The sequence below is a fragment of the Streptomyces sp. NPDC002490 genome, from assembly GCF_040296045.1.
Classification (GTDB): Bacteria; Actinomycetota; Actinomycetes; order Streptomycetales; family Streptomycetaceae; genus Streptomyces.
This window is the reverse complement of record NZ_JBEOWM010000002.1, coordinates 113,694-229,036: the sequence shown is the minus strand read 5'-3', so window position 1 is coordinate 229,036 and position 115,343 is coordinate 113,694. Positions and strand designations below refer to the sequence as shown.

Genomic DNA, 115,343 nt, shown 5'->3' with positions numbered 1-115,343 from the left:
CCGCCCGTGACCTGGCGGCCGTGCAGGAACTCGACGTGCGCCGCGGCGCGCTGGACCTCGGACCCGGCCGGGCGGCCGTCGACCTGCGCCTCGCCGAGGCCGCGGACGTCACGGTCGGCGACCGGTTGCCGCTGCGCCTGCCGGACGGCACCGAACGGTCGGTGGAGGTCGTCGCCACCTATGCGCACGGCCTCGGCCTCTCCGAGGTCACCATGGTCCGCGGGGACCTCGCCCGCCACGTCACCGACCCGTTCGCCGCCGAACTGTGGGTCAAGGGCGGCTCCGCGGCGGACCTCGCCGCCCACGGCACCGTCATCGCCCGCGGCGACTACACCTCGGCGGCCTCCGTCGACCGGGAGCTCAACGCCTGGGCCAACCGCTTGATGGCGGCCCTCCTCGGCGGATTCGCCGCGGTGGCCTCCGCCAACACCCTGGTCATGACGGTCCTGGACCGCCGTCGCGAACTGGGCACCCTGCGCCTGATCGGCAGCACCCGTCGCCAGGTGCTGCGCATGGTCCGCTGGGAAGCACTGCTGGTCGCCGTCGTCGGAGTGGTCCTCGGCAGCGCCATCGCCCTCGCCACCCTGGTCCCCATGGTGCGCGGCATCACGGGGGAGGGCGTCCACATACCCCCGGCGGTGTACGGCTCGCTGGTGGGCGGGGCCCTGCTGCTCGGCCTCCTCGCCACGGCCCTGCCCGCCCGCTTCGTGCTCCGCGCCCCGCACCGGGCGTAGCCGGCCCGGGGGCGTCTGGGTCACACTCGACCCGTGACCCGGACGCCCCCGGACCGCCCCCCGGTCCCCCCGCCCACCGGCCCGCTGGGCCTCGGAGAGGTCGAGGCGTTGGCCCGCGCCGCGCACGAGGGCCAGACCGACAAGTCGGGCCGCCCCTACGCGGAGCACCTCCGAGCAGTCGCCGAGGGGGTGCGGGCCCGGGGCGGCACGGACGAACAGATCGCCGCGGCCTGGCTGCACGACGCCGTCGAGGACGCGGCCCTCAGCGAGGAGTGGCTGCGGGCGGCGGAGCTCACACCGCGCACCAGGGCCATCGTCCTCGCCCTCACCAAGCGGCCGGGCGAGCCGCCCGAGGCGTACGCCCGACGCATCCTGGACACGCCCGGCGCCCGTCTGGTGAAGGAGGCCGACCTGGCCCACAACACCGCCCCCGAACGGCTCGCGGTCCTCGACGGGGCCACCCGCCGGCGGCTGATCCGCAAGTACGCCACGATGCGGGCCCTGCTGGGCCTACCGGACGACTGACCACCGTCCGCACGACCCACCGGCCCCGGGCCCACCGGCGGACGCCGGTCAGCCGGAGTCGCGGGCCCGGCCGCGCGCCACCTCGACCGCGTCGCTGCGCATGGCCCACCGCAGCCGCGGCTCCAGGGCGAACCGCAGGGCGTGCCGTACGGGCGGGGTGCACATCAGGGTGATGGCCGCGCCCGCGACGAGCGTGACGAACACCTGCCCATGGGGCTCGTGCAGCCAGGCGGGGTCGTACCACCCCCAGAAGCGGGAGCCCTTGGCCAGGAACCCGTGCAACAGGTACCCGCACAGGGTGCCCGCGCCGAGCACGGTGAACCAGGTCCTGCGGCGCGGCACCCAGGACAGGAAGCAGGCCGTCAGGAGCAGCGAGCAACCGAACAGGGCGAAGGTCATGACCGGCCCGGTCCACCACGGCGCCCCCAACTCCTGGGCGCTGTTGCTGTGGTACAGCCAGCCGGTGTCCATCCGGGGCACCGCCCACCAGGAGGTGGCCAGCGCGAGGACGATCACCGGCACCGACAGCAGCCGCACCTCACGGCGCCGCAGCAACTGGAAGTGCTCGGGCCTGGCGTACAGCCCGATGACGAAGAAGGGGAGGAACTGGAGCACCCGTTGGAGGTCGAAGTCGTCCCCGATGCTGGGGGAGGCCGAGGCCAGCGCGGCGATGCCGAGGGCCACCGGGACGGGCCAGCGCACCACCTTCCACAGCGGGGTGGAGATCCGCCAGACGAAGAGGGCGATCAGGAACCACGTCAGGTACCAGGGGTCGAGCAGGCTGAGCCGGTGCCCCGGGTCGTCGTCGGCCCAGCGCTTGAAGAAGGTGTAGGCGATCTCGAAGACCACGTACGGCGCCACCACGGTGGTGAGCAGCTTCCGGACCCGGGCGGGGCTCATGTCGAAGCTCCGCGAGAAGTAGCCCGAGATCAGGATGAAGGCGGGCATGTGGAAGGCGTACACGAAGAGGTAGAGCGCGGTGGCCGTGCGGCTCTGGTCCGTCAACGGCTCCCAGGCGTGTCCCATCGCGACCAGGACGATGGCCAGGTACTTGGCGTTGTCGAAGAAGGGGTCGCGTTGTGTGGCGGGACGGGCGCCGGGATCGGGGGGCACCGGCGTGGTGAGCAGGTGCTCGGCCCGCCGGGAGCGCGGGGTGGGTACGCCGTCCGCGAGGTCGTCGGGGTCGCGCGCTTCGGCGGGATCCGTACCGGGGGGCGGGTCGGGCGAGGTGGGCGGGGGTGAGGGCGCCGGATGACGACCGGTCGGTCGCAGCGAGTTGGTCACAGGCCCTCCCACCAGGAACTGGGGGAGACGATCCGCGACCTCACCGCACGTGCGTGGGGCGGGGCAGTGGGAAACATTGGAGGAACCCTAGCGTCGGGGACGGTGTGTGGTGAACGACTCCGGTCGTCTTTCGCGCTGTTCTTGCTCCGTTCTCCCTTCGGTCGGGCATCCCACGCCGGGAAATCGGCCCAGGGGGTGCGCGTACCCCGATTTCGGAGAAGTGCACGCACCGTTCGATGACGGGTTCGAAGTCCATGAGCAGGCTGCGAAGTTGGTCTTTATATACTCCTTCATCATCCTTAAGTGGGTCATACCATCCACGGGCGGCGCTGGTGGAATGTCTCCCAATGGCCCATCGGGCGTCGTGTCCGGAGGTGTGGTGACCTGGTGGTGATCATGTTCGGGGTCCCCTCGCGTTGTGGCTTCCTCAACAATTCGAAATGCCTGCGAACATGATGCGTGAGTAGTGAAACCATCGAGGGGAATTCACTCGCGCGCGGGCCCGTGGAATTCTCCGCGTCGGGCCCGCGCCCCCGGACGCGCACCGGCCCTCCGCTCAACTGCTCGCCGTCCGCCCCCCTGTGACGACCGTTCCGGGCGCCTTGCCCTTCCGGCCCGCGTCGAGCGCCCCTCAAAGGGCGTCCGGGGGCGAGGGCGCCGGGGTGCGGGCCGGGTGGATCCGGCGGGCGCCGGAGGCCGCGGAGGACGACGTTCCGTCACGGCCCGCATGGTCGGGGTCCGTTGGTGGCACGATGGTTCTGGTGGGGTGTGCGAGAGCGGACACCCCGATCCGGGAGCGGAACCGACCGAGGGTGTGTGATCAGAGTGGCCATCTCGCTATCAGTGGTACTGCTGTTGGCGATCATCCTCGTGGTGTTGATACGGGGCGGGTCCCTGAAGGCGGGGCCGGCGGTCGTCGCGGTGCTCTTCGGCTTCTTCCTCGCGTCGACCGGGATGGCCGACGACATCCAGCGCTTCCTCAACGCGGTCGGCAACTCGATCGCCTCGATCGACTTCTGAGCCGGGCCCGTCGCCGGCACGTCCGGCCGCCCGCACCGGGCCGCGGCCCGGGTGGCGACGCGCCCGGGGCGTGACGGACCCCCGGGTGCACCGGCGCGGGCGCCCGGCCGCCCTCCGTCGCCCGCCCCCGTGTGCCCACGCGGCCGCCCCGGCGAACACGTGCCGTCACCCGACCGTGCACTCCGTCGCCGAGGCGTGCCGGGCGGGAGGCCGAAGGCGACGGGCGGGAGACGTCGCGGGCGGCCGGAAGCGAGCCGCCCGAGCCCGGGAGGAACGCGGCGAGGCCGGCCCGGGAACCCCGGGACCGGCCTCGATCGCACTGACTGGAGCGGGCGACGGGAATCGAACCCGCGTAGCTAGTTTGGAAGACTAGGGCTCTACCATTGAGCTACGCCCGCACGGACGAACCGCAGGTCATCGACCGCGACTCGATGTGCATCCTAGCGGGTCGCGGGCCCGGGGCGCACACCCGTTTCCGGTGATCGGGCCGCCCCGGAAAATGCGGCGGCCCCACTGCCTGCGGCCATGTACCCTACGTGTCGCACCGACGGGGTGTGGCGCAGCTTGGTAGCGCGTCCGCTTTGGGAGCGGAAGGCCGTGGGTTCAAATCCCGCCACCCCGACCACGCGAAGATCGCCTTTGGGGCGGTGTATCGCCTGCGGCTACTATGCACACTGCGCGCCCGTGTGTCCGCACGTTTTGTACGCAGCACTGCCCCGGCCGAGACGGTCGTGGCAGCTCTGTACACGCACACGTACGTCTCTCAGGGCCGCTACTGTGCCGAGGTTCCCCGTTCCGGGAGCGGCCCGGCAGACACCCCAGCAGTCAGCCACAAGGAGACCGAACCGTGAAGAGCGCCGTGGAGACCCTGAACCCGACCCGGGTTCGGCTCACTGTCGAGGTGCCCTTCGAGGAGCTCAAGCCCAGCCTCGACGCGGCGTACAAGAAGATCAACCAGCAGGTCACGGTGAAGGGCTTCCGCAAGGGCAAGATCCCCGCCCGGGTCATCGACCAGCGCTTCGGCCGCGGTGCGGTGCTGGAGGAGGCCGTCAACGACGCCCTCCCGAAGTTCTACACCGAAGCGGTCAACGAGGCCGAGCTGAACGTCCTGGGCCAGCCCGAGGTCGACATCACGGAGCTGAAGGACGGCGAGACGCTGAACTTCACCGCCGAGGTCGACGTCCGTCCGGCCATCGAGATCCCCGACTACTCGGGCATCGAGGTCGAGGTGGACGCGGTCGAGGTGACCGACGAGGACGTCGACAAGGCCGTCGAGGAGCTGCGCGGCCGCTTCGCCTCCACCTCTCCGGTCGAGCGCGCCGCCGCCGAGGGCGACGTCGTGACGATCGACCTGGAGGCCAAGGTCGACGGCGAGGTGCTCGACGACGGCGTCGCCAGCGGCGTCACCTACACCATCGGCTCCGGTGAGCTGCTGGACGGCGTCGACGACGCCGTGACGGGCCTGGAGGCCGGTGGCGAGGCCACCTTCACCTCCCAGCTCAAGGGCGGCTCGGCCGAGGGCAAGGACGCCGAGGTCAGCGTCAAGGTCACCCAGGTCGCCGCGCGCGAACTGCCCGAGCTGGACGACGAGTTCGCGCAGCTCGCCTCCGAGTTCGACACGCTGGACGAGCTGCGGGCGGACAGCCGCAAGCGCCTGGAGAACATGAAGCAGTACGACCAGGCGACCCAGGCCCAGGAGCGGGTGCTGGAGAAGCTGCTCGAACTGGTCGAGGTCCCCGTCCCCGAGAAGCTCCTTGAGGACGAGGTCAACACCCGCAAGCACAACCTGGAGCACCACCAGCTCGGCCAGATGGGCCTGACCCTCGACAAGTACCTGGAGATCCAGGGCAAGACCGCCGAGGAGTTCGAGGACGAGACCAAGGCCGCGGCGATCAAGGGCATCAAGACCCAGTTCGTCCTGGACGAGCTGGTCAGCAAGGAGAAGCTGAACGTCAACCAGGAGGAGCTCACCGAGCACCTCATGCGGCGGGCCGCTTCCTCCGGCATGTCCCCCGACCAGTTCGCCCAGGCGGTCGTCGAGGGCGGTCAGGTTCCGATGCTGGTGGGCGAGGTCGCCCGCGGCAAGGCGCTGGCCGTCGTGGTCGAGGCCGCCACGGTGAAGGACACCAACGGCGAGGTCGTCGACCTGGACGACGACGAGGACGAGGTCGCCGAGGCCACCGAGGTCGTCGAGGCCGCGGAAGGCACCGAGGCCGAGGCGAAGGCGGACAAGGGCGAGGCCCCCTCGGCCTGACCCCTCCCGCGGTTCGACGCCGTGGACCCCGAGCAGGGCCCGGAAGCGCATGCGCGCCTCCGGGCCCTGCTCCCGTTCGCGGGCCCGGCGACGGCGCCGCGACGGGGCCGGACGGCCCCCGCGGCGACGGCCCCGCCCCGCCCCGGCCACCTGCGCTGACAGCGAACAGTTCCCCGTGCGGGATGGCCCTCGGCCGCCATCGCGTTAGGGTCCATGAATACGAGGGCAGGGGAGCCCCCGTACCCGCCGCGACGCGGCGCAGCGCGGGGCCCCGTGCCCCAGCGGAAGACGTGAGACGGCCCGGCGCCGTCGTAAGACGAGCAGGTGGATACGTGACGAATCTGATGCCCTCCGCCGCCGGCGAGCCCTCCATCGGTGGTGGCCTCGGTGACCAGGTCTACAACCGGCTGCTCAACGAGCGGATCATCTTCCTCGGCCAGCCGGTCGACGACGACATCGCGAACAAGATCACCGCACAGCTGCTGCTCCTTGCCTCCGATCCGGAGAAGGACATCTACCTCTACATCAACAGCCCCGGCGGCTCGATCACCGCGGGCATGGCGATCTACGACACCATGCAGTACATCAAGAACGACGTGGTGACGATCGCCATGGGCATGGCGGCCTCGATGGGGCAGTTCCTGCTCAGCGCGGGCACCCCGGGCAAGCGCTTCGCCCTCCCGAACGCGGAGATCCTCATTCACCAGCCGTCCGCGGGCCTCGCGGGCTCCGCCTCGGACATCAAGATCCACGCGGAGCGGCTGCTGCACACCAAGAAGCGGATGGCCGAGCTGACCTCGTTCCACACCGGCCAGAGCGTGGAGCAGATCACCCGTGACTCGGACCGCGACCGTTGGTTCGACCCGATCGAGGCCAAGGAGTACGGCCTGATCGACGACATCATGCCCACCGCGGCGGGCATGCCGGGCGGCGGTGGCACCGGGGCGGCCTGAGCCGGCGCGGAAACCGGTCCCACCGAGCCCCCAGTCGACCGCCACGCGCCTCGGCGCCCTTCAGGAGAGTGACCCAATGAACGACTTCCCCGGCCGCGGCCTCTACGCCCGCACGGAGGCCGAGTACACCGGCCCCCGCGCTGAATCCCGCTACGTCATCCCCCGTTTCGTGGAGCGCACCTCCCAGGGCGTGCGCGAGTACGACCCGTACGCGAAGCTCTTCGAGGAGCGGGTGATCTTCCTCGGCGTCCAGATCGACGACGCCTCCGCCAACGACGTCATGGCGCAGCTGCTGTGCCTGGAGTCGATGGACCCGGACCGCGACATCTCCGTGTACATCAACAGCCCCGGCGGCTCGTTCACGGCGCTCACCGCGATCTACGACACCATGCAGTTCGTGAAGCCGGACATCCAGACCGTGTGCATGGGTCAGGCCGCCTCGGCGGCGGCGATCCTGCTGGCCGCCGGCACCCCGGGCAAGCGCATGGCGCTGCCCAACGCGCGGGTGCTGATCCACCAGCCGTACAGCGAGACGGGCCGGGGCCAGGTCTCCGACCTGGAGATCGCCGCGAACGAGATCCTGCGGATGCGCGCGCAGCTGGAGGAGATGCTCGCCAAGCACTCCACCACGCCGATCGAGAAGATCCGCGAGGACATCGAGCGCGACAAGATCCTGACGGCGGAGGACGCCCTGTCGTACGGTCTGATCGACCAGATCATCTCCACCCGGAAGATGAACAACTCCAAGGTCGTGTGACCCGCCACGGCATGATTTGCTGCCCCTTGACGTACCGTCGTCGTCTCCCGCTGAATCCGCCCGGGTTCACGGGAGACGACGCGAACCGCGCCAAGGGGGGCCCGAACGGGGGGCCCGGCAAGGTACCGTCGAATATGAGGCACCAGGAGTCGCTTGCACGGGCGTCTCCCAGGCGAAGGGGAAGCACCTCGTGGCACGCATCGGTGACGGCGGCGATCTGCTCAAGTGCTCGTTCTGCGGCAAGAGCCAGAAGCAGGTCAAGAAGCTCATCGCAGGCCCCGGTGTGTACATCTGCGACGAGTGCATCGACCTCTGCAACGAGATCATCGAAGAGGAACTCGCCGAGTCGAGCGAAGTGCGGTGGGAGGAACTCCCCAAGCCCCGCGAGATCTACGAGTTCCTGGAGGGCTACGTCGTCGGCCAGGAGGCCGCGAAGAAGGCCCTCTCGGTCGCGGTCTACAACCACTACAAACGCGTCCAGGCGGGAGAGAGCGCGAGCTCCCAAGGGCGCGACGACATCATCGAGTTGGGCAAGTCCAACATCCTGCTGCTGGGCCCCACCGGCTCCGGCAAGACGTTGCTCGCGCAGACGCTCGCCCGGATGCTGAACGTCCCGTTCGCCATCGCGGACGCGACCGCGCTCACCGAGGCCGGCTACGTCGGCGAGGACGTCGAGAACATCCTGCTGAAGCTGATCCAGGCGGCCGACTACGATGTCAAGAAGGCCGAGACCGGCATCATCTACATCGACGAGATCGACAAGGTCGCCCGCAAGAGCGAGAACCCGTCGATCACGCGTGACGTCTCCGGAGAGGGCGTCCAGCAGGCCCTGTTGAAGATCCTGGAGGGCACCACCGCCTCCGTGCCCCCGCAGGGCGGACGGAAGCACCCGCACCAGGAGTTCATCCAGATCGACACGACGAACGTGCTGTTCATCGTGGGTGGGGCGTTCGCCGGCCTGGAGAAGATCATCGAGTCGCGGGCGGGTGCCAAGGGCATCGGCTTCGGGGCGACCATCCGCTCCAAGCGGGAGATCGAGTCCAAGGACCAGTTCGAGAACGTCATGCCCGAGGACCTGGTCAAGTTCGGGATGATCCCGGAGTTCATCGGCCGGCTCCCGGTCATCACCTCGGTGCACAACCTGGACCGCGAGGCCCTCCTCCAGATCCTGGTGGAGCCCCGCAACGCCCTGGTGAAGCAGTACGAGCGGCTGTTCGAACTGGACGGCGTGGAGCTGGACTTCGAGCGGGACGCGCTGGAGGCCATCGCGGACCAGGCGATCCTGCGCCAGACGGGTGCCCGCGGTCTGCGCGCCATCATGGAGGAGGTCCTCCAGTCGGTGATGTACGAGGTGCCGTCCCGCAAGGACGTGGCCAGGGTGGTCATCACCGCGGACGTGGTGCACTCCAACGTCAACCCGACGCTGATCCCCCGGGACTCCCGGGGCCGCGGATCGGGCGAGCAGAAGAGCGCCTGACCCGCCGCACCGCACGAACGGGCCCCGGACGATCCGTCGTCCGGGGCCCGTTCGTCTGCCGGCGGTCAGTCAGTCCTTGACCCGGATGTCCTTGCGGAGGTCCGCCGTCACCTGCGCCGAGACGTTCAGCGAGACGCCGTTGCCGCTCTCCGCGGGGATCACCATGGCCAGCGTGCTGTAGTCGGCCCACATGCAGATGTACTGGGTGTCGATCTTGCCGTCCCGGTCCTTGGCCTGGGCCTGCTGGCACTTGAACACCGCGCCGTCCCCGTTGTCCGGCTCGACCGTCTTGACCTCACCGACCACCTTGAGCTGCTCGGCCTTCTCCTGGGCCATGGAGGCGAAGGAGGCGTCGACGGCGGCCTCCGGGTCCTTCACCTTGCCGTAGAGACCGATGAAGGTGACCGCCTTGGAGGAGGCGATCTGCTTCGGTGTGGGCTGGGCGCCGGGGGACAGGTCGATCGTGGCCCACATGGCGGAGACCGCCTTGGCGCCGGTGACCCCGCTCTTGGCGAGTTCCTTGCCGGTGTCCGAGGAAGAGGCGTCCTCGGCGGGCTTCTCGGGGGTCAGCCGCTTGTACTCGCCGTTGATCACCTTCTCCGGGATGGTCAGCTTGTGCGGGCCGTCGTCCGCGAGGCCGGACTCCCCGCCGCCCAACACCAGGAACGCCCCGAGGCCGGCCGCGGCGACCACGGCGACCGCCACGCCGATGATCAGCCCGGTCTTCTTCTTGCCGCCCGCCGGCACCGGCTGCTGCGGGAAGCCGTACCCCGGCTGACCCGGCTGCTGGGGGAAGCCGTAGCCGGGCTGCGGGGGCTGGCCGTGCTGCTGCGGCTGGCCGTAGCCCGGCTGGGCCTGGCCGTACCCGGGCTGGGGAGGCTGCTGGGGGTAGCCGTAGCCGGGCTGCGGGGCCTGCGGCGGCTGGCCGTAAGGACCCGGCTGGCCGTACGGCCCCGGCTGCCCCGGCTGGCCGCCGCCGTACGGGCCCGGCTGGTGGTTGCTCATGGAACGTTCCTCCCCGATGTTTATGTGCTTCCGACATCCTGACCCAACGCCCGGGCGCGGGGCAGCGGCGGGGTGGGCACCGTTACGAAACCCGTGGTTTCTGCACGGGACCGTGACGCCCCTAAACTGGGCGCGTGACCGAGAACTCTCAGCAGCAGAACCAGAGCCCCAGCACCGAACTGCCGACCCAGTACGCGCCGGCCGAGGTAGAGGGGAAGCTCTACGAGCGCTGGGTGGAGCGCGGTTACTTCGAAGCGGACGAGAAGAGCGACAAGCCGCCGTTCACCGTCGTCATCCCGCCGCCCAACGTCACCGGCAGCCTGCACCTCGGGCACGCCTTCGAGCACACGCTGATCGACGCCGCCACCCGCCGCAAGCGGATGCAGGGCTTCGAGACCCTGTGGCAGCCCGGCATGGACCACGCGGGCATCGCCACCCAGAACGTCGTCGAGCGCGAACTGGGCAAGGAGGGCAAGTCCCGGCACGACCTCGGCCGGGAGGCGTTCGTCGAGCGGGTGTGGCGGTGGAAGGAGGAGTCCGGCGGGCAGATCTCCGGTCAGATGCGTCGCCTCGGTGACGGCGTGGCCTGGTCGCGGGAGCGCTTCACCATGGACGAGGGCCTCTCCCGGTCCGTCCAGACGATCTTCAAGCGGCTCTTCGACGACGAGCTGATCTACCGGGCCGAGCGCATCATCAACTGGTGCCCCCGCTGCCTCACCGCCATCTCGGACATCGAGGTCGAGTACCAGGACGACGACGGCGAGTTGGTCTCCATCCGCTACGGCGAGGGCGAGGACTCCCTGGTCGTGGCGACCACCCGGGCCGAGACGATGCTCGGGGACACCGCGGTCGCCGTCCACCCCGAGGACGAGCGCTACCGCCACCTCGTCGGCCGGACCATCGCCCTGCCGCTCACCGACCGGCGCATCCCGGTGGTGGCGGACACGCACGTCGACCCCGAGTTCGGCACCGGCGCCGTCAAGGTGACCCCGGCGCACGACCCCAACGACTTCGAGATCGGCCAGCGCCACGACCTGCCCACGGTCACGGTGATGGACGAGCACGCCGTCATCACCACCCCCGGCCCGTTCCAGGGACTGGACCGGCTGGAGGCCCGCAGCGCCATCGTCGCCGCGCTCCGCGCCGAGGGCCGGATCGTGGCCGAGAAGCGCCCGTACGTCCACTCCGTGGGCCACTGCTCGCGCTGCAAGACCACCATCGAGCCCCGGCTCTCCCTCCAGTGGTGGGTCAAGGTCGCCCCGCTCGCCCAGGCCGCCGGGGACGCGGTGCGCAGCGGCGAGGTGGCGATCCACCCGCAGGAGATGGAGAAGCGGTACTTCGACTGGGTGGACAACCTGCACGACTGGTGCATCTCGCGCCAGCTGTGGTGGGGCCACCGCATTCCGGTCTGGTACGGCCCGGACGGCGAGGTCGTCTGCGTCGGCCCGGACGAGGAGCCGCCGTCCGGCGAGGGCTGGCACCAGGACACCGACGTCCTCGACACCTGGTTCTCCTCCGGCCTGTGGCCGTTCTCCACCCTCGGCTGGCCCGAGCGCACCGAGAGCCTCGCGAAGTTCTATCCGAACTCCATCCTGGTCACCGGCTACGACATCCTGTTCTTCTGGGTCACCCGGATGATGATGTTCGGCCTCTACGCGATGGACGGCACCCCGCCGTTCAAGACCGTGGTGCTGCACGGCATGGTCCGCGACCAGTTCGGCAAGAAGATGTCGAAGTCCTTCGGCAACGCGGTCAACCCGCTGGACTGGATGGACACGTACGGCTCCGACGCGCTGCGCTTCACGCTGGCGCGCGGCGCCAACCCGGGCGTGGACGTGCCGATCGGCGAGGACTGGGTGCAGGGCTCCCGGAACTTCGCCAACAAGATCTGGAACGCGACCCGGTTCGCGCTGATGAACGGGGCCACCGTCGAGGGCGAACTGCCGCCCGTCGAGCAGCTCTCCGCGACGGACCGGTGGATCCTCTCCCGGCTCAACGCCACCATCGCCGAGGTCGACGCCCTCTACGAGGACTACCAGTTCGCCAAGCTCTCCGACGCGCTGTTCCACTTCGCGTGGGACGAGGTCTTCGACTGGTACGTGGAGCTGTCCAAGACCACGTTCATGGCCGGCGGCGAGGCGGCCCGGGTCTCCGGACGGGTCCTCGGCGAGGTCCTCGACGTGACGCTGCGGCTGCTGCACCCGATCGTCCCGTTCGTGACCGAGACCCTGTGGACCACCCTCACCGGGGGCGAGTCCGTGGTGATCGCCGCCTGGCCCGAGGACAGCGGCTTCCGGGACCCCGCCGCCGAGCGGGAGATCGGCACCGTCCAGCAGCTGGTCACCGAGGTCCGCCGCTTCCGCGCCGACCAGGGACTCCAGCCCGGCCAGCGGGTGCCCGCGCGGCTGACCCTGGACGGCTCGCCGCTGGCCCCGCACGAGGCCGCCGTCCGGCAGCTGCTGCGGCTCCAGCCGGAGGGCGAGGGCTTCGCCGCCACGGCCACCCTGCCGGTGGCGGGCGTCGAGGTGGCCCTGGACCTGTCGGGCACCATCGACGTGGCCGCCGAGCGCAAGCGGCTCGCCAAGGACCTGGCCGCCGCCGAGAAGGAGAAGGCGCAGGCCACGGCCAAGCTCGGCAACGAGGCGTTCCTGGCCAAGGCGCCCGATCAGGTGGTCGACAAGATCCGCGGTCGGCTCGCCAAGGCGGAGGAGGACATCGTCCGCATCGAGGCGCAGCTGGAGCGGCTCCCCGCCGCCTGACGGCCACCGGGAGCACCAATCCGCACCCCCCGGCCCGGCCCGGTCCCCGCGACCGGCGCCGGGCCGGGGCGTTCCCGGGTGCCCCCGGCCGCCGCGGATCCGACGGCCGGTGCGCCGCTGTCGGCGGGGCTCCGTAGACTGGCCCCCGTGAGCGAGTTCCCCCCTGACGACCCGGACCGTGCCCCCTCGGACCCCGTGGACGGGTTCCCCGACGACGAGGCCGGCGGGTTCGACCGCTTCGACGAGATCGTCGAGGCCGAGACCGACCGCGACCCCGACCTCGCGGTGATCGAGGCGGGGAGCCGCACCCTGCGCACCCAGGGCGGTGCGGGCGAGCAGGACCTGCCCGGCCGCCCCGAGGACCCCGAGGTCGACCGGGCGCTGCGCGAGGTGGAGACGGAGTTGGCGTCCCGCTGGGGCGAGACCAAGCTGGAGCCGTCCGTCCGGCGCATCGCCGCGCTGATGGACGTCCTGGGCGAGCCGCAGCGCTCGTACCCGTCGATCCACATCACCGGCACCAACGGCAAGACCTCCACCGCCCGCATGATCGAGGCCCTGCTCGGCGCCTTCGACCTGCGCACCGGCCGGTACAGCTCGCCCCACGTGCAGTCGATCACCGAGCGGATCAGTCTGGACGGGGCCCCGATCGCCCCCGAACGGTTCGTGGAGACGTACCGGGACGTCCAGCCGTACGTGGAGATGGTCGACGCCCAGCAGGACTACCGGCTCTCCTTCTTCGAGGTGCTGACCGCCATGGCGTACGCGGCCTTCGCGGACGCCCCCGTCGACGTGGCGGTGGTCGAGGTCGGCATGGGCGGCGCCTGGGACGCCACCAACGTCATCGACGCCTCGGTGGCCGTGGTGACCCCCATCGACCTGGACCACACCGACCGGCTGGGCTCCACGCCCGGGGAGATCGCGGTCGAGAAGTCCGGGATCGTCAAGCCGGGCGCGACGGTGATCCTGGCCCAACAGCCGGTCGACGCGGCGCAGGTGCTGCTGAAGAAGGCCGTCGGGGTCGACGCCACGGTGGCCCGCGAGGGGCTGGAGTTCGGGGTGCTGGCCCGACAGGTCGCAGTGGGCGGGCAGTTGCTCAACCTGCGCGGCCTCGGCGGCGAGTACGAGGAGGTCTTCCTCCCGCTGCACGGCATTCACCAGGCGCACAACGCGGCCGTGGCGCTCGCCGCGGTGGAGGCGTTCTTCGGGGTCGGCGCCCAGCACGCGCGCCCGCTGGACGTGGACACGGTCCGCAAGGCGTTCGCCGCGGTCACCTCTCCGGGGCGGCTGGAGGTCGTCCGCCGTTCGCCGACGGTGGTCCTGGACGCCGCGCACAACCCGGCCGGCGCCCGGGCGGTGGCCGAGTCGCTGGGCGAGGCCTTCGGCTTCAGCCGGCTGATCGGCGTGGTGGCGACCAGCGCCGAGAAGGACGCCCGGGGGCTGCTCGAAGCCTTCGAGCCGGTCTTCGCGGAGGTCGTCGTCACCCAGCACTCCACCCACCGCGCGCTGGGCGCCGACGAACTCGCCGCGATCGCGGTGGAGGTGTTCGGCGAGGACCGGGTCCAGGTGGAGCCCCGGCTCGACGACGCCATCGAGGCGGCGGTCACCCTCGCCGAGGAGGAGGGCGAGTTCTCCGGCGGGGGAGTGCTCGTCACCGGTTCCGTGTTCACCGTCGGCGACGCCCGACTGCTCCTCGGGAGGGGCTGACCCATGCGCACCCTGTGTTCGTCCACCCTGCTCGCCGAGTTCTTCGTGATCGGGTTCGCCGGGCTGGTCGCGATGAAGGACCCGGACCTCTCCGCGGGCACGGTGTGGACCGTGTGCGGGGTGCTGATGGTGCTCAGCCTGCTGCTGTGCGGCATGGTCGGCCGGGAGACGGGGGTGCGGCTCGGCTGGGCGCTCCAGGTCCTGTTGGTCGCCGCCGGGTTCTACGTCCCGGTGATGTTCGTGCTGGGCGTCTGCTTCGGCGTGCTGTGGTGGGCCTCGATCCACTTCGGCCGGAAGGTCGACGAGGCGAAGGCCCGGTGGGCGGCGATGAGCGAGGAGTCCACGGTCAGCCCAGGGCCTGACGCTGCGTGACGGTATCCGGTGCCTTGCCTGTACCCTCTGAGCACTCGCACACCGGTGATCGAAGGAGTCCACACCCATGACCCAGCGCAGCCTCGTCCTCCTCAAGCCCGACGCCGTCCAGCGCGGTCTGGTGGGCGAGATCGTCGGCCGCATCGAGCGCAAGGCGGGCTGGCGGATCACCGCGCTGGAACTGCGCACCCTGGACGGGGCGACCCTGGAGCAGCACTACGCCGAGCACGTCGGCAAGGTCTTCTACGAGCCGCTGATCGCCTTCATGTCCTCCGGCCCGGTGGTCGCGCTGGTGGTGGAGGGCGAGCGGGTCATCGAGGGCATCCGCACGCTGGCCGGCCCCACCGACCCGATCGCGGCGGCCCCCGGTTCCATCCGCGGCGACTTCGGCACCGTCACCCGGGAGAACCTGATCCACGCCTCGGACTCCGAGGAGTCGGCGGAGCGCGAGCTGAAGATCTTCTTCCCCGGTCTCGTCTGACCGGCCCCCGCGGCCCGGGCCCGTGCGGGGCCCAGTGCCGCCCGCACACCGGCGAGCGCTGACACCCCCTCACGGCGCCCGGCCCCACCGGGGAGCGACCCTTCGGACATGTGCACGCCGATCGGGGGAACGCATGGCTCCATCCGCACGTCCCCCATAGCGGGGCGACGGTTCATCTGCTGACAATGGCGAAGACCCTCGCGCCGTGTCCGTGCAGGCGAGACTACGATGGAAGCCTCCACGCCACACAGCACACACACGCCGACCTGAGGAGCACTCATGTGCTCCGTCCGGGAAGGCCAGACGCATCCTCTTGGGGAACAACATGTCGTTCATCGGCCGTGACATGGCTGTCGACCTCGGGACCGCCAACACGCTGGTGTACGTCAGGGGCCGGGGGATCGTGCTCAACGAGCCGTCCGTGGTCGCGATCAACACCAACACCGGTGGCATCCTCGCGGTCGGCTCGGAAGCGAAGAAGATGATCGGGCGCACCCCGGGCAACATCGTGGCCGTGCGCCCCCTGAAGGACGGGGTGATCGCCGACTTCGAGATCACCGAGCGGATGCTCCGCTACTTCATCCTGAAGATCCACAAGCGGCGCTACCTCGCCCGTCCCCGGGTCGTCGTCTGCGTGCCCTCGGGCATCACGGGCGTCGAACGCCGTGCGGTCATCGAGGCGTCCTCCCAGGCCGGTGCCCGGCAGGTGCACATCATCGAGGAGCCCATGGCCGCCGCCATCGGCTCGGGGCTCCCGGTCCACGAGGCCACCGGCAACATGGTGGTGGACATCGGCGGCGGCACCACCGAGGTCGCGGTGATCTCCCTCGGCGGCATCGTCACGGCCCAGTCGATCCGGGTCGCCGGCGACGAACTGGACAACGCGATCATCCAGCACATCAAGAAGGAGTACAGCCTCCTGCTGGGCGAGCGCACCGCCGAACAGATCAAGATCACCATCGGCTCCGCGTACGACCTCGATCAGGACGAGCACACCGAGATCCGCGGCCGCGACCTGGTCTCGGGCCTGCCCAAGACCGTGGTCATCTCGGCCGCCGAGGTCCGCAAGGCCATCGAGGAACCCGTGAACGCGATCGTGGACGCGGTGAAGACCACCCTCGACAAGTGCCCGCCCGAACTCTCCGGCGACGTCATGGACCGGGGCATCGTCCTGACCGGCGGCGGCGCCCTGCTGCGCGGCCTCGACGAGCGGCTGCGCCGCGAGACCGGCATGCCGATCCACATCGCCGAGGACCCGCTCGACTCCGTCGCGCTCGGCTCCGGCAAGTGCGTCGAGGAGTTCGAGGCGCTCCAGCAGGTGCTGGACGCCCAGCCCCGCAGGTGAGCCGCCGGCCCGCCCCCACGCCACGACGGTGACCGTCGCAGCCGCGGGGGAGCGGTCGGCCGTCCGGCTCGCCGGACGGCCGGGAGGACCACAGCCACCGATTTCCGTACGCTCCGCACATTCCGACGAGGAAGGCACGGCCGCCGCACGTGAGGGACACACGAGAGAGCCGACTGCTCCTGGTGCTGCTGGTCGTCATCGCGTTCGCGCTGATCACCGTGGACATCAGGGGCGGGGAGGACTCCCCGGTCGACGGCGCCCGCCGGGCCGCCGCCACGGTGCTGGGCCCGGTGCAGGACGGGGTGTCCTCGGCGGTCGACCCCATCGGCAACGCCATCGGCGCCGTCCGCGACTCCGGTGAACGGCACGACCGGATCGCCGTCCTGGAACGCGAGAACGCCGCCCTCAAGGCCCGCCTCGGCAGCGACGACCGCAACCGCAGCCGGGTCCGCCAACTCGACGCCCTGCTGAAGAAGGCCGGCGCCGGCCGGTACGGCATCAAGGCCGCCGAGGTCATCGGCATAGGAGCCGCCCAGGGCTTCTCCTGGACCGTCACCCTCGACGTCGGCGCCCGCGACGGCGTCACCCGCGACATGACCGTCCTCAACGGCGACGGACTCGTCGGCCGGGTCACCACCGTCGGCCCCTCCACCGCCACCGTGCTGCTCGCCAACGACCCCGACTTCACCGTCGGCACCCGCATGGAGAAGACCGACGAGCTCGGCTTCACCTCCGGCGGCGGCGACGGCCCGCTGCGCGTCAGCCTGCTCAACGGCAAGTCCAAGGTGAAGAAGGGCGACCGGCTCGTCACCTTCGGCTCCAGCGCCGACAAGCCGTTCGTCCCCGGCGTCCCGGTCGGCCGGGTGGTCCGCGTCGACCCCTCCGGCGGCGACCTCACCCGCACCGTCTACGTCGAGCCCTACGTCGGCTTCACCAAGCTCGACATCGTCGGCATCGTCGTCGAGGCCCCCCGCGAGGACCCCCGGGACGCGGTGCTGCCGCCCGCCCCGAAGCCCACGCCCACGCCGACCGTGACGGTCACCGTCACCCCGTCCGCGCAGGCGCCCGGCCAGGCCGGGCAGACCGCAGAGCAGTAGGAGCCCGACCATGCGCGTCAACCGGATGCTGCTCTCGGCCACCCTGGTGGTGGCCGCCCTGGTCGTCCAGGTGAGCGTCCTCGCCCGGCTGCAACTGCCCGGCGCCGTCCCCGACCTGTTGTTGCTCACCGTCGTCGGCCTCGCCCTGGTCTACGGGCACGTCGGCGGCACACTGATCGGCTTCGGCGCCGGACTCCTCGCCGACCTGGCGCCCCCCGCCGACCACGCGGTCGGCCGCTACGCGCTGGTGCTGTGCGTGATCGGCTACCTCGCCGGACTCGCCAAACCGGAGACCGGCCGGCTCCAGTCCGCGCTCGGGCCGATGGTCGTCGTGGTCGGCTCCGCCGTCGGTTCCACCCTGCTCTACGCGGGCGTCGGCGCCCTCGTCGGCGACACCGCCGCCCGCCACGTGGGCCTCGGCGGCCTGCTGTTCACCGCGGCGCTGTACGACCTGCTGCTCGCGCCGTTCACCGTGCCGTTCATCATGGCGCTCGCCCGCCGCCTCGACAACGATCCGCTCGCCGAGACCAACGCCGCGGCCAAGAGCGACGTCTCCGCCGGCTGGCTCGCCTCCGGCACCGGACTGCGGATCGGCAGCCAGCGCGGCGGACTGCGCGCCAAGGCGGCCCGGGCCCGGGTGGCCCGCGCCGGCCGCATCAAGGTCAAGGGGGCCAAGCGACTGTGACCAACATCCCGGAGACCGGCCGCACCCCGCGGGTCCAGATCCGACTCGTCGTCATCCAGGTGCTCGTGGTCTCCCTGCTGCTCACCCTCGGCGGACGGCTCTGGTACCTCCAGATCCGCAACGGCGAGGAGTTCGCGGCCGAGGCGGACGGCAACGGCGTCCAGCGCGTGGTGCAACCCGCCGTGCGCGGCTCCATCCTCGACGCCCGCGGCGTGCCCCTCGCCGACAACGAGACCCGGCTGGTGGTCTCCGCCTCCCGCACCGACCTGATGAAGATGGACGACGACGGCAAGGCCGTCCTCACCAAGCTCGCCGGGGTCCTCGGCGTACGGCCCAAGGAGATCACCGACAAGGTCCGGCTCTGCGACGCCGAGACCCCCCAGCCCTGCTGGAACGGTTCCCCCTACCAGCCCATCCCCATCACCGACGAGGCCACCCCCAAGCAGGCCCTCCAGATCCGCGAGCGCGCCGAGGACTTCCCCGGCATCACCGCCGAACCCACCGCGGTGCGCCGCTACACCGCCCCCGGCGACGCCAACACCGCACAGGTCCTCGGCTACCTCTCGCCCGTCACCGACGTCGAGATCGAGAAGGCCAAGGACAGCGAATCCCCCTACCTGCGCTCCGACCAGGTCGGCCGCAGCGGCCTGGAGCGCCAGTACGACAAGGCGCTGCGCGGCAAGGCCGGCGTCACCCGCTACGAGGTCGACAACCTCGGCCGCGTCATGGGCCAGGCCAAGAGCGACAAGGCCGAACCCGGGGCCAACGTCGTCACCAGCATCGACGCCCGCATCCAACGGATCGCCGAGTACGAGCTGAACGAGGCGCTCAAGGAAGCCCGCAAGGTCTACGACGACAACACCAGCATGAACTACAAGGCCGACTCCGGCGCCATCGTCGTCATGGAGGCCAAGACCGGCCGGGTGGTGGCCATGGCCTCCAACCCCACCTACGACCCCAACGCCTGGGTCGGCGGCATCACCGCCAAGGACTACGCGAAGCTCACCGGCAAGTCCTCCAACTACCCGCTGCTCAACCGCGCCATCCAGGGCCAGGCCGCCCCCGGCTCCATCTTCAAGGTGATCCCGGTCGCCGCCGCGGTGAAGGCCGGCTACGGGTTCAACGACCGCTACGAGTGCTCCAGCTCCTACGCCATCGGCGGCCAGGTCTTCAACAACTTCGAGTCCAAGGGCTACGGTTCGATCGACCTCGGCCAGGCCCTGGAGGTCTCCTGCGACACCGTCTTCTACCGCCTCGCCCACCAGGAGTGGCAGCGCGACGGCGGCCTCAAGCCCAAGAAGGGCGCCAAGGACTGGTTCTACGAGACCGCCCACGAGTTCGGCCTCGGCGCGGAGACCGGCATCGACCTCCCCAACGAGGTCACCGGCCGGGTCCCCGACCGCCAGTGGAAGCGCGACTTCTGGAAGGCCAACAAGGACGCCTGGTGCAAGACCGGCAAGAAGGGCGGCGACTTCCTCCAGCAGCTCTCCTACGAGAACTGCCTCGAAGGCAACCTCATGCGCGCCGGTGACTCCGTCAACTACAGCATCGGCCAGGGCGACACCCTCGTCACCCCCATCCAGATGGCCTCCATCTACGCCGGCATCGCCAACGGCGGCACCATGCACCACCCCACCGTCGGCAAGGCCGTCATCAGCGCCGACGGCAAGGAGATCACCGAGATCGAGCCCAAGGTGCAGCGCAAGCTCCCGGTGTCCCGCAAGACCCTCGCCGAGATAGACGAAGCCCTCGAAGGCGTCGCCACCCGCGGCACCGCCGCCTGGCGGTTCACCGGCTGGCCCCAGGACGAGATCCCCATGCACGCCAAGACCGGCACCGCCGAGGTCCACGGCAAGCAGACCACCTCCTGGTTCGCCAGCTACACCGACGACTACGCCATCGTCATGACCATCGCCCAGGGCGGCACCGGCTCCGGCGCCTCCGCACCCGCCGTCCGCAACGTCTACAACGCCCTGTACGGGGTCAGCCCCGAAGGCGCGATCGACCCCAAGAAGGCCCTCCTGCCCCAGCCCCAGAAGAGCCTGCCCAAGATCCAGCGGGACGGCACCATCGACGCCCCCAAGCTCGCCCCCTACAAGGGGCAGCCCGAACCGTCCCCCACCGCCCGGGCCCTCGCCGGACCCCCGGCGACGACCGGGAGGCGCGACTGATGAGCGGCACCAACGGCTTCTCCGTCTCCCGGTACGGCCCCGAACGCTCCTGGCTGACCCGGGCCACCGCCCGGGACAGCCTGCTGCGCCGCCTCGACTGGCCGATACTGCTCTGCGCCACGGCGCTCTCGCTCATCGGCGCCGTCCTCGTCTACTCCGCCACCCGCAACCGCACCGAACTCAACGAGGGCGACCCCTACTACTTCCTCCTGCGCCACCTGCTCAACACCGGCATCGGCGTCGTCCTGATGATCGGCACCATCTGGCTCGGCCACCGCACCCTGCGCACCGTGGTGCCCTTCCTGTACGGCCTCTCCGTGCTGCTGGTGCTGCTGGTGCTCACCCCGCTGGGCGCCACCATCAACGGCGCCCGGGCCTGGATCGTCATCGGCGGCGGCTTCTCCCTCCAGCCCGCCGAGTTCGTGAAGATCACGATCATCCTGGGCATGGCGATGCTGCTGGCCGCCCGGGTCGACGCCGGCGACCGGCTCCACCCCGACCACCGCACCGTCGTCCAGGCCCTCGGGCTCGCCGCCGTCCCCATCGCGGTCGTGCTGCTGATGCCCGACCTCGGCTCGGTCATGGTGATGGTGATGATCGTGCTGGGGGTGCTGCTGGCCTCGGGCGCCTCCAACCGCTGGATCTTCGGCCTGCTGGGCGCCGGCGCCCTCGGCGCCGTCGCCGTCTGGCAGCTCAACGTGCTCGACGAGTACCAGATCAACCGGTTCGCCGCCTTCGCCAACCCCGCCCTCGACCCGGCCGGCGTCGGCTACAACACCAACCAGGCCCGCATCGCCATCGGCTCCGGCGGCCTCGCCGGCATGGGCCTGTTCAAGGGCACCCAGACCACCGGCCAGTTCGTCCCCGAACAACAGACCGACTTCGTGTTCACGGTCGCCGGCGAGGAACTCGGCTTCATCGGCGGCGGACTGATCATCCTGCTCCTCGGCGTCCTGCTCTGGCGCGCCTGCCGCATCGCCCGCGAGACCACCGAGCTGTACGGCACCGTGGTCGCCGCCGGCATCATCGCCTGGTTCGCGTTCCAGTCCTTCGAGAACATCGGCATGGCGCTCGGCATCATGCCCGTCGCCGGCCTCCCGCTGCCCTTCGTCTCCTACGGCGGCACCTCGATGTTCGCCGTCTGGATCGCGGTCGGACTCCTCCAGTCCATCCGCGTCCAACGCCCCCTCTCGGCGTAGGACCTGCCTCCCGGCCCACCTCGGGGCCCGGGAGGCACCCCCGGGAGGCACCCCCGACCCATCGCTCCCGCCCGTCCCGACCCGGCCCGCGAGGTCTGCCGAACCGGGTGGAATCCGACTAGATTCTGTACATGGCGGATATACAACGCGAGATCGAGCGGAAGTACGAAGCCACCGACCCGGACGCCGGCGCCCCGGCCCTCCCGGACCTCACCACCGTGCGCGGCGTGCACGCCGCCGTCCCCCGCGGCACCCACGACCTGGACGCCGTCTACTACGACACCGCCGACCAGCGCCTCGCCCGGCACGCGGTCACCCTGCGCCGCCGCACCGGGGGCACCGACGCCGGCTGGCACCTCAAGCTCCCCGTCACCGAGGACGTCCGCGACGAGATCCACGCCCCGCTCTCCCCCGCGGTGCCGCGCACCCTCCTCGCGCTGACCCGCTCCCGCACCCGGGGCGCCGCCCTGGTGCCCGTCGTTCGACTCCGTTCCGCCCGCGACCTCGTCCACCTCCTTGACGCCGACGGCACCCTCCTCGCCGAGGTCAGCGTGGACACCGTCCGCGCCGACCGCCTCACCGACGGCGACGCCACCACCGGCTGGACCGAGATCGAGGTCGAACTCGCCCCCGACCGGGACCCGGCCCTCCTCGACGCCCTCGACAAGAGACTCCGCAAGGCCGGCCTGCGCCGCAGCGCCTCCGCCTCCAAACTCGCCCGCGCCCTCGCCGAGACCGCCCCCCACCCGCCCCCGGCGACCGCCCCGCCCGACCCCCACCGGGGCACCGCGGCCGAACCCGTCCTCGCCTACCTCACCGCCCAACGGGACGCCCTCGTCCTGCTCGACCCCGCCGTCCGCCTGGGCACCCACGACTCCGTGCACCGCATGCGCGTCGCCACCCGCCGCGCCCGCAGCACCTTCCGCTCCTACTCCCGGGTGCTCGACCGCACCGCCACCGACCACCTCGCCGCGGAGCTCAAGTGGCTCGCCGGCGAACTCGGCGTCGACCGCGACGCCGAAGTCCTCACCGAACGCCTCACCGGCCACTTCGCCGAACTGCCCCGCCCCCACCTGGTCGGCCCCGTCCGCACCCGCCTGCGCACCTGGGCGAACGCCCGCCGCGGCGGCTCCCGGCGCCGACTGGCCGCGCTCCTCAACAGCCGGCGCTACCTCGCCCTCCTGGACTCCCTGGACGCGCTGATCGCCCGCCCGCCGCTGCGGCCCGCCGCCGCCAAGGACCCGGCCAAGGCGATCCACCGGGCCGCCCGCAAGGACTTCGACCGACTGGCCGACCTGATCGAGGAGGCGTTCCGGCAGCCCGCCGGCCCCGCCCGCGACCAGGCCCTGCACGAAGCCCGCAAGAAGGCCAAGCGCCTGCGCTACGCCGCCGAAGCCGCCCTCGACACCCTCGGCGGCCCCGCGAAACGGGCCATCCGCGGCGCCAAGGACCTCCAGGACCTGCTCGGCGAACACCAGGACAGCTACATGACCCGGCTGACCCTGCGGGAGCTCGCCGCCCAGGCCCACGCCGCCGGCGAGAGCTCCTTCACCTACGGACTGGTCTACGGCCACGAGGAGAGCCGGGCCGCCAGGTACGAGGCCGAACTCCCCGCGGCGTGGGAGGCCGCCGAACGGGCCACCCGGGCGCTGCGCGGAACGCGCTAGGCTTGAGGGTCACCCGCCTCTTGCGCGGGAGGTCCCCCGTAAGCTCACGAGAGACACCACGATGCCTGTCGAGTCGGTCTTCCCGCGTCTGGAAGCGCTTCTCCCGCACGTCCAGAAGCCCATCCAGTACGTCGGAGGGGAACTCAACTCCACCGTCAAGCCGTGGGACGCCTGCGACGTCCGCTGGGCCCTGATGTACCCGGACGCCTACGAGGTCGGGCTGCCCAACCAGGGCGTCATGATCCTCTACGAGGTGCTCAACGAGCGCGAGGGCGTCCTCGCCGAGCGGACGTACAGCGTCTGGCCCGACCTGGAGGCGCTGATGCGGGAGCACGGCGTCCCGCAGTTCACCGTGGACGCGCACCGACCGCTGAAGGCGTTCGACCTCTTCGGGCTCAGCTTCTCCACCGAACTGGGCTACACCAACATGCTCACCGCCCTCGACCTCGCGGGCATCCCGCTGGAGGCCAAGGACCGCGGCCTCGACGACCCGGTCGTCGTCGCCGGCGGCCACGCCGCCTTCAACCCGGAGCCGATCGCCGACTTCATCGACTGCGCGGTCATCGGCGACGGCGAGCAGGCCGTGCTGGAGATCACCGACATCGTCCGCGCCTGGAAGGCCGAGGGCCGTCCCGGCGGACGCGAGGAACTGCTGTTCCGCCTCGCCCGCACCGGCGGGGTGTACGTCCCCGGCTTCTACGACGTGGAGTACCTCCCCGACGGGCGCATCGGCCGGGTGGTGCCCAACCGCTCCGGGGTGCCCTGGCGCGTCTCCAAGCACACCGTCATGGACCTCGACGAGTGGCCCTACCCCAAGCAGCCGCTGGTCCCGCTCGCCGAGACCGTGCACGAGCGGATGTCCGTGGAGATCTTCCGCGGCTGCACCCGCGGCTGCCGCTTCTGCCAGGCCGGCATGATCACCCGCCCGGTCCGCGAGCGCAGCATCACCGGCATCGGCGAGATGGTCGACCGGGGACTGAAGGCCACCGGCTTCGAGGAGGTCGGCCTGCTGTCGCTGTCCAGCGCCGACCACTCCGAGATCGGTGACGTCGCCAAGGGCCTCGCCGACCGCTACGAGGACGACAAGATCGGCCTCTCGCTGCCCTCCACCCGGGTGGACGCCTTCAACGTCGACCTGGCCAACGAACTCACCCGCAACGGCCGTCGCTCCGGACTCACCTTCGCCCCCGAGGGCGGCTCCGAGCGGATGCGCAAGGTCATCAACAAGATGGTCTCGGAGGAGGACCTGATCCGCACCGTCGCCACCGCCTACGGCAACGGCTGGCGCCAGGTGAAGCTGTACTTCATGTGCGGTCTGCCCACCGAGACCGACGAGGACGTCCTCCAGATCGCCGACATGGCGATGAACGTCATCGCCAAGGGCCGGGAGGTCTCCGGCTCCAACGACATCCGCTGCACCGTCTCCATCGGGGGCTTCGTGCCCAAGCCGCACACCCCGTTCCAGTGGGCCCCGCAGCTCTCCTCCGAGGAGACCGACGCCCGCCTCCAGAAGCTGCGCGACAAGATCCGCGGGGACAAGAAGTACGGCCGTTCCATCGGCTTCCGCTACCACGACGGCAAGCCCGGCATCGTCGAGGGCCTGCTCTCCCGGGGCGACCGCCGCCTGGGCACCGTGATCCGCGCCGTCTACGAGGACGGCGGCCGGTTCGACGGCTGGCGCGAGCACTTCTCCTACGACCGCTGGATGACCTGCGCGGACAAGGAACTGCCGGCCTTCGGCATCGACGTCGACTGGTACACCACCCGCGAGCGCGGCTACGAGGAGGTCCTGCCCTGGGACCACCTGGACTCCGGCCTCGACAAGGACTGGCTCTGGGAGGACTGGCAGGACGCCCTCGACGAGACCGAGGTCGAGGACTGCCGCTGGACCCCCTGCTTCGACTGCGGGGTGTGCCCGCAGTTCGACACATGGCCACAAACGGGTCCGACGGGTAAGAAGCTGCTCCCGCTCACGGTCAAGAAGTAGCCGTGACCAGCGGCGATGTCGTCCAGAGGATGGCTGAGGCGCTCGCTGGCATGAGCGAGGCGGAGCGTCCCGAGATCCTTCGGGGGCTCGGGACGAAGGAGCGCGAGCAGGCTTCCCGCCCCGTGCGGCGCACGCCGCTCCCTGCTCCTCGGCAGGATCCGGGCATCGTCTCGGCGGTCGAGTGGGTGTAGCTGACGAGAGGCGTCCGGGCAGTCACAGCCGGGCGCCTCTCGCCCGTCCTGAGTGAGGCGGGCTCACCGGCCGCGAGAGGGGCTGTACGCCCCGACCGGGTCGGGATGGCCACCCTCGGGGGCTGTTCGCCCGGTACGCGCCCGAGGGTGGCGTTCCTGGGCAGGCTCAGCCCCCGGCCCGGCGGGTATGCACCGCACGCTCCGGGGGCTGTCTCAAGCGGCCAGGATCAGGAGGCAGTCTTCTCGATGGCCTCGAAGATGTCGGCATCGGTCTCCTGCTGCCACTTCGGGAGGTCCGGCCAGTCTGCGACGTAGTCGGGCTTCGGGTCCTGGAAGTGCTTGAACATCTGGAGAAGCACTACACCAAGCAGGCGACGGCCGAACCGACGAACCTGAACACCCGTCAACCCACCCTGACCAGCTGATCAGCACCTCTCGCACAGCGGGGGAAACCTCAGCCCGACAAGTGCGGCGAGCTTGCCGGGACCGAAGCTGGCGTGCTCGTGGCGGTCGGCCCACCCGAGGGCCGCGAAGCGGATGCGGTAGGCAAGCGGGTGTCGGGGGGTCTCGGGCCATCCGCTGGTACTCCTGCTGGGAGACACCGCCCCACGTGCGGCCCTGTCCGAAGTCGATGCTGCTCGAAATCATCGGCCGGTCGCTTCGATGCCGGCGCAGTCGTCGTGGACCTCTCCGTCCACCCCGGTTCTACCGCCGTCACACGGCGGGAGCTGCGGTGACCGCTCCTCGAAGGAGCGGGAGGATCTTCTTACACAGCAGGTTGTTCGGTCGTCAACCTGATCGGAGGAGCCCCCGCCCTTCGCGCGGTGGGCGAGACAGGGCAGGGGCACGGGTCCGTCAGAGCTTGGTGGCGAACTCGTCGCTCTTGATGACGAGACGCTCGCGCACATCGCGAGGGATCTTCAGCCGCAGGTGGACGGAGGGAGCGCGCACGCCCTTGACCTTGGTTCGAGTCACCTCGCACGTGACGCCGACGCGGCGCAGATCCTCGGCCATCGCTTCCATGCCTCCCGACTCCCACGCTTCGCGGAACGTCTTCCCGTTGTGGACGAGCGTCCAGCGGTCCTGTGTGGTCTCGGGGTCGATCGCGCTCAGTTCGTCGGTGAGCTTGTCGAGCGTCTTCTCCGCCTGCTCCTGAGTGAACCGCGTCTTCGTGTAGCGGCCTCCCGGCTCCAGGCCCGTCATGTAGTAGGCGATGGCCTCTTCGAGTCGCTTCACCTCGGCCCGAGCCTCCGCACCCTGCGCGTACTCCCGAACCTGTACGGGGAAGTCGCCGAGGACTCTCAGTACGTCGTTGACGAGCACGTCGTACACACCCTGTGGATCGGGTGCCCCGAGCCCCCCGCTCTTGCACTTCTGGCACCGGAGGTACTGGTACTGGCCGAAATTGTTGGTCGTGACGTGCACGGTCATGTTCGACGTGCAGTCGACACAGGTGAGGACTCCCAGGAACTGCGTCGCGCTGTGCGTCTGGCGCTGGGGTTGGTTCTTGCCGCGCCGGTCGATGGCCTCCTGGAGTTCGTCGTACTCCTCCTTGGTGAAGATGGGATCGGCCACCCTGATCGGCTTGCCGTCGTGTCCGAGTATCAGTTTCGAGCGGCGTACGCCGCCGTTCTTGTTCTCCTCCACCCGGTAGCCCATGAGTGCCGGGTTACGGAGGCGTCGGAGGAGAGTCGAGGTAGTGAGCCCTGGGGACATGAGCCCGGAGCGGACGAGGCACAGAGCCATGCGCCGGGCAGACACTCCCCGAAGCGCCATGCGGCGAGCCCAATGCAGTGCCTTGTGTGCGTTCGGCTCGATGACGAGGGAGGGCCTTCCGTTCGCCTTCGTGGTGACGAAACCGTATGCAGGCTTGCCGACGAACCACGCGTCCTGAGTCCGCGTGTAGTCCCACAGCGACGCGACCCGGGTCGACGTGTTCGCCGCCTCGATCTCGGCGATACCACCGATGAGGGTGACCATCATCCGGCCGACAGTCGATTCGAGGTCGATGCTGTCGTTCTTCGACACGAGGTTCTTCCCGTACCGCTCGCACCACTCGATCATGGTCGAGAGATCCGACATGCGGCGGATGAACCTGTCGAGCTTCCAGAAGAGCAGGACGTCGAACTCCGGGGCCCGGTTGTTCAGCCACTCGCCCAGCTCCTTCCGCTTCCACGGCGGAACCTTCGTCGCCGACACGTTGAGGTCGGAGGCGACGCCGACGACGCGGCACCCCTTCTCGCGGGCCAGGAGGCGGAGGTCAAGCTCCTGCCGTACCGGCGACGTCGTGTCCTCTGTAAGAACGGACAGGCGGATGGACAGCAGGGCGCGCGGAGCGTCCGCAGGGAGTAGAGCCTCCGCCTTCTTCAGGTCCTCCAAGAGGGCCAGGTCCGAGGCGGTCCACTCGGTCTCGATGTCGTACGTCTTCACGGTGGCGGACAGTACCCGGATGGATGTGGGCCTGTTTTCTTATGTCACAGATGGACACCGCCATCCAGATCGGCCCCACCGGCAAGAAGCGGCTGCCGCTGACCGTGGTGAAGTGACCCGAGGGGTCGGGGAACACCGCCGCGGCCGGACCCGGAACGGGCGCCGGTGAACCGGTCGCGGCCTCGCGACGTACTCTAGGCAGCAGGACGACCGCACTCACGAAGGACTGACGACACTGGGCAAGCGACAGCCCGAAGGCCCCCCGCCCGCACCCGCGGTACAGCGCATCAGACTGCGCTACACCAAGCGGGGCCGCCTCCGGTTCACCAGCCACCGCGACTTCCAGCGCGCGTTCGAACGGGCGCTGCGCCGGGCCGAGGTGCCCATGGCGTACTCGGCCGGGTTCACGCCCCACCCCAAGGTGTCGTACGCCAATGCCGCACCCACCGGCACGGGCAGTGAGGCGGAGTACCTGGAGATCGCGCTCACCGCGCCGCGCGACCCGGAGACCCTCCGGGCGCTGCTCGACGAGTCGCTGCCCCCCGGGCTCGACGTCGTCGACGCGGTGGAGGCCCGCACCCCGGGCCTCGCGGACCGACTGACCGGCTCCGTGTGGGAGCTGCGGCTGGACCGGGTGGCGCCGGACGAGGCCCGGCGCGCCGTGGACGCCTTCACGGCCGCCGAAACGGTGGAGGTCCAGCGGCAGACCAAGAACGGTCTGCGCACCTTCGACGCCCGGTCCGCGGTCGCCGCCCTCACGGTGTTCGAGGAGGACCCGGCCCGGGCTGATGGGCCGGGCGACCGGGCCTGTGCGATACTGCGCCTGGTTGTTCGGCACGTGACGCCTGCCGTACGACCCGACGACGTCCTGTCCGGTCTCCGAGCTGTGGCCGACCTGGCGCCGCCGGTCCCCGCAGCGGTGACCAGGCTGGCGCAGGGGCTTTTCGATGAGGCGACCGGCACGGTCACCGACCCGCTCGCGCCCGATCGCGCGGCGGTCAAGGCCGCTCCGGCTGCTGTTCCCGGGGTCGCCGTGCCCGCCGCTGCGGCGGCGGCGCCACCGGGCGGACCCGCGTAAGGACGGACGTCGCAGCGCCGCCCTCGTATCCGGGAGCCACCTGGGTCGGGCAGCGCACCGACTACAAGACTTTCGCCAGGCCGTACGCGACAAGGCGTACGGAACCGGCGAGACAGGACACAGAAAGCTCCCGTGCGGCGCCCGCGCCCCGGACGGCGGCCCACGCAGGACGTGGTGCCGCGGACGTCACCGGAACAGGCGCGGCGCCCGGGAGCCGACGGGAGAACCGCCCGCATGCTCGAATCGAACGAACCCGAGGGTTCCGCCATCACCTCCGCCGCCCGCGCCACCGCGGGTGACGACAGTCCCAGCGACACCCTGCCGCCGCGCCGCAGGCGCCGTGCGGCTTCCCGCCCGGCCGGTGCCCCGGCCGCCGCGGCCCCCGAGGTCGTGACCGTGGCCGTGGGCGAGCCGGTCGCCGAAGCACCGGCGCCCGTGGCCGCCGAGGCGTCCGCGATCGCCGCCGAGGCGCCGCGCACCCGCCGCCGGGTGGTCCGCAGGGCGTCCGCGCCCGTCGGATCGCCCGCGCCGGTCGAGGAGACCGCGCCGGCCGCCGAGGTCGAGGAGGCGGCGCCCAAGCGCACCCGCCGCCGGGCGACCCGGGCCGTGGCCGAGACCGCCCCCGAGGCGCCCGCCCCGGTCGAGGAGGCTCCCGCCGCGGAGGCGGCGCCCCCGCGCACCCGCCGGCGCGCCACGCGCGCCGCCGCTGCGGCCGAAGCGCCGGCCGCACGAGCCGAAGCGCCGGCCGCACGGGCCGCTGAGGCCGACCGCACGGCAGAGTCCGTCGCGGACGAGCCCGCGGCTCCGGTCGAGAAGGCCGCCCCGGTCGAGGAGGCGGCACCCAAGCGGTCCCGTCGCCGCGCCACCCGGGCCGCCGGCGGGTTCTCCGAGCCCGCCCAGCACCACGCCCGGGCCGCCGGGGAAGACCGGCCGGCGCGGCCGTCCGTGGCCGTCTTCCAGGCTCCGGTGTTCGCCGAGCCGATGTTCCAGACGCCGGAGCGGGCGGCGGCCGAGGCCGCCGAGGCCCGCCACGCGGCCGAGGAGGAGGAGACCGAGAGCGCCCAGGCGCCCGCGGAGACCACCGACACCGAACGGTACGAGGACGAGGGCGCCGGCTCCCGGCGTCGTCGGCGTCGTCGGGTGGCGGTCTCCGCCGCTGCGCCGCAGGCCGAGGAGGCCGTGGAGCCGCCGGCTCCGGCGGAGCCCGAGGAGGACGGGGAGCCGACCGACGAGGCACGGGCCGAGGCGCCCGAGGACGTCGAGGCCGAGGACGGCGAGGAGACGGGGTCCCGTCGTCGGCGCCGTCGGGGCGGCCGTCGCCGTCGCCGGGGTGAGCACGCCGAGGGCGAGGAGCACGGCTTCGACGAGGCCGAGGACTCGGCCGAGGAGTCCGCGGCCGAGGAGGACGCCCACGAGGACGCGGATGCGGCCGAGGACGAGGGCGGTTCCAGCAGCAGCCGTCGCCGTCGCCGTCGTCGCCGTCGTGCCGGGGACGCCTCCGGGGACGGCGGGTCCGACGACCCGGAGCGCACCGTCGTCAAGGTCCGCGAGCCCCGCAAGAAGGAGGAGCGGGAGCGGCCCGCCTCGGACGAGGTGCAGTCCATCAAGGGCTCCACGCGTCTGGAGGCCAAGAAGCAGCGTCGCCGCGAGGGGCGCGAGCAGGGCCGCCGCCGGGTGCCGATCATCACCGAGGCCGAGTTCCTGGCCCGCCGCGAGGCCGTCGAGCGGGTGATGGTGGTCCGCCAGTTCGGCGAGCGCACCCAGATCGGGGTGCTGGAGGACGACGTCCTCGTCGAGCACTACGTCAACAAGGAGCAGTCGACCTCGTACGTCGGCAACGTGTACCTGGGCAAGGTGCAGAACGTCCTGCCGTCGATGGAGGCCGCCTTCATCGACATCGGCAAGGGGCGCAACGCGGTCCTGTACGCGGGCGAGGTCAACTTCGAGGCGCTCGGGATGTCCGGCGGGCCGCGTCGGATCGAGAGCGCGCTCAAGTCCGGCCAGTCGGTGCTGGTCCAGGTCACCAAGGACCCGATCGGCCACAAGGGCGCCCGGCTCACCAGCCAGGTGTCCCTGCCCGGCCGGTATCTCGTGTACGTCCCCGAGGGGTCGATGACGGGCATCAGCCGCAAGCTCCCGGACACCGAGCGGGCCCGGCTGAAGACGATCCTCAAGAAGGTCGTCCCCGAGGACGCGGGCGTCATCGTGCGCACCGCCGCCGAGGGCGCCAGCGAGGACGAGCTCCGTCGTGACGTGGAGCGCCTCCAGTCCCAGTGGGAGGACATCAAGAAGAAGGCGAAGAGCGGCAACGCCCCGACGCTGCTCTACGGCGAGCCGGACATGACGGTCCGGGTGGTCCGCGACATCTTCAACGAGGACTTCTCCAAGGTCATCGTCAGCGGTGACGAGGCGTGGTCGACGATCCACGGTTACGTCTCGCACGTGGCGCCCGACCTCGCGGAGCGGCTCCAGCGCTGGACGTCCGAGGTGGACGTCTTCGCGACGTACCGCATCGACGAGCAGCTGATCAAGGCGCTGGACCGCAAGGTCTACCTGCCGTCCGGCGGTTCGCTGGTGATCGACAAGACCGAGGCCATGGTCGTGGTCGACGTCAACACCGGGAAGTTCACGGGCCAGGGCGGCAACCTGGAAGAGACCGTGACCCGCAACAACCTGGAGGCGGCCGAGGAGATCGTGCGCCAGCTGCGGCTGCGCGACCTCGGCGGCATCGTGGTCATCGACTTCATCGACATGGTCCTGGAGTCCAACCGGGACCTGGTGCTGCGCCGCCTGCTGGAGTGCCTGGGCCGGGACCGGACCAAGCACCAGGTGGCCGAGGTCACCTCGCTGGGCCTGGTGCAGATGACCCGCAAGCGGGTGGGCCAGGGCCTGCTGGAGTCCTTCTCCGAGACCTGTGTGCACTGCAACGGCCGCGGGGTCATCGTGCACATGGAGCAGCCGACCTCGATCGGTGGCGGCGGCAAGCGCAAGAAGCGCGGCCGGGGCGCGGGCGAGAGCCACGAGGAGCACCACGAGCACGAGACCGCCGCGGTGGTCGAGCCGGAGCAGGAGACGGCGGCCGAGGTGGCCGCCGAGGTCGCCGAGCCCACCGCGCTGACCTCGCCGGACTTCGCGCCCGACGAGGAGCTTTACAGCAGCGTCGCCGAGGCGGAGGCCGCGGCGGGTCGGGGTCGTGGACGGCGCCGTGGCGGCCGTCGGGCGTCCGCGCCGGCGGGTGCGCCGCGCGCGGCCGAGGCCCCGGCCGAGCCCGTGGTCGAGGCTGCCCCGGAGCCGGTCGTCGAACCGGTCGTCCCGGAGCCCGTGGCCGAGGCGGTCCCGGAGCCGGTCGTCGAGTCGGCGCCGCAGGGACGGACCCGTCGCCGGGCCACCCGGGTGGCCAGTGCGCCCGCGGGGTCCCCCGAGGGCGTGGCCGCCGAGGTGACGGTCCCGGTGGTCGAGGCGGCCCCGGAGCCGGTGGCCGAGCCGGTCGAGCCCGTGGCGGAGCCGGTGGCCGAGGCCGCTCCGGCCCGGCCGCGGCGGCGCGCGGTGCGCAAGGCCACCGCGCCCACCGCCTCGGAGGAGACGGCCGTGGTGGTCGTCCCGGGCACCGCGGCCGAGCCGGTCGAGGCCAACGAGGCGGCCGGACGCGACGAGGAGGCCCTGACCGAGGCGGCGGCCGAGGAGACCGCGGCGCCGGCGAAGAAGACGGCCACCCGGAAGACGACGGCGAAGAAGACGACCGCCAAGAAGGCGGCGACCAAGGCGCCGGCGAAGAAGACGGCCAAGGCCCCGGCGAAGAAGACCGCCGCCAAGAAGACGACGGTCAAGAAGACGACCGCCAAGAAGGCGGCGACCAAGGCCCCGGCGAAGAAGACGGCGGCCAAGAAGACCGCGGCGGCGGAGCAGCAGGCGGCACCGACCGTCACCGCCTCGACGGACGACTGACGGCCCCGCCCCGCTGCGGTGCCGCACGAGGGCGAGGTCCGGGACCCGGCGTCCCGGACCTCGCCTCCGGCTCTCGGCGAGGGGTGCCGGGCCCCGGTTTGACCGGTGGCGGGGGGCCCCGTAACCTAGAGCGTCGGCGTTCCTACGCCATCCCTCTGAGCATCTCCCTCCGGGTCGGGCCGTCTGGTCGGGCCGGAGAGGCCGCTCGTCCTCGCGGATCTTCGGGCTTCCGGGCCCGTGTGAGCGGCTGGCTTCAGAGGTTCCACCACGAGCACAGAGAGTGAGACCCGCGTGTACGCCATCGTGCGCAGCGGTGGTCGCCAGCACAAGGTTGCTGTCGGCGACATCGTTGAGGTTGACAAGATTTCCACTGCCAAGGTGGGCGACACGGTCGAGCTCTCGACCCTGCTCGTCGTCGACGGCGAGGCCGTCACCAGCGACCCGTGGGTGCTGGCCGGCATCAAGGTCCAGGCCGAGGTCGTGGACCACCACAAGGGCGCGAAGATCGACATCCTGCGCTACAAGAACAAGACCGGCTACCGCCGTCGTCAGGGCCACCGCCAGCAGTACACGGCGATCAAGGTCACGGCGATCCCCACGGCTGCGAAGTAAGGGACTGAGGAGAGATGGCACACAAGAAGGGCGCATCGTCCACTCGGAACGGTCGCGACTCGAATGCCCAGCGGCTCGGCGTGAAGCGCTTCGGCGGTCAGGTCGTCAACGCGGGTGAGATCCTGGTCCGCCAGCGCGGCACCCACTTCCACCCCGGCTCCGGCGTCGGCCGCGGCGGCGACGACACGCTGTTCGCGCTCCTGCCCGGTGCGGTGGAGTTCGGCACGTTCCGCGGCCGCAAGGTCGTGAACATCGTCCCGGTCGCCTGACCGGACGGCTGTAGGGCGTTTCTCTCGCGGAGGCGGACCACGCCTTCCCCGTACGATTTCGGTACGGGGAAGCTGGTCCGCCTTTCGCGTGTTGTTCCACCGGGAGCGCCGTACGGCGCCCGGCGCCGACCCGGTCGGCGCACCTCGACATCCCCATCCGTACCCCTCTGGAGGCACTGACCATGACCACCTTCGTGGACCGCGTCGAACTGCACGTCGCCGCGGGTAACGGAGGCCACGGCTGCGCCTCCGTCCACCGTGAGAAGTTCAAGCCGCTCGGCGGCCCCGACGGGGGCAACGGCGGCCGGGGCGGTGAGGTGACGCTGGTGGTCGACCAGTCGGTCACCACCCTGCTGGACTACCACCACAGCCCGCAGCGCAAGGCCACCAACGGCCGGCCCGGTGAGGGCGGCAACCGCTCCGGCAAGGACGGGGCCGACCTGGTGCTGCCGGTGCCGGACGGCACGGTCGTGCTGGACGGGGCGGGCAACGTCCTCGCGGACCTGGTCGGGCACGGCACCACCTACGTGGCGGCCGAAGGCGGCCGGGGCGGGTTGGGCAACGCGGCGCTCTCCTCGGCCCGCCGCAAGGCGCCCGGCTTCGCGCTGCTGGGCGAGCCCGGTGACGTCCAGGACATCGTGCTGGAGCTGAAGACGGTCGCCGACGTGGCGCTGGTGGGCTTCCCCAGTGCGGGCAAGTCCTCGCTGATCTCGGTGCTCTCGGCGGCCAAGCCGAAGATCGCCGACTACCCGTTCACCACCCTGGTGCCCAACCTGGGCGTGGTCACCGCGGGGGACACCGTCTACACCATCGCGGACGTTCCGGGGCTGATCCCCGGCGCCAGCCAGGGCAAGGGCCTGGGCCTGGAGTTCCTGCGGCACGTGGAGCGGTGCAGCGTCCTGGTCCACGTGCTGGACACGGCGACCCTGGAGTCGGACCGCGACCCGGTCTCCGACCTCGACGTGATCGAGGAGGAGCTGCGGCAGTACGGCGGCCTCGACGGCCGTCCGCGAGTGGTCGTGCTCAACAAGATCGACGTGCCGGACGGGCAGGACCTCGCGGACCTGGTCCGGCCGGACCTCCAGGCGCGCGGGTACCAGGTCTTCGAGGTGTCCGCGGTCGCCCACAAGGGCCTGCGGGAACTGTCCTTCGCCCTGGCCGGCTTCGTGGCGAAGGCCCGGGCGGACCGTCCCCGCGAGGAGGCCACCCGGGTCGTCATCCGGCCCAAGGCGGTCGACGACGCGGGCTTCACGGTCACCGCGGAGGAGGACGGGCTGTACCGGGTGCGCGGCGAGAAGCCGGAGCGCTGGGTGCGGCAGACCGACTTCAACAACGACGAGGCCGTGGGCTACCTCGCGGACCGGTTGAACCGGCTCGGGGTGGAGGACGAGCTGGTGAAGGCGGGCGCCCGGGCGGGCGACGGCGTCGCCATCGGCCCCGAGGACAACGCGGTGGTGTTCGACTGGGAGCCCACCATGATGACCGGCGCCGAGATGCTGGGCCGCCGTGGCGAGGACCACCGCTTCGACGCCCCGCGGCCGGCGACCCAGCGTCGCCGCGACCGGCAGGCCGAGCGCGACGAGTCGCAGCGCGCGTACGACGACTTCGAGCCCTTCTGAGTCGTCCGTTCTGCGGAGCGGATCTGATGCCGAGTCAATCGGCGCAGGTGGAAGGCCGTTCGCTGGCGCCGTCCCGTTCGAGGGGCGGCGCCTCGAACGGCTTTGCCTTTCTCCCGCACAACCATTGACGGCGTCCGGCGGTCAAACCCGGTAAAGAGCAACCCGTATGCCATGGCGCCATGTATGGGTTCGTCACCCGATGTACGGCCATGGCACCACATGTCCTGATGTGACCGATCGGGGATGTGTGAGGACGCCGTTCGGCTCGGGGGAGGGTGCGGCGCGACCGGGCCGCACGGGAAAGGGATGACCGCGAAGTGAAGATTGTTTTTCTGGTGCGCGACCTCTGCCACATGGGGGGTGTGGTGAGTGCCACGCAGAACCTGGCGAGCGCACTGGCCCGCCACCACGAGGTGGAGATCGTCGCCCTGCGCAAAGTGCGCGACGAGTCCTACTTCCCGCTGGACGAACGGGTCCGGGTCCGGGCCCTGACCGACCTGCGGGAGAACTCGCACCGCTACGACGGCGAGGACCCGCTGGCCCACGAGTTCCCGCTGCGCTACCCGTACGGCGCGAACGAGAAGACGCCGGTGGTCAGCAGGCTCGCCGAGCGGCGGCTGCTGGAGTTCTTCGCCGAGACCGACGCGGACGCCATCGTCAGCTCCAACCCGCGGATCACCACCATGCTCGCCGAGGCGCCGGGCGCCTTCCTGCGCATCGCGCAGGAGCACTCCATGCCGCGGATCTACGCGGAGAACGTCCGCAAGCCGCTCTTCGAGGCGTACCGCAAGCTCGACGCCATCACGGTGCTCTCGCCCGAGGAGCACGCCAGCCTCAGCAAGCTGGTCCCCTACGTCCGGGACCGCATCAACGTGATGCCCAACTGCATCCCCGACCCGGGCGGCCCCCGCTCCGACGGCAGCAGCAAGGTCGTCGTCACGGCCGGCGTGCTGAAGAAGCACAAGAACTTCCACGGGCTGGTCGACGCCTTCGAGACCGTCGTGCGGCGCCACCCCGACTGGAAGCTGCGGATCTACGGCGACGGCGCCGACCGGGGTGCCCTCCAGCGCCGCATCCACGACAAGGACCTGTACAACCACGTCCAGCTGATGGGGCCGGCGTTCCCGGTGACCGCCGAGTTCGGCAAGGGGGCGATCTTCGTCCTCCCCTCGCTGCGGGAGCCGTTCGGCAACGTCACCGTGGAGGCGATGACCCGGGGGCTGCCGGTCGTCAGCATGGACTGCGACCACGGCCCGCGCAACATCCTCACCCCCGGCACGGACGGCATCCTCGTGCCCAACGGGGACAACGCGGCCATGGCCGAGGCCATCGTCGAACTCATCGAGGACGACGAGCGCCGGCTGGCCATGGGCGAGGCCGCGGCCCGCACCGCCGAACGGTTCTCCGAGGAGCCCAGCGCCGAACGGTTCGGGGCGATCCTGGAGCACGCCGCACTCCGTCGCCGGCTGCCCGGCACCGCGGACGCCGAGGTGCTCGACGGCGGCGACGTGCGGATCACCCTGCGGGGGGTCGCCGCCGACCAGGTCACCGGTGACCTGGAGCTGGTCTGCCGGGACGTCCGCGGGCGCCGGGAGCCGGTGCGGCTGCCGGTGGTCGCCGGCGCGGCGCTGATCGGACACCGGGACGTGCTCGGCGAGGGCCACTGGGAGATCGGCGTCGCCAGCCCCAAGGGCCCCGAGAAGCGACTCGACGCGGAGCACCTCGACGTGACCCGGATGGTGTCCCGCCGGCCCGCCCCGTCCGGCGGCGGACTGGAGGTGCTGCTGCCGCACAAGGACGACCGGGGCCGCCTCCTGGTGCGCAGTCAGGTGCGCGCGCTGCACGGCGAGGTGCTCGTGGTGCGGGTGGACGGGGAGGCGGTCGTGGTGGAGGGCGAGCTCTGGGGCGCCGAGGCGCCGGACGGGGCCGTCGCCCCCGTCGTCGAAGGAGTGAACCGCGCCGATGCGGAGCGCGCCCTGACGGTGCCGCTGACCGTGACGGAGGGCACCCGCTTCCGGTTCGAGCTGCCGTTGTCGACCCTGGTCGACGCGCACCACGGGGACGAGGAGATCTGGGACCTCCGGATCCGCCTCGACGAGGAGCGCACCGCCGGCCTCGGCATGTTCGCCACCGACATCCTGGAGCCGTACAAGGTCTTCAAGTACCCCCGGCCGGTCCGCCCCGGCCGGCGCACCCGGGCGTCGGCCCCGGCACCCCGCCGGCCCCTGCTGGGCGCGCTGCGCAAGCGGATCGAGCCCGCCGAGCCGCCCCGCACCGAGATCCGGCCGTACTTCACGGTCACCGCGCAGTTCGCGGTGAAGACGGTCACCGTCTGACCCGCCGGCGCACCGACGACGGGGCCGGGCACGGAGGGAATCCTCCGTGCCCGGCCCCGTTCCCGTGGTCGGGACGGCCGCGGGGGCCGGGGAGGAACGCCTCCCCGGCCCCCGCGGGGCGCGTCACAGCTCGCGGGTCTGCTCCAGCATCCGGTCCACGACCCGCCGCGAGGCGGAGCCGTCGTCCAGGTCGCAGAACAACCGGTGGAAGCGGTCGAACCGGTCCTGGTACTCGACCTTGACCTCCTCGATCCGGCGGATCGACTCGACCAGCTCCTCCGAGGTGCGGATCAGCGGCCCGGGGGAGTCCTCCTCGAAGTCGAAGTAGAACCCGCGCAGGGTGTCCCGGTAGTGCTCCAGGTCGTAGGTGAAGAACAGCATCGGCCGCTTGAGGTGCGCGTAGTCGAACATCACCGAGGAGTAGTCGGTGATCATGATGTCCGCCGCCAGGTACAGCTCGGCGATGTCCGGGTACTCGGAGACGTCGAAGACGAAGCCGTTGCCCGCGCCGGGCACCGCGTCCACGATGTTGGAGTGGCGACGGATGAGCAGCACGTGGTCGTGGCCGAGCCGGGCCCGCGCGTCGTCCAGGTCGATCTTCAGGCTGAACTTGTACTGGCCGGCGCTGTGCGACTGGTCGTCGCGCCAGGTCGGGGCGTACAGCACGACCTTCTTGTCGGCGGGCAGCCCCAGCTTCTCCTTCACCGACTCGGCGATCTTGTCCCGGTCGGGGGAGTACAGGTAGTCGTTGCGCGGGTAGCCCGCCTCCAGGATCTCCCCGTGGTACGAGAACGCCCGCTTGAGGATCGGGGTGCTGAACCGGTTCGACGAGACCAGCAGGGACCAGTTGTTGGCCTCCTTGCCCAAGCGGTTCTGGTACTCGCGGTCGAAGTGCAGCGTCTCGATGTCGTGGCCGATCTTCTTCAGCATCGTGCCGTGCCAGGTCTGCACGATGACCTGGCCGGGCCGCCGCTCCACCCACTCGGGCAGGTGCCCGTTGGTGACGATGTAGCGGGAGGTGGCCAGCGCCTCGAACCACTCCCGGCCCCACATGCGGACCTTGTCGGCGGTCGGCGGCAGCACCACCTGACCGTCGCGCACGGCCCACAGGTACGTCAGCTCGCTGCCGCGCTTCAACAGCTCCTCGTGCATCGCCCGCGGACTGTCGGAGTACTGCTTGCCGTTGTAGCTGAGGAAGAACACCTGCTCGCGCAGCGGCTGCTGACGGCCCGGCTCGTACACCTCGCGGCGCAGCTGCGCCTGACGGTAGGGGCCCAGCTCCATGTCGCTCAGCTCGGAACGGCAGTTGAGCTGCGGGTAGGTGCCCCACAGCGACTCGAACCAGTAGCGCCGGCCGTTCAGGACCGCCTTCAGCGGGAACTGCCGCGCGGCGAGCCGCTCGATGACGAACGCCGCCTTGGGCACCTCGGGCTCGTCGGGCAGCCGCAGGAACACGTTCCACCGGCCCGCCTTCAGCGGCACGTCGCCCGAACCGCCCAGCGACGACGGGTCGAAGGCCACCGTGAAGCGGCCGTCCGGCTGCCAGGTCACCGGCACGGTCCGCTCGTCGAACCGGCCCCGCGACTTGACCAGCAGCTCCGCGCCGACCAGCCGCTCGCTGGTGTAGCCGTCCATGACGATCTTGCCGCCGCGTTCGACGACGTTGGTCACCACCGCACGACGGCCCCGGCCGACGATCTTCAGATAGCCGTTGTTGCCGGATATCAGCGCGATCTCGTGGTGCGCGGCCTCGGGCCCCATGGAGGCGGGCAGGTCGCCGCGCAGGTCCACCAGACCGTCCCGCACCACACTGCTGTAGCGGTGCTCGGTGCCGTCCGGGTCGGTCGCCACCAGGACCGTGCTCCAGGAGCGGCGGTCCGGCTGCGCCTTGGCCTCCAGGGCCTCGTTCGGCACCAGGGCCACGTCGGCGATCGGCACCCGGGCGGTGAAGAGCCGACCCGCCGGGGTGACCTGCACCTCCACCGGGTAGTCCAGGACCTCGCCGCTCTTCTGGTTGCTCAGCCGCAGCACCAGCTCGGACACCGAGGTCGCGCCGGCCCGCAGCTCACCGCTGACCACCAGTTCGTCGCCGTCGATCCGCCGGTCGGTGACGAGCGCCTTGACCTTCTCCAGCCGCAGCTTCAGCGCGCTGCGCTCCACCACCGGCAGCAGTCGGTGGTCGCCGTCCAGCCAGTGGTACGTGGGGAAGTTGGCGGCCGAACCGCCGCGCGCCCACACCCCGCTGCGCCGCACCAGCCCGGAGGCGTACACGTTGATGCCGACGTGCCAGATGCCCTCCTGCCACTTGCCGCCCTTGCGCAGCTTGGAGGGGTCGAAGACCAGCTCCCAGCCCGCCCAGTCGTAGTTGTAGCGCTTCTGGCCGGAGTGGGTGGTCGCCTCGGGGCGGTGCAGGTTCTTGGCCGGCGCGAAGATCCGTCGACCGGAGCCGCTGTGCTTGAACTGGAGGACCTTCAAGCTGGCCCGCTTGCTGTCGACGTCGACCTTGTCGATCCAGGCGTCACCGGAGAGCACCAGCTTGCCGTCCCGCCAGTCCACCGAGCGCAGCGGAGCCTTCAGCGCCAGGTCCTTGTCGATGCGCAGCGCCGACTTCGGCAGCTCCACGCCCGCCTTCTCCAGCGGCTCGAACTCGGCGTACTTGCGGAACACCCCGCTGACCTCGATGGGGTCCTTGCGGCGCTGCGAGGCGAGCAGCGCGATCAGCTCGTTCATCTGGTGCTTGCGCACCAGCAGCCACTGCACCCGCAGCACCAGCGGCAGCGCCATCACCGTCTGCGGGTCGATGGTGTCGAGGTAGCGGTTGGTGGCCTCCAGGAACGCCTCGTGGAACTCGGCGGTGGCGTCCGGCAGCACCCGCAGGAACAGCCGCAGGTCGTCGCGGAGCACCCGGTCGTCGTACTGCTTCTTGTAGACCGCGAACTCCGGGCCCGGCTGCTGCGCCAGGAACTGGCTCACCATGGTGACCGCGGTGACCCGGTCCCGGATGGCCTGCGGCTCCTTGCGCCGCTGGGTGATCGACGGGGCGGCCTCGCCCTCGCGCAGCCGCCAGAAGTACGTGGGCTCACCGATGATGTCGACGGCCTCGGCCCGGTAGTGGGCGGGCAGCACGACCGGGATGTCCTCGTGCAGGATGCCCTCGGGGAAGGCGAACCCGTGCTTCTCCCAGAACGACCGGCGGAACACCTTGTTGCAGGCGATCCGGTCCGCGACCAGCCGGGGCATCTGCGAGATGTGGGTGCGCTGCTGGGCCTCGCCCGAGAGCATCTTCAGCAGCGGCACCTGCCAGGACTTCTCGCCCCGCAGGTGGAACACGTTGCCGGTGCAGAAGTCGGAGCCGCTCTCGTCCAGGCTGGTGACCATCAACCGGTAGGCGTCCGGCGGGATCACGTCGTCGCTGTCGACGAACGTCAGGAACTCCGCGTCCGGCGACATCCGGGATATGCCGGTGTTGCGGGCGGCTCCGAGGCCGCCGTTCTCCTTGCGGATCAGCGTGAACCGCGGGTCACGGGCCGCGTACTCGGCCGCGATGGCCGCCGAGCCGTCCGGCGAACCGTCGTCCACCATGAGGACTTCGAGGTCACGCAGGGTCTGTGCCTCCAGCGAGTCGAGACACGCCGGAAGGTACTCCTCCACGTTGTAGATGGGTACGACGACACTGAGCCGGGGGGCCATGTGACGTGGTTTTCCTTTCGGTCAGGCCCGCTCGACCAGTTCGAGCACCTGGGCGGGGTACGGAGCGTGCGAACGCTCCTCGAACGGAACGGGAGGGATCGGGGTCGGCTCGCCGAGGAAGACCCGGCGCACGACCCGCTCGGCGGCGCGCCCGTCGTCGAACTCGCAGAACCGGCGGCGGAAGACCTCGCGCAGGTCGGCTGCGGTCCCGTCGCGCCACGCGTCGGAGCGCAGCAGTTCGATGAGGGCGTCCTCGGAGCGGGCCACCGCCCCCGGTGACTCCGTCAGCAGGTCGAAGTAGGTCCCGCGCACCGCGCGGTAGACCTCCCAGTCGTCGGCGAAGACCACGATCGGACGGTCCAGGACGGCGTAGTCGAACATCGCCGACGAGTAGTCGGTGATCAGCGCGTCCGCCGCGAGGTACAGGTCCTCCACGGGGTGCCGGCCGGACACGTCCACGATCCGGCCGCTGCGCTGGAGGTCGGCGAGCTGCGGCGAGGCCGAGTAGAAGTAGTGGCCGCGCACCAGCAGCGTCACGTCCGGGCCGAGGGAGTCGGCCAACCGGGCCAGGTCCAACCGGGGCCGGAACTCGCCCTGGTACTCGCGGTGCGTCGGCATGTAGAGGAACGCGGTCGTCCCGTCCGCGAGGCCGAGCGCGCCGCGCGCCCGGCGCACGTCCTCGGCGGTGGCGTTGACCAGCACGTCGTTGCGCGGGTAGCCGGTCTCCAGGGACGTGTACGAGCAGGGGTACACCCGCTCCCACACGGTGGTGGAGTGGCGGTTGGAGCTCAGGCTGTAGTCCCAGCGGTCACAGCGCTCCAGCAGCTTCTCGAAGTCCATGCTGGTCGAGGCGGGGTACTTCTGCTGGTCGAGCCCCATGGTCTTCAACGGGGTGCCGTGGTGCGTCTGGAGGTGGACCTGCCCCTCCCGCTTGACCAGCGAGTCGGTGAAGTTGACGTTGTTCACCAGGTACTTGGCGCGGGCCAGCGCCGACCAGTACTCGCGGGAGCCGACCCGGACGTACTCGACGCCCTTCGGCACCGCGCCGACGCTGTCCGCCCGGATCGCCCACACCTGGCGCACCTGAGGGGCGAGGCGGGCCAGTTCGGCGGCGATCGCGGCGGGGTTGCAGGAGACCGAACGGCTCCAGTACGAGGAGAACAGCGCCAGGTTCTCGTCCAGCGGGGCCCGCAGCTGGGACTGGTAGTAGAGGCCCATCGCGCTGCGCTTGGAGCGGCGGACCGCGGCGCCCGCCCGGCGCTTGACGGCCTGTCGGGTGCGCACCGCCTTGGTGGCGCCGGCCAGCGCCGAGTACGCGTCGCGCTCCAGCATCGTGTACTTGTAGCCGCGGCCCCCGGTCGGGCGGGCGAAGTCCGCGGGGACCCGGGCGGCGTAGTCGGCGGCGGCCCGGTGGAAGAACTCGGCGCGGGCGTCGCGGGGCAGGCGGCCCGGGCGGTCCAGGATCGTGAGGTAGTGGTCGACCATCTTGCGGAACAGCCGGCTCCGCCACTGCTCCAACTCGGGGTGCGCGTCGAGGAAGCCGAAGACCCGCTCGTACTGGTCGAAGACGTCGAAGTGCTTGCGGCTCACCGTCTTGAGGATGTTCCCGCCCTCGCGGCGCTGCCGGTAGTGGACGCAGACCCGGTCCAGGACGGCTATCCGCTCGGCGGCGATCAGCGAGCAGAACGTCCAGGGGGCGTCCTCGTAGTACCCGGGCGGGAAGGCGAGCCCCAACCGCTCCACGAAGTCCCGGCGGTACGCCTTGTTCCACACGATCTGGAGGAGGTCGAGCAGTTCCGGGCGGTCCCGGAGGGGGAAGGCCCCGTCGTCCCCGTGGCGCAGCACCTCGGCCCGTTGGTTCGGGCGTACCTCGCCGTTCCAGTACGTGCGCACGTAGTCGTAGACCAGGATCTCGGGGTCCCCGGTTGCGTCCAACCGGTGTGCGATCGCGGACAGCGCCCCCGGGTCGAGGGTGTCGTCGCTGTCGAGGAAGAGCACGTAGTCCCCGCGCGCCTCGGCCAGCCCCGCATTGCGGGCGCGCCCCAGACCGACGTTCTCCGTGAGGTGGATCACGCGTATTCGGTCATCGCGCGAAGCGTAGTCGTCGAGGATCGCTCCGGAACCATCGGGGGAACAGTCGTCGACGGCCACGATCTCGACGTCCGTGTAGTCCTGCCGCAGGATCGAGTCCAGACACTCGGCCACGTAGCCTTGGACCTTGTAGACAGGGACGACGAGCGTGAGTCTGGGCATCCTTACAACCTGTTCCGAGAACTGTCCGCGGGAGCGTCGGGCTGCGCTGGGGTTCGCCGGGACCAGTGCCGAGACCGCGCCGACCAATCCTAAAGGATTCACCCGAAGTCTCCCGGGTGCCGGTAGCGTGCCCGTCCCCGCTCGGAACGGCCCGCTCATCCCCCGTGACGACCTGCGGAAGAGTCGTCATCCTGGATGGTATCGGTCAACACCTGTCACCCTCCGGTCACGGAGACATGGGTCACAGAACGAAACAGAACCGCCGCTGCACCGGTAAACCGGGAACGGACACGGAATGTCCGATTCGATTTTCGGGCGCCGCCGGGTGATTCTGCCTCCGACAGCGTCGACGAAGGGAAGTCCATGAGCTGGCTGGTGACGGGCGGAGCCGGGTACATCGGCGCGCATGTCGTGCGCGCGCTGGTCGAGGGCGGGCAGCGGGTCGTCGTCTTCGACGACCTCTCCACGGGCAGCCGCGACCGGGTGCCGGACGGCGTGCCCCTGGTGGTCGGCAGCGTCCTCGACCGCGCGGCCCTCGATGCCGCCCTGCGCGAGCACGCGGTCACCGGGGTCGTGCACATCGCCGGGAAGAAGCAGGTCGGCGAGTCGGTCGAGAAGCCCTACTTCTACTACCGGGAGAACGTCACCGGACTCCAGACCCTGCTGGAGGCCATGGCGGACGCCGGCGTCGACCGGTTGGTCTTCTCCTCCTCCGCCGCCGTCTACGGCATGCCGGACGTGACCCTGGTCACCGAGGACACTCCCTGCGCGCCGCTGAGCCCCTACGGCGAGACCAAGCTCGTCGGCGAGTGGCTGATCAACGCGGCCGCCCGCGCCCACGGGCTGCGCGCGGCCTCCCTGCGCTACTTCAACGTCGCCGGGGCCGCCGCCCCCGCGCTCGCCGACTCCGGCGTCTTCAACCTGATCCCGATGGTCTTCGAGCGGCTGGAGGCCGACGAGGCCCCGCGGATCTTCGGCGACGACTACGCCACCCCGGACGGCACCTGCGTCCGTGACTACATCCACGTCGAGGACATCGCCTCCGCGCACCTCGCCGCCGCCGTCAAGCTCGCCGACGCCGCCCCCGGCACCTCCCTCACCCTCAACATCGGCCGGGGCGAGGGGAGTTCCGTCCGGGAGATGGTGGAGCGCATCCTCAAGGTCACCGGCCGCGAGGACCAGGCCCCCGCCGTCGTCGAGCGCCGCGCCGGCGACCCGGCCCGCGTCGTCGCCTCCGCGGACCGCATCCGCGAGGAACTCGGCTGGTCCGCGCGGTACGGGATCGACGAGATGATCGAGTCCGCGTGGGGCGGCTGGCGCCACCGCCACGGCTGACCCGCCCGCGAGGAACCACGACGGACCCGCAGGGGGCCGGACCGGGGGAGCGCGGACCCGCCCCGGCGCCCCGCCGGGGTCACCCCTCGCCGGGACCGGTGCCCAACCGCTGCTCCGCAGCCTCCTGCGCGGGCGCCACCGCCTGCGCAGGAATCGCCCCGACGATCCGCGCCCGCTGCGCGGCCCGCTCGGCCAGCGCCCGCACCGCCGCGTCGAAGCGGGCGAGCGACGGCTCCCCGGCCGGCCCCAGCAGCCGGGTCCGCAGCCGGGCCCGGGCCGGCCCCATCGGGTCGGCCTCCGGGCACCGCACCGAGGCGAGGAGTTCCCCGACCCCGCTTCCGTCCGGCACCAGCACCGTCGCCGCGCCCACGGTCGGGAAGGTCTCCCGGAACACCTCCTCGGGCAGTCCGCTGGTGTTGGCGACCGCGTACGGCTTGCCGCTGGCCAGGTAGTCGCTGACCACGCTGGACACGTCGCTGATCAGCAGGTCCGCCCGGTCGAAGCAGCCGTACAGCGCGGGCCGGGACCCGGTCACGACCTGGTGCGCGCCGGCCGGCAGCGAGGCCCAGTACGCCTCCTCCCACCGCGCGTTCGCCGCCGCGACCTCCGCGGCCCGACCGGGTGCCGGCGCGCCCTGGAGCAGCATCCGCTCCATGTCGTCGGCGGCCCGGCGGAAGCCGGTGCGCGTCGCCCGTTCGAGGTCGGCGGCGGCCGACTCCAGCTCCGCCAGGGCCGCTGGGTGGACCGGGTCCGCGTCCTGCCGGGCCGCGGCGGTGCGGACCATCTCCTGGATGCGGGCGTTGGCGGCGCCGGCCCGTGGGTCCACCGAGCCGGTCATGGGGTGCGGCTTGTACAGCAGGCGCACCCCCGGGTCGGCGAGGAGCGCGCGGACGAGGTTCTCGCCGGCCTCGACGACGGAGGTGTTGCCCGGGTTGCCGTCCCAGCCCTCCCAGGTGGGCGCGTACAGCACCGTCACCGGATCGCCGACCGGCCGGCCGGTGTGCGGTCGGATGGCGTCGAGCTGGGGGCGGCCCACCTCCACGACGTCCTTGTCCTCGACGCCCACCTTGGCCAGGGCGTACCGCTCGCGGGCGGCGGGTCCGGCCACCCACACCTCGTCGTACGCCTTGGAGTAGGGGTTCACCGAGGACGGCTTGTCGCTCTCGCCGTGGTTCACGAAGGCGTGCTTGATGGTGGGGATGCGCAGCACCTGCGAGGTCTTCCCCGAGTTCGCCGGGTGCAGCATCACCTGGAGCGTGGAGTGCTCCAGCCGCATCAGGTCGGCGACCTTCGGCAGGCACACCACGGGGACGTCCGTCGCCCCGATCTTCTGGACCATGAAGCGTTCCCGCAGCACGATCAGCGGGCGCCCGCCGAGCCGGCCGAGGGTCTCCAGCCACATGTTCGCCTGGTAGGCGGAGGCGGTGCCGCCGGAGAAGTACAGGGCCACGGTGGGCCGGTACTCGGCCAGCCACTCCTCAAACCAGGCGAGGGCCTCCTCGGGCCGGGCCGGGCGCCGGGCGGGCAGCAGCCGGGTGAGCAGTTCGACCAGGCCGACCGTCCCGACCGCGATCGCCAGCCCGACCCCGACCACGGCCGCCAGGGGCTCGTCGGTGAGCGCGGTCGCCATCAGCCCCGCCGTGGCGGGGAAGCCGAAGAGCAGCAGACGGGTGCCGGCCCGGCGGGCCAGCAGCACCGGCGGGGCGGGCCGCAACCGCAGCCCGGCGGTGTCGACGTTGCGGGTCAGCACGGGCAGCGTCCGGGAGCGGCGGACGAGGATCGCGGCGGCGTGGCAGGCGAAGTGCAGGGCGTAGAACGTCAGCAGGCCGAGGACCAGCGGCAGGTAGGCGGTGCGCTGGTCCTGGCCCTGCTGGTGGGAGAGGAGGCCGGCCACCAGCAGCAGGTCGCGCAGCACCACCCGGAAGGTGACGTCCGCCCGGGTGCGGGCGATCGCCGAGGCCAGCGGCCGTTGCCAGCGGTGCAGCACCGCCTCCGCGGCGATGCCGACGGCGGTCGCCCCGACCAGGAGCGGGACGTGCGGCAGCAGTGCACCCACCACCTGGGCGGCGAAGGAGACCGCCAGGACGGCGGGGAGGACCAGCTTCCCCACACGGGCGAGGGACGGGGGGACGGAACGCAAGATGGGACTCTCCTAGCAGCGCGATCCGGATCCACGCCTCACGCGTGGGGGAACGCGGCGCGGTTGTCGGGCTTGCTGGTCAACGCCGGAAGGGGGCAACCGGTAGCGGGCTTGTGCCCGGTTTCTCGCCGGGGAATCGTGTCGCGCGGAACTGACCCGTCGCTGAGACCCCCATGAGACTTCCGTGAAGGAGGGGGCGGCGGCATCCGCCGATCGGACGGCCCGGACCGATCGGGACGACTCTCACGTACATTGCCAAGCGGCGCCCGGCGGCCCGTCGACGGACGCCCCGGGTGGACCGGACGCACCGGGCGACTGAGGGGAAGCGCGTGTCAGGGGTAAGACAGCGGGTCACGGAAGCACACCGGATCGTGGTCAAGGTCGGCTCGTCCTCGCTGACCACCGCCGCGGGCGGGCTCGACGCGGACCGCGTGGACGCCCTCGTCGACGTCCTGGCCAAGGTCCGCGACGGCGGGGCGAAGGAGGTCGTGCTGGTCTCCTCCGGTGCCATCGCCGCCGGCCTCGCCCCGCTCGGGCTGCACCGGCGCCCCAAGGACCTGGCCCGTCAGCAGGCCGCCGCGAGCGTGGGCCAGGGGCTGCTGGTGGCCCGGTACACGGCGTCGTTCGCCCGCTACGGGGTCCGCGTCGGACAGGTCCTCCTCACCACCGAGGACACCAGCCGCCGCGCCCACCACCGCAACGCCTCCCGCACCCTGGACAAGTTGCTGGCGATGGGGGCGGTGCCGGTCGTCAACGAGAACGACACGGTGGCCACGGACGAGATCCGCTTCGGCGACAACGACCGGCTGGCGGCCCTCGTGGCCCACCTGGTCCGCGCCGATCTGTTGGTGCTCCTCTCCGACGTGGACGGCCTCTACGACGACGACCCCCGCCGACCGGGGGCCACCCGGCTCGCGGAGGTGCGGGGGCCCGCGGACGTGGCGGGCATCGAGATCGGCAGCACGGGGCGCGCCGGCGTCGGCACCGGCGGCATGGTCACCAAGGTCGAGGCCGCGCGGATCGCCGCCGCCGCCGGCGTCCCGGTGGTGCTCACCTCGGCGGTCCACGCGGCGGACGCCCTCGCGGGCCGGGACACCGGCACCTACTTCCACCCCACCGGCCGTCGCTCCCCCGACCGGCTGCTGTGGCTCCAGCACGCCTCGACCCCGCGCGGTGCGCTCACCCTGGACGAGGGCGCGGTGCGGGCCGTCGTCCAGGGCCGCAAGTCGCTGCTGCCGGCGGGTATCGCCGCGGTGGAGGGCGAGTTCTCCGCGGGCGACCCGGTCGAACTGCGGGACGCGGACGGTCGGGCGGTGGCCAGGGGACTGGTCAACTTCGACGCCAAGGAGCTGCCCCGGCTGCTCGGCCGCTCCACCCGTGACCTGGCCCGGGACCTGGGCCCGGCCTACGAACGCGAGGTCGTCCACCGCGACGCCCTGGTCCTGCTCGGGGACTGACCGCCCACCGCACCGGAGCGGCCCGGACGGAGCGGGGACGCGCGGGGAGGCGTCCGGCAGGTGGACGTTCCGTAAAAGTGGCCCCTGGCGGGCGGTGGGGGTGTCAGCGTGGACGCAGGGTCCGGTGTCAGGGACCAGTCGGACCGGTCGGACGACCACTGCGTGAAGGAGACCGTCGTGGCACGAGCGCGCCAAGGGGTCGCGGCCCGGGCCGGCCTCGCGACCACCGCCCTGAGGGCGGTGCGGGAGGACCGGGCCCCGACGAGCACGACCCGGCAGGGCAGCGAGGGGGTCGAGGGGGCGCCGCGGCTGTGGCACGTGACCCTCAGCCTGTCGGGGGCCGAGGCCCCGCTGGGCGAGGTCCGCCGCGGTCTGGAACAGCTGGCCCACGACCACCCCTTCCTGCTGACCAGCCGGTACGCCCACGACCACGCGGAGATCCGGTACTGGGAGGAGGCGAGGGACCTGCACGACGCCGCGGCGGTGGCGCTGCGCCTGTGGGGCGAGCACCGGCGGACCGCGCAGCTGCCGCCCTGGGAGATCGTCGGTCTCGAAGTGATCGACCGGGAGACGTACCACCAGCGGGTGGCCCGCGGCTACGGGCCCGCCCCCGCCACCCCCGTGGGGGTCCACCCGTACTGACCTGCCGTGCCCGCGCCCCGGGACGCGCGTCTCGGGGTGTGGGACGACGGCCGCCCGGGCCCGGGGGCGCATTACCCTGCCCGCATGACGTCGTCGCAAGCTCCGCTCTCCGCGCCTTCCCCGTACGACAACATGTCCGAGGTCGCGCGTGCCGCCTACCGGGCCAAGGCCGCCGCCGCGGACCTCGCCCCGCTGCCCCGCGCCGCCAAGGACGACGCGCTGTCGGCGATCGCCGACGCGCTGGAGGTCAGGTCCCGGGAGATCGTCGAGGCCAACGCCCTGGACACCGCCAAGGCGCGCGAGGCGGGCACCAGCGAGGCGATCGTCGACCGGCTCACCCTCACCCCGGAGCGGGTGCGCGCCATCGCCTCCGACGTCCGGGACGTGATCGCCCTGCCCGACCCGGTGGGGGAGGTCGTCCGCGGCTCCACCCTGCCCAACGGCATCGACCTGCGCCAGGTGCGGGTGCCGCTCGGCGTGGTCGGCATCATCTACGAGGCCCGCCCCAACGTCACCGTCGACGCCGCCGCCCTCTGTCTCAAGTCGGGCAACGCGGTGCTGCTGCGCGGCTCCTCCTCCGCCTACGAGTCGAACAGCGCCCTGGTGCGGGTGCTGCGCGACGCGGTCGGCGGTGCCGGACTGCCCGCCGACGCGATCCAGCTGGTCCCCGGCGAGAGCCGGGACTCCGTCCGCGAACTGATGCGCGCCCGCGGCCTGGTCGACGTGCTGATCCCGCGCGGCGGCGCCTCGCTGATCCGCACCGTCGTCGAGGAGTCCACGGTCCCCGTCATCGAGACCGGCACCGGCAACTGCCACGTCTACGTCGACGCCCGGGCCGACCTCGACATGGCCGTCGACATCCTCGTCAACTCCAAGGCGCAGCGGCCCAGCGTGTGCAACGCCGCCGAGACGCTCCTGGTGCACCGGGACATCGCGGACGCGTTCCTGCCCCGCGCCCTGGACGCCCTCGCGGAGGCCGGGGTGACCGTGCACGCCGACCCGCGGGTCGCCGAGTACGCGGCGGGCAGCAAGGCGACCGTGGTGGCGGCCACCGCCGAGGACTGGGACACCGAGTACCTCTCGTACGACATCGCCGCCGCCGTGGTGGACTCCCTGGACAAGGCGGTCGAGCACATCCGGCTCTGGTCCTCCGGGCACACCGAGGCCATCGTCACCGGCTCGCAGCAAGCGGCCCGCAGGTTCACCCAATTGGTGGACTCCACCACGGTCGCGGTCAACGCCTCCACCCGGTTCACCGACGGCGGGCAGTTCGGCTTCGGCGCCGAGATCGGCATCTCCACCCAGAAGCTGCACGCCCGCGGCCCCATGGGCCTGCCGGAGCTCACCAGCACCAAGTACATCGTCACGGGCGACGGCCACACCCGCGGCTGACCCGCGGGGCGTCCCGCGCCCCTCCCGTCCCCCGGACGGCCGTGCCCCGCGCGGCCGTCCCGGGCGCCCGGGATCGATCGGACAGTCTGCCCGGATCGCCCTTTCGGGGCTACCCTGGGGGCGTGCCGGAGGACGTGGGGGGCACGCCGCCGGACGGCGGCCAGCCCGACGACCGCGACCACGGAGGTGCGGACGGTGAGTTCGCCTCCGTGGTGTTCGACGAGGACTTCGTCCGGGCCGCCCGGGTGCGGGAACCCAGCGCCGAGGAACGCCTGCTGGCGGCGGCCGAAGCCCGCTCCGACGCGGAGGGCCGTCCCGGGTCCCGTGGTGCGGCCGACGACTTCGGTGACGAGGAACACGCCCTTGCACGGGAGGTTTTCGGCCAAGGCCGCGACTTCGACCCCGACGACCGGTACGCCCGGGACGTGCTGGAGGAGTCCTACGGCCGCAGCGACGCCTTCATGGGCCACGCCCGCTGGCCCCGGCGGCTGGCCTGGGTCCTCGCCCTGGTGATGGGGCTCGGCATGGTCGCCCTGGCCTTCGCCGCCGTCTACCGGGGGGCCGCCGGCGGTCGGCAGGACCCCGCCCCGCGCCCCAGCTCCACCGAGTGGGAGCGGAGCCAGCCGGCGCGCACCCCCGGAGCGGCCGCATCCTCCCCGCCCCCGCTCGTGACCGTGCCGCACCCCCCCTGACACCGTAGGGTTCCGGCCGGCTCGGCCGGGGAGGTGAACTCGCGGCGCGGCACCGCGTTTACGGAACGCCGCCCTGACCCACCCTGAAGGTATGGGCGGGCCAGGAAACCCACCGCAGGGGACACCCGAGGGCGCCCCGGGCGATGACGAGTACCGATCCGTCGTCTTCGACGAGTCGTTCGTCCGCGCTGCCCGGCTCCAGGAGTTCTCCGCCGAGGAGCGGATCACCGACCACACCCCCGCCGTGCGCCGGGCACCCCCGCCGCGCCGCCGCGGCACGTCCTGGCAGGCGCTCACCCTGGTGGTGACGATCGCGGTCGCCTTCGTGACCGCCGTCTACCTGGGCTTCCGCCAACCGCCCGAACGGTACCCCGCACAGCGGGCCGCACCGCTGCGGATGACCGTGATCCCCCTGGCCCCGGTGGCGCCCGTGCCCGGTGGTTCCCCGGCCGAGCTGTACGCGCGCAGCCCCGCCGACCAGTTCCGGATCGGCGCCAAGGGCATCGTCCTCCCGCTGCGCAGCCGCACCACGCACTTCTCGGTCGGCCAGGTCGAAGCCGCCCTGGTCATCGCCAAGGAGTACCTGGTGAGGTCGTCCGTCGACCCGGAGGTGCTCACCGGAGACGCCGTGCGGCCGGTGCGCGTCCTGATCGACTCCGACCAGTACGCCCAGTTCGACCGGAGCGTCGAACGACCGGCCGCCGACGGGCTGCACTCCGCGACCGGTTGGCTGGTCCGCTTCGACCCGGCGCGGGTGGCCCTCGCCGAGCCCCGGGTACGGGTCGAGGGCACCCTGCGGGTCTCCGAGGCGGACTCCGGCACCCTGGAGGTCACCAGCGACCACACCTTCGTCTACGCGCTGCGTCCCGCCCGGGGCGGGACGACCCGGGCGGCCCTGTTCACCGTCCGCCGCGCGCTGCTGTTCCGCTTCGACCGCGAGGACCTCCGGCAGCACCGGGCCGAGGTGGTGACCTCGCACACCCAGGCCGGCCCGCTGGCCTGCGCAGCGGGCTGGGCGGACCGGCTGCGGCCCCTGCTCGCGGGCAGCCCCCCGGCCGGGGGACCGCCCCGGGCCACCGACCCCTATGCCGCGGACGGCGCCAGCCACCCCTGCGGAACGCTGGCCCCCGGCGCCCAGCCGCAGGCCGCCCGAGCCGGCTGAGCCGGTCAGCCCCCGGACCCGCCCGGGGGCCCCGCGGGCGCGTCACCGCCCGCGGGCGGAGCCCCCGCGTCCCGGCCGGAGCCGAAGCCGCCGAACCTGCTGCGCACCCGCCCGCCGAGCTCGCCCGCCCCGCCCGCGATGTCGGTGACCAGCTTCATCAGCGGATCCTTCGACCCGCGGACGTCGCTGGCGTAGGAGGCCGCGGACTGGCGCAGGGAGTCCGTGACCGAGGCGTCCTGGTCCTCGTCGCGCCGCGGGTAGTGGCCGTCCATCAGCCGCTGGTGGTCCCGGGACTCGGCCCACCGCTTCAGCTCGGCGGCCCGCACGGTGGTGAAGGGGTGCGAGCGGGGCAGCACGTTCAGGATCTTGAGGACGGAATCCCGCAGGTCGCCGCCGCGCTCGTACTCCTCGGCCTGGGCCAGGAACGCGTCCACGTTCATCTGGTGCAGGTGGTTGCCGCCCGCGATCTTCATCAGGCCCCGCAGGGACGCCTGGAGGTCCTGGCCCACCAACAGCCCGGCCCGGTCCGCCGACAGCTCGGACTTGCGGAACCACTCCCGCAGCGCCGTCACGATCGCCATGACCGCGACGTTCCCGAGCGGAATCCACGCCACCCGCAGCGCCAGGTTCGTCAGGAACAGCAGGATCGTGCGGTACACCGCGTGGCCCGACAGGGCGTGCCCGACCTCGTGGCCGACGACCGCCCGCATCTCCTCCTCGTCGAGCAGCTCCACCAGACCCGTGGTCACCACGATGATGGGCTCGTCCAGGCCGATGCACATCGCGTTCGGCTTGGGGTCCTGGCTGACGTACATCGAGGGGACCTTCTCCAGGTCCAGGATGTGACAGGCGTCCCGCAGCATGTCGTTGAGGTGCGGGAACTGGACGTCGCAGACCCGTACCGAGTCCGACAGGAACAGCAGGCGCAGGCTGCGCTCGGGCAGCAGCGAACTCAGCGCCTTGAAGACCGTGTCGAAGCCGCTGAGCTTGCGCAGCGCCACCAGCGCCGAGCGGTCCGCGGGGTGTTCGTAGGCCCGGGACGAGATGCCCGGGAACTGTCGTCGGGTGCGCCGGGGCGAACTCCCCTCCGCAGCACCGCCGTCCGCCGCCCGTCCGTCGTCCTTGCCGGTACCGTCCGTCATCGCGCCCCCCTGTCGAGCCCCGTGCGTGTGTCACCGGTGAAAACGCACGTCCGCCCGCCCGGGTTCCCGGACGTCCCGGAACCGGTCGATCCGCCGTCGGGCCCCGGGGGGTGACACCGCGTGACGGATCCGGCGGCGCCCGAACCCCCGTAATCACGGCCCTCCCGCGACTCAGCTTTACCCCACGCTTACGATGGCCCCGGAGGCACCCCGTCTCCAGCCCGTTCCCCCTCCGGATAGGTCCTCCGAAGATGAGTCTGCACAGCACCGCGGCCCCGCTGGTCAACCTGGCCTCGGGCGGCGAGCACCACGGCCCCTACGCGAGCATCAGCCCGTACGTCACGGGTGGCGGCGCACTCCTCGTCCTGCTCCTGCTGCTCTGGATCACCACCCGTTTCAACCGGGACCGCTGACGCCCGCGCACGACCCGACCGCCGGCCCGCTGCGCCACCGACGGCCGGACGCCGCCGCACGCACGTCCGGCCGGCCGTTCGAGCCCGCAGTACGGGCCGGTAGGGTCTGCACGCATGGGAGATCAGGACATGCCTACCGGCCGGACGAACCACGGCAAGCGCCGTCTCGGGGTCATGGGCGGAACGTTTGACCCGATCCACCACGGGCACCTGGTGGCGGCCAGCGAGGTCGCCGCCCAGTTCCACCTCGACGAGGTCGTCTTCGTCCCGACCGGGCAGCCCTGGCAGAAGAGCGAGGCCCGGGTCTCGCCCGCCGAGGACCGCTATCTGATGACGGTCATCGCCACCGCGGAGAACCCGCAGTTCTCCGTCAGCCGCATCGACATCGACCGCGGCGGCCCCACCTACACCACGGACACCCTCCGTGACCTCAAAGCCCTCAACCCGGACACGGACCTCTTCTTCATCACCGGTGCCGACGCGCTCGCCCAGATCCTCACCTGGCGGTACACGGAAGAGTTGTTCTCCCTGGCACACTTCATCGGGGTCACCCGTCCCGGCCACACCCTCGCGGACCCCGGACTTCCTGCCGGAGGCGTCTCCTTCGTGGAGGTCCCCGCCCTCGCCATCTCGTCCACCGACTGTCGGGCGAGGGTCTCGGCGGGCGCCCCGGTCTGGTACCTGGTACCGGACGGAGTGGTGCGCTACATCGACAAGCGCGACCTGTACCGCGGCGACTGAGCCGGGAGGGGCAGCTGTGAACGGCCGAGACGATCGTGACGACGGATACCCGGGCGGGACGTACTCGGGCTCCGGTGCCCCCCGCCCCGCCGACGCCTCCGAAGGGGGCGAGGGCTTCGCCGCCTACGAACTGGCGGGCTACGACGAGTACGGCCGTCCCGTCTACCAGCAGGCCGCACCGGCTCCGTTCCCCTCCCGCCAGGACCCGACCGACGCCTACGGCACCCCCCAGCACCCCCACGCGTACGAGCAGCAGTCGTTCGCCCCCCAGCAGGGGTACGGGTACGGCCTCCCCCAGGAGTACCCGGCGCACTACCCGCAGGAGTACCCGGCGCCCGGCCACGCCGGCGCCTACGACCAGCCCCACCCGGGAGCGGTCCCGGACCCCGGCGGACACGGCTACCCCGACCCACAGGGCCACGGGTACGGCGCTCACGGAACCACGCCGGCCGCCGGATACGGAACCGGCGTCCCGTACGACGCCTACCCGCCCCACGAGCCGGTGCCGGCGCAGGACCCCGGCCCGTTCCACGACGGGGCCGCCGTCGGGCTGACCGCCCACGTCCCGGCGCAGGGCCCCCCGCCCGGGCCCGAGCACCTCGGCGCGGAGCCCGCCGGGGCCGGTCCCGCGGACCCGCCCCGCGCCCCCGGCACCGAGCAGTTCTCCTTCGGCGAGGAGCCGGACGGCGACCCCGAGGACGTCATCGACTGGCTCGCCTTCACCGAGAACCGCACCGAGCGCCGCGAGGAGGCCAAGCGCCGCGCCCGCGGCCGGCTCGTGGCCCTGGGCGTGGTGCTCGCCCTGGTCGCGGTCGGCGTCCTCGGCTACCTGGGGTTCGCCGGCAAGTTGCCCGGCCTCTCTGGCGACGAGGGCCCGGCGGGACCCGCCGCCACCGGTCCCCAGAAGCGCGACGTCGTCCTGGTCCACCTGCACCACACCAAGCAGGGCGGCACCTCCACCGCGCTCCTGGTGGACAACACGACCACCGAGCAGGGCAGCACCATCCTGCTGCCCAACACCCTCGGGGTCGCCACCGAGGACGGCACCTCCACCACCCTCGCCAAGTCCGTGGACGACGACGGCTCCACCGGCACCCGCACCGCGGTGGACACCCTGCTGGGCACCCGCATCGAAGGCACCTGGCGCCTCGACACCCCTTACCTGAACAACCTGGTCGAACTCGTCGGCAGCATCGAGGTGGACACCGACGTCGACGTCCCCGCCGAGAAGGCGGCCAAGGGACGGGCCCCGCTCGTCCGGCGCGGCGAACGGCAGACCCTCAGCGGTCCCATGGCCGTCGCCTACGCCACCCACCGCGCCCCCGGCGAGGCCCAGGACGCCCAACTCGCCCGTTTCGGCCAGGTCGTGCAGGCCGTCCTGCGCAAGCTGTCCTCCGACGCCGAGGCCGCCACCGTCACGGTTCAGTCGCTCGCCCAGATCCTCGACCCGTCCCTGACCGAACAGGACCTCGGCGCCTTCCTCGCCAGGCTCTCCGACCGCGCCAAGGGCGGCGACTACACGACCGCGCTGCTCCCCGTCGCGTCCGGCGGCGCGCTCGCCGACGAGGCCACCGAGACCGTGGTCAAGCCGCTGCTCGGCGGCACCGTCAAGGCCCCGGCCGAGGGCGACGCGATCCGGGTCGGCGTCCGGGACGCCAGTGGTGCGGACGGCGACGAGAGCGTCGAGTCCGCCCGGGTCGTCCTGGTCAACGGCGGCTACACCGTCGTCGACGGCGGCAAGCACGGCGCCGCCCCGACCACCCGGGTCGTCCACGCGGACGCCGAGCACCGCCAGGAGGCGGGCGAGGTCGCCAAGACCCTCGGCCTGCCCGCGTCCGCCGTCGTGCAGGGCACCGTCGAGGGCAACGCCCAGATCGAGGTCACCCTCGGTCGGGACTACGCGCCGAAGTCGCCGTAGCGCCGGTGGCCCCGGCCGGCCCACCGCGGCGGTCGCGCACGGTAATCGTTTGGTCCGCGGTCAACCGACCGTGAGACCCTGGAGGGGTACTGACCGACCGACGAAAGCCGCGCAGTGACCGCTACGGACCGTTCCCTAGAGCTGATCTCCGCCGCCGCCCAGGCGGCGGCCGACAAGCTCGCGCACGACATCCTCGCCTACGACGTCAGCGACGTCCTGGCGATCACGGACGCCTTCCTGTTGGCGTCCGCCCCCAACGACCGCCAGGTCAAGGCGATCGTCGACGAGATCGAGGAACGGCTCGCCAAGGAGTTGGGCGCCAAGCCCGTCCGCCGGGAGGGCGACCGCGAGTCGCGCTGGATCCTCCTCGACTACGTCGACATCGTGGTCCACGTGCAGCACAGCGAGGAGCGCGTCTTCTACGCCCTGGAGCGGCTCTGGAAGGACTGCCCCGAGATCGAGCTGCCCGCCGAGGCACGGGCCACCCGGGGCAAGGGCGCCGAGCACGCGCAGCGCCAGCAGGCCGCCGAGGAGGCCGGCGAACTGCGCGAGCTGGGCGGGGAACTGCGATGAGCGCCTCCAGCCGCACCGACCTCAAGCCGTTCTCCGAGTCCGGGAGCAGCCGCCGCATCATCCTGTGGCGGCACGGTCAGACCTCCTGGAACCTGGCCCGCCGCTTCCAGGGCACCAGCGACATCGAGCTCACCGGGACGGGCGTCCTCCAGGCCCGCCGCGCGGCCCGGTTGCTCGCCTCGCTGAACCCGGACGCGATCGTCTCCTCGGACCTGAAGCGGGCCGCCGGCACGGCCGCCGAACTGGCCGCGCTCACCGGGCTGACGGTCACCCACGACGAGAACCTGCGGGAGACCTACGCGGGCGTCTGGCAGGGCCTCACCCACGACGAGATCATCGAGCGGTACGGCGACGAGTACGCGGCGTGGAAGCGCGGCGAGCCGATCCGCAGGGGCGGCGGCGAACTGGAGAGCGAGGTCGCCGACCGTGCGGCGCCCGTGGTCCTCGCCCACGCCGACAAGCTGCCCGAGGAGGGCACGTTGGTCGTCGTCAGCCACGGCGGCACCATCCGCACCACCATCGGGCGCCTGCTGGGCCTCGACTCCCACCACTGGGAGAGCCTGGGCGGCCTCTCCAACTGCTGCTGGTCGGTGCTCGGCCGGGGCGCCCGCGGCTGGCGTCTGCTGGAGCACAACGCGGGCACCCTGCCCGAGCCGGTCCTGGGCGACGACGACTGAGACCGCCGTGCGGCCGGAGCCGGCACCCGCGGACGCGGATTTCACTTTCCGGCCGCTCGCAGGCTAAAGTTCTTCTTGTTCAGCCCGCCGGGCGGGAAGAACGCACGGGGCTATAGCTCAGTTGGTAGAGCGCCTGCATGGCATGCAGGAGGTCAGGAGTTCAATTCTCCTTAGCTCCACAGACGAAGGTGATCTGTTCTCGCACGAGCGGGGGCAGGTCACCTTTCTCGTTCCCGCTCCGCCGCGGAACGTCCCCGTGCCCGGGGGCCGCCGCTCCGGCCGCGGGTGGGCGTGGCGCCGGCGGCGGGCGCTGACCGTGTCCGGACCGGTACGCGGTCGTCGCTGACCGTGGCGGCCCTTGCGTGGCAGAATCGACGGGCCGGCTGGGGACGCGGCCCGACGGGAGGGAGAAGCGATGCCTTCGAGCATCCGCGAGGGGGGCGACCGCCTCCTCGTCCGGGGGGTGCCCCACGGGGGCCGCACCCGCCGAGGGCTCCGCACGGGGTCCCGTCCCGACCGTCCGACCCCGTCCGCGCCGCCCGTCCGGGCGCACGCCGTGCCCGGCGCGTCGGGTCCGGTCCGCCCCCGCCGTCCCCGGAGCTGAGCGATGGGTGCACACAGGCGTAAGTGCGACTGGTGCGGCAGCGGCACGCCCATCGTCCGGGACATGGAGCCCGCCCACTCCGACTACCAGTACTGGTGCGAGGAGTGCGCCCGGGCGCTGATCATCAAGGGCGACCCCATCGAGACCTACCGGGAGCTGGAGGGGGAGCCGATCTACGGTCGGCTGCTGGACGAGCACTGCGCCCTCAAGCGCTTCTACTCGTTCGCCACGGCCTGAACCGGAGCCCGCCGTCGGGCGCCGGACGGGCTCCCGGAACGGATTTGGTGAACGGCCGGAGGGGGCGTTAATGTTGGCGTCGCCGCCGGGGAAACCCGGAAGCGCACAGCACGGGGCTATAGCTCAGTTGGTAGAGCGCCTGCATGGCATGCAGGAGGTCAGGAGTTCAATTCTCCTTAGCTCCACAAGAATTCGAAGCGGAAGGTCCCGCCCGGTCGTCCGGGCGGGACCTTCCGCTTTCCGCGCGCCTCCGCCGGCGTCACCCCCGGCCGCGGCGCAGGGCCCGACGGCCCCGGCCCGGTGCCTCCGGCCCGGCGGCGTGCCGTGGATCGGCCTCCAACCGCAGGGCGAGCGCGGGGCACCGGCGCACCGCCCGCTCGGCGTCGGCCAGCGACCGGTGCGGCACCGGGACCTCGGCGACCGAGGGATAGCCGTCCGGCCCGATCGGGAGCAGCTCGGGCACGATGTCGGCGCACAGGCGGTGCCCCTCGCACAGCGTCCAGTCGACGGTCAGCACCCGCCCGCTGGCCTCGCCCGCGTCCCCGTCGACCGCTCCCGTCCCGCCCGTCCCCAGCGGTAGCACCGCCCGCACCGGACGGCCGCAGCCACCGCCCAGCACGTGCGCGGCCAGGTCGTCCGCGAAGGCGACGAGCGCCGATTCGACGAAGTCGGCCGAGCCGTCCGGGTGCCGACAGGCCCCCCGCCCCCGTACGGCGTCCGTGATCTGCCGCAGGGCCTCCAGGGCGGGCGGTCCGCCGCCCGTGAGCACCTCCTCCAGGCCCCGGGCCGCGGCCGGCAGCCCCCGGTGACAGGGCCCGCACTGCCCGGCGCTCTCCCCGGCCAGCCAACGGGCCACCGGGAGCGCCTCGCCCAGCGGGCAGGTGTCCCGGGCGAGCGGCAGCACGGCCCCGGCCCCCAACCGGCCGCCCACCCGCTCCAGGGCGGCCCGGGAGACCACCGCCCCGTGGGCCGCGGCCGGATCCAGCCACCGGCCGTGGTAGCCCCCGGTCAGCACCCCCTGCGGGTCGGCGGGCGCCCCGGCGAGCTGGAGCGCGTACCGCAGCGGCACCCCGGAGGGCGCCTCCAGCACCAGGGGCCGGGCCACCGCACCGGACAGGGTCAGCAGGACCGTGCCCGGTTCGTCGGGGACCCCGGTGGAGCGGTAGCGGTCGACGCCGGTCCGGGCCGCCACGGCGAGTTGGGCGAAGGTCTCCGCGTTGGACAGCAGGGTGGGCGCCCCGCCGACCCCGGTCTCCGCGGCCCGCACCTTGCGCCCCGGGGGCTTGGCCGGCCCGCCGTCGATCGAGCGGATCAGCGCGGAGGACTCGCCGGTGACCATCCGGTGCGGATTGCGCTGCACCCGGGCGCGCAGCCCCGCCCCGCGCCGGTCGGCCAGGCCGCGCTCGTCGAGGGCCCGCTCCGTCGACCGCCGGGTCGAGTCCCGGGTCACCCCGACCACCAGGGTGCGCGCACCGAGGGCCTCGGCGGCCAGCAGCGCGCCGTCCAGGACCAGGTGCGGGGCACGGTTGAGCAGGACGGTGTCCTTGCGGCAGGCGGGCTCGTCCTCGCTGCCGTTGACCACGACCACGGGGCGCACCCCCCGGCGGACCGCCGCGTCGGCCACCGCACGCAGCTTGCGCGCGAACGGGAAGCCGGCTCCGCCGCGTCCGCGCAGGGCGATCCCCTCGGCGAGCGCGGCCAGCCGTTCGCCGCTCAGCGGGGGCAGCGGGCCGTGCACCACCAGATGGCCGGCGAGGTCGAGCCGTTCGGCCAGGTCGAAGCCGGCCGTGAGCCGGGGCACCCCGGCCGCCCTGACCTCGGGCACCTCGGGCAGCGAGGTGACGCCGGCGCTCACTGCCCGCCTCCGGCGACGGCCCGGGAGACGTCGGCGCCCGCGGTGCCGTCCGGGTCCACCGCCGGGGCGTACTCCACGGCCGGGTGCGGACGCAGATGGGGCTCGCCCCCGTGGTGGACGGCGGGTTCCGCGACGGGCGTCGACGGGGCGGGCGGGCGCGGGGCCGTCGGCCACCGGTCGACGGGGGGCGGGGTGCGCGGCGGCACGGTCGGCGGGGGCGGTACGGCGGCGGGGGCCGGTGCCTCGACGGGCGGGGGCGCCAGCGCGGCCAGCAACCGCTCGGCGGCCCGGCGGCGCACCGAGGGCGGCGCCGCGCGCAGCCCGAGCAGGGCGAGCACCCCCAGCAGGCAGAGCCCGTACAGGAGCGTCACCCAGCCCGCGGGGGGCCGTCCGGCGTGCAGTCCGTGCAGCAGCGCCGCGCACCAGGCGGGGTAGGCGAGCGCGTGCACCGAGCGCCAGCGGGCCGCCACCGGGGCGGGGGAGGCGAAGGCGCCGCGCAGGGCACCGGTGAGGCCCGCGACCAGCATCAGCAGCGCGGCCAGCGACCCCAGCCCGATCAGTCCGGCGGAGCCGGTGAAACCGCGGCCGAAGGGGACCAGCGCGGCCAGCGGGGTGGTGCGGTCCAGGACGAGCTTGACGGTGAGGTGCAGCAGCAGGAAGGCGAGCGCCCCCACCGCCGTCGTCCGGTGGACGGCCTGGGCCAGCAGCCGTTGACGGGGGCTCAGCAGGAGGCGGTCGGAGGCGAGCAGCCCCCAGCCGACCGAGCAGGTGAGCGAGACCAGGGCGAGCACCCCCGCGCAGTGGTCGACGAAGTCCCTCAGCCCGTCGCCGCCGAGGACCACGGGCAGCGGCAGCAGGAGGACCGTTCCTGCCGCTCCGAGGAGCCGCCGGGTCCGGCGCGCCCGTCCGTCCGGGGTGCCGGCGCGCCGGGGGCGCCGCCCGCGCCCGCGGGGCGCTCGGTGGCCCCGGGGACTCCGGAGGGGTCTGGGGTGGTGGGGGTTCATGGGGCGACTCCCAAAGGCGCGGCACGGTGGTCCCGCTGCGGCACTCTAGGTCGAGGTCAGAGCGCTGAGTATGGAGTTTTGGCCATTGCTTCGCGCTGCGGTGCGATCCGCCCCGGATGTTGTCCCGTTAAGGAGGGGTACGCACGGTAATCGCAGCCCCCGGGGCGCGTCGCGGGGGCCCTGACCCCTGGGGTATTCTGGCGCCATGCGTGCCGTAGGCCTTCTGCTTAGCGGGCCGCGCTGATCAGTACCGACCGGACCCTGACGGACGACGGCGGACACCTGAGGACCCGACCGGGCCGCCTCGGGGGACCGCAGGCCGCGAGTCCGGTCGGCATCGGCGCGGCTCCCCCTCCTGTGCGAGGGGTTTTTTCGTTTCCGGACCTCGTCGCCACCGGGCGAACGGGTCGACGACCGCAGGCAGATGACGATCGATGGAGCTTGTAGGGACCATGAGCGAGACGAATTCTTCCCCCGCCGCCGCGGACAGCGCCGCGGAGGCCGTGGCCCCGCACCGCTACACGGCGACCCTGGCCACCGCCATCGAGGCACGGTGGCAGGACGTCTGGGAGGCGGAGGGCACCTACCAGGCGCCCAACCCGAGCGGCGACCTCGCGGGCGACCCGGCCGTGGTGGCCCGTCCCAAGAAGTTCATCATGGACATGTTCCCGTACCCCTCGGGTGCCGGGCTGCACGTGGGCCACCCCCTGGGGTACATCGCCACCGACGTGTACGCCCGCTACCAGCGGATGACCGGGCACAACGTCCTGCACACCCTGGGCTTCGACGCCTTCGGCCTGCCCGCCGAGCAGCACGCGATCGCCACCGGAACCCATCCCCGGATCTCCACCGAAGCCGCCATGGACAACATGAAGCGGCAGCTGCGCCGGCTGGGCCTTGGCCACGACCAGCGGCGCTCGATCGCCACCATCGACCCCGGGTACTACCGGTGGACGCAGTGGATCTTCCTCCAGATCTTCAACTCCTGGTACGACGAGGAGGCCGACCGGGCCCGCCCCATCGAGGACCTGGTCGCCCAGTTCGCGTCCGGTGAGCGCGCCGTGCCGGGCACCGCCCGGGCCTGGCACGAGCTGAGCGCCAAGGAGCGCTCCGACGTGCTGGGCGAGTACCGCCTGGCCTACACCTCCGAGGCGCCCGTCAACTGGGCCCCCGGGCTCGGCACCGTGCTGGCCAACGAGGAGGTCACCGCGGACGGCCGCTCCGAGCGCGGCAACTTCCCGGTCTTCAAGGCCAAGCTGCGCCAGTGGAACATGCGCATCACGGCCTACGCCGACCGCCTCCTGGACGACCTGGACGGCTTGGACTGGCCCGAGGCCATCAAGCTCCAGCAGCGCAACTGGATCGGCCGCTCCGAGGGCGCCCGGGTGGACTTCCCGGTCGCGGTCGACGGCGCCGCGGCGGCGGCCGTCACCGGCGCCGTCTCCGGCACGCCCGAGGCGGTGCCCGGCGCCGAGGTCATCACCGTCTTCACGACGCGTCAGGACACCCTGTTCGGCGCCACCTACATGGTCCTGGCGCCCGAGCACGACCTGGTCGACCGGATCGTCCCGGCCGCCTGGCCCGAGGGCACCCGCGAGGCCTGGACCGGCGGCCACGCCACCCCCGCCGAGGCCGTCGCCGCCTACCGCAAGCAGGCCGCCGCCAAGTCCGACGTGGAACGCCAGGCCGACGCCAAGGAGAAGACGGGCGTCTTCACGGGAGCCCGGGCGACCAACCCGGTCAGCGGCGAGCAGGTCCCCGTCTTCATCGCCGACTACGTCCTGATGGGCTACGGCACCGGCGCCATCATGGCCGTGCCCGCGCACGACTCCCGCGACTTCGCCTTCGCCCGCGCCTTCGAACTGCCGATGCGCTGCGTCGTCGAACCCGATGACGACCGCGGCACCGACCCCGCCACCTGGGACGACGCCTTCGCCTCCTACGACGCGAAGCTCGTCAACTCCACGGGTGAGGGCGTCTCCCTGGACGGCCTGGGCGTCGTCGACGCCAAGGCCCGCATCACCGAGTGGCTGGCCCGCCGGGGCATCGGCGAGGGCACCGTCAGCTTCCGGCTGCGCGACTGGCTATTCAGCCGCCAGCGCTACTGGGGCGAGCCCTTCCCGATCGTCTACGACGAGGACGGCGTCGCCCACCCGCTGCCCGAGTCGATGCTCCCGCTGGAACTGCCCGAGGTCGAGGACTACTCGCCGCGCACCTTCGACCCGGACGACGCCGACACCCAGCCCGAGACCCCGCTGTCCCGCAACGCCGACTGGGTCAACGTCACCCTGGACCTGGGCGACGGCCCGCGCCGCTACCGCCGCGAGACCAACACCATGCCCAACTGGGCCGGTTCCTGCTGGTACGAGCTGCGCTACCTCGACCCGCACAACGACCGGCAGCTGGTCGCCCCCGACATCGACCGCTACTGGATGTCCCCGCGCGAGGGCGCGCCCACCGGCGGCGTTGACCTGTACGTCGGCGGCGCCGAACACGCGGTCCTGCACCTGCTGTACGCACGCTTCTGGTCGAAGGTCCTGTACGACCTGGGCCACGTCTCCTCGCCCGAACCGTTCCACAAGCTGTTCAACCAGGGCATGATCCAGGCGTACGTCTACCGCGACGCCCGGGGCATCGCGGTGGCCGCCGCCGAGGTCGAGGAGCGCGACGGCGAGTTCTTCCACCGGGGCGAGAAGGTCAGCCGACTGCTGGGCAAGATGGGCAAGTCCCTGAAGAACGCGGTCACCCCGGACGAGATCTGCGCTGAGTACGGCGCCGACACCCTGCGCCTGTACGAGATGGCGATGGGCCCGCTGGACGTCTCCCGCCCCTGGGACACGCGTGCCGTCGTCGGTCAGTACCGGCTGCTCCAGCGGCTGTGGCGCAACGTCGTGGACGAGGCCACCGGCGAGGTCACCGTCACCGGGGACGCCCCCGCCGAGGACGTCCTGCGCGCCCTGCACAAGACGATCGAGGGGGTGCGCCAGGACCTGGAGGGCCTGCGCTTCAACACCGCCATCGCCAAGATCACCGAGCTGAACAACCTCCTCACCCGGACCGGCGGACCGCTCCCGCGCGCGGTGGCCGAGCCCCTGGTGCTGCTGATCGCCCCGCTGGCCCCGCACGTCGCCGAGGAGCTGTGGCGCCGGCTGGGCCACACCGACTCCGTGGTGCACCGGGACTTCCCGGTGGCCGACCCCGCCCACCTGGTGGACGAGACCGTCACCTGCGTGGTGCAGGTCAAGGGCAAGGTCAAGGCCCGGCTGGAGGTCGCCCCGGACGTCTCCGACGAGGAGCTGGAACGCCTGGCCCTGGCGGACGCGAAGGTGCGGGACGCACTCGGCGGTGCCGACGTGCGCAAGGTCGTCGTCCGGGCCCCCAAGCTGGTCAACATCGTGCCCGCCTGAGCCGGTACGGCCGCCGGGCGGCTCCGGGGAGGGATTCCTCCCCGGAGCCGCCCGCGCCGGACTCCGGGAAACTCCCCTAGGGGACGTGCGCGGCGGAGTCGGGGCGCGGGGGAACTCCCGAACGGGCCTTTTGCGTTTACCGTGGTAGAGCAGGAGAGGACCGGGGAGAGGACTCATATGGAACTGCTGATCGCCCTGCTGCTCGTGGTGCTCTTCGTCGCCGTGGGCGGCTACGCGGCGGTCAAGGTGGTCGGTGCGGCGAAGCGCAGCGTGGACCGCACCATCCACCAGGCCCGCCGCCGGGTCGAGGACACCACCCTCAAGGCCAAGACCTACACCCAGGTGGGTCCGGCCGGCGAGTTGGCCCAGCTCCGGCTCACCCTGCGCACCTCCATGCGCGTCACCCAGGACGCCCTCCAGGCCGGCGTCGCCGAGGACGAGTCCCTCAAGGAGTCCCTGGCCCTCTTCGAGCGGCTGAGCGTGCACGGGCAGGAGTTGGACCGCGAGCTGAAGCGGCTGGAGGCCGAGCCCGACCGCACCCAGCTCACCACCGTGCTCCCCGAACTGCGCCGGCGCACCGACCAGATCACCGAATCCGCCGACGCCCTGCGCTGGGCCGCTCGGGAACGGGCCCACCGCTTCGCCCACGACGACCTCGACACCCTCAGCCAGCAGATCGGCATGGAGTCGGACGCGCTGCGACACTGGACCAGCGCGCCCGCCGCGGACGCCCCGTTCTCCTGGTCCGAGCCCCCCGCCGCGCCGGAGCCCGAGCCCGTCCGGCGCGAGCCCCGCCCCGAGGAGCAGCAGCAGGCCTCCTCCCGCCCCGCCATCGCTCCGACCGGCCCGCAGCCCAGCCGTCCCTGGGAGAAGAAGCAGCCCCGGCCCGAGAGCACCACCTGAGCCCGCTCCGTCATGAGCGGGACGGGCCCCGTCGGCGAACGGGGGCGGCCGGCCGCCCCCGGCCCGGCCTGCCGTGCTCCCGCCGGGGCGGGTAACCTCCAAGCCATGTCCCGCCATGTCGCCATCGTCACCGATTCCACGGCCTACCTGCCGGAGCGGGCGGTGCGACAGCACGACATCGTCCTAGTGCCGCTGACGGTGGTCATCGGGGACCGTGCCTGGGAGGAGGGCACCGAGTTCTCCGCCCGGTCCCTGGCCGAGGCGCTGCGCAAGCGCCGCCCCGTCACCACCTCCCGCCCGGCCCCCGAGGTCTTCGCCGCCACCTACCGGCGGGCCGCCGAAGCGGGGGCCGAGGGCATCGTCTCCCTCCACCTCTCCTCCGAACTGTCCGGCACCTACGACGCGGCCGTGCTCGCCGCCCGGTCGGCGCCGATACCGGTCCGGGTGGTCGACACCGGGATGATCGCCATGGCCCTGGGGTTCTGCGCCCTGGCCGCCGCGCAGGCCGCGGCGGCGGGCGCCTCGATCGACGAGGTGGTGGCCGCGGCCCAGAAGCGGGCCGAGGGGAGTTCCGCCTACTTCTCCGTGGACACCCTGGACTACCTGCGGCGGGGCGGTCGGATCGGGGCCGCCCAGGCCCTGTTCGGTTCCGCGCTCGCGGTGAAGCCGCTGCTCCAGCTGGTCGACGGGCGGATCGAGCCGCTGGAGAAGGTGCGCACCTCGGCACGGGCGATCGCCCGGCTGGAGGAGATCGCGGTGGAACGGGCGGGCGTCATCGGCCCGGTCGACATCGCGGTGCACCACCTCGCCGCCGGGGAGAAGGCCGCCGGGCTCGCCGAACGGCTCCACGAGCGGCTGCCCGGACTGGGCGAGGTGCCCGTCAGCGAGGTGGGCGCGGTGATCGGGGCGCACACCGGGCCCGGGCTGCTGGGGGTCGTGGTCTCCGCACGGCCCGGTGGGGCCTGAGCCACCCGCATCCACTGACTCGACGTCAACTCGGACGTGGGGGATTCGCTGGAACGAGTGGCGGAGTTATCCACAACGGGCCGGTGATCCCCGGGATTTGTTCATGATCACCGAGAGTGACGGGGAATGCCTACCGTCGAGGGCATGGACCTTCGACCGCCCGCCCGCCATCCCTCCGGCCCTTCCGGCACCATGCCCGGCACTGCTCCCGGCGACCCGTCACCACCGCACCCGCCCCCTGCGGACGGCCGGCCCCTCGGACGCCTGAACCGCGGCGCACTGTCCGTACGGGAACGACTGCCGCTCTGGCTCCGCACGCGCTGCGCACTGGAGTGGCGCGGGCTCGTCGCCCTCACCGTGGTGCTGGTCCTCGCGGTCGGGCTGGCCGTCCACCACTTCCGGGACGGTCGGCCCCAGCCGGTGCGGGTCCCCGAGGCGGTGGGCCCCGCGCCCCCGGAACGGACCGCGCCCGCCGCCTCCGCGACGCCCCACGGGCGCCGGGTGGTGGTGGACGTCGGGGGCGAGGTCCGACGACCGGGCGTCCTGCGGCTGCCCGTGGGCGCCCGGGTCGCGGACGCGCTCCGCGCCGCCGGCGGCGTGCGCCCCGGGGCCGACCTGACGGGCCTCAACCGGGCGCGGGTCCTCGTCGACGGCGAGCAGGTCGTGGTCGGCGCGCCCCCGACCGGACCGCCACCGGGCGCCGCGGGCACCACCATGCCCGGCGGCTCCGGGCCGACCGCACCGACCGGCCCCGTCCCGCTGAACACGGCGACCGCCGAACAACTCGACGCACTGCCCGGGGTGGGCCCGGTGCTCGCGCGGCGCATCATCGACCACCGCGAGGCGCACGGCGCCTTCCGGAGCGTGGAACAGCTGCGGGAGGTGACCGGGATCGGCGAACGCCGCTACGCGGACCTCAAGGACCTGGTGCAGCCGTGAGGACGGTCGGGCGCGCCCCCTCGTCGGGTCGACCGCCCCCCGCGGCGGCCCACTCGACGACGAACCGGACGGACCCCGCCGACCTGCGCCTGGTCCCGGCCGCGCTCACCGTCTGGGCGGCCACCGCCTGGGCGTTGGGGGCACCCTCCGGTCACCCGGCCCGGGTAGCGGTCGGCGCACTCGTCGGAGCCGTCCTGCTGCTGCCCCTGCGCCGCCGCGGCTCGCCGCGCACCCGGCGGGGGCACCCGACCGGTGCGCTGGTCCTGCTGTGCCTGGCGGCGTCCACCACCACGGCCGCCCTGCACGCGGCGGACGTGCGGCGCGGCCCGGTACCGGAGCTCGCGGCCCGCTACGCCACCGCCACCGTGGAGTGGGAGGTGACCGCCGACCCCCGCCCGGCGCGGGAACGGTCGGCGGGCGGGGGACCGCCGCCCCTGCTCCTGGTGGACGCCCGGGTGGTCCGGGTGCGCGGCCCGGACGGCGCGACGACCGCCACCCGGACCCCGGTGCTGGTCCTCGTCGACGCGGGCCGGGAGCGGGAGCACTGGCTGGCGGTGCTGCCCTCCAGCCGGCTGCGGACCACGGCACGGCTGTCGCCCCCCTACGGGGACGGCGTGGACGTCGCCGCCGTGCTGCGGGTGGACGGCAGCGGGGGACCGCACCCGGTGGCGGGCCCCGGCACGGTGCAGCGGATCGCGGGGCGGCTGCGCGCCGGGCTGCGGGAGGCGACCGCGCAACTCTCGCCCGATGCACGGGCGTTGCTGCCCGGGCTGGTGGTGGGCGACACCTCGCGCATCGGTCCCGAACTGCGCGAGGCGTTCGAGGCCACCGACCTGACGCACCTGTTGGCGGTCAGCGGCGGCAACTTCGTGATCCTGCTGGCGCTGCTGATCGGCCCGCCCGGCACCGCGCAGTCGGCCGAGCGCCGCGGCCTCGCACCGAGGCTGGGCATCCCGCTGCGCACCACGGCGGCGCTGGCCGCGGCGCTGAGCCTCGGCTTCGTCGTGGTCTGCGGGCCGGAACCCAGCGTGGTGCGGGCCGCCGCCTGCGGGGGGATCGCCCTGCTGGCGATGGCCACCGGACGGCGCCGCTCGCTGCTCCCCGCGCTCGCGGCAGCCGTGTTCCTGCTGGTGCTGTACGACCCGTGGCTCTCCCGCAGCCCCGGATTCCTGCTCTCCGTCCTCGCCACCGGGGCCCTGCTCACGGTGGCGCCGCGGTGGAGCGCGGCCCTGCGCGACCGGGGCGTGCCCGGGCGGCTCGCCGAGGCGGTGGCCGCCGCCGCTGCGGCGCAGGTGGTGTGCGCTCCGGTGGTGGCGGTGCTCGCCGAGCGGGTCAGCCTGGTCGGAGTGCCGTGCAATCTGCTCGCCGAGTTCGCGGTGGCCCCCGCCACGGTGCTGGGCTTCGGCGCGCTGGCCCTCTCCTGGGTCCTGCTGCCGTGCGCCGAGGCGTTGGCCTGGTGCGCCGGGTGGCCGGTGGAGTGGATCGCCGGGGTCGCCCGGGCGGGGGCGTCGCTGCCGGGCGGGTCGATCGCCTGGTCCGGCGGCTGGCCCGCGGCGCTGCTCCTGGTGGCGCTCGCCCCGGGGGCGGTGGCGCTGGCCGGCTGGGCGCTGCGGTACCGCTGGCTGGCGTTGGCGTGCGTGCTGGTGTCCGTGGTGGCGGTGGTGCGTCCGGTGCCGCTGACCCGCTGGGTCACGGGCTGGCCGCCGCCCGGGTGGCGGCTGGTGATGTGCGACGTGGGCCAGGGCGACGGGCTGGTCCTCGCGGCGGGGCGGGCCACCGGCGTGGTGGTGGACGCGGGGCCCGACCCCCGGCGCATCGACCGGTGCCTGCGGAGCCTGGGGATCACCCGCGTTCCGTCGGTCCTGCTCACGCACTTCCACACCGACCACGTGGCGGGACTGCCCGGGGTGCTGCGGGGCCGCGAGGTGGGCGTGATCGAGACGACGGGACTCGCGGAGCCGGCCGCCCAAGCCGCCGCGGTGCGGCGGCTCGCCGCCGCCCGGGGGGTGCCACTGCGCCAGGCGGTGGCGGGGGAGCGCCGCCGGGTCGGGCCGGTCGACTGGGAGGTGCTGTGGCCGCCGCAGCCCGGTGCCGGCACGGTCGCCCTCGAACCCAACGACGCGAGCGTGACCCTGTGGGTGCGCAGCGGCGGGCTGCGGATGCTGCTGCTGGGCGATCTGGAGCCGCCCGCGCAACGGGCCCTGGCCCGGGGGCCGTTGTCCACCCGCCCGGCCCGGGCGGACGTGGTGAAGGTGGCCCACCACGGGTCGGCGCACCAGGACCCGGAGTTGCTCGCCCGCACCGGACCGCGGCTGGCGCTGATCTCGGCCGGCGCGGACAATCCGTACGGGCATCCGGCGACCCGTACCCTCACCGCCCTGCGCGCGGCCGGGGCCACGGTGCTGCGCACGGACCGGGACGGTTCGGTGGCGGTGGTCGGCACCGGGGACGGCACGGCGGAGGTGAGTACGACCGGCCCCGGACCGTGAGCCGTGAGCATTGCGCGAGGGAAGGCGGTGCGAATGGTCGGATGAAAGTGGAGACGGGCGACATAGCCCGGTCTGAACTGGGATTTCCCGGAGAAGTGGAGGTATGGGTAAGAGAGTGTGGAAGGTCGGTGAGTTTGCTTCGCAAGGAGCGAAGGTGGTCGAATGCCTTTCCGGTTGAACGTCGAGTGACGTCATACGATCATGGGGTGTTTCGGGCATGCTGGGCCGTTGGCTGGGAAACCGTAAGAACGCACGAGGGGTTTCCCCCGTCTCGGCGGTCCCGGTGCCCCCATCCGCCGGCGTCCTGAGCTGCCGGGTCCTCGACCTGGTGAACGAGCCCGTGCGGAACGCGGAGCTGACGGTCACCGACGCGGTCGGACGCCCGGTCGTCAGCGGTGGCACCGACCCCTTCGGCCAGTTCGTGGCGACCGTGCCGGTGGGCGACTACCGCGTGGTGGTCGAGTCCGAGGGGTACACCCCCTACCGGGGGAGCGCCACCGTCCCGGAGGGCGCCCACGTCCCGGTCGGCGACGTGCTGCTCCAGCCGGTGCCGCCGCAGGCGCTGCCCGGCGCCGGAGACTGGACGATCGATCCGACCCACTCCTCCGTCGCCTTCACCGCGCGCCACATCGGACTGGCACGCATCCACGGCCGGTTCAACACCTTCGCCGGCGCCCTGCGGATCGGCGAGCGGATGGAGGACTCCGCCCTGCACGTGGTGATCGACGCGGCCTCCATCGACACCAACGTGAAGATGCGGGACGACCACCTGCGGTCGGGGGACTTCCTGGACGTGGAGCGCTTCCCCACCCTGGAGTTCTACAGCGACCGGTTCGTCCACCGGGGCGGCAGCCGCTGGCACCTGGTGGGTGCGCTGTCCCTGCACGGCGTGACGCGCACGGTGACGCTGGACACCGAGTACCTGGGCCTCGGCAACGGCATGGAGGGCGAACCCCGGGCCGCCTGCCGGGCCACCACCGAACTGCACCGCGACGACTACACCATCACCTGGCAGACCATGCTGGCCCGGGGCATCGCGGCGATCGGCCCCAGCATCGAGGTCGCCCTCGACATCCAGGTCGTGCCCAAGGGCTGACGGCGACCGGCCCCCGCCGGCGCGGGGGCCCGCCCCGGTGCCGGACAATGGCCGGGTGAGCGACGTGAGACACGTGCTGGTGCTGCCCGACCGGGACGCCGCGGAGGAGGCGGCCGAGGCCCTGGCCGAGCGGTTCGGGGTGCGCGAGGAGCCCCAACTCGTCCGGGACGCCCTGGCCGGGGAGGACGACGCCGAGGACGCCCAGTGGCTGGTGGTGGTCGAGGACCCCCAGGGCCGGCTCGACCCGCGGGGCCTCGACGACTTCGCGGCCGAGTGGGAGGGCTGGCGCGAGGAACCCTGACCGCGTCCGCCGCCGGACCGGCGCCCGTCGCCGTGCGCCGGGGAGCGTCAGTGGGACGTGGGATGCTTGGGCGTGATGGCCAAGAAGACCGCAACCGACGATCCGCTCGCCCCCGTCACGCTCGCCGTGGGCCAGGAGGACCTCCTCCTCGACCGCGCGGTGCAGCAGGTGGTGGCCGCCGCGCGGGCCGCGGACGCCGACACGGACGTCCGCGACCTCACCTCCGACCAACTCCAGCCCGGCACCCTCGCCGAGCTCACCAGCCCCTCGCTCTTCGCCGAACGCAAGGTCATCGTCGTCCGCGGCGCCCAGGACCTCTCCGCCGACAGCGTCAAGGAGCTGAAGGCGTACTTCGGTGCGCCCGTCGAGGAGATCACCCTGGTGCTGCTGCACGCCGGCGGGGCCAAGGGCAAGGGGCTCCTGGACGCGGCACGCAAGGCCGGCGCCCGAGAGGTGGCCTGCCCGAAGATGACCAAGCCCGCCGACCGGCTGGCCTTCGTCCGCGGCGAGTTCCGCGCGCTGGGCCGGTCCGCGACCCCGGAGGCGTGCCAGGCGCTGGTGGACGCGATCGGCAGCGATCTGCGGGAGTTGGCGTCGGCGGCGGCCCAACTCGTCGCGGACGTCGAGGGCACCATCGACGAGGCGGTCGTGGGCCGGTACTACACCGGCCGGGCGGAGGCATCCAGCTTCACGGTCGCCGACCGGGCCGTCGAGGGGCGGGCCGCGGAGGCGCTGGAGGCGCTGCGCTGGTCCCTGTCGACCGGGGTCGCCCCGGTGCTGATCACCAGTGCGCTGGCTCAGGGGGTCCGGGCGATCGGCAAGCTCTCCTCGGCCCGCGGCGGCCGGCCGGCCGACCTCGCCCGTGAGCTGGGCATGCCGCCGTGGAAGATCGACCGGGTCCGTCAGCAGATGCGCGGCTGGACCCCGGACGGGGTGGCGGTGGCGCTCCGGGCGGTCGCGGAGGCCGACGCCGGGGTCAAGGGCGGTGGCGACGATCCGGAGTACGCCCTGGAGAAGGCCGTGGTCGCGATCGCCCGGGCGGCCCGCTCCCGCCGGAACTGAGAAGCCGTCCGCGCACGCCGAGGGCCCCGCACCGCGCCTGGGGAAGGCGGGGTGCGGGGCCCTCGGTCCACGATGGTGATCCGGTACCCGCGTGGCGAACGCAGGCCGCGTACCGGTTCGAGGTGCCGGACGGGAGCGGAAGAGAGGGCCCGCTGGGTCCCCTCCGGCGTCAAGTCGATGCGGCGGGTCGGGTGCGTGACGGTGTCACGACCCGGTCCGTACCGCGGTCCCGGGCGTGGGGGCGGGCCCCACGCGCACGGTTCAGCCCTTGAGGGCGGCGACCTGGGAAGCCAGGGCCGACTTCTTGTTGGCGGCCTGGTTCTTGTGGATGACGCCCTTCGAGACGGCCTTGTCGAGCTTGCGCGAAGCCTCGCGCTGCGCGGCGGTGGCCTTCTCGACGTCGCCGGCGGCGACGGCCTCGCGGGTGCGACGGATCGCGGTCTTCAGAGAGGACTTGACGGCCTTGTTGCGCAGCCGGGCCTTCTCGTTGGTCTTGATCCGCTTGATCTGGGACTTGATGTTCGCCACGAAGGAGCCTTTTCAGGTTCAGAGGCGAGCACGGGACGGGACCCGCACGCGCCGGTGATGTCTTTCGTCGGTGACGCCACGGGCCGGGGCCGTACGGGACGGTCGGACCGGGGTGCCGCGCGGACCGCCGGGACTCCGGCGTTCCGCCTCGTGTCCCCGGCCGAGAGGGCAGGAGACACAGCGGCCCAGGCTACCAGTCGGCCCGCGGGCGGCCCAAACCGGCCGCAGTCCGCCACCCATGGGACGATGGGGGCTACGTAACGATCCGAGCCGAGGCGTGAGAAGCCTCAAGAGACAGGACCCTGCGTGCCCGCGACCTCTCAGCATGTGCCAGAGCCCAGCCGTACCGCCCCGGCTCTGATCCGCAATTTCTGCATCATCGCGCACATCGACCACGGCAAGTCCACGCTAGCCGACCGCATGCTCCAGCTCACCGGGGTGGTCGAGCAGCGGCAGATGCGCGCCCAGTACCTCGACCGCATGGACATCGAGCGGGAGCGCGGCATCACGATCAAGTCCCAGGCGGTCCGACTGCCCTGGGCGCCGACCGAGGGCCCCGACCTGGGGACCACCCACATCCTCAACATGATCGACACCCCGGGACACGTGGACTTCACGTACGAGGTGTCCCGCTCGCTCGCCGCCTGCGAGGGCACCGTCCTGCTGGTGGACGCCGCCCAGGGCATCGAGGCGCAGACCCTCGCCAACCTGTACCTGGCGATGGAGAACGACCTCACGATCATCCCGGTGCTCAACAAGATCGACCTGCCGGCCGCCCAGCCGGAGAAGTTCGCCGAGGAACTGGCGAACCTGGTGGGCTGCGACCCCGACGACGTCCTGAAGGTCTCGGCGAAGACCGGGGTGGGCGTCGACGCCCTGCTCAACCGGGTCGTCGCCGAGGTGCCGCACCCGGTCGGCGTCGCCGACGCGCCCGCCCGCGCGATGATCTTCGACTCGGTCTACGACTCGTACCGCGGCGTCGTCACCTACGTCCGGGTCATCGACGGCCAGCTCAGCAAGCGCGAGCGCATCCGGATGATGTCCACCGGTGCCACCCACGAGCTGCTGGAGATCGGCGTCAGCTCGCCCGAGATGCTGCCCGCGGACGGGCTGGGCGTGGGCGAGGTGGGCTATCTGATCACCGGCGTGAAGGACGTCCGGCAGTCGAAGGTCGGTGACACCATCACCAGCCAGCACAAGGGCGCCGAGGAGGCCCTGGGCGGCTACAAGGACCCGAAGCCGATGGTCTTCTCCGGTCTGTACCCGCTGGACGGCTCCGACTACCCGGACCTGCGCGAGGCGCTCGACAAGCTCCAGCTCAACGACGCCGCGCTGGTCTACGAGCCGGAGACCTCCGCCGCGCTGGGCTTCGGCTTCCGCGTCGGCTTCCTCGGGCTGCTGCACCTGGACGTGGTCCGGGAGCGGCTGGAGCGGGAGTTCGGCCTCGACCTGATCGCGACCGCCCCCAACGTGGTCTACCGGGTGACCATGGAGGACGGCACCGAGCACGTGGTCACCAACCCGAGCGAGTTCCCCGAGGGCAAGATCGACGAGGTGTCCGAGCCGGTGGTGCGGGCCACGATCCTCGCGCCCAGCGAGTTCATCGGCTCGATCATGGAGCTGTGCCAGGCGCGGCGCGGTGTGATGCTCGGCATGGACTACCTCTCGGAGGACCGGGTCGAGATCCGCTACACCCTGCCCCTCGCGGAGATCGTCTTCGACTTCTTCGACCAGCTGAAGTCGAAGACCCGCGGCTACGCCTCCCTCGACTACGAGCCCACCGGCGAGCAGACCGCCCAGCTCGTCAAGGTGGACATCCTGCTCCACGGCGACAAGGTGGACGCCTTCTCGGCGATCACCCACAAGGACCAGGCGTACGCCTACGGGGTCCGGCTGGTCGCCAAGTTGCGGGAGCTCATCCCGCGGCAGAGCTTCGAGGTGCCGGTGCAGGCCGCGATCGGCTCCCGGGTGATCGCCCGGGAGACCATCCGCGCCATCCGCAAGGACGTCCTCGCCAAGTGCTACGGCGGTGACATCTCCCGGAAGCGCAAGCTGCTGGAGAAGCAGAAGGAGGGCAAGAAGCGGATGAAGATGGTCGGGTCCGTGGAGGTCCCCCAGGAGGCGTTCATCGCCGTGCTCTCCAGCGACGACGGCGGCAAGGCCAAGAAGTGAGCTGACCCGCACGACGGCGTCCCGCGACGGGCCCGTCGCCACGGTGACGTGGCGGCGGGCCCGTCGCCACGTCCACCGGCCGCACCTCGCCGGACCCCGGCGGTCCCGGCCGTGTCCGCACCGATCGAGAACCGTTACCGGCCGGCGCGTCCGGCCCCTTACGCAGGGGGAACGTCCGTCCTAGTCTGATCACTGCCCGGTAGTCACTTGTGAGTCAAGCAGGCAGTCACCCCCAGCCGCACCAGCCGCACACAGTTCGGACGCACCACGCACTGTCGCGGGCCCGGAGGACGTCGTGAGCGACAACCAGACCCTGATCGAGAACCGGCCGCCCTCGGTGGCCCACCTGTTCCAGGACCGCGTCGAACGGACCCCGGACGCCGAGGCGTACCGGTATCCGGTGCCCTCCGCCTCCGGTCGGGGGCCCGACGAGTGGCGGTCCCTGACCTGGGGGCAGACCGCCGAACGGGTGTACGCCATCGCCGCGGGGCTCGTCGACCTGGGCGTGGCGCCCGAGGAACGGGTCGCACTGATGTCCGCGACCCGGGTGGAGTGGATCCTCGTCGACCTGGGCATCCTGTGCGCGGGCGCGGCCAACACCACCGTCTACCCCCAGACCACCGCCGCCGAGGCGGCGTACATCGTCGCCGACTCCGGCAGCCGGGTGCTGGTCGTGGAGAACGTCGAACACCTCGCCGCGGCCCGGGCGTCCCGCGCGCACCTGCCCGAACTGGCCCGTGTCGTCCTCGTCGACGCCGAGGGGTACGCACCCGACCCGGACGACCCCGAGGGCTGGGTGCTGACCCTCGCCGAACTGGAGGCCCGGGGCACGACCCTGCTCGCCCGGCGACCGGAGGCGGTCCGGGACCGCGTCGCGGCGATCACCGCCGATCGGCTCGCCACCCTCATCTACACCTCCGGCACCACCGGCCGCCCCAAGGGCGTGCGTCTGCCGCACGGCAACTGGTCGTACCTGGCCAAGGCCATCGCCGGGACCGGCCTGGTGCGCGAGGACGACGTCCAGTACCTGTGGCTGCCGCTCGCCCACGTCTTCGGCAAGGTGCTGCTCTCCTGCCAGATCGACCTGGGTCACGTCACCGCGGTGGACGGCCGCATCGACCGGATCGTCGAGAACCTGCCGGTGGTCCGGCCGACGTACATGGCCGCGGTGCCCCGGATCTTCGAGAAGGTCTACAACGGGGCGGCGGCCAAGGCCCGGGCGGGCGGCGCCGCCAAGTACCGGATCTTCCAGTGGGCCGCCGCCGTCGCCCGCGAGTACGCACGCGCCTCCCAGGACGCCCTGCGCCGCACCGGGCGGGCCGAGGTCCCGCTCGGACTGCGCTCCCGGCACAAGGTGGCCGACGCCCTCGTCTACGCCAAGCTGCGCGAGGCGTTCGGCGGTCGGCTGCGCGCCTGCATCTCCGGGTCGGCGGCCCTCGCCCCCGAGATCGGGTACTTCTTCTCCGGCGCCGGCATCCACGTCCTGGAGGGCTACGGCCTCACCGAGTCCTCCGCGGCCTCCTTCGTCAACCGGGCCGGGACGTACCGCACCGGCACGGTCGGCAAGCCCTTGCCCGGGACCGAGGTGCGGATCGCCGAGGACGGCGAGGTGCTGTTGCGCGGCCCCGGCATCATGGCGGGCTACCACGGGCTGGACGAGAAGACCGCCGAGGTGCTGGAGAGCGACGGCTGGCTGCACACCGGGGACATCGGGGTGCTCTCCGAGGACGGGTACCTGAAGATCACCGACCGCAAGAAGGACCTCATCAAGACCTCCGGCGGCAAGTACGTGGCCCCGGCCGAGATCGAGGGTCGGCTCAAGGCGCTCTGCCCGTACGTCTCCGCCGTCGTGGTGCACGGGGTGGACCGCAACTTCTGCAGTGCGCTCGTCGCCCTCGACGAGACGGCGATCCTGGGGTGGGCGGCCGAGCGCGGCCTCGCCGACCGCAGCTATGCGCAGGTGCTGGCCGAGCCGGCGACGACGGCCCTGGTCGAGGGGTACGTCGACGAGTTGAACCGGGATCTCCAACGCTGGCAGACCGTCAAGAAGTTCCGCATCCTGCCGCGCGATCTGGACGTCGAGCACGGGGACCTGACCCCGAGCCTGAAGCTGAAGAGGCCGGTGGTGGAGCGGGAGTTCCGGCACCTGCTGGACGAGATGTACGCGGGCACGAAGGAAGCCTGAACGCGCCCGGGGCGCACGGCGGAACCGACGGCGGTCGGTTGCTACCGTGCGCCCCCTGTGTGTGCTGTGCTTCCGACTCCGGCGCATCCCCGTGCTCGGGGTGCCCTCGCTCCCTGCGGTCGTGCTCCCGCCCAGGGGTTGAATCCCCGGGCCCGGGCCGCCCGCCGGAGTCCCGGCGGGGCGACCGGAGACACCCTGCGGTGCTGCTGGTCCCCGCATGATCGGCTCCCAAGGGCTTCCGCCCGGGCGGGCGAGCGTGTCCGGGGTACGCCGTTCGCGGTAGCCGGTTCGCCGGCCGTGCAGGGGGTGTCCTCGTCCTGTCGAGCGCATCTTGCTCCACCGTTCGGGGTGACCCAGTTCGGTCACTCGGTGCGTATGGGCACGGTCGGTCTGTCACCCTGTCCTTGTCGCCCGAGGCACATTCGTCCGAAGTTCCCAGCAGCCGTAGGAGTGGGGTCCGTTCCGATGCGACGGGAGAGCACGGTCCGTGCCGGAGTGGCCGGAGCCACCGGTGTACGTCGAGCAAGGGGGCGCGCGGGCGCGCGCGTGGCACGCACGTCACTACCAGGGAATTCCTTGGCGCCCTCGGCCGCGCGGGTGTTCGCCCGTGAGGTCCTCGGGCGGTGGGCCCGTGACGGTGCGGCCGAGGAGGGCGGGGAGGCTCCGGAGGGCCTACCGCCAGCACCCGGGATACCGGACCGTCTGGTGCAGGACGCGACCCTGCTGGTCAGCGAGTTGGTGACCAATGCCGTCGTCCACGCCGGCACTGACGTGGGGCTGCTCTGCCGTTGGGAGGAGCACGCTCCGGAGGACGTCGACGCGTTCGACGCCCGGGACGACCGGGACCCTTCGGAACGCCGGGGTGACCCGGAGGACCGGGACGACCGGGACACCGTCACCCAGGGCCCGCCCCGCGCCGAGGCCCCGCATGCACCGGCGCACGCTCCCGCGCATGCGGAGGTCCCCGCACCGGACGCCGATCCCCTGCCGGGCCCGGCCCCCGCGTCCGAAGCCGCCGGGGACCCGGACGCTCCCGGCGCGCACCCGCCCCGGACCGTCGACGGACGGGCCGCCGCGGACGGTCCGCAGGCACGGGGCGCCCTGGTGATCGAGGTCTCCGACCTGCACCCCGCCCGCCCCATCAACGGCGCCACCGCGGCCCGCACCAGCGACGCACCCGAATACGGCCGGGGCCTCCAACTCGTCGCCCGCCTCGCCACCGCCTGGGGCGTGACCTACCGGCCCGGCACCAAGACCGTGTGGGCCCGTCTCCCCGCCCGCCCCCGCGGCTTCGGCCTGCCCGGCGCCCTCGCCGACGCCCGGGGCACGGTGGACGAGGTGGCCATGCCCGGCTACGAGGCGGTGGCGGGCTACGGAGTGATGGCCGGCTCCCCGCCCGAGGGCACCCGCCCCACCGGTCCCGGCTGGGCCGCGGTGCCCGCGGCCGGTGAGGACGGCACCTCCGGCCCGGCCGGCCCGCTGCCCTCCGGCCCGGCGCTCACCCTGCCCCCGCGCGCCGCCGACGCCACCCTGTGGGCGCCGGGCGGCGAACCCGACTGGGTGGGGCGCGGCGCCCTGTCGTTCCTGGCCGAGGCGTCCGAACTGCTCGCCGGGCAACTGGACGAGGACCTGGTGGCCACGCTCGCCGGTCAGCTCCTGGTGCCCCGCCTCGCCGACTGGTGCGCGGTCTGGCTCAGCGACGAGGCCGACCGGACCGGTTCAAGCTCCGGCACCCTGCCCCCGGGCCACCACCGGCTGGCCCGGGTCTGGCACGGCAGCGAGGACCGGATCGAGGAACTGCGCCGGGCGCTGGAGAAGGAGCCCCCGGTGCTCACCGGCGACCCGCTGCGCACCGGCGGCGTCCCGGTGCGCTGGCCCGGCGCCGCGCTGGGGTCCGGCGAGTCCTTGGGCGCCGCCGTGGCCTTCCGCCTGGTGGTGGCCGGCCGTCTGCTCGGCACCCTGCTGATCGGACGCTCGGGGCTGCTGCGCTTCCCCGACGAGGTGACCGGCCTGGTCGAGGACTTCTGCCGCCGGGTCGCCCTGGCGATCGGGGCGGCCCGCCAGTACACCCGGCAGGCCACCATCAGCCGGGTCCTGCAACGCGGCCTGCTGCCCAGTTCGGTCGCCGAGATCCCGGGCATGCGCAGCGCCCTGGTCTACGAACCGCGGGAGCGCGGCGGCCCCGGCGGGGACTTCTACGACGTGTTCCCGGCCGGCCCGGGCCGCTGGTGCTTCGCCCTCGGCGACGTCCAGGGCAAGGGACCGGAGGCGGCGGTGGTGATCGGGCTGGCCCGGCCGTGGCTGCGGCTGCTGGCCCGCGAGGGGTACGCGGTCGGCGAGGTCCTCGACCGGATCAACCGCCTGCTGCTGGACGACGCCACCGAAGCCGCCGAGGCGGGGGCGCGGGCGCTCGCCGGCGCCGAGGGCGGCCCGCTGCCGCCCGAGGGCTTCATGCCGCGCTTCCTCACCGCGCTGTACGGGGAACTGGTGCCCACCCCGAACGGGGTCCGCTGCACCCTGGCCTCCGCCGGCCACCCGCTGCCCCTGGTGCTGCGCCCGGACGGGGAGGTGTCCGTGGTCAGCCGGTCCCAGGTGCTGCTGGGCGTGGTCGAGGACGCCACCTACCGGGCGGACTCCTTCGTCCTCGCGCCGGGCGACACCCTGCTGTGCGTCACCGACGGGGTCACCGAACGCCGCAGCGCCGACCGCCGGCAGTTCGACGACGGGGAAGGGCTGACCGTCGCCCTCGCGGGCTGCGCCGGCCTCTCCGCCGACGCCATCGCGGCCCGGCTGCGGGGGCAGGTGCACGCCTTCGGCGACGAGGCCCCGGAGGACGACCTCGCCATCCTGGTCCTCCAGGCCGTGTGACGGGACCGTCCCCCGACCGGTGCGGGCGCACCGCCGGGACGGGGGACAATGGGTGCATGCCTGCCGTACTCCCCGAGGGCGAGGCCGTGCCCGAGACCGGGGCGCTGCCCGCCGATGCGCTCGTCGGCGCCGCCGACCGGCCCCTCGGGTTCTACCTCCACGTCCCCTACTGCGCGACCCGCTGCGGGTACTGCGACTTCAACACGTACACCGCCACCGAGCTGCGCGGCACCGGCGGCGTCCTCGCCTCCCGGGACAACTACGCGGCGACCCTGGTGGACGAGGTCCGCCTGGCCCGCAAGGTGCTCGGCGACGACCCCCGGCCGGTGCGGACCGTGTTCGTCGGCGGCGGCACCCCCACCCTGCTCGCCGCGGACGACCTGGTGCGCATGCTCGCCGCGGTCCGCGACGAGTTCGGGCTCGCCCCCGACGCCGAGGTCACCACGGAGGCCAACCCGGACTCCGTCGACCCGGCGTACCTGGCCGCGCTGCGCGAGGGCGGCTTCAACCGGATCTCGTTCGGCATGCAGAGCGCCCGCCCGCACGTCCTGGAGGTGCTGGAGCGCACCCACACCCCGGGCCGGCCCGAGCGCTGTGTCGCCGAGGCCCGGGCGGCCGGCTTCGACCACGTCAACCTGGACCTCATCTACGGGACCCCCGGCGAGTCGGACGAGGACTGGCGCGCCTCCCTGGCGGCGGCGGTCGGCGCCGGCCCGGACCACGTGTCGGCCTACGCGCTGATCGTGGAGGAGGGCACCCGACTGGCCCGGCGGATCCGCCGCGGCGAGATCCCGATGACCGACGACGACGTGCACGCCGACCGGTACCTGATCGCCGAGGACGCCCTCGCCGCCGCCGGCTACACCTGGTACGAGGTCTCCAACTGGGCCACCTCCGAGGCCGGCCGCTGCCTCCACAACGAGCTGTACTGGCGGGGCGCGGACTGGTGGGGCGCGGGCCCCGGCGCGCACAGCCACGTCGGCGGGGTGCGCTGGTGGAACGTCAAGCACCCCGGCGCCTACGCCGCCGCGCTGGCCGAGGGGCGCTCCCCGGGCGCCGGCCGGGAGCTGCTGTCGGCCGAGGACCGGCGGGTGGAGCGCGTCCTGCTGGAACTGCGGCTGAGCGAGGGCTGCCCGCTGGACCTGCTGAAGCCCCGGGGCCGGGCGGCGGCCGACCGCGCCCTCGCGGACGGGCTCCTCGAAGCCGAGCCGCACCGCCGCGGCCGGGCGGTGCTGACCCTGCGGGGACGCCTGCTCGCGGACGCGGTGGTCCGGGACCTCGTGGACTGAGGACACCCCGGCGCGCACGCCGGCGCCCGGCGGTCAGGGAGCGCCCAGCTCCAGCACCAGACGGGCCGCCGAGGTGGTGGTGGAGGCCGAGGCCCGGCAGGCCACCACGGCCCGGGTGGCCAGGGTGGCCGCCCGGACCAGGTGCAGTTCGGGGGGCCGGCCCCCGGGCGTGTGCAACCGGGCCCACACCCAGGTCGTGGTGGCGCTGACCTCGGTCGTTCCGGTCCGCTCCCCGTACAGCAGCCGGGTGGCACCGCCCACCGAGGTGGTGCGCAGGGCCGGGACCGCGTCGAGGTCCGCGGTGAGCGTGCCGTCCGCGGTCAGCCGCCACCGTGCGCGTCCCAGGCGGTCGGCCAGGTCCCGGGCCGTGCCCGGCGGGGTGCCCGACAGCGGTGTCACCGTCCGCACCCGCACGGTGCGGAAGGCGCGCTCCCGCCCCGGCGCCACCGGAGCGGCACCCGACGGAGGAGGGTCCTCGAAGGACGGCAGGTCGGTCGGCGGCGAGGGCGGCGCGGGGGCGGATCGGCTCGGACAGGGCGAGGGCAGGTCGCCGGGGCCCGCCGAAGGCGTCGCCGAAGGGGCCGGCCCGTCGGACACCGTGCCCGGGCCGGTCGGCCCGGGCAGCAGCCCGAGGCAGAGCAGCACCACCGGGAGCAGTGCCCCCGTCGCGTACGCCCCGCGCGGGAGCCCGCCGCGCTCCCCGCCGTGCCACCCCCACCCCCGCGGCCATCGGCGGGCCACCAACGGCCACCCGACGAGGGCCACCAGCACGCCCCACCACAGCGGCCCCCCGGCCAACTGGTCGTGGGCGAGCCGCAGGGCGGCGCCCCAGGCGGCGTCCCAGCCGTCCCACTCCCCGCCCAGCAGTCGGAGGGCCAGCGCCCCACCGAGCAGGTCGAGCAGCGCCTCCACGAGCACCGCGGCCGGCCACCACAGGACCAGCAACAGCTGACGGGCCCACCGATCGGGCTCGGCGGCGAACCAGCGGCGGAGCCGGATCGGCGGGTGGTACAGCCGGGCCAGCCCACCCGGCGCGCCCCGCTCCACCCGGTCGAACCCGCGCCGCAGCGTCTCCCGGCCGGCGGCCCGCCCCGCGTACCGGTCGGCGGCCAGTTCCGCGGACCACAGCGCGCCCACCACGACCAGCAGCAACTTGGGCACGGCCAGGAGCACCAGCACCGCCTGCGCCCCCATCAGCGGAGCGGTCGGGTTCCCGTCCAGGAACAACAGGGCCACCGGCAGCACCCCGAAGGCGAGCAGCAGGTACGGCCAGAGCACCACCAGCGCGACGAAGGGACTGCCGAGCCCGCAGACGTGCTGCTCCCCGGCCCGTAGGTGTCCCAACTCGTGCAGCAGGGCCGCGCGGGCCGCGTCCCGGTCCTCGTCCCAGAGTGTGACCATCGGCACGAAGACGCCGACCCGGGCGGTGCGCCGCCCGCCGGGGTAGACCCGGGCGAGCTGCTGCACCTGGTTGCTGACCCGCAGGACGGTGCCCGGCGCACGGGCGGTGAGGAAGCGCTGCATCTCCGCGTAGACGACCGCCGTGTCCGGTGCCACCCGCGGGTCGTCCGGGGCCATCAGCCCGTTCCACCGCTCGACCAGCCGCATCCGGACCCGGGGCGACAGCAGCACCAGGGCGGCGGCCAGGGCCACGGCCAGGGGCAGGGACTGGACCAGGGTCAGGACCCCGACCGTGAGGCGACCGCCCCCACCGACCTCCTGCCACTCCCGCACCACCGCCGCCGCCCGTCGGTGCGTGGCGAACAGCCCGGTGGGGGCCTGCGCCGCGAGCAGCACCACGATCAGCCACAACCAGGGCGGCGGCCCCCAGACCGTCCGTCGCCGCCGCCCGCCGTCCGCCGCTGGGGGCGCGGTCATCGTCCGCCGGTCCCCGTGGCTCCGCCCGGACGGCGCAGCTTCCCGGTGATCCGCCGCAGCCGGTCCCGGCGCGAGGCCCGCACCGGCGCCGGCGGCTCGGCGGCCACCAGGGCGTCCAGGAAGGCCGCCACCTCCTCGGGCCGTTCGGAGGTCAGCAAGCGGTGGACCAACCGGGAGACCAGCGCCTCCGCCGTCGCGGGATCGACCCGGCGGGCCCGGAGCCGTTCGTAGGCGCGCACCGCCGCCGCCACGACCTCCTCGTTCGGACCCTCGCCGGCCGCGGGGGCGGCTCCCTCGTCCGCCGGCCGCCCGGACCGTTCGGCGTGCTGCCGCAGGGCCAGGGCCAGCGCCGCGGTGGCGACCGCGTTGTTGACGTACGGGCTGCCGAGGGCGGCCTTCAGCGCGCCCCCCGCGTACGCCAGTGCGTCCAGCAGGTGCGGCAGCACGGTCTCGATGCCGCCGCCCAGCCCGCCCGGTGCGTGCCGCCCGGTGCGGAACAGGTTCCGGCGCTCCGCCCCGCCGGCCGCGTAGGCCCGGGCGAGCTGGGCGGCCACCGAGGTCTCCCGGCACCCGGCCCACTGCGCGACGCGCACGCCCCACCCGTCGAGCGGGTCGGCGCCCGGTCCGGGCCGCTGGCGTCCCGGCCGTCCGGTCGGTGCGGTGTCCGTCATGAGGAACTCCCCGTGAACGTGAAGCGGAAGGCGAGCAGGCCGTCCTGGGTGGTGCCCTGCGCGGTCAGCGACAGACCGCCGTCGTCCAGCCGCCCGTCGAGGGTGGTGCCGGCGGCGAGGGCGTGCGGATGGGCGCCCGGGAGCTGCCCCAACTCGGGTCGGCACGGCACGAGTTCCGTGGACCAGTTGAACAGGTTCAGCGCCACCGCCTCCTGGGTGTGCGGGTCGGTGAGCCGCCCGGTCAGCCGCCCGTCCGACCAGTCCAGGTCCCAGTACGTCAGCAGCAGGTTCGGGTCCCGCGGGTTCCCCGAGAGGTCCTGGCCCGAGGTGGTGCTGACGGCGGCCGACCACAGCGACAGGGCCCCGGAGTCGGAGGGCTGCCCGATGGCGAGGACCAGGGAGAACGGATTGTCCTCGGTGAATCCGCCGCCGGTGCGGGGCCGGCTGAGGCTGAGGGTGCCGGGCAACGAGTAGGTCGCGCGGTCCGCCGACCGGCGCGCCCCGCCCGCCCCGCAGTAGTCGTGGACCTCGACCGACACCTCCGCGGTGCCGGCGTACTCCCCGCCCCAGAGCGCGGCGGCCCCCGTCGTCCCCTCCGTCGGCGGCTCCCCGGCGGCCGAGGTCGAGGTCGGCGGCTCCGCGGCGGTCGGGGGTACCGGAGCGGACGGGGCGGCGGGCGTCGGAGACGGGGGCCCGGATGCCACCCCGGACGCAGAGGACGGTACGGACGTCGAGGGCGGTGCGCCGCTCGCCGACGCCCCCGACGTGGAGGGACCAGCCCCGGACGGCGCCGGCCCCCCGTCGCCCGAGCAGCCGGTGAGCAGCGCGGCCACCAGCAGGGCGAGCCCTGCCCCGACCGGTCGCCGCCCCGGTCCGGACCGGTGTGCCGCAGGTCTTTCGCCCGCCTCGACCATGGCGTCCCCCTTCCCCCTCCCGGGGTGCGCAGGGGCTCCCCGGGCAGGCGATGGTATAGGCGCCCGGGCCCGTCAACTAAGGCTTTCTGCAAGCTTGTTGACTATTTCTTTTCCCAGGTGGGGCGGGTGTTCAGGGTGGGGCGGATAGTTAGCTGAACCCCACCGTCACGTGGTCGATGAGGTGCTCGACCGGACCCAGCAGCTCCGGTTCCAGGTCCTGGTAGCTGTGCACCCGGGACAGGACGTGTTGCCAGGCGGCGCCGGTGTGCGGGGGCCAGCCGAGCGCCGCGCACACCCCCGTCTTCCAGTCCTGGCCCCGGGGCACCCGGGGCCAGGCCGCGATGCCCAGGGCGGCCGGCTTGACCGCCTGCCAGACGTCCACGAAGGGGTGGCCGACGACCAGGGTGTGCGGATCGGTCACGGCGGCGGCGATCCGGGACTCCTTGCTGCCGGGCACCAGGTGGTCGACGAGGACGCCGAGGCGGGCGTCCGGCCCCGGGGCGAACTCGGCGACGATCGCCGGCAGGTCGTCCACCCCCTCCAGGTACTCCACCACGACCCCCTCCACCCTCAGGTCGTCCCCCCACACCTTCTCGACCAGCTCCGCGTCATGGCGGCCCTCGACGTAGATGCGCCCGGCGCGCGCGACCCGCGCACGCGCCCCCGGCACGGCGACGGAACCGGAAGCGGTGCGGGCGGGGCGTTGCGGGGCCGGCCGGCCGGGGCGGACCAGGGTGACCGGTGCCCCGTCGATCAGGAAGCCGCGGGGCGCCATCGGGAAGACCCGGTGCTTGCCGAACCGGTCCTCCAGGGTGACGGTCCCGGCCTCCACCCGGACCACCGCCCCGCAGAAGCCCGTGTCGACCTCCTCCACCACCAGGTCCACCTCGGCCGCGACCTCGGGCACCGCGGCCCGCTTCTTCCAGGGCGGAGTCAGGTCCGCCGGGTACTGACGCATCCCGAGACGATAGAACGCCGACCGGTCCCGCCCCGGAAAGGGGCGCGCGGACGGTGGCGCAAGCCCCCGGATCCGCCCTCGGACGCCCCTCAGCCCGGGCGCCCCGCCGCCCCGGCCCCTGGCGCCCCCGGAGCCCCGTCGTCGGGGGCGCACCGGGCGTGGAGCTCCGCCCGCTGGGCCCGGACGAAGTCCGCGTCCACCACGGCCCCGTGCCCGGGCACGTACCGCCCGTGCGGACCGCCGAGGGCGAGCACCCGGTCCAGCGCCCCGGGCCAGCGGTCCGGCCAGGCGTCGGGGCCGGCCTGGGGCTCGCCGGACTCCTCGACCAGATCGCCGCAGAACACCACCGGGGGACTCCCGGCGGACCGGTCGCCGACCACCACGACCAGGTCCTGCCCGGTGTGCCCCGGACCCGCGTTCGCCAGGACCACCGACACGCCGCCCAGGTCCAGGGCGCACACGTCCGCCACCTCGACCCCGGGGGCGCGCAGCGCGCCGGCCGCCGCCGCGGCCTCCTCCGGGGCGACCCCGTGCCGCACCGCATCGGTCCGCAGCTCCTCGCGCCCGGTCACCAGGACCGTTCCGAGCCCGCCGGCCCCGTGGACCTCGGCGTCCCGGAACGCCGCCGCTCCGAAGACGTGGTCGAAGTGCGGATGGGTGAGCGCGATGTGCGTCACACCCCGCCCGCCCAGCAGCCGCCCCGTCTGCTCCCGCAGTTCCGCGCCCTCCCGCAGGGTGGACCCGGCGTCCACCAGCAGGGCGCCGCGCTCACCCGCCACCAGTCCGACCGTGCAGTCCCAGCCGGGCAGCCTGCGCCGTCCCACCCGCGGAGCGATCCGCTCCCAACCCTCCGCCGCCCAGGCGATGTCCCGTGTCGTTCGCATGCCGTGACGCTAGATCACCGCCCCCGCGCCCGGGTCGGCGACAGCCGCACGTGTCACGGCCTTGCTCCGGGCACGCCCACCGGCCGTACACTTGGCTGGGGACGCTGGCACTCGAAGGTGATGAGTGCCAAGCTCCGGTCCACCGGGCCGGGCGGGTCCACCGCTGGGGCAGACGGAGCTGGAGGTGCGCGATGCTCAGCGAACGCAGGCTGGAGGTGCTGCGCGCCATCGTCCAGGACTACGTCGGCACCGAGGAGCCGGTCGGTTCCAAGGCGCTGACCGAGCGGCACAGCCTCGGGGTGTCCCCGGCGACCGTCCGCAACGACATGGCGGCGCTGGAGGAGGAGGGGTTCATCGCCCAGCCGCACACCAGCGCCGGGCGCATCCCCACCGACAAGGGCTACCGCCTGTTCGTGGACAAGCTGGCCGGCGTCAAGCCGATGACGGCCCCGGAACGCCGGGCCATCCAGAACTTCCTGGACGGCGCGGTGGACCTCGACGACGTGGTGGGCCGCACGGTCCGGCTGCTCGCGCAGCTGACCCGGCAGGTCGCCGTCGTGCAGTACCCGTCCCTGACCCGCTCCACGGTGCGGCACGTGGAGCTGCTGTCCCTGGCCCCGGCCCGGGTGATGCTGGTCCTGATCACCGACACCGGCCGGGTCGAGCAGCGCATGGTGGACTGTCCCGCCCCCTTCGGCGAGACCTCCCTCGCCGATCTGCGGGCCCGGCTCAACAGCCGGGTCGCCGGCCGGCGCTTCACCGACGTGCCGCAGTTGGTGCAGGACCTGCCCGAGGTGTTCGACGCCGAGGACCGGGGCAGTGTCTCGACCGTCCTCTCCACCCTGTTGGAGACGCTGGTCGAGGAGACGGAGGAGCGGTTGATGATCGGCGGCACCGCCAACCTCACCCGTTTCGGACATGACTTCCCCCTCACCATCCGGCCCGTGCTGGAGGCGCTGGAGGAGCAGGTCGTGCTCCTCAAGCTCCTCGGCGAGGCCGAGTATTCGGGCATGACCGTAAGGATCGGTCACGAGAACGCCCACGAGGGACTCAACTCCACGTCCGTGGTGTCGGTGGGCTACGGTTCGGGCGGCGAGGCAGTCGCCAAGCTCGGCGTGGTCGGCCCGACCCGCATGGACTACCCGGGAACGATGGGAGCAGTACGCGCAGTGGCACGTTACGTCGGACAGATCCTGGCGGAGTCGTAAGTGGCCACGGACTACTACGCCGTACTCGGCGTGCGCCGCGACGCGTCCCAGGACGAGATCAAGAAGGCGTTCCGGAGGCTCGCGCGCGAGCTGCACCCGGACGTCAACCCCGATCCGAAGACCCAGGAGCGGTTCAAGGAGATCAACGCCGCCTACGAGGTGCTGTCGGACCCGCAGAAGAAGCAGGTCTACGACCTCGGCGGCGATCCGCTGTCCCAGTCGGGCGGCGCCGGCGCCGGCGGCTTCGGCGCGGGTGGCTTCGGCAACTTCTCGGACATCATGGACGCCTTCTTCGGCACGGCGTCCCAGCGCGGCCCGCGCTCCCGCACCCGGCGCGGGCAGGACGCGATGATCCGGCTGGAGGTGGAGCTGGACGAGGCGGCCTTCGGGACCACCAAGGACATCCAGGTCGACACCGCCGTGGTCTGCACCACCTGCAACGGCGAGGGCGCCGCGCCCGGAACCAGCGCCCAGACCTGCGACATGTGCCGCGGCCGGGGCGAGGTCTCGCAGATGACCCGGTCCTTCCTCGGCCAGGTCATGACCTCCCGGCCCTGTCCCCAGTGCCAGGGCTTCGGCACCGTGGTGCCCACCCCGTGCCCCGAGTGCGCGGGCGACGGCCGGGTCCGTTCCCGCCGCACGCTGACCGTGAAGATCCCGGCCGGTGTCGACAACGGCACCCGCATCCAGCTCGCCGGCGAGGGCGAGGTGGGCCCCGGTGGCGGTCCCGCCGGTGACCTCTACGTCGAGATCCACGAGCTGCCGCACGCGGTCTTCCAGCGGCGCGGCGACGACCTGCACTGCACGGTGACCATCCCGATGACGGCCGCCGCGCTGGGGACGAAGGTGCCGTTGGAGACGCTGGACGGACTGGAGGAGATCGACATCCGGCCCGGCACCCAGTCCGGCCAGTCGATCCCGCTGCACGGTCGCGGGGTGACCCATCTGCGCGGCGGCGGTCGCGGCGACCTGATCGTCCACGTCGAGGTGCAGACCCCCGCCAAGCTCGATCCGGAACAGGAACGGCTGCTGCGGGAGCTGGCGAAGCTGCGCGGCGAGGAGCGACCGACCGGTCAGTTCCAGCCAGGTCAGCAGGGCCTGTTCTCCCGGCTGAAGGACGCGTTCAACGGCCGCTGACCCGTAGTGCGGTCGCCACGCTCCGTGAGGTGCGCCCCTCCTTCCGAGGTCCGGAAGCGAGGGGCGCACCCTTGTCAACACCCGTGTGGACCAGGGGAGTGGCCGACAATCGCCGCTGTGCGGCTGGTCCAATCCTCAAGTACGCCGCTGACCAGCGACAGCGGCCCGTGATGGCCGATATGCAGAGGAGTACCGGCGGCCGAATATGCCAAATGTACGGCTGGATTCGGACTTGTGTGGCGGACGTGACAACATGCGTCCATGTCCTCCGCGCTGACCGATCTCTTTTCGCGCCCGATCGTGCAGGCACCCATGGCGGGTGGGGTGTCCCGGCCGCAGCTCGCCGCTGCGGTGTCCGACGCGGGCGGACTCGGCTTCCTCGCCGCCGGATACAAGACGGCGGACGGCATGTACCAGGAGATCAAACAGCTGCGGAGCCTGACGGGCCGACCCTTCGGGGTGAACGTGTTCATGCCCCAACCGGAGTACGCGGACCCGGCGGTCGTCGCCGTCTACGGCCACCAACTCGCCGGCGAGACCACCTGGTACGACGTCGAACTCGGCGACCCGGAGCACGGCCGCGACGACGGGTACGACGCCAAGCTGGCGATCCTCGTCGACGACCCGGTGCCCGTGGTCTCCTTCCACTTCGGCTGTCCCACCCGCGAGGTCATCGACGCCCTGCGCAAGGTCGGCACCCTCACCCTGGTCACCGCCACCACCCCGGAGGAGGCCCGCACCGTGGAGTGGGCCGGCGCGGACGGCGTCATCGCCCAGGGCGTCGAGGCCGGCGGCCACCAGGGCACCCACCGCGACAGCCTCGACAACGACGCCGCCGGTATCGGCCTGCTCACCCTGCTGCCCCTGATCCGGGCCCAGGTGGGGATACCCGTCATCGCCGCCGGCGGGCTGATGCGCGGCGCCCAGATCGCCGCCGCCCTCGCCGCCGGGGCGGACGCCGCCCAACTCGGCACCGCCTTCGTGCCCACCCCCGAGTCCGGTGCCCACCTCATGCACAAACAGGCCCTCACCGACCCGCTGTACGTCCGCACCGAACTCACCCGTGCCTTCACCGGTCGCCCCGCCCGCGGCCTGGTCAACCGCTTCCTGCGCGAACACGGACCGTACGCCCCCGCCGCCTACCCGCAGGTGCACCACCTGACCGCGCCGCTGCGCAAGGCCGCCGCCAAGGCCGTCGACCCGCAGGGCATGGCACTCTGGGCCGGGCAGGGGCACCGGCTCGCCCGCGAACTGCCGGCCGGGGAACTGGTCGAGACGCTGACCGCCGAGATCGAGGACGCCGCGGACGTCCTGGCCCACGGGAGGACCGCATGACCGCACCCGTCTTCGTCGTACCCCCCTTCGACGAGAACTTCGAAGCCCCCGGCGGACGGTACGTCCTCGACGGACCCGAGGGCCGGCACGCGGTCTCGGTGAAGCGGCTGCGCCCCGGCGAGGACGTCGTCCTCACCGACGGCCTCGGCCGCTGGGCCGACTGCTCGGTCATCGGCTCCGAGGGCAAGGACCGGCTGATCGTCCTCCTCAGCTCGCACGCGGAGGAGCCCGTGGAGAACCCGCGGATCACCGTGGTCCAGGCGCTGCCCAAGGGCGACCGCGGCGAACTCGCCGTGGAGACCATGACCGAGACCGGCGTGGACGCGATCGTCCCCTGGAGCGCCGCCCGTTGCGTCACCCAGTGGCGCGGCGACCGGGGCGCCCGGGCCCTCGCCAAGTGGCGCTCCACCGCCCGAGAGGCGGGCAAGCAGTCCCGGCGGGTGCGCTTCCCCGAGGTCTCCGAGCCGATGGCCACGAAGCAGGTCGCCGCCCTGCTGGCCGCCGCCGACTTCGCGGCCGTCCTGCACGAGGACCCCGAGTACGGCAGCGAGCCCTTCGCGACCGCCGAACTCCCCGCACGGGGCGAGATCGTCCTCGTGGTCGGACCCGAAGGCGGCGTGTCCCCGGAGGAGTTGGCGGCGTTCACCGAGGCCGGGGCGGGCGCGTACCGACTGGGCCCCAGCGTGCTGCGCACCTCCACCGCGGGCACCGTCGCCACCGCGCTGGTGCTCAGCCGCACCGGCCGCTGGGACTGACGCCGTCCGGGAGCCATCGGAAACCGACCCGAAGCGGGCACCGAAACGCCCCTGAGCTGGCCCGAAGTGATCGAAACCGCTGACCGGGAGACCCACCCCTGCCTAGGGTGATCAGGTGACTCAGTCTGCGTACTTCCGGTACCCGCACGTCCACGGCGAGTTGGTCGCCTTCACAGCAGAGGACGACGTCTGGATCGCACCGCTCGACGGCGGTCGCGCGTGGCGGGTCAGCGCCGACAACGTGCCCGTGCACCATCCGCGGATCTCCCCGGACGGCACCACGGTCGCCTGGACCTCCACCCGGGACGGCGCCCCCGAGGTGCACGTGGCGCCCGTCGACGGCGGCCCCTCCCGGCGGCTCACCCACTGGGGGTCCCCGCGCACCGCCGTCCGCGGCTGGACCGCGGACGGCCGGGTCCTCGCCCTCGCCACCCACGACCAGGCGAGCCTGCGCCGCAGCCTCGCCCGCGCGGTGCCCCTGGACGGCGGCCCCGCCGAGACCCTGCCGTACGGGCCGGTCGGCCACGTGGTGACCGGACCCGACGGCACGGTGGTGCTGCTCTCCGCCCCGATGGGCCGCGAGGCCGCCTGGTGGAAGCGGTACCGGGGCGGCACCGCCGGCAAGCTGTGGATCGACCGGGATGGCGACGGCACCTTCGTCCGGCTCCACGAGGACCTCGACGGCAACGTCGAGTACCCCGTGTGGGCGGGGGAGCGGATCGCGTTCCTCTCCGACCACGAAGGCGTGGGCGCCCTGTACTCCTCCCTCGCCGACGGCGGCGACCTGCGCCGCCACACCCCCGTCGACGGCTTCTACGCCCGGCACGCCGCCGGCGACGGCACCCGGGTGGTGTACGCGAGCGCCGGCGAACTGTTCCTGCTGGACGACCTCTCCGACGCCGCCCCGCGCCGGTTGGACGTCCGCCTCGGCGGCCAGCGCACCGACCTCCAGCCCCACCCCGTCAGCGCGGCCCGCTGGTTCGGCGCCGCCCGGCCGGACCACACCGGCCGCGGCAGCGCCGTCTCCGTCCGCGGCTCGATCCACTGGGTCACCCACCGCGAGGGCCCCGCCCGGGTCCTCGCCGCCGCGCCCGGGGTGCGGGCCAGGATGCCGCGCACCTTCCGCGCGGACGGGGCCGAACACGTGGTGTGGGTCACCGACGCCGAGGGGGAGGACGCCCTGGAGTTCGCCCCCGCCACCGGCACCCCGGCCGAGCGGCAGGTCCCCGCGGCGGGGACGGCGCCGGAGGGGCCGACGCCCCACCGGATCGGCGCCGGCCGCCTCGGCCGGGTCCTCGACCTCGCCGTCGCCCCGGACGGCGCGCACGCCGCGGTCGCCTCCCACGACGGCCGGGTGCTGCTGCTCACCCGGGCCACCGGCGAGATCCGGGAGCTCGACCGCAGCGAACACGGCGACGCCTCCGGGCTGACCTTCTCGCCCGACTCCGGCTGGCTCGCCTGGTCGCACCCCGGGCCCGAGCCGCTCTGCCAGCTCAAGCTCGCCCACCTCGCCGGCGGCACCGTCACCGAGGCCACCCCGCTGCGGTTCCGCGACTACGCCCCCGCCTTCACCGCGGACGGCAAGCACCTCGCGTTCCTCTCCGCCCGGGCCTTCGACCCCGTCTACGACGAGCACGTCTTCGACCTGGCGTTCCTCGGCGGCTCCCGCCCGCACCTGATCACGCTCGCCGCCACCACTCCGTCCCCGTTCGGCCCGCAGCGCCACGGCCGGCCCTTCGAGACCCCTGACAAGGACGAGACCCCGGACGGCGAGGGCACCCCCACCACCCGCGTGGACCTCGACGGGCTCGCCGACCGGATCGTTCCGTTCCCCGTCGAGTCCGGCCGCTACACCACCCTGCGCGCCGCCAAGGACGGCGTCCTGTGGCTGCGGCACCCGGTCGTCGGCGTCCTCGGCACCGCCCGAGCCACCCCCGACGACCCCTCCCCCAAGGCCGACCTGGAACGGTACGACCTCGCCCAGCGCCGGGTGGAGCACCTGGCCTCGGCCGCCGACCACTTCGCCGTCAGCGGCGACGGCAAGCGGGTGCTGCTCTGGACGGACGGCGCCCTCAAGATCGTCCCCAGCGACCGGCGCGCCCCCTCCGAGGAGGACGGCGACACGCACCTCACCGTCGACCTCTCCCGCATCCGCCACCAGGTCGACCCGGCCGCCGAGTGGCGCCAGATGTACGCGGAGACCGGCCGGTTGATGCGCGACCACTTCTGGCGCGCCGACCTCGGCGGCGTCGAGTGGGACGCCGTCCTCGACCGCTACCGGCCCGTCCTCGACCGGATCGCCACCCACGACGACCTCGTCGACCTGCTGTGGGAGGTGCACGGCGAACTCGGCACCTCCCACGCCTACGTGGTCCCCGGCGGCGGCTGGGGCCACGGCGAGGCCCAGGGCCTGCTCGGCGCCGACCTGTCCCGCCACCCGGACGGGCACTGGCGGATCGACCGGGTGCTGCCCTCGGAGACCTCCGACCCGCGGGCCCGCTCCCCGCTGGCCGCCCCCGGCGTCGCGGTGCGCGCCGGCGACGCCGTGCTCGCCGTCGGCGGCCGGCCGGTCGACCCGGTGACCGGCCCCGCCCCGCTGCTCGCCGGCGCCGCCGGCAAACCGGTCGAACTGACCGTGCTGCCCGCCGCCGGCGGAACGCCCCGGCACGTGGTGGTGGTCCCGCTGGACGACGAGGAACCGCTGCGCTACCACGCCTGGGTCGCCGACCGGCGGGCCCGGGTCGCCGAACTCTCGGACGGGCGCCTCGGTTACCTCCACGTCCCCGACATGCAGGCGCCCGGCTGGGCGCAGATCCACCGCGACCTGCGGCTGGAGGTCATGCGGGAGGGACTGGTCGTGGACGTCCGGGAGAACCGCGGCGGCCACACCTCCCAACTCGTGGTGGAGAAGCTGGCCCGCCGGATCGTGGGCTGGAACCTGCCGCGCGGCCAGGTCCCGTCGAGCTATCCGCAGGACGCCCCGCGCGGTCCGGTGGTCGCCGTCGCCAACGAGTTCTCCGGCTCGGACGGCGACATCGTCAACGCCGCGATCCGGGCGCTCGGCATCGGGCCGGTCGTCGGCACCCGCACCTGGGGCGGGGTCGTCGGCATCGACAGCCGCTACCGACTGGTGGACGGCACCCTCGTCACCCAACCCAAGTACGCCATCTGGTTGGAGGGGTACGGCTTCGCCGTGGAGAACCACGGCGTCGACCCGGACGTCGAGGTCGTCCCCACTCCGCAGGACCACGCGGCGGGCCGCGACCCGCAGTTGGACGAGGCGGTCCGCATCGCCCTGGCCGCCCTCGCCGAACGCCCGGCGAAAGTGCCCCCGTCCCTGCCGTGACCCGCCCGGGGGCGGCCCGGCCCGGGCCGCCCCCGATAGCATGCCCCCGTACCCGGCACCGGGTGCCGCACCGACCGCCCCGCGAGGAGACGTGAGCGACGTGACCGACCCGGCTGGAGCGCCGCAGGCCGACTGCCTGTTCTGCAAGATCGTGTCCGGGGACGTGCCCGCCACGATCGTCCGGGAGACCGCCACCACGGTCGCCTTCCAGGACATCAACCCCCAGGCCCCCACCCACGTCCTGGTCATCCCGCGCCTCCACCACCCCGACGCCGCCTCCCTCGCCGCCGCCGCGCCCGAGGTCGCCGCCGACGTGCTGCGGGAGGCCGGGGAGGTGGCCACCGCCCACGGCTCCGAGAGCTACCGCATCGTCTTCAACACCGGCTCCGGCGCCGGCCAGACCGTCTTCCACGCCCACGCCCACGTGCTGGCCGGCCGCGGCCTCCAGTGGCCCCCCGGCTGAGCCGTGTCGGTCCGCGAACTCGTCGTCCTCGGCACGGCCAGCCAGGTGCCCACCCGGCACCGCAACCACAACGGCTACCTGCTGCGCTGGGACGGCGAGGGCATCCTGTTCGACCCCGGCGAGGGCACCCAGCGGCAGATGCTGCGCGCCGGGGTCGCCGCGCACGACATCAACCGGATCTGCGTCACCCACTTCCACGGTGACCACTCCCTCGGTCTCGCCGGGGTCATCCAGCGCATCAACCTGGACCGGGTCCCGCACCCCGTCACCTGCCACTACCCCGCCTCGGGGCAGCGGTACTTCGACCGGCTGCGCCACGCCACCGCCTACCGCGAGACGGTCCGCCTGACCGAGGCCCCCGCCGCCGCGGACGGCCTCCTGGCCGACGCCGGCCCGTACCGTCTGGAGACCCACCGGCTGTCGCACCCCGTCGAGTCGTACGGCTACCGCCTGGTGGAGCCGGACGGCCGCCGGATGCTCCCCGAACGCCTGGCCGCCCACGGGATCACCGGCCCCGACGTGGGCCGCCTGGTGCGGGCGGGCGAACTGCGGGGCGTCCACCTCGACGAGGTCAGCGAGGTCCGGCGCGGGCAGCGGTTCGCGTTCATCATGGACACCCGCCTGTGCCCCGGCGTCTCCGTCCTCGCCGAGGGCTGCGACCTGCTGGTCATCGAGTCCACCTTCCTCGCCGCCGACGAGGCCCTCGCCGTCGAGCACGGCCACCTGACCGCCGCGCAGGCCGCCCGGGCCGCCGCCGACGCCGGGGTGCGCCACCTGGTGCTGACCCACTTCAGCCAGCGCTACGGCGACCCCGACGCCTTCGCCGCGGAGGCCCGTGGCGCCGGCTACACCGGTGAACTGACCGTCGCCGCCGACCTGATGCGCATCCCGTTGCCCAAGCGCTGACCGGGCCCCCGCCGGCCGTCCGCACTACGGTGGGTCCGCATGACGCACCCCGACACCGAGATCACCGCCGAGTTGATCCGGGACCTGCTGCACGACCAGCACCCCGACCTGGCCGACCGGCCGGTGCGCTTCGGCGCCCGCGGCTGGGACAACCAGCTGTGGCGCCTCGGCGAGGACCTCGCCGTCCGGCTGCCCTGGGCGACGGAGCACGCGGACGTCCTGCTCCGCCGGGAGCACGCCTGGCTGCCCGGCCTCGCCCCGCACCTCCCGCTGCCGGTGCCCGTGCCGCAGCGCCTCGGCGAACCCACCAGCCGCTTCCCCCGCCCCTGGACCGTCACCACCTGGGTGCCCGGCGAACCCGCCGACCGGGCGCCCGCGACCCGGGGCGCCGAAACCGCCGACGCCCTGGCCGGCTTCCTCACCGCCCTGCACCGGCCCGCCCCCGCCGACGCCCCCGTCGGGGGACACGGGCGCGGCGGGCCGCTGTCCGCCCTGACCGAGCCCTTCGCCGCGCAGTTCGAGGCCGCCCTCGCGGCCGGGCTGATCGAGGAGCGCGCTGCCCCGGCCCTGCGCGAGGTCTGGGCGGACGCCGTCGCCGCCCCCGCCTGGCCCGGGCCCGCGCTCTGGCTCCACGGCGACCTGCACCCCGCCAACGTCCTCACCGAGGACGGCACCCTCTGCGGCGTGATCGACTTCGGCGACCTCTGCTCCGGCGACCCGGCTTGGGACCTCGCCGCCGGCTGGCTGCTGCTCCCGGACGGCGCCCTCGACCGCTTCCACCGCGCGTACCGCCCCGTCCCGGACGGGGCCACCCTTCGCCGCGCCCGCGGGGCGGCGCTGCTCAAGGCCCTCGTCTGCCTCCACGTTGGCGAGGCCGGCGTCCGGGGCCGCCCGGGCGGCAAGGCCAGCTGGGGCCCGCCGGGGCGCGCCGCGCTGCGCCGGCTCGCGGCCTCCGTCCACTGAGCGGTCGCGGGGCCGCCACCGGGAACGACCTCGCGGTGCACGACGTCTGGGACCACCTGGTCCGGGACGAAGGGGACGCGGCCTCGCACTGCCGGAGGAGCCCGGTGTCGCCCACCCGCCGTCTGAACGCGCCCGTCGCCCCGCGCGCTCCGTCCGCCGGGAACCCGGGGGCGGGGCGCGCGGGACGTGAGGCGTCAGCGGATCATGAACTCACGCACGGCGGGGTTCCCCGACCGGGTGCCGTAGTGGTCCAGGGCGGTCACCGTCAGCATGCACGGGCCGTTCCACGGCGGCTGCCAGGTGAGCGTGGCCGCCGTGCCCCCGGCCCGCTGCGGGTTCGAGGAACCGCAGGCACCCGAGAACTCCCACTGGTATCCGCCCAGCTTGCGGTTGACGTCGGCCGCGGCGGGCTTGACGTGGACGACGAACGGGCCGGTCCGGGGAGCGCCCTCGCGGTCGACGGTGAGCCGGGGCGGGCTCGGCGGCGTCGGGTGGACCGGGGTCTCCCGGTCCACGGTGACCGCCTCGGACGGCGCCCCTTCGCGACCCTGGGCGTCGACCGCCACCAGGTAGTAGTGGGTCCGACCGGCCTGCGCCGTGGCGTGCCGGGCGGTGCCCGCCCCGCCCGACGGGACCGTGGTGACGAGGGTCCACCCCTCGGTCGTGTTCCGTCGCTGGTAGAGCCGGAACCGGTGGGTGCCCGTCCCGTCCCCCGCCGCCTGGTCGAACGTGATCACGGTGGCCTCGTCCGTCGGCACCCCGCTCGTCGCCTTCGGAACCGGCACCTCGGCGGGGGCCGGCCGAGCGGCCCTGGTGACCGCGACCGGCGAGGAGTTGCCGTACGCGTCCACCGCGTGCACCCGGTACTCGACCTCCTGTCCCACGGGGGCGGCGGCGTCGTGGTACGAGGTGCCCTTGACGACCGTCAGCCCGTTCGGCACGTCCGGGGCGCCCGCCCGGGACGAGCGGACGGCGTAGTGCACGGTGTCACCGGAGGCGGAAGCGGTCCACGACACCCGGTTGCCCGCCGTGGTCCCGGTGCTCGAAAGCCCGGTGACGGGTGCGGGCGGGGTCCGGTCCACGGTGACGGCGCCGCGGTCGGCGGTGCCCGCCGACCGGTTGCCCGCCTTGTCGTGGGCGCGGACCTCGTAGAAGTAGGTGCGCCCGGTCGCGGGCGGGGTGTCCGTGTACGAGGTGGCGGTGGTGGTGGCGAGCGCCCGGGAAGGGAACGCCTCGCCCGCGACCCGCCGGTGGACGCGGTACCCCGCGAGGTCCATCTCCTTGTTCTTCGCCCAACTGATCCGTGCCTTGCCCGAGGCCCGGTCGTACCGGACCGCGGGGCTCGTGGGCACCAGCGGCTTGACCCGGTCCACCTGCGCCGAGGTGCGGGGCGCGTAGCCGAACCCGACCTTCGCGGGCCCCGTCCGGTTGACGAGGTCGACCCGCAGGGTGTGCTTGCCCTTGGGGATGGTGACGTTGACCGTCTTGCGCCGGGTGGCGGAGTCACTGTTCCAGAGGTCCGCCTTGCGGGCCCCGTCCAGGTACACGCGGACACCACCGCGTGCTTCGACGGAGAACGAGAACGGGCCGCCGGAGCCGAAGTCACGTGTCACCGTCCAGCGGACCGCGAACCTGTCCTTCGGCAGGCCCCGCGCGGGCGAACCGGACCAGCTCTCCTTGACGGAACCGTCGCAGTCCGTCTTCTTCGGCTGCCCGGTGAAGCCGGTGCCGGCGAAGAACTGGCGGGTGAAGACGGGGGAGGGACAGTTCGGCGCGGCGGCGGCGGGCGCCGCCGGGACGACGGCGGTGAGCAGTCCGCCCGCCATCGCGAACACCACGGCGGTCGCCGTCGTGGTGCGTCTTGCAGGATTCATTCGTGCCCCGGTGATGAACGGTTGGGTGATCCGCCGCCGTGTCGGTGCCGGATCGCCGGGACGGTGCCCGGCCCGATCCCGACGCGACGGATCGATGTCCTGGACCAGACCAGCGAGGAGGGCGGTTGGTTGTAGGGGCACCGGGAACGCCTCGATCGCCCTCGGTGCGGGCCCTCTGCCGCCGACGGCCCAAGACCCCGCCCGGGAGACCGTCCCGGCCCCTCTCCCCGTGCCGAAGGTATGGCGTAAAGAGGCCCCTCCGCACGGGTTCACGAACTGGTACAGACCAAGTAACTTCAACAGGGCAGGCGCATGCCGGCGAGGTCCCTCGCCGCTCGCCCGGCGGGCCCGTGACCGTGCTCCGAACCGCTCCAACGCACTCCGGTCCCGGGAGTCCGGCCCCACCCGGTCCCGCCCGGGCACCGCACGGCAGCACGGCCGCACGTGAGAACGAGGCAACGCACCGCACGGCCATCGCACCGCACGACCGCGCACCGCAGATCGGCCGACGCCGAAGCCCGGCGTCAGCCGGTGCGGTGCCGCCGAGGGCGACCGCCCCCCGAGCTCCTCACCGGCCGCCCGAACCGGCCGCACCGGATCCACCCGGCCCCACACCGGGTCGATCCGGTGCGGCCGGCTTACCGCCCGCCCCACCCCTCCCCAGCGTCCAGGCCGAACGCCCAGCTCCTCCCTCCTCCTCCCACACCCACAGGGGAGCCCATGTTCCGCAGACGAACCCGCACCGCACGCAGACCCGGCGTCCGCCGGATCCTCCGCCGCCAGGGAGCGCGGCTCCGCGCCGCCGCCCACGCGCTCGTCCGCACCCTCGCACCACCTGCCGCCGGCCCCGCCCACCGGCCCGGGCGCCCCGGAGCCCGCGCCCGGGCCCGGCGCAGGCTGCTCGTGCTCCTCGCCGTGCTCGCGCTGCCGCTCGCCTCGCTGACCGGGCTGGCCGGGACCGCCCAAGCCGCCGGCACCCTCACCGCCAGCTTCAGCAGCGAGAACAACGGTTCCTGGTGGCGGGGCACGTACGTGATCCGCAACACCGGCACCGCGCCCGTCACCGGCTGGAACCTGAGCTTCCGACTCCCCGCCGGGGTCACCGTCAGCGGGCACTACCACGGGGACGCCACGGTCAACGGCACCACGGTGACCGTCAGGAACGCGCACTACAACGCCACCGTCCCGGCCGGCGGCAGCAGCGAACCGTGGAGCTACTGGTTCATCGCCAACGGGCCGATCGGCGCACCCACCGGCTGCACCGTCAACGGCGACAAGTGCGACGGCACCCCGGACGTGCCGCCCACCGCGCCCGGCGCCCCCACGGCGGCCGCCGTCACCGCCAGGACCGCCACCCTGAACTGGACCGCCGCCCGCGGCGGGGACCACCCGGTGGCCTCGTACGAGGTGGTGAGCGCAGGCGCCGTCCTCGCCACCACCGACAGCGTGAGCGCCACCCTCACCGGGCTGACCCCGGCGACCGGGTACACGGTCACCGTCCGGGCCAAGGACGCCCGGGGCAACACCGGCCCCGCCAGCGACCCGTTCACCTTCCGCACCGTCGACCCGGCGAGCGACCCCGTACCGCCCACCGCGCCGACCCAACTCCGGCTCACCAGCAAGACCTCCTCCGCGGTGGTCCTCGCCTGGAACGCGTCCACCGACGACGTGGCCGTCGCCGGCTACGACGTCCACCGGGGCGACGCGCTGGTGAAGACGGTCGGCGCCACGACCACCTCCGCCACCATCGCGGGGCTCTCCCCGGCCACCCCCTACACCTTCACCGTCACGGCCCGCGACACCGCCGACAACTCCTCCCCGGCGTCCAACGCCCTGCGCGTCACCACCGACGACGTGGCGGGGCCGGGCAACTACTACAAGGTCGGCTACTTCGCCCAATGGGGCATCTACGGACGGCAGTTCTTCATCAAGAACCTCGACACCTCGGGGGCCGCCGCCAAACTCGACGTCGTCAACTACGCCTTCGAGAACATCGACCCCGTCCACCTGACCTGCCAGGCGGGCGTCACCAAGGGCGTCTCCGGGAACCCGCAGGACCCCGACGAGGGCACCGGCGCCGGTGACGCGGACGCCGACTACGCGCGGCCCATGTCCGCCGCCCAGTCGGTGGACGGCGTGGCGGACGACGGCTGGGGGAAGCTGCGCGGCAACTTCAACCAGATCAAGAAGCTCAAGGCCAAGCACCCGCACCTGAAGTTCGTCGTGTCGCTCGGCGGCTGGACGTTCTCCAAGTACTTCGCCGACGCTGCCGCCACCCCCGCCTCCCGGGAGAAGTTCGTGCGGTCCTGCGTGGACGTCTGGATCAAGGGCGACCTCCCCGTCTACAACGGCGCGGGCGGCCCGGGCACCGGCGCCGGGGTCTTCGACGGCATCGACCTCGACTGGGAGTGGCCGGGCGCCGAAGGGCACCCCGGCAACCACTGGGGCGCCGCGGACAAGGCCAACCTCACCGCACTGATCGCCGAGTTCCGCAAGCAACTCGACGCACTCGGCGGCGAGCACAAGCTGCTCACCGCGTTCACCCCCGCCGACCCCGCGAAGATCCGGGCCGGCTGGGACCTGACGAAGATCTTCGACCACCTCGACTACGCCAACGTCCAGGGCTACGACTTCCACGGCTCCGGCAGCGACAACTCCTGGGAGCCCCTCCGCACCGGCCACCAGGCCAACCTGCACCGGGACGCCCAGGACCCGTACGCCTTCGACTTCAGCATCGAGAAGGCCGTCCAGACCTACCTCGACGCCGGGGTCAACCCGCGGAAGCTGACCGTGGGCTTCCCGTTCTACGGGCGCGGCTGGAAGGACGTCGCCAGCGGCCCGACCGGGACCAACGGCGAGTGGCAGGCCGCGAACGGCGCCGCCCCGGGACAGTTCCCGGAGGAGGCCGGCATCCGGGGCTACCACAACCTCGTCAGCAACCACCCCCACATGACCGTCCACCACGACGAACAGTCCGTCTCCACCTACGGGTACACCGGCCCCGGCGGCCAGTGGTGGTCCTTCGACGACGCCTGGTCCATCGGCAAGAAGGCCGAGTGGATCCGGGCCAAGGGACTGCTGGGCGCCATGGTCTGGGAGCTGTCCGGCGCCACCCCGGACGGAACCCTGATGAACGCCCTGCACACCGGGCTCCCGTAGGCGCCCCGGGCCCGCCGCCCTCCGGTCGGCCCCACCGAACCGCCACCCCCCACCAAGGCCCCGGGCCGGCGCACCGCCGCCGGCCCGGGGCCGCCCCCGTGCGCAGCGCCGCCGCCCCTCCCGCGGGACCGCCCGACCGTGCCGCCCCATCGGGCACACTGGCCTGAACCCGCACCATTCAGGGGAGCACAGCGTGAGCACGCACACCGGAGAGCCACCGCAGGGACCCCGTACGACCGCGCAGCCGTCGTCGCCCCACCCCGAACAGGAAGATGCCGCCGGGGCCGCGTTGGAGCAGCGGGACCCCCGGGTCCGCCCCCGTCCCCGGCACGATCCGCTCGCCGCCCTGCGCACCCCGAAGGACCCGCCCCGGGACGTCTACCTGACCGGGCCGGTCTCCCTCGACATCATCTTCACCGGACTCGACTGCGCCCCCGTCCGCGGCACCGAGTCCTGGGCCCGCGGCATGGGCTCCAGCCCCGGCGGCGTCGCCAACATGGCCACCGCCCTGGCCCGACTCGGCCTGCGCACCTCGCTCTCCGCCGCCTTCGGCGACGACCACTACGGCGAGTACTGCTGGGACGCCCTCGCCCGCGGCGAGGGCGTCGACCTCACTCCCTCCCGGAGGGTCCCCGGCTGGCACTCCCCGGTCACCGTCTCCATGGCCTACGAGGGCGAGCGCACCATGGTGTCCCACGCCCACGAACCCCCGCCCGCCGCCGGGGCCACCGACCCGCACCGGGGCCCCGCGACCCCGGCCCGGGCCGCCGTCGCCTCCCTCGCCCCCGGCACCCGCGAGCCCTGGATCGGGGCCGCCGCCCGCGCCGGGACCCGCCTGTTCGGCGACGTCGGGTGGGACGAGACGGGCCGCTGGGACCTGGACGCGCTGCCCGACCTCGCGCACTGCGAGGCGTTCCTGCCCAACGCGGCGGAGGCGATGCGCTACACCCGCACCAGCTGCCCCCGCGCCGCCGCCCACGCCCTCGCCGAGCGGGTGCCGGTCGCCGTCGTCACCCTCGGTGCCCAGGGCGCCTACGCCGTCGACGGACGCACCGGGGAGACCGCTCAGGTGCCCGCCATCGAGGTCGAGGCGCTGGACCCGACCGGCGCCGGCGACGTGTTCGTGGCCGGCTTCGTCACCGGCACCCTCGCGGGCTGGCCGCTCGCCGACCGGGTGGCCTTCGCCGGGCTCACCGCCGCCCTGTCCGTCCAGGAGTTCGGCGGCTCGCTCTCCGCCCCCGGCTGGACCGAGGTCGCCGCCTGGTGGCGCCGGGTGCGCGGCTACGGCCCCCAGGACCCGGCCGCCCTGGCCCGCTACGCCTTCCTCGACGAACTGGACCCCCCGCTGCCGGCCACCGCCCGCCCCTGGCCGCTGCGGCGCGCGGTGCCCACCATCGGCTTCCGCGCCCCCGGGTGACCCTCGCCCCGGGCGGGCACCGGGAAAAGGGCTCGGTGCCCGCTCGGGGGGCGTCGTACCCTGGGCAGTGCACAGGCGCGCCGCACCACGCCGCGCCACCGCACGAGGAGGACGAGCAGGCCACAGCGCCGGCCCATGACGCACACACCCACAAACCACGCCTCGGCACCGGGCCCGGCCCGCGCCCGGTTCGCCGTTCCGGCCAAGCACCCCATGGTCACCGTGCTCGGCTCCGGGGACTCCCTGCTGCGCGTGATCGAGGAGGCCTTCCCGGCCGCCGACATCCACGTCCGCGGCAACGAGATCAGCGCCGTCGGCGACCCCGGTGAAGTCGCCCTGATCCAGCGCCTGTTCGACGAGATGATGCTGGTGCTCCGCACCGGGCAACCGATGACGGAGGACGCGGTGGAACGCTCGATCGCCATGCTCAGGGCGAGTGAGAACGGCGAGGGGGAAGGGGCGGAGACCCCGGCCGAGGTCCTGACCCAGAACATCCTCTCCTCCCGGGGCCGCACCATCCGCCCCAAGACCCTCAACCAGAAGCGCTACGTCGACGCCATCGACAAGCACACCGTGGTCTTCGGCATCGGCCCGGCGGGCACCGGCAAGACCTATCTGGCCATGGCCAAGGCCGTGCAGGCCCTCCAGTCCAAGCAGGTCAACCGGATCATCCTGACCCGCCCCGCGGTGGAGGCCGGCGAGCGTCTCGGCTTCCTGCCCGGCACCCTCTACGAGAAGATCGACCCGTATCTGCGGCCCCTCTACGACGCGCTGCACGACATGCTGGATCCGGATTCGATTCCCAGGCTGATGGCCGCCGGGACCATCGAAGTGGCGCCTCTGGCCTATATGCGGGGGCGTGCACAGCCGATCTTCACCAAGGTGCTCACCCCTGAGGGTTGGCGCGCCATCGGTAGCCTCCGCGTCGGTGACCTGGTGGTCGGCTCGAACGGCGAACCCACTCCGGTGCTTGGTGTCTATCCCCAGGGGGAGAAGGACATCTACCGAGTGACCGCGCAGGACGGCTCGTGGACCCTGTGCTGCGGTGATCACCTGTGGACCGTGCGCACGGCCTCCGATCGCCGGCGTGACAAGCCCTGGCGGGTCTTGGAGACCAAGGAGATGATCGGCAACCTCCGGGCCGCGCACGCGCGCCGCTACGAGCTGCCGCTGCTGACCTCCCCGGTCCGGTTTCCGGAGCGTCCGGTTCCCATGGACCCCTACGCCTTGGGTCTGCTGTTGGGCGACGGCTGCCTCACGGGTACGACGACCCCGTCGTTCTCCACGGCTGATCCCGAACTCGTGGAGGCTTTGGAAGCCGCGTTGCCCGGGGTGTCGGTCCGCCACCGAGGCGGCCCCGACTACGTCCTCAACCGGATCGCCTCCCCGGGGGACGTGATCACCCTGGAGAATCCGGTCACGGCCGTGCTCCGGCAGTTGGACCTGTGGGGCAGCCGCTCCCACACGAAGTGCGTCCCGGACGACTACCTGCAGAACACCCCCGAGGTCCGGATCGCGCTTCTCCAGGGGCTCCTCGACTCGGACGGGGGACCGGTCACCCAGTCCGACCGTACGTGCCGCGTCCAGTACACGACCACGTCCATCGTGCTGCGGGACGACGTCATCGGCCTGGTGCAGTCGCTGGGCGGGGTGGCCTACACCCGCCGCCGAGCGGCTACCGGACGCCGACCCGGTCGGGCGTCCGGTCGTCCTGTCGAGCACCGGCGGGACGCGCACATCGTCGACATCCGGCTACCGGAGGGCATCGAGCCCTTCCGGCTGCGCCGCAAGGCCGAGAAGTACGCCGCCACGGGTGGCGGCCGTCCGATGCGATTCATCGACTCCATCGAGCCAGCGGGCCGCGAGGAGGCGGTGTGCATCCAGGTGGCGGCAGAGGACTCCCTGTACGTCACCGAGAACTACCTGCTGACGCACAACACCCTCAACGACGCCTTCATCATCCTGGACGAGGCGCAGAACACCAACCCCGAGCAGATGAAGATGTTCCTCACCCGGCTCGGCTTCGACTCCAAGATCGTCATCACCGGTGACGTCACCCAGGTCGACCTCCCGAGCGGCACCAAGTCCGGGCTGCGGCAGGTGCAGGAGATCCTGGACGGGGTCGAGGACGTCCACTTCTCCCGGCTCACCTCCCAGGACGTGGTCCGGCACCGGCTGGTCGGCCGTATCGTCGACGCGTACGAGAAGTACGACCACGCGAACAGCACCGAGCACGGCCCTGACCGCGGTCCCCGTCCGGGCCGCGGCGGTCGAGGGAAGTAGACCGGCACCACCATGGCGATCGACGTCAACAACGAATCCGGCACCGAGGTCGACGAGCACGCGATCCTCGACATCGCGCGCTACGCGCTCGCCCGGATGCGCATCCACCCCCTGTCCGAACTGTCCGTGATCGTCGTCGACGCCGACGCCATGGAACAGCTGCACGTCCAGTGGATGGACCTGCCCGGGCCCACCGACGTCATGTCCTTCCCGATGGACGAGCTGAGGCCGCCCTCCAAGGACGACGAGGAGCCCCCACAGGGGCTGCTCGGGGACATCGTGCTCTGCCCCGAGGTCGCCGAGCGGCAGGGGCGCGAGGCCCCCACCCGGCACACCATGGACGAGGAACTGCAACTCCTCACCGTCCACGGGGTGCTGCACCTGCTCGGCTACGACCACGAGGAGCCGGACGAGAAGGCCGAGATGTTCGGCCTCCAGGCGGCCATCGTCGACGGCTGGCGTCAGGAGAAGGGCCACACCGGTCCGTCGCCGGCGCCCACGGTCTCCTGAACCGATGAGCGTCCCCCTCGTCCTCGGTGCGGTGCTGTTGGTCGTCGTGGCGTGGCTCGCCGCCTGCGCCGAGGCGGGCCTCGCCCGGGTGTCCAGCTTCCGCGCCGAGGAGGCCGTGCGCGGCGGCCGGCGCGGCGCGGCGAAGCTGGTGCAGGTCGCCGCCGACCCCACCCGCTACCTGAACGTGGCCCTGCTGGTGCGGGTGGCCTGCGAGATGGCCGCCGCCGCCCTGGTCACCTACGCCTGCCTCCAGGAGTTCGACCGGACCTGGGAGGCGCTGCTCCTCGCGATCGGCGTGATGGTCCTGGTGTCGTACGTGGCGGTCGGCGTCTCGCCCCGCACCATCGGACGGCAGCACCCGGTGACCACGGCGACCCTGGCCGCCTACGTGCTGGTGCCGCTGGCCCGGGTGATGGGCCCGATCCCCTCGCTGCTGATCCTGATCGGCAACGCGCTCACCCCCGGCAAGGGCTTCCGGCGCGGCCCGTTCGCCTCCGAGGCGGAGCTGCGGGCGCTGGTCGACCTCGCCGAGAAGGAGTCGCTGATCGAGGCGGAGGAGCGCCGGATGGTGCACTCCGTGTTCGAACTGGGCGACACCCTGGTGCGGGAGGTGATGGTGCCGCGCACCGACCTCGTCGTCATCGAACGGTGGAAGACCATCCGCCAGGCCCTCACGCTGGCGCTGCGCTCCGGGTTCTCGCGCATCCCGGTCACCGGGGAGAACGAGGACGACGTCGTGGGCGTCGTGTACCTGAAGGACCTGGTCCGTAAGACGCACATCAGCCGGGACGCCGAGGCGGAGCTGGTGTCCACGGCGATGCGGCCGGCGGTGTTCGTCCCCGACACCAAGAACGCGGGCGACCTGCTGCGCGAGATGCAGCAGGCGCGCAACCACGTCGCCGTCGTCATCGACGAGTACGGGGGGACGGCGGGGATCGTCACCATCGAGGACATCCTGGAGGAGATCGTCGGGGAGATCACCGACGAGTACGACCGGGAGCTGCCGCCGGTGGAGGTCCTCGGGGACGGCCGCCACCGGGTGACCTCCCGCCTCGACATCGGCGACCTCGGCGAGTTGTACGGGCTGGAGGCGTACGACGACGAGGACGTGGAGACGGTCGGCGGGCTGCTCGCCAAGGCCCTGGGCCGGGTGCCCATCGCGGGCGCCCACGCCGCGGTGACGCTGCCGGACGGGCGGCGGCTGCGGCTGACCGCGGAGACGGCCACCGGTCGCCGCAACAAGATCGTCACGGTGCTGGTGGAGCCGGAGGGGGAGGGGCCCCGGTGACGCCGGGTCGGCTGCGGGCGCTGTGCCTGTCGTTCAACGCGGCCGTCGAGGAGTTCCCGTTCGGTCCCGACACCCCCGTCTACAAGGTGCGGGGCAGGATGTTCGCCCTGATCCGGCCCGACCGGCAGCCGCTCACCGTGAACCTGAAGTGCGACCCCGAGGACGCGGTGCGGCTGCGCGCCGACCACCCGGGGGTGGTGCTCCCCGGCTACCACATGAACAAGCGGCACTGGAACACGGTGACCGTCGGGGAGCTGCCCGCCCGGCAGGTGCGGGAGCTGGTCGAGGACTCCTACGACCTGGTGGTGGCCGGCTTGCCGCGGGCCGAACGACTGCGGCTGGACCGCCCGTAGCCCGGGGCGACGGGCCGCCTAAGCTGGGGGCATGAGTGAGAGCGAACTGGGCGCCGAGGACCGCAAGATCGTGACCCTGGCGCGTTCCGCGCGGGCCCGCAACGGGGTGGCCGAGGGGGCCGCCGTGCGGGACGAGAACGGTCGGACGTACGTGGCGGGGACGGTGGCGCTGCCCTCGCTGGGGCTGAGCGCGCTGCGCACCGCGGTGGCGATGGCCGTCGCCTCCGGCGCGACCTCCCTGGAGGCCGCCGCGGTGGTGACCGAGGCCGGGGGCGCCCCGGACGAGGACCTGGCCGCGGTCCGCGACCTCGCCGGCGCCGGCACCCCGGTGCACCTGGCCGGCCCGGACGGCGTCCTGCGCCGCACCGTCACCGCCTGAGCGGCGTCCGCGCCCGCCGGGCGGCGGGCTGGGTGCGGCGGGGCCCCGCCGATCGGGGACAATGGGCACCATGAGCGTCCGTACCCCGTCATCCGAGCCCGCCGAGGCCACCCACCGGTCTGGCTTCGCCTGCTTCGTGGGGCGGCCCAACGCGGGCAAGTCCACCCTCACGAACGCCCTGGTCGGCCAGAAGGTGGCGATCACCTCCAACCGGCCGCAGACCACCCGGCACACCGTCCGGGGCATCGTGCACCGTCCGGACGCCCAGCTGGTGCTGGTGGACACCCCGGGCCTGCACAAGCCCCGGACGCTCCTCGGTCAGCGCCTGAACGACGTGGTCCGCACCACCTGGGCCGAGGTGGACGTGATCGGCTTCTGCCTGCCGGCGGACCAGAAGCTGGGCCCGGGCGACCGCTTCATCGCCAAGGAACTCTCGGAGATCAAGCGGACGCCCAAGGTGGCGATCGTCACCAAGACCGACCTGGTGGACCCCAAGACCCTCGCCGAGCAGCTCATCGCCGTGGACCAGCTGGCCAAGGAGCTGGGCTTCGAGTGGGCGGAGATCGTGCCGGTGTCCGCGGTCGGCGACCGACAGGTCGACCTCCTCGCCGACCTGCTGGTCCCGCTGCTGCCGAAGGGCCCCGCCCTGTACCCGGAGGGCGACCTCACCGACGAGCCCGAGCAGGTCATGGTCGCCGAGCTGATCCGCGAGGCGGCGCTGGAGGGCGTGCGGGACGAGCTGCCGCACTCGATCGCCGTGGTCGTCGAGGAGATGCTCCCCCGCGAGGACCGTCCCGCCGACCGCCCGCTGCTCGACATCCACGCCTTCGTCTACATCGAGAGGCCCAGCCAGAAGGGCATCGTCATCGGCCCCAAGGGCAAGCGGCTCAAGGAGGTCGGGATCAAGTCCCGCAAGCAGATCGAGGCGCTGCTCGGCACCCCGGTCTTCCTGGACCTGCACGTGAAGGTGGCCAAGGACTGGCAGCGCGACCCGCGCCAGCTCCGCAAGCTCGGCTTCTGACCCGGCCGGCGGGCTCAGTCCCGCGGCAGCTGGTTGTCCGGGACGGGCGGCCCGCCCAGCGGCTCGGCGGCCACGAGCGTCCAGGAGCGGTCCCTCCCGAGGCGGAAGACGAACCGGTGCTCCGCCAAGAACTCCGTCGTCACCGCCTCGCCGCCGCCCGGGGGCGGCCGGCGGGTGAGGGCGGTCTCCTCGACCATCCGCGCGGTGGCGGTGTCACCGGCCACCGTGACCCGGTCCACGGCGACCGTGGACCGGGCCGCTGCGTAGGCGTCCTCCACGTCCGGTGCGGGTTCCCCTCCGGACCGGGCGAGCTTCCCGAAGAGGACCTTCTCCTCGGCGAGCAGGCCCGGGCTGAGGCGCACCGGGCCGCGGCTGCCGTCGGCCGGCGCCGGAGGGTCCAGCAGGGCCCCCGTCCGCCGCTCGATGACCGCCTCGGCCGACCGGGCGAAGAGTTCCTCGGTGTCCTCGGTCACCGGGGTGTCCGAGGAGGTGTCGGCCGCGGAACAGCCGGTCAACGCCGTGGCGACGACACCGAGCGCGACGAACGCGCGCAACGAACGTGTGCGAGTCATGAAGTCCCCCTGGAACGCAGGCTCTTGATGCCCCTACTCGCACAAGTGTGCCGTGCCGCGAAGGAAGCGGGGGTGCCTGCCCGACGCGAGCGCGCTAAGCACCCTCCTTGAGGACCCTGCGCACCAACTCCCGCTGGGCGTTGGTGAGTCGGGGGTCGGCGCAGTACGCCGTGCGGCCGTCCACCGTGATCCGGTACTGGAAGCCGTCCGGCACCCCGATGGGGGGCGCCGTGCGGGCGCCGGCCAGGGCGCGCTCGGCCAGCGCGTGCCAGGTCTCGGCGTCCGGGCGGTCGGTGGTGTCCACCTCCGCCCGGCGCTCGATCCCCGCGAACCCTCCGGTGCGCCGCACGACGATGCGCATGTCGGTGTCCCCACTCCCGGTCAGTTCGTCGGCACGCCCACCGACGACCAGGCCTTCGTCACGGCCTCCAGCACGTCGCCCTCACCGTACCGGGCGCTGGCTGCGGACAGGGTCAGCCGGGCGAACTCCGAGAAGTCGGCGTCCGGGGCCAGTTCGCCGCCGCTGAGGGTGTCGTACCAGACCTGGCCGGCGCGCTCCCAGGCGTTGCCGCCGAGTTCGGTGGCGAACAGGTAGAAGGCGTGGTTCGGGATGCCCGAGTTGATGTGGACGCCGCCGTTGTCCTGGTTGGTGCGGACGTAGTCGTCCATGGTGGCGGGCTGCGGGTCCTTGCCGAGGACGTCGTCGTCGTACGCGGTGCCCGGGGCCTTCATCGAGCGCAGGGCCACGCCCTGGACGTCCGGGCCGAGCAGTCCGGCGCCGATCAGCCAGTCCGCGTCCGCGGCTCGCTGGCCCAGGCCGTACTGCTTGATCAGCACGCCGAACACGTCGGCGACGGACTCGTTGAGGGCGCCCGACTGGCCGTAGTACTCCAGATTGGCGGTGTACTGGACGACGCCGTGGGTCAGTTCGTGCCCGATGACGTCCACCGGGAGGGTGAAGTCGAGGAAGAGGTCCCCGTCCCCGTCGCCGAACACCATCTGCTCGCCGTTCCAGAAGGCGTTGGAGTACTCGCGGCCGTAGTGGACGGTCGCGATCAGCGGCAGCCCGGCGTCGTCGATCGAGTGCCGGCCGTACACCTTCAGGTACAGGTCGAAGGTGGCGCCGAGACCGGCGTGGGCGCGGTTGACGGTGGCGTCCCGGGTCGCCGGGTCGGTCTCGCCGCGGACCTTGCGGCCCGGCAGGACCTCCCGCCGCTGGGCGTCGTGGACCCGCCGGTCGGGCTGGTCGGAGGGGGCCGCCGGGCCGGGGACCGCGGCCCGCAGGGTGGTGATCCGCCGGCGGGTGCGCTGTGCGGCGTCGAGTTCCAGCGTGCGGCGCGCGAGCTCCGCCCGGGCGGCGTCGTCCGCCTGGGCCAGCTTGTCGAGGACGTGCGGGGGGACGACGGTGCAGAAGACGGGCCGGTGGCCCGTTCGCTGTGGTGTCATGACCGCAATGTGGCAGTCGGTCACTTGGATGTCACCACAGGTGACGGAGATTTGGCGAAAAGGAGTGAAGCCGAGGGGCGCGGGGAGTGACGGGCGGGGTCGTGGGCACGGGGCGGGCCGGGTGTGACGCGGGGGAGCGGATGCGGGCGCCGGCGCGGAGCCGGGGGCGCGCCCGTCCCGCCTTCCTCGCACGTCCCGCATACTGGGACGAGTCACCGGCCTCGGGGCGGGTCGGCTACGCTGCACGAACCATGCGTTTCGGGCTGCTTCTCCTTAGCTGCCGCGGCGAGGGCCTGTAAGTCGTAGGCCGACCCCCTCCCCGCGGAGTTCGGTGTTGCGCTCAGCCGTCGGCCGTCCCCCGTGGACCAAGAGGAGCCCTACGCATCATGTCCAGCCCTTCCCAGCCCGCTGCCGGCCGTGCGCCCGTGGGACGCGCCACGCCGATCACCAACGCGACGCACCTCCAGCGGGCCACCACGATGCCGATCCACAAGTACCGGCCCTACGAGCAGGTCGACATCGCCGACCGCAGCTGGCCGGACAACCGGATCACGCAGGCGCCCCGCTGGCTCTCCACCGACCTGCGCGACGGCAACCAGGCGCTGATCGACCCCATGTCGCCCGCCCGCAAGCGGGAGATGTTCGACCTGCTGGTGGCCATGGGCTACAAGGAGATCGAGGTCGGCTTCCCGGCCTCCGGACAGACCGACTACGACTTCGTCCGGTCGATCATCGAGGACGAGGGCGCGATCCCCGAGGACGTGACGATCTCCGTGCTCACCCAGGCCCGCGAGGACCTGATCGAGCGGACCGTGGAGTCGCTGGTGGGTGCCCGGCGGGCCACCGTCCACCTGTACAACGCGACCGCCCCGGTCTTCCGCCGGGTCGTCTTCCGGGGCTCCAAGGAGCAGATCAAGCAGATCGCCGTCGACGGCACCCGCCTGGTCGTGGAGTACGCCGAGAAGCTGCTGGACGACCGCACCACCTTCGGCTACCAGTACAGCCCCGAAATCTTCACCGACACCGAGCTGGACTTCGCGCTGGAGGTCTGCGAGGCGGTGATGGACGTCTGGCAGCCGGAGGCCGGCCGGGAGATCATCCTCAACCTGCCCGCCACCGTCGAGCGCTCCACGCCCGCCACCCACGCCGACCGCTTCGAGTGGATGGGCCGCAACCTGTCCCGCCGCGAGTTCGTCTGCCTGTCTGTGCACCCGCACAACGACCGCGGCACCGCCGTCGCCGCCGCCGAGCTGGCCCTGATGGCCGGCGCCGACCGCGTCGAGGGCTGTCTGTTCGGCCAGGGCGAGCGCACCGGCAACGTCGACCTGGTCACCCTGGGCATGAACCTGTTCTCTCAGGGCGTCGACCCGCAGATCGACTTCTCCCGCATCGACGAGGTCCGCCGCACCGCCGAGTACTGCAACCAGATGGAGGTCCACCCGCGCCACCCGTACGTGGGCGACCTCGTCTACACCTCCTTCTCCGGCTCCCACCAGGACGCCATCAAGAAGGGTTTCGACGCCATGGAGGCGAGCGCCGCCGCCCAGGGCAAGGCCGTCGACGACATCGAGTGGGCCGTCCCCTACCTGCCCATCGACCCCAAGGACGTGGGCCGCTCCTACGAGGCGGTGATCCGCGTCAACTCGCAGTCCGGCAAGGGCGGCATCGCCTACGTGCTGAAGAACGAGCACAAGCTGGACCTGCCGCGCCGGATGCAGATCGAGTTCTCGAAGATCATCCAGGCGAAGACCGACGCCGAGGGCGGCGAGGTCACCCCCGCCGACATCTGGAACGTCTTCCGCGACGAGTACCTGCCCAACCCGGACGACCCGTGGGGCCGCGTCCAGCTGCGCACCGGCCAGTCCACCACCGACACCGACGGCACCGACTCGCTGACCGTCGAGGCCACCGTGGACGGCGCGGACACCGTGCTGAGCGGCACCGGCAACGGTCCCATCTCCGCGTTCTTCGACGCCCTCCAGTCCATCGGCATCGACGTGCGCCTGCTGGACTACCAGGAGCACACCATGAGCGAGGGCGCGTCCGCCCAGGCCGCGTCCTACATCGAGTGCGCGATCGACGGCAAGGTGCTGTGGGGCGTCGGCATCGACGCGAATACGACACGTGCGTCCCTGAAGGCGGTCGTCTCCGCGGTGAACCGCGCCGCCCGCTGACCCCGCGACCTGCACGTCCCCGGCTCCGGCCGCCCTTCGCGGCGGTCGGAGCCTGGTCGGGTTACGGCCAGCTTCACGTCGTGGGTACTGACGGCAGCGGGTTGATGTGGCTAACATCACGCCAGCACGGCGAGGTTGCCATGACGTTGCGGAGGTGTGGCGTGCTGCCGAACAAAGGACCCACCGGCCGCGGTGACCGCTGGAGCCGGTTGCTGGGGGTCCGCACCTCCTGGACGACCGTCGCGGACGGGACGTTCTTCTGCCCGGGCTGCGGCGGCGACCGCAACTACGAACGCCGCACCGGCCACCGCCGGTTCGCCGTGCTCGGCATCCCGCTGCTGCCCCGCGGGACGACCGGACCCGTCGTGGAGTGCATGACCTGCCAGGAGCGCTTCGGCACCGACGTCCTCGACCGCCCCACCACCGGACGGTTCGCCGCGATGCTCCGCGACGCCGTGCAGACCATCGCCCTCGCCGTCCTCGCGGCCGGCGGCACCGGCGCCCGGTGCACCGTCGAGGTGGCGCTCAGCGCCCTGCGACAGGCCGGCTACCGGGAGTGCGACGAGGAACAGCTCGTCACCCTCGTCGAGGCCGTCAGCGTCGACACCGGTCGCCTGCCCGGCCTCTACGGGGACAGCGGCCTCACCGGCTTCGCCATCGAACTCCACGAGGCCCTCGAACCGCTCGCCCCGCACCTGGCCGCCCCCGGCCGGGAGCGCCTCCTCTTCCAGGGCGCCCGCATCGCCCTCGCGGACGGCCCCTACACCCCCGCCGAGCGCGACATCCTCGCCACCGTCGGCCGTGCCCTCACCCTTGGCCCCGAGGACGTCAACCGTCTGCTCACCGAGGCCCGGACCACGCCGTCCTAGCCAGCGGGGGCGCTCCGCCCGCGAGGGACGCAGCGCCCCCGGGCTCAGTGCCGGACCAGGCAGAACGGGTGGCCGGCCGGGTCCGCGTACACCCGCCAGCTCCGTCCCGGCCCGCCGGCGTCCAGGACGCGGGCGCCGGCCGCGAGGACCGCGTCATGGGCGAGGTCCAGGTCCGGCACCGTGAGGTCGAGGTGGAGCTGTTGGGGGAGGGCCGGGTCCGGCCAGGTGGGCGGACGGTGGTCGGCGGTCCCCTGGAAGGCCAGCACCTGCCCCGCAGGGGTGTGCAGGGTCGACCACTGCGCGCTGAGGTTCCAACCGGCGTCGGGGCGGTCGATCTCGCCGCCCAGGAGCGCCGCGTAGAAGCGGGCCAGTTCGGTGGGTTCGGGACAGTCCAGGACCACGCACTGCAACTCGGCGATCATGCCCCGATCGTAGGCCCGGGGGACCGTCGTCCGCGCGCTCGTTTCCGGTCCTCGGGCCGTGGGCCGACCG

At 72.9% G+C, this 115,343-nt stretch carries 86 protein-coding genes and 4 tRNA genes (1 of these 90 only partly in view); 69 read left to right on the top strand and 21 right to left on the bottom strand.

Going from position 1 to position 115,343, the window contains the following annotated elements; genetic code table 11:
- Positions 1–734, top strand: the end of a protein-coding gene (locus ABT092_RS02220; protein ID WP_351238773.1) for an ABC transporter permease. It extends 1,756 nt beyond the left edge of the window; only the last 734 of its 2,490 coding nucleotides appear in the window; its start codon lies beyond the left edge, outside the window; it ends in the stop codon at positions 732–734.
- A 33-nt stretch (positions 735–767) separates the two neighbouring features.
- The gene (locus ABT092_RS02215; protein WP_502968372.1) at positions 768–1,259 is read left to right on the top strand and encodes an HD domain-containing protein; all 492 of its coding nucleotides are present in this window, start codon (positions 768–770) and stop codon (positions 1,257–1,259) included.
- Between the two features lie 48 nt (positions 1,260–1,307).
- Here ABT092_RS02215 and ABT092_RS02210 read toward each other — a convergent pair whose 3' ends face one another.
- Positions 1,308–2,543 carry an acyltransferase family protein gene (locus ABT092_RS02210; RefSeq protein WP_351238771.1) on the bottom strand — a complete coding sequence of 412 codons (1,236 nt, stop codon included), beginning with the start codon at positions 2,541–2,543 and terminating at the stop codon, positions 1,308–1,310.
- An 825-nt stretch (positions 2,544–3,368) separates the two neighbouring features.
- Between ABT092_RS02210 and ABT092_RS02205 the strand changes: the two genes are divergently transcribed.
- Positions 3,369–3,563: a hypothetical protein gene (locus tag ABT092_RS02205; RefSeq protein ID WP_351238823.1), complete on the top strand. Its 195-nt coding sequence runs from the start codon at positions 3,369–3,371 to the stop codon at positions 3,561–3,563.
- A gap of 324 nt (positions 3,564–3,887) precedes the next feature.
- Here ABT092_RS02205 and ABT092_RS02200 read toward each other — a convergent pair.
- Positions 3,888–3,961, bottom strand: a tRNA-Gly gene (locus ABT092_RS02200).
- A 150-nt stretch (positions 3,962–4,111) separates the two neighbouring features.
- On the opposite strand from ABT092_RS02200, the gene ABT092_RS02195 reads away from it, so the two are divergent.
- The 5 genes from ABT092_RS02195 (at position 4,112) to clpX (ending at position 9,004) form a co-directional block, all read left to right on the top strand.
- Positions 4,112–4,188, top strand: a tRNA-Pro gene (locus tag ABT092_RS02195).
- Positions 4,189–4,410: 222 nt separating this feature from the next.
- On the top strand, positions 4,411–5,817 hold the full coding sequence (gene tig, locus ABT092_RS02190) for a trigger factor (protein WP_351238769.1): 1,407 nt from the start codon (positions 4,411–4,413) through the stop codon (positions 5,815–5,817).
- A gap of 344 nt (positions 5,818–6,161) precedes the next feature.
- Complete coding sequence (locus ABT092_RS02185) at positions 6,162–6,770, top strand: ATP-dependent Clp protease proteolytic subunit (RefSeq protein WP_351238821.1); 609 nt, start codon at positions 6,162–6,164, stop codon at positions 6,768–6,770.
- 76 nt (positions 6,771–6,846) lie between these two features.
- Complete coding sequence (locus ABT092_RS02180) at positions 6,847–7,527, top strand: ATP-dependent Clp protease proteolytic subunit (RefSeq protein WP_351238767.1); 681 nt, start codon at positions 6,847–6,849, stop codon at positions 7,525–7,527.
- 190 nt (positions 7,528–7,717) lie between these two features.
- A complete protein-coding gene (gene clpX, locus ABT092_RS02175) occupies positions 7,718–9,004 on the top strand; it encodes an ATP-dependent Clp protease ATP-binding subunit ClpX (protein WP_351238765.1) in 1,287 nt (428 codons plus the stop codon).
- A 69-nt stretch (positions 9,005–9,073) separates the two neighbouring features.
- On the opposite strand, the gene ABT092_RS02170 is transcribed toward clpX, so the two are convergent.
- Positions 9,074–10,009, bottom strand: a complete 936-nt coding sequence (locus ABT092_RS02170; protein ID WP_351238763.1) for a hypothetical protein — start codon at positions 10,007–10,009, stop codon at positions 9,074–9,076.
- Positions 10,010–10,143: 134 nt separating this feature from the next.
- Between ABT092_RS02170 and ABT092_RS02165 the strand changes: the two genes are divergently transcribed.
- The 11 genes from ABT092_RS02165 (at position 10,144) to ABT092_RS02115 (ending at position 25,476) form a co-directional block, all read left to right on the top strand.
- Positions 10,144–12,768: a valine--tRNA ligase gene (locus ABT092_RS02165; protein ID WP_351238761.1), complete on the top strand. Its 2,625-nt coding sequence runs from the start codon at positions 10,144–10,146 to the stop codon at positions 12,766–12,768.
- Between the two features lie 147 nt (positions 12,769–12,915).
- Positions 12,916–14,472, top strand: coding sequence for a bifunctional tetrahydrofolate synthase/dihydrofolate synthase (gene folC / locus ABT092_RS02160; protein WP_451361752.1), 1,557 nt, complete (start codon positions 12,916–12,918; stop codon positions 14,470–14,472).
- 3 nt (positions 14,473–14,475) lie between these two features.
- The gene (locus tag ABT092_RS02155; RefSeq protein ID WP_351238759.1) at positions 14,476–14,844 is read left to right on the top strand and encodes a DUF4233 domain-containing protein; all 369 of its coding nucleotides are present in this window, start codon (positions 14,476–14,478) and stop codon (positions 14,842–14,844) included.
- 67 nt (positions 14,845–14,911) lie between these two features.
- The gene (gene ndk, locus ABT092_RS02150; protein ID WP_351238757.1) at positions 14,912–15,325 is read left to right on the top strand and encodes a nucleoside-diphosphate kinase; all 414 of its coding nucleotides are present in this window, start codon (positions 14,912–14,914) and stop codon (positions 15,323–15,325) included.
- Between the two features lie 325 nt (positions 15,326–15,650).
- A complete protein-coding gene (locus ABT092_RS02145; protein WP_351238755.1) occupies positions 15,651–16,670 on the top strand; it encodes a rod shape-determining protein in 1,020 nt (339 codons plus the stop codon).
- Between the two features lie 149 nt (positions 16,671–16,819).
- Positions 16,820–17,767 carry a rod shape-determining protein MreC gene (mreC, locus tag ABT092_RS02140; RefSeq protein ID WP_351238753.1) on the top strand — a complete coding sequence of 316 codons (948 nt, stop codon included), beginning with the start codon at positions 16,820–16,822 and terminating at the stop codon, positions 17,765–17,767.
- Positions 17,768–17,777: 10 nt separating this feature from the next.
- Entirely contained in the window at positions 17,778–18,452 is a 675-nt protein-coding gene (mreD, locus tag ABT092_RS02135; RefSeq protein WP_351238751.1) for a rod shape-determining protein MreD, read from the top strand.
- Positions 18,449–20,623 (top strand): penicillin-binding protein 2, encoded by a 2,175-nt coding sequence (mrdA, locus tag ABT092_RS02130; protein ID WP_351238749.1) that lies wholly within the window; start codon positions 18,449–18,451, stop codon positions 20,621–20,623. Before mreD ends, mrdA begins: the two co-directional genes overlap by 4 nt.
- The gene (gene rodA / locus ABT092_RS02125) at positions 20,623–21,822 is read left to right on the top strand and encodes a rod shape-determining protein RodA (RefSeq protein WP_351238747.1); all 1,200 of its coding nucleotides are present in this window, start codon (positions 20,623–20,625) and stop codon (positions 21,820–21,822) included. The genes mrdA and rodA overlap by 1 nt, the downstream gene beginning before the upstream one ends.
- A 131-nt stretch (positions 21,823–21,953) precedes the next feature.
- On the top strand, positions 21,954–23,489 hold the full coding sequence (locus tag ABT092_RS02120; RefSeq protein WP_351238745.1) for a CYTH and CHAD domain-containing protein: 1,536 nt from the start codon (positions 21,954–21,956) through the stop codon (positions 23,487–23,489).
- 61 nt (positions 23,490–23,550) lie between these two features.
- On the top strand, positions 23,551–25,476 hold the full coding sequence (locus ABT092_RS02115; protein ID WP_351238743.1) for a TIGR03960 family B12-binding radical SAM protein: 1,926 nt from the start codon (positions 23,551–23,553) through the stop codon (positions 25,474–25,476).
- Between the two features lie 1,046 nt (positions 25,477–26,522).
- On the opposite strand, the gene ABT092_RS02110 is transcribed toward ABT092_RS02115, so the two are convergent.
- Complete coding sequence (locus ABT092_RS02110; RefSeq protein ID WP_351238817.1) at positions 26,523–28,082, bottom strand: recombinase family protein; 1,560 nt, start codon at positions 28,080–28,082, stop codon at positions 26,523–26,525.
- A 241-nt stretch (positions 28,083–28,323) separates the two neighbouring features.
- Here ABT092_RS02110 and ABT092_RS02105 point away from each other — a divergent pair, with 241 nt between their 5' ends.
- The 6 genes from ABT092_RS02105 (at position 28,324) to ABT092_RS02080 (ending at position 37,956) form a co-directional block, all read left to right on the top strand.
- On the top strand, positions 28,324–29,175 hold the full coding sequence (locus tag ABT092_RS02105) for a TIGR03936 family radical SAM-associated protein (protein ID WP_502968374.1): 852 nt from the start codon (positions 28,324–28,326) through the stop codon (positions 29,173–29,175).
- A gap of 234 nt (positions 29,176–29,409) precedes the next feature.
- A complete protein-coding gene (locus tag ABT092_RS02100) occupies positions 29,410–33,120 on the top strand; it encodes an Rne/Rng family ribonuclease (RefSeq protein WP_351238741.1) in 3,711 nt (1,236 codons plus the stop codon).
- A gap of 291 nt (positions 33,121–33,411) precedes the next feature.
- Positions 33,412–33,732 carry a 50S ribosomal protein L21 gene (rplU, locus tag ABT092_RS02095; protein ID WP_309053521.1) on the top strand — a complete coding sequence of 107 codons (321 nt, stop codon included), beginning with the start codon at positions 33,412–33,414 and terminating at the stop codon, positions 33,730–33,732.
- A 14-nt stretch (positions 33,733–33,746) separates the two neighbouring features.
- Entirely contained in the window at positions 33,747–34,001 is a 255-nt protein-coding gene (rpmA, locus tag ABT092_RS02090; protein WP_073793698.1) for a 50S ribosomal protein L27, read from the top strand.
- A gap of 182 nt (positions 34,002–34,183) precedes the next feature.
- A complete protein-coding gene (gene obgE, locus ABT092_RS02085) occupies positions 34,184–35,620 on the top strand; it encodes a GTPase ObgE (protein WP_351238738.1) in 1,437 nt (478 codons plus the stop codon).
- 365 nt (positions 35,621–35,985) lie between these two features.
- Positions 35,986–37,956 carry a glycosyltransferase gene (locus tag ABT092_RS02080; protein WP_351238736.1) on the top strand — a complete coding sequence of 657 codons (1,971 nt, stop codon included), beginning with the start codon at positions 35,986–35,988 and terminating at the stop codon, positions 37,954–37,956.
- Between the two features lie 123 nt (positions 37,957–38,079).
- On the opposite strand, the gene ABT092_RS02075 is transcribed toward ABT092_RS02080, so the two are convergent.
- Complete coding sequence (locus tag ABT092_RS02075; RefSeq protein ID WP_351238734.1) at positions 38,080–41,646, bottom strand: bifunctional glycosyltransferase/CDP-glycerol:glycerophosphate glycerophosphotransferase; 3,567 nt, start codon at positions 41,644–41,646, stop codon at positions 38,080–38,082.
- 21 nt (positions 41,647–41,667) lie between these two features.
- Positions 41,668–43,899: a bifunctional glycosyltransferase/CDP-glycerol:glycerophosphate glycerophosphotransferase gene (locus ABT092_RS02070; protein ID WP_351238732.1), complete on the bottom strand. Its 2,232-nt coding sequence runs from the start codon at positions 43,897–43,899 to the stop codon at positions 41,668–41,670.
- Positions 43,900–44,262: 363 nt separating this feature from the next.
- On the opposite strand from ABT092_RS02070, the gene galE reads away from it, so the two are divergent.
- Positions 44,263–45,234 carry a UDP-glucose 4-epimerase GalE gene (gene galE, locus ABT092_RS02065; RefSeq protein WP_351238730.1) on the top strand — a complete coding sequence of 324 codons (972 nt, stop codon included), beginning with the start codon at positions 44,263–44,265 and terminating at the stop codon, positions 45,232–45,234.
- A 79-nt stretch (positions 45,235–45,313) separates the two neighbouring features.
- On the opposite strand, the gene ABT092_RS02060 is transcribed toward galE, so the two are convergent.
- Complete coding sequence (locus ABT092_RS02060) at positions 45,314–47,374, bottom strand: CDP-glycerol glycerophosphotransferase family protein (RefSeq protein WP_351238728.1); 2,061 nt, start codon at positions 47,372–47,374, stop codon at positions 45,314–45,316.
- Between the two features lie 329 nt (positions 47,375–47,703).
- On the opposite strand from ABT092_RS02060, the gene proB reads away from it, so the two are divergent.
- The 5 genes from proB (at position 47,704) to ABT092_RS02035 (ending at position 52,719) form a co-directional block, all read left to right on the top strand.
- Positions 47,704–48,831, top strand: a complete 1,128-nt coding sequence (gene proB / locus ABT092_RS02055; protein WP_351238726.1) for a glutamate 5-kinase — start codon at positions 47,704–47,706, stop codon at positions 48,829–48,831.
- Positions 48,832–49,008: 177 nt separating this feature from the next.
- Complete coding sequence (locus ABT092_RS02050) at positions 49,009–49,473, top strand: DUF8830 family protein (protein ID WP_351238724.1); 465 nt, start codon at positions 49,009–49,011, stop codon at positions 49,471–49,473.
- A gap of 84 nt (positions 49,474–49,557) precedes the next feature.
- On the top strand, positions 49,558–50,865 hold the full coding sequence (locus ABT092_RS02045; protein ID WP_351238722.1) for a glutamate-5-semialdehyde dehydrogenase: 1,308 nt from the start codon (positions 49,558–49,560) through the stop codon (positions 50,863–50,865).
- Positions 50,866–50,987: 122 nt separating this feature from the next.
- Positions 50,988–51,557, top strand: a complete 570-nt coding sequence (locus tag ABT092_RS02040; RefSeq protein WP_351238720.1) for an SCO2584 family spore wall biosynthesis protein — start codon at positions 50,988–50,990, stop codon at positions 51,555–51,557.
- A 91-nt stretch (positions 51,558–51,648) separates the two neighbouring features.
- Positions 51,649–52,719, top strand: a complete 1,071-nt coding sequence (locus ABT092_RS02035; protein WP_351238718.1) for an SCO2583 family membrane protein — start codon at positions 51,649–51,651, stop codon at positions 52,717–52,719.
- 5 nt (positions 52,720–52,724) lie between these two features.
- On the opposite strand, the gene ABT092_RS02030 is transcribed toward ABT092_RS02035, so the two are convergent.
- Positions 52,725–53,861, bottom strand: coding sequence for a M48 family metallopeptidase (locus tag ABT092_RS02030; RefSeq protein ID WP_351238716.1), 1,137 nt, complete (start codon positions 53,859–53,861; stop codon positions 52,725–52,727).
- A 251-nt stretch (positions 53,862–54,112) separates the two neighbouring features.
- Here ABT092_RS02030 and ABT092_RS02025 point away from each other — a divergent pair, with 251 nt between their 5' ends.
- The 8 genes from ABT092_RS02025 (at position 54,113) to ABT092_RS01990 (ending at position 59,209) form a co-directional block, all read left to right on the top strand.
- Positions 54,113–54,274: a hypothetical protein gene (locus tag ABT092_RS02025; RefSeq protein ID WP_351238714.1), complete on the top strand. Its 162-nt coding sequence runs from the start codon at positions 54,113–54,115 to the stop codon at positions 54,272–54,274.
- A gap of 114 nt (positions 54,275–54,388) precedes the next feature.
- Complete coding sequence (nadD, locus tag ABT092_RS02020) at positions 54,389–55,015, top strand: nicotinate-nucleotide adenylyltransferase (RefSeq protein ID WP_351238712.1); 627 nt, start codon at positions 54,389–54,391, stop codon at positions 55,013–55,015.
- A 16-nt stretch (positions 55,016–55,031) separates the two neighbouring features.
- A complete protein-coding gene (locus ABT092_RS02015) occupies positions 55,032–56,933 on the top strand; it encodes an LCP family protein (protein WP_502968371.1) in 1,902 nt (633 codons plus the stop codon).
- Positions 56,934–57,047: 114 nt separating this feature from the next.
- A complete protein-coding gene (gene rsfS / locus ABT092_RS02010; RefSeq protein WP_351238710.1) occupies positions 57,048–57,506 on the top strand; it encodes a ribosome silencing factor in 459 nt (152 codons plus the stop codon).
- A complete protein-coding gene (locus tag ABT092_RS02005) occupies positions 57,503–58,183 on the top strand; it encodes a histidine phosphatase family protein (RefSeq protein ID WP_351238708.1) in 681 nt (226 codons plus the stop codon). Before rsfS ends, ABT092_RS02005 begins: the two co-directional genes overlap by 4 nt.
- 106 nt (positions 58,184–58,289) lie before the next feature.
- Positions 58,290–58,362, top strand: a tRNA-Ala gene (locus ABT092_RS02000).
- 428 nt (positions 58,363–58,790) lie between these two features.
- Positions 58,791–59,024 (top strand): hypothetical protein, encoded by a 234-nt coding sequence (locus ABT092_RS01995; RefSeq protein WP_351238706.1) that lies wholly within the window; start codon positions 58,791–58,793, stop codon positions 59,022–59,024.
- 112 nt (positions 59,025–59,136) lie between these two features.
- Positions 59,137–59,209 (top strand) — tRNA-Ala (locus ABT092_RS01990).
- Positions 59,210–59,283: 74 nt separating this feature from the next.
- On the opposite strand, the gene ABT092_RS01985 is transcribed toward ABT092_RS01990, so the two are convergent.
- Both ABT092_RS01985 and ABT092_RS01980 read right to left on the bottom strand, forming a co-directional pair.
- Positions 59,284–60,879, bottom strand: coding sequence for an NADH-ubiquinone oxidoreductase-F iron-sulfur binding region domain-containing protein (locus tag ABT092_RS01985; protein WP_351238704.1), 1,596 nt, complete (start codon positions 60,877–60,879; stop codon positions 59,284–59,286).
- Positions 60,876–61,883, bottom strand: coding sequence for a ferric reductase-like transmembrane domain-containing protein (locus ABT092_RS01980; RefSeq protein ID WP_351238702.1), 1,008 nt, complete (start codon positions 61,881–61,883; stop codon positions 60,876–60,878). Before ABT092_RS01980 ends, ABT092_RS01985 begins: the two co-directional genes overlap by 4 nt.
- 452 nt (positions 61,884–62,335) lie before the next feature.
- Here ABT092_RS01980 and leuS point away from each other — a divergent pair, with 452 nt between their 5' ends.
- The 8 genes from leuS (at position 62,336) to holA (ending at position 73,046) form a co-directional block, all read left to right on the top strand.
- A complete protein-coding gene (leuS, locus tag ABT092_RS01975; protein ID WP_351238700.1) occupies positions 62,336–65,290 on the top strand; it encodes a leucine--tRNA ligase in 2,955 nt (984 codons plus the stop codon).
- A gap of 177 nt (positions 65,291–65,467) precedes the next feature.
- Positions 65,468–66,193, top strand: coding sequence for a hypothetical protein (locus ABT092_RS01970; RefSeq protein WP_351238698.1), 726 nt, complete (start codon positions 65,468–65,470; stop codon positions 66,191–66,193).
- Positions 66,194–66,298: 105 nt separating this feature from the next.
- On the top strand, positions 66,299–67,159 hold the full coding sequence (locus ABT092_RS01965) for a DegV family protein (RefSeq protein WP_351238696.1): 861 nt from the start codon (positions 66,299–66,301) through the stop codon (positions 67,157–67,159).
- 144 nt (positions 67,160–67,303) lie between these two features.
- Positions 67,304–68,098 carry a ComEA family DNA-binding protein gene (locus tag ABT092_RS01960; RefSeq protein ID WP_351238694.1) on the top strand — a complete coding sequence of 265 codons (795 nt, stop codon included), beginning with the start codon at positions 67,304–67,306 and terminating at the stop codon, positions 68,096–68,098.
- The gene (locus ABT092_RS01955; protein WP_502968370.1) at positions 68,095–70,587 is read left to right on the top strand and encodes a ComEC/Rec2 family competence protein; all 2,493 of its coding nucleotides are present in this window, start codon (positions 68,095–68,097) and stop codon (positions 70,585–70,587) included. The genes ABT092_RS01960 and ABT092_RS01955 overlap by 4 nt, the downstream gene beginning before the upstream one ends.
- Positions 70,588–70,804: 217 nt before the next feature.
- Positions 70,805–71,683: a YceI family protein gene (locus ABT092_RS01950; RefSeq protein WP_351238692.1), complete on the top strand. Its 879-nt coding sequence runs from the start codon at positions 70,805–70,807 to the stop codon at positions 71,681–71,683.
- 55 nt (positions 71,684–71,738) lie between these two features.
- Entirely contained in the window at positions 71,739–71,984 is a 246-nt protein-coding gene (locus ABT092_RS01945) for a hypothetical protein (RefSeq protein ID WP_351238690.1), read from the top strand.
- A gap of 75 nt (positions 71,985–72,059) precedes the next feature.
- The gene (gene holA, locus ABT092_RS01940; protein ID WP_351238688.1) at positions 72,060–73,046 is read left to right on the top strand and encodes a DNA polymerase III subunit delta; all 987 of its coding nucleotides are present in this window, start codon (positions 72,060–72,062) and stop codon (positions 73,044–73,046) included.
- 261 nt (positions 73,047–73,307) lie between these two features.
- Here the strand turns inward: holA and rpsT are convergent, their stop codons facing one another.
- On the bottom strand, positions 73,308–73,574 hold the full coding sequence (gene rpsT / locus ABT092_RS01935) for a 30S ribosomal protein S20 (protein ID WP_351238686.1): 267 nt from the start codon (positions 73,572–73,574) through the stop codon (positions 73,308–73,310).
- A 306-nt stretch (positions 73,575–73,880) separates the two neighbouring features.
- Here rpsT and lepA point away from each other — a divergent pair, with 306 nt between their 5' ends.
- The 4 genes from lepA to hemW all read left to right on the top strand — a co-directional run bounded on the left by lepA (position 73,881) and on the right by hemW (position 82,088).
- Positions 73,881–75,746, top strand: coding sequence for a translation elongation factor 4 (gene lepA, locus ABT092_RS01930; RefSeq protein ID WP_351238684.1), 1,866 nt, complete (start codon positions 73,881–73,883; stop codon positions 75,744–75,746).
- A gap of 295 nt (positions 75,747–76,041) precedes the next feature.
- Positions 76,042–77,931 carry an AMP-dependent synthetase/ligase gene (locus ABT092_RS01925; RefSeq protein ID WP_351238682.1) on the top strand — a complete coding sequence of 630 codons (1,890 nt, stop codon included), beginning with the start codon at positions 76,042–76,044 and terminating at the stop codon, positions 77,929–77,931.
- Positions 77,932–78,507: 576 nt separating this feature from the next.
- Entirely contained in the window at positions 78,508–80,799 is a 2,292-nt protein-coding gene (locus ABT092_RS01920) for a SpoIIE family protein phosphatase (protein ID WP_351238680.1), read from the top strand.
- A 56-nt stretch (positions 80,800–80,855) separates the two neighbouring features.
- Positions 80,856–82,088: a radical SAM family heme chaperone HemW gene (gene hemW, locus ABT092_RS01915; RefSeq protein ID WP_351238678.1), complete on the top strand. Its 1,233-nt coding sequence runs from the start codon at positions 80,856–80,858 to the stop codon at positions 82,086–82,088.
- 33 nt (positions 82,089–82,121) lie between these two features.
- Here the strand turns inward: hemW and ABT092_RS01910 are convergent, their stop codons facing one another.
- The 5 genes from ABT092_RS01910 to ABT092_RS01890 all read right to left on the bottom strand — a co-directional run bounded on the left by ABT092_RS01910 (position 82,122) and on the right by ABT092_RS01890 (position 87,393).
- A complete protein-coding gene (locus ABT092_RS01910; RefSeq protein WP_351238676.1) occupies positions 82,122–83,966 on the bottom strand; it encodes a hypothetical protein in 1,845 nt (614 codons plus the stop codon).
- On the bottom strand, positions 83,963–84,637 hold the full coding sequence (locus ABT092_RS01905) for a hypothetical protein (RefSeq protein ID WP_351238674.1): 675 nt from the start codon (positions 84,635–84,637) through the stop codon (positions 83,963–83,965). The genes ABT092_RS01910 and ABT092_RS01905 overlap by 4 nt, the downstream gene beginning before the upstream one ends.
- Entirely contained in the window at positions 84,634–85,341 is a 708-nt protein-coding gene (locus tag ABT092_RS01900) for a hypothetical protein (RefSeq protein ID WP_351238672.1), read from the bottom strand. Before ABT092_RS01900 ends, ABT092_RS01905 begins: the two co-directional genes overlap by 4 nt.
- Before the next feature lie 358 nt (positions 85,342–85,699).
- Positions 85,700–86,509 (bottom strand): DUF3097 domain-containing protein, encoded by an 810-nt coding sequence (locus tag ABT092_RS01895; protein WP_351238670.1) that lies wholly within the window; start codon positions 86,507–86,509, stop codon positions 85,700–85,702.
- An 89-nt stretch (positions 86,510–86,598) separates the two neighbouring features.
- On the bottom strand, positions 86,599–87,393 hold the full coding sequence (locus ABT092_RS01890) for an MBL fold metallo-hydrolase (protein ID WP_351238668.1): 795 nt from the start codon (positions 87,391–87,393) through the stop codon (positions 86,599–86,601).
- Positions 87,394–87,584: 191 nt separating this feature from the next.
- On the opposite strand from ABT092_RS01890, the gene hrcA reads away from it, so the two are divergent.
- The 8 genes from hrcA to ABT092_RS01850 all read left to right on the top strand — a co-directional run bounded on the left by hrcA (position 87,585) and on the right by ABT092_RS01850 (position 97,506).
- Positions 87,585–88,601, top strand: coding sequence for a heat-inducible transcriptional repressor HrcA (gene hrcA, locus ABT092_RS01885; protein WP_351238666.1), 1,017 nt, complete (start codon positions 87,585–87,587; stop codon positions 88,599–88,601).
- Positions 88,602–89,738 carry a molecular chaperone DnaJ gene (gene dnaJ, locus ABT092_RS01880; protein ID WP_351238664.1) on the top strand — a complete coding sequence of 379 codons (1,137 nt, stop codon included), beginning with the start codon at positions 88,602–88,604 and terminating at the stop codon, positions 89,736–89,738.
- 261 nt (positions 89,739–89,999) lie between these two features.
- Complete coding sequence (locus ABT092_RS01875; RefSeq protein ID WP_351238662.1) at positions 90,000–91,073, top strand: nitronate monooxygenase; 1,074 nt, start codon at positions 90,000–90,002, stop codon at positions 91,071–91,073.
- Entirely contained in the window at positions 91,070–91,828 is a 759-nt protein-coding gene (locus ABT092_RS01870; RefSeq protein WP_351238660.1) for a 16S rRNA (uracil(1498)-N(3))-methyltransferase, read from the top strand. The genes ABT092_RS01875 and ABT092_RS01870 overlap by 4 nt, the downstream gene beginning before the upstream one ends.
- Before the next feature lie 115 nt (positions 91,829–91,943).
- Entirely contained in the window at positions 91,944–95,174 is a 3,231-nt protein-coding gene (locus ABT092_RS01865; protein ID WP_351238658.1) for a S41 family peptidase, read from the top strand.
- Positions 95,175–95,274: 100 nt separating this feature from the next.
- On the top strand, positions 95,275–95,637 hold the full coding sequence (locus ABT092_RS01860; RefSeq protein WP_351238809.1) for an HIT domain-containing protein: 363 nt from the start codon (positions 95,275–95,277) through the stop codon (positions 95,635–95,637).
- Positions 95,638–95,640: 3 nt separating this feature from the next.
- Entirely contained in the window at positions 95,641–96,543 is a 903-nt protein-coding gene (locus ABT092_RS01855) for a ribonuclease Z (RefSeq protein ID WP_351238656.1), read from the top strand.
- 39 nt (positions 96,544–96,582) lie between these two features.
- Complete coding sequence (locus ABT092_RS01850; protein WP_351238654.1) at positions 96,583–97,506, top strand: aminoglycoside phosphotransferase family protein; 924 nt, start codon at positions 96,583–96,585, stop codon at positions 97,504–97,506.
- Between the two features lie 194 nt (positions 97,507–97,700).
- Here ABT092_RS01850 and ABT092_RS01845 read toward each other — a convergent pair whose 3' ends face one another.
- Complete coding sequence (locus ABT092_RS01845) at positions 97,701–99,380, bottom strand: PA14 domain-containing protein (protein WP_351238652.1); 1,680 nt, start codon at positions 99,378–99,380, stop codon at positions 97,701–97,703.
- A gap of 720 nt (positions 99,381–100,100) precedes the next feature.
- Between ABT092_RS01845 and ABT092_RS01840 the strand changes: the two genes are divergently transcribed.
- The 8 genes from ABT092_RS01840 (at position 100,101) to era (ending at position 109,790) form a co-directional block, all read left to right on the top strand.
- On the top strand, positions 100,101–102,539 hold the full coding sequence (locus ABT092_RS01840) for a glycosyl hydrolase family 18 protein (RefSeq protein WP_351238650.1): 2,439 nt from the start codon (positions 100,101–100,103) through the stop codon (positions 102,537–102,539).
- Positions 102,540–102,828: 289 nt separating this feature from the next.
- The gene (locus ABT092_RS01835) at positions 102,829–103,956 is read left to right on the top strand and encodes a carbohydrate kinase family protein (RefSeq protein WP_351238807.1); all 1,128 of its coding nucleotides are present in this window, start codon (positions 102,829–102,831) and stop codon (positions 103,954–103,956) included.
- Between the two features lie 135 nt (positions 103,957–104,091).
- Entirely contained in the window at positions 104,092–106,239 is a 2,148-nt protein-coding gene (locus ABT092_RS01830) for a PhoH family protein (RefSeq protein ID WP_351238648.1), read from the top strand.
- A 12-nt stretch (positions 106,240–106,251) separates the two neighbouring features.
- Positions 106,252–106,749, top strand: a complete 498-nt coding sequence (ybeY, locus tag ABT092_RS01825; protein ID WP_351238646.1) for an rRNA maturation RNase YbeY — start codon at positions 106,252–106,254, stop codon at positions 106,747–106,749.
- Between the two features lie 4 nt (positions 106,750–106,753).
- Entirely contained in the window at positions 106,754–108,037 is a 1,284-nt protein-coding gene (locus tag ABT092_RS01820; RefSeq protein WP_351238644.1) for a hemolysin family protein, read from the top strand.
- Positions 108,034–108,390, top strand: coding sequence for an MmcQ/YjbR family DNA-binding protein (locus ABT092_RS01815; protein ID WP_351238642.1), 357 nt, complete (start codon positions 108,034–108,036; stop codon positions 108,388–108,390). The genes ABT092_RS01820 and ABT092_RS01815 overlap by 4 nt, the downstream gene beginning before the upstream one ends.
- Positions 108,391–108,421: 31 nt before the next feature.
- Complete coding sequence (locus ABT092_RS01810) at positions 108,422–108,769, top strand: cytidine deaminase-like protein (protein ID WP_351238640.1); 348 nt, start codon at positions 108,422–108,424, stop codon at positions 108,767–108,769.
- A gap of 61 nt (positions 108,770–108,830) precedes the next feature.
- Positions 108,831–109,790, top strand: coding sequence for a GTPase Era (gene era, locus ABT092_RS01805; RefSeq protein WP_351238638.1), 960 nt, complete (start codon positions 108,831–108,833; stop codon positions 109,788–109,790).
- A 14-nt stretch (positions 109,791–109,804) separates the two neighbouring features.
- Here era and ABT092_RS01800 read toward each other — a convergent pair whose 3' ends face one another.
- The 3 genes from ABT092_RS01800 to ABT092_RS01790 form a co-directional block, all read right to left on the bottom strand.
- Positions 109,805–110,362 (bottom strand): hypothetical protein, encoded by a 558-nt coding sequence (locus ABT092_RS01800; RefSeq protein WP_351238636.1) that lies wholly within the window; start codon positions 110,360–110,362, stop codon positions 109,805–109,807.
- A gap of 94 nt (positions 110,363–110,456) precedes the next feature.
- Positions 110,457–110,723, bottom strand: a complete 267-nt coding sequence (locus ABT092_RS01795; RefSeq protein ID WP_351238634.1) for a protealysin inhibitor emfourin — start codon at positions 110,721–110,723, stop codon at positions 110,457–110,459.
- 20 nt (positions 110,724–110,743) lie between these two features.
- The gene (locus ABT092_RS01790; RefSeq protein WP_351238632.1) at positions 110,744–111,808 is read right to left on the bottom strand and encodes a M4 family metallopeptidase; all 1,065 of its coding nucleotides are present in this window, start codon (positions 111,806–111,808) and stop codon (positions 110,744–110,746) included.
- Between the two features lie 386 nt (positions 111,809–112,194).
- Between ABT092_RS01790 and leuA the strand changes: the two genes are divergently transcribed.
- Complete coding sequence (leuA, locus tag ABT092_RS01785; RefSeq protein ID WP_351238630.1) at positions 112,195–113,982, top strand: 2-isopropylmalate synthase; 1,788 nt, start codon at positions 112,195–112,197, stop codon at positions 113,980–113,982.
- A gap of 161 nt (positions 113,983–114,143) precedes the next feature.
- Positions 114,144–114,851, top strand: a complete 708-nt coding sequence (locus tag ABT092_RS01780; RefSeq protein WP_351238628.1) for a TerB family tellurite resistance protein — start codon at positions 114,144–114,146, stop codon at positions 114,849–114,851.
- Positions 114,852–114,895: 44 nt separating this feature from the next.
- Here the strand turns inward: ABT092_RS01780 and ABT092_RS01775 are convergent, their stop codons facing one another.
- Positions 114,896–115,273, bottom strand: coding sequence for a VOC family protein (locus ABT092_RS01775; RefSeq protein ID WP_351238626.1), 378 nt, complete (start codon positions 115,271–115,273; stop codon positions 114,896–114,898).
- Positions 115,274–115,343 lie beyond the last annotated feature (70 nt).

Coding starts and splice junctions, on each gene's coding strand:
- ABT092_RS02185 (WP_351238821.1), top strand. CDS start 6,162: ATGCCCTCCGCCGCCGGCGAGCCCTCCATCGGTGGTGGCCTCGGTGAC.
- ABT092_RS02180 (WP_351238767.1), top strand. CDS start 6,847: ATGAACGACTTCCCCGGCCGCGGCCTCTACGCCCGCACGGAGGCCGAG.
- ABT092_RS02170 (WP_351238763.1), bottom strand. CDS start 10,009: ATGAGCAACCACCAGCCGGGCCCGTACGGCGGCGGCCAGCCGGGGCAG.
- ABT092_RS02155 (WP_351238759.1), top strand. CDS start 14,476: ATGCGCACCCTGTGTTCGTCCACCCTGCTCGCCGAGTTCTTCGTGATC.
- ndk (WP_351238757.1), top strand. CDS start 14,912: ATGACCCAGCGCAGCCTCGTCCTCCTCAAGCCCGACGCCGTCCAGCGC.
- ABT092_RS02145 (WP_351238755.1), top strand. CDS start 15,651: ATGTCGTTCATCGGCCGTGACATGGCTGTCGACCTCGGGACCGCCAAC.
- mreD (WP_351238751.1), top strand. CDS start 17,778: ATGCGCGTCAACCGGATGCTGCTCTCGGCCACCCTGGTGGTGGCCGCC.
- rodA (WP_351238747.1), top strand. CDS start 20,623: ATGAGCGGCACCAACGGCTTCTCCGTCTCCCGGTACGGCCCCGAACGC.
- ABT092_RS02120 (WP_351238745.1), top strand. CDS start 21,954: ATGGCGGATATACAACGCGAGATCGAGCGGAAGTACGAAGCCACCGAC.
- ABT092_RS02115 (WP_351238743.1), top strand. CDS start 23,551: ATGCCTGTCGAGTCGGTCTTCCCGCGTCTGGAAGCGCTTCTCCCGCAC.
- ABT092_RS02100 (WP_351238741.1), top strand. CDS start 29,410: ATGCTCGAATCGAACGAACCCGAGGGTTCCGCCATCACCTCCGCCGCC.
- rpmA (WP_073793698.1), top strand. CDS start 33,747: ATGGCACACAAGAAGGGCGCATCGTCCACTCGGAACGGTCGCGACTCG.
- obgE (WP_351238738.1), top strand. CDS start 34,184: ATGACCACCTTCGTGGACCGCGTCGAACTGCACGTCGCCGCGGGTAAC.
- ABT092_RS02075 (WP_351238734.1), bottom strand. CDS start 41,646: ATGGCCCCCCGGCTCAGTGTCGTCGTACCCATCTACAACGTGGAGGAG.
- ABT092_RS02070 (WP_351238732.1), bottom strand. CDS start 43,899: ATGCCCAGACTCACGCTCGTCGTCCCTGTCTACAAGGTCCAAGGCTAC.
- galE (WP_351238730.1), top strand. CDS start 44,263: ATGAGCTGGCTGGTGACGGGCGGAGCCGGGTACATCGGCGCGCATGTC.
- ABT092_RS02045 (WP_351238722.1), top strand. CDS start 49,558: ATGACGTCGTCGCAAGCTCCGCTCTCCGCGCCTTCCCCGTACGACAAC.
- ABT092_RS02035 (WP_351238718.1), top strand. CDS start 51,649: ATGGGCGGGCCAGGAAACCCACCGCAGGGGACACCCGAGGGCGCCCCG.
- ABT092_RS02030 (WP_351238716.1), bottom strand. CDS start 53,861: ATGACGGACGGTACCGGCAAGGACGACGGACGGGCGGCGGACGGCGGT.
- ABT092_RS02025 (WP_351238714.1), top strand. CDS start 54,113: ATGAGTCTGCACAGCACCGCGGCCCCGCTGGTCAACCTGGCCTCGGGC.
- nadD (WP_351238712.1), top strand. CDS start 54,389: ATGGGAGATCAGGACATGCCTACCGGCCGGACGAACCACGGCAAGCGC.
- ABT092_RS02005 (WP_351238708.1), top strand. CDS start 57,503: ATGAGCGCCTCCAGCCGCACCGACCTCAAGCCGTTCTCCGAGTCCGGG.
- ABT092_RS01995 (WP_351238706.1), top strand. CDS start 58,791: ATGGGTGCACACAGGCGTAAGTGCGACTGGTGCGGCAGCGGCACGCCC.
- ABT092_RS01980 (WP_351238702.1), bottom strand. CDS start 61,883: ATGAACCCCCACCACCCCAGACCCCTCCGGAGTCCCCGGGGCCACCGA.
- leuS (WP_351238700.1), top strand. CDS start 62,336: ATGAGCGAGACGAATTCTTCCCCCGCCGCCGCGGACAGCGCCGCGGAG.
- ABT092_RS01970 (WP_351238698.1), top strand. CDS start 65,468: ATGGAACTGCTGATCGCCCTGCTGCTCGTGGTGCTCTTCGTCGCCGTG.
- ABT092_RS01965 (WP_351238696.1), top strand. CDS start 66,299: ATGTCCCGCCATGTCGCCATCGTCACCGATTCCACGGCCTACCTGCCG.
- ABT092_RS01960 (WP_351238694.1), top strand. CDS start 67,304: ATGGACCTTCGACCGCCCGCCCGCCATCCCTCCGGCCCTTCCGGCACC.
- ABT092_RS01950 (WP_351238692.1), top strand. CDS start 70,805: ATGCTGGGCCGTTGGCTGGGAAACCGTAAGAACGCACGAGGGGTTTCC.
- holA (WP_351238688.1), top strand. CDS start 72,060: ATGGCCAAGAAGACCGCAACCGACGATCCGCTCGCCCCCGTCACGCTC.
- hemW (WP_351238678.1), top strand. CDS start 80,856: ATGCCTGCCGTACTCCCCGAGGGCGAGGCCGTGCCCGAGACCGGGGCG.
- ABT092_RS01910 (WP_351238676.1), bottom strand. CDS start 83,966: ATGACCGCGCCCCCAGCGGCGGACGGCGGGCGGCGGCGACGGACGGTC.
- ABT092_RS01905 (WP_351238674.1), bottom strand. CDS start 84,637: ATGACGGACACCGCACCGACCGGACGGCCGGGACGCCAGCGGCCCGGA.
- ABT092_RS01895 (WP_351238670.1), bottom strand. CDS start 86,509: ATGCGTCAGTACCCGGCGGACCTGACTCCGCCCTGGAAGAAGCGGGCC.
- ABT092_RS01890 (WP_351238668.1), bottom strand. CDS start 87,393: ATGCGAACGACACGGGACATCGCCTGGGCGGCGGAGGGTTGGGAGCGG.
- hrcA (WP_351238666.1), top strand. CDS start 87,585: ATGCTCAGCGAACGCAGGCTGGAGGTGCTGCGCGCCATCGTCCAGGAC.
- ABT092_RS01875 (WP_351238662.1), top strand. CDS start 90,000: ATGTCCTCCGCGCTGACCGATCTCTTTTCGCGCCCGATCGTGCAGGCA.
- ABT092_RS01870 (WP_351238660.1), top strand. CDS start 91,070: ATGACCGCACCCGTCTTCGTCGTACCCCCCTTCGACGAGAACTTCGAA.
- ABT092_RS01850 (WP_351238654.1), top strand. CDS start 96,583: ATGACGCACCCCGACACCGAGATCACCGCCGAGTTGATCCGGGACCTG.
- ABT092_RS01845 (WP_351238652.1), bottom strand. CDS start 99,380: ATGAATCCTGCAAGACGCACCACGACGGCGACCGCCGTGGTGTTCGCG.
- ABT092_RS01840 (WP_351238650.1), top strand. CDS start 100,101: ATGTTCCGCAGACGAACCCGCACCGCACGCAGACCCGGCGTCCGCCGG.
- ABT092_RS01830 (WP_351238648.1), top strand. CDS start 104,092: ATGACGCACACACCCACAAACCACGCCTCGGCACCGGGCCCGGCCCGC.
- ybeY (WP_351238646.1), top strand. CDS start 106,252: ATGGCGATCGACGTCAACAACGAATCCGGCACCGAGGTCGACGAGCAC.
- ABT092_RS01820 (WP_351238644.1), top strand. CDS start 106,754: ATGAGCGTCCCCCTCGTCCTCGGTGCGGTGCTGTTGGTCGTCGTGGCG.
- ABT092_RS01810 (WP_351238640.1), top strand. CDS start 108,422: ATGAGTGAGAGCGAACTGGGCGCCGAGGACCGCAAGATCGTGACCCTG.
- era (WP_351238638.1), top strand. CDS start 108,831: ATGGGCACCATGAGCGTCCGTACCCCGTCATCCGAGCCCGCCGAGGCC.
- ABT092_RS01800 (WP_351238636.1), bottom strand. CDS start 110,362: ATGACTCGCACACGTTCGTTGCGCGCGTTCGTCGCGCTCGGTGTCGTC.
- ABT092_RS01795 (WP_351238634.1), bottom strand. CDS start 110,723: ATGCGCATCGTCGTGCGGCGCACCGGAGGGTTCGCGGGGATCGAGCGC.
- ABT092_RS01790 (WP_351238632.1), bottom strand. CDS start 111,808: ATGACACCACAGCGAACGGGCCACCGGCCCGTCTTCTGCACCGTCGTC.
- leuA (WP_351238630.1), top strand. CDS start 112,195: ATGTCCAGCCCTTCCCAGCCCGCTGCCGGCCGTGCGCCCGTGGGACGC.
- ABT092_RS01775 (WP_351238626.1), bottom strand. CDS start 115,273: ATGATCGCCGAGTTGCAGTGCGTGGTCCTGGACTGTCCCGAACCCACC.